This is a genomic window from Oryzibacter oryziterrae (genome assembly GCF_021864535.1).
Classification (GTDB): domain Bacteria; phylum Pseudomonadota; class Alphaproteobacteria; order Rhizobiales; family Pleomorphomonadaceae; genus Pleomorphomonas; species Pleomorphomonas oryziterrae.
Genome location: NZ_JAKJIC010000017.1, coordinates 1 through 90,073, shown reverse-complemented (window position 1 = coordinate 90,073; position 90,073 = coordinate 1). Strand labels below are relative to the sequence as shown.

Here is a 90,073-nt window from a genome sequence, read left to right as displayed (position 1 = left end):
GTCGTTGTCGCGGCCGCTTCCGCTGCCGAGGTCGCAACGGCCGCCGTTTCCACCGCCGTGGTCGTTACCGCCGCCGTGGTCGTTGCCGCCGCCGTTTCCACCGCCGTGGTCGTCGCCGCTGCCGTTTCCACCGCCGTGGTCGTTTCCGCCGCCGTGGTCGTTGCCGCCGTCGTTTCCACCGCCGTGGTCGTCGCCGCTGCCGTTTCCGCCACCGTGGTCGTTACCACCGCCGTTTCCACCACCGTGGTCGTTTCCGCCGCCGTTACCGTTTCCGCCGTTGCCCGCGTCGCTACTGCCGTTTCCGCTGGTGCCTCCGGTACTGCCGGGCTTCCCGCCCTTGTCCGGCTTCTGGCCGTGGGATGTGCTGCCGGCCGTTGTCGTCGACGGGCTCTTGGTCGGGGGTGTGCCTGGCGTCTCGCTGGTCGTCTTCTTGATCTGGGTCAGCGTTCCGTCTTCAGCCACCTTGTAGATCGTCCCCTTGAAGGTCTTGACCTGCGCGATCCGGCCCGAACCGGAGAGCGACAGCGGCATGCCGGGACCGGAGCGGGCCGCCTGACCGGCGGTGATCTCCGATTGCAATTCGTTGTGGATGTCGATGACGGCCACGCGACCGCGCTGGACCGTGGTGGCCGACATGGTGCCTTCGGTCGAGACCGTGAACACGGTGCCCTTGACGACCGCCGCCATATAGGGCGTCTCGACGGCGAGCCGGATGTGCCGGGCGGGATCGACCTCGACCTGCGCGCTGCCGGTCCGCTCGAAGACGTCGGTCATGCCGCCCTTGGCCCGGTCGGAGACCTTGATGAAGCTGTTGGGGGCAACGGTGATGGTCACGCCGGCGCGCCTGATGGTGAGCGCGCCCGAGCCGAGCGTCTTGACTGCTTCACCATCGCCGACGCGGTCGCCGGCGGCAAGACGCACCCACTTGCCCCCATCCTGGCGATAAGCCGTGCCCGTTACGGCAGCAACCTGCCAGTCGTCGCCCGCGACAGCGTCCGACAGGGCCACGCTCGAAAGCAGAAACGCCGAGAAGAGATATCCAAGTGTCTTCATCATGCCTCCATCACACCTCTTCAGGCATGCGACACAAACCTTGCGCGGCTATTAAGGACCGGAAATCTGCGAGCTATTTATTGTGAACTTTGCATTCCGTGGTTAATTCGATCGCGATGTGCATCAAAATCTCCGGCCCCTCCGCTCGTTTTTCGCGCTTGACCGGCGGAGCGATCCTTGATTGGATAAGTGGATACACAGATCCAGTGAGCCCGTTCCGCCATGCCGCTGTCCTTCGCCACCGATCCCTCTGCCGGGTCCACCGCTGAACAGGAGGCCTATCGCCACCTGTTGCAGGGCGTGCGCGAAGGCCGTTACCGGGCGGGCGACCGGCTGATTCCGGAGGATATCGCCACCGAGATCGGCATGAGCCGCATGCCGGTGCGCGAGGCTTTCCGGCGGCTCGCCGCCGACGGGCTGGTGCTGATCCGTCCCAACCGCGGTTGCGTCGTCGCCGGACTGACGCTCGACGAGATCTCCGAGACCTTCGAGATGCGCTCGGTGCTGGAAGGGCTGGCGGTGCGCTGCGCGTTGCCGCAGATGACGGCCGACAGTTTCGACGAGCTCGAACGCCTGCTCGATCGCATGGAGCGGGCGGGGGCGGCGAGCGGCGGCGACTGGGTGCTGCGGCACCAGGAGTTTCATGCCGCCATCTACAACCTGAGCCGCCGGCCCAAGCTGATCCGCCAGATCAACGCGCTGCATGTGGTGATCGAGCCCTACATGCGCATCTGGTTCGATTATGTGAACAAGCCGCTCAGCGCGCGCGACGAGCATCAGGGGCTGATCGATGCCCTGCGCGCCGGCGACGTGAAGGCGGCCGAAGCCGTCATGCAGGACCATATTCTCGGCACGGCAGCCTTGCTGGCCGACTACGCAAGTCCGGATCGCCGCTGACCGCGGCGATGCCGACAGAGACCCCGGGCAAGACGGACAACAATCCGCCCCGGGCTTCAGGGTGAGCTGCGCTCCGCAGCCCAACGAAAAGGGGAATGAACATGAAGTCTCTCGTTCTGGCGGCGCTCGGCGTCGTCCTCGCTACCGCCGTGCCCGTCGCCCATGCTGCGGATGCGCCGAAATCCATCACCATCGCCACGGAAGGCGCCTATGCGCCGTGGAACTTCGTGACGCCCGACGGCAAGCTCGACGGCCTGGAAATCGATCTGGCCAATGATCTGTGCGCGCGCATGAAGATCGAATGCAAGATCATCGCCCAGAACTGGGACGGCCTGATCCCCTCGCTGCAGGTGGGCAAGTTCGACGTGATCATGGCCTCCATGTTCATCACCGACAAGCGCCTCGAGGTGATCGACTTCACGCGCACCTATGCGGTGGACCCCTCCGCCTTCTCGGTGCCGAAAGACAGCGATCTGGGCAAGGCCATGGCCAATGACGCCGAGCAGTTCAACCTCAACGACGAAGCCAAGGCCAAGCCGGCGATCGACAAGCTGCGCGAACTGCTGAAGGGCAAGGTGGTCGGCGTGCAGTCGGCGACGGCCAACCTCGAGTTCCTCAAGAAGTATTTCGCCGACGACATCGAGATCCGCGAATACAAGACCGTGGAAGAGCATGACCTCGATCTGGCCGCCGGTCGCATCGACGCCGTCTTCGCCCAGAAGACCGCTCTTGCCGCCACGCTGGCCAAGCCGGAGTTTGCCGACTTCACCGAAGCCGGTCCCGGCTTTGACGGCGGCGTGTTCGGTCGCGGTACCGGCGCCGGCGTGCGCAAGGCCGACACCGCCCTCAAGGACATGCTGAACAAGGCGATCGACGAAGCCATTGCCGACGGCACCATCAAGAAGCTGTCGGAGAAGTGGGTCCACTCGGACGTGACGCCCAAGAGCTGATCGCTCGCCCGCACCTGGCCGGCTCCCGCCGCGGGGCCGGCCGCCCGGGCTCATGCCGTTCAGGCTCCGCAGCGCTGATCGGCAGGGGCTCGCCTGGCGCGGACAGGTCGTCCCTGTCCCCACGCGCCATCAGGTCATAGGCTCGCTTGCATGTCCGAAATCTTCGCGCTTCTCGGCTTCGGCCCGGAAGGATGGGCCGCTGCCCTGCTGCTGGCGGCGGGGCTGACGCTTGTGCTCTCCCTTGCCGGCTTTGCGCTGGGGGCGCTGTTCGGGGCCTGTGCGGCCGCTGGTCGCCTGTCGCCCTGGCGTTTGCCGCGCCTGCTGGCGCAGGCCTATGGCACACTGTTTCGCGGCATCCCGGATTTGCTGACCATATATCTGCTCTATTTCGGCGGCTCGGTGGCCCTCACCGGCTTCAGCCATCTCGTGGGGATCGAGGGCTTCGTCGGCATGCCGACCTTCGCCACGGGGACGCTCGCCATCGGCATCATCTCCGGCGCCTATCAATGCGAGGTGCTGCGCGGCGCCTATCTTGCCATCGACAAGGGCCAGTTTGAAGCGGCGCGTGCGCTGGCGCTGCCGCCGTGGATCACGCTTTCCCGCGTGATCGCCCCGCAATTGCTGCGCGTCGCCCTGCCGGGCCTTGGCAATGTGTGGCAGCTGGTCCTCAAGGATTCGGCGCTGATCTCGGTGATCGGCCTCGTCGAGCTGATGCGGCAGGCGCAGATCGCCGCCGGAGCGACGCGCGAGCCCTTCGTCTTCTACACCGCCGCCGCCGCGCTCTATTTCCTGATCGCCTCGGTTTCCACCCGCGTCTTCCGCCATGCCGAAGAGTGGTCGTCGAGGGGGATGGTGCGATGATCGATCTCACCTTCTATGCCGAGATCCTGCCGCGCCTGATCGCCGGCCTGCCGCTGACGCTGGAACTGGCGGGATTGTCGGTGACGCTCGGCTTCTGCCTTGCGCTGATCCTTGCCCTGGCACAGCGGCACGGCGTGATCATTCCGGCGATCGTGCGCGGCTTCGTCGCCGTGTTCCGCGGCACGCCGCTCCTGGTGCAGATCTTCCTCATCTACTATGGCATCGGCCAGTTCCGGCACGGGCTGCAGGCAATCGGCCTGTGGGGCCTGTTCCGCGAGCCCTTCTGGTGCGCGACGCTGGCGCTGACGCTCAACACGACCGCCTATGGCAGCGAGATCCTGCGCGGCTCCATCGCCTCGGTTCCCGGCGGACTCAGGGAAGCGGCGCGCGCCCTCGGCCTCACGCGCTTCCAGACGCTGCATCGCATCGTGCTGCCGCTGGCGCTGAGGCAGGCGCTGCCGAGCTATGGCAACGAGATCATCCTGATGATCAAGGGCACCTCGCTTGCCTCCATCGTCACGCTGATGGAAGTGACCGGCATCGCCCAGGGCATCATCTCGGAAAGCTATCGCGCCATCGAGGTGTTCGTCGGCGCGGGGCTCATCTACCTCACGCTCAATTTCACCATCATCCGCCTGGTGGGAGCGCTGGAAACGCGCCTCTCCCGCCATCTCCGACGCGACGGCAACACGGGCGGCAAGCCCGTCGCCGCCAATCTCGGCAATGTCCACTGACCCTGAAAGCGGCCTGAAAGACCATGCGCGACTTCGAAAAGCCCACCCGTTCCACCGTGGTTGCCCGCGAGGCCATGGCGGCCACCTCGCATCCCAGCGCAACGCTCGCCGCGCTGCGCATCCTGGAGGCCGGCGGCAACGCCATGGACGCGGCCATCGCCGCCTGCGCGGTGCAATGCGTGGTGGAGCCGGGCTCGACGGGCATCGGCGGCGACTGCTTCGTGCTCTATGCGCCGCAGGGCAGCGACAAGGTGATCGCCTACAACGGCTCGGGCCGGGCGCCGGCCGGCCTGACGCTCGACTGGTTCCGGGCGCGTGGCCTCACGTCCATCCCGCGCAACTCGGCTGGTGCCGTCACCATTCCCGGCGCCATCGACGCCTGGACGCGCCTGCACGGCGATCACGGCAGCCTGCCCTTTGCGCGCCTGCTCTCGGACGCCATTCGCTTTGCCGAGGACGGCTATGCCGTGGCGCCGCGCGTGCATCGCGACTGGGCAATCGAGGAGACCTTCCTCACCGATCCGTCGGCCCGGCGGATCTTCCTCAAGGACGGCCGCGCCCCGGCCATCGGTTCGGTGCACCGCCAGCCGGAACTGGCCGGCACGTTGCGCAAGATCGCCGTCCACGGTCGTGACGCCTTCTATACGGGCGAGGTGGCCGAGGACATGGTCAGCCACCTCAACGCCCATGGCGGGCCGCATACGCTCGAGGATTTCGCCACGGCTGCCGGCGAATATGTGACGCCGATCCGCACGGTCTACCGCGACCACGAGATCCATGAGTGCCCGCCCAACGGCCAGGGCGTCATCGCGCTGATGATCCTCAACATTCTCTCGCGCTTCCCGGCAACGGGCGATCCGTCCGGCGCCGACCGGCTGCATGTGGAGATCGAGGCGACGCGGCTTGCCTACGCGGCCCGCGCGGGGCTTCTGGCCGATCCGCGCGTCTCGCCGGTGCCGGTGGAGGAGCTGTTGTCCGACGCCATGGCCGACCGGCTCGCGGGGATGATCGATCTTACCCACGCCCTCCCTGAGCTGCCGGCCTTCGACATGCCGCTGCACCGCGACACCGTCTATGTGACCGTGGTGGACAAGGACCGCAATGCGGTCAGCTTCATCAACTCCATCTTCGATTTCTTCGGCTCCGGCATCGTGGCGCCGCGCTCGGGCGTGACGCTGCATAACCGTGGCGAGAGCTTCTCGCTCGACCCCAACCATCCCAATGTGGTGGCGCCGGGCAAGCGGCCGCTGCACACCATCATCCCCGGCATGGTGACGCGGGGCGGCAAGGTGGTGATGCCCTTCGGCGTGATGGGCGGCTATTACCAGGCCATGGGCCACGCCCATCTCGTCTCCAAGATCCTCGACTATGGCCTCGACCCGCAGATGGCCATCGATCTGCCGCGCGTGGTGCCGGTCTCGGGCAAGCTGGACGTGGAGGCAGAGAAGACGCTTGATCCGCGCACGGCGGCCGAGCTGGAGCGGCGCGGCTTCCGCATCGTGCCGTCGCCTGACCCGATCGGCGGCGCGCAGGCCATCAGGATCGACTGGCAGAACGGCACGCTGGCCGGCGCCTCGGAATCGCGCAAGGACGGCTGCGCGCTGGGGCTCTGATACTTGGTCCGTTCAGTTCGGACTCGTCCGAACCGAACGGGTTGCGGCCTGACCGGCCGGCGCCTCTTCTGCGCTTCCGGTTCCGATTGATCTTGCCCGAAAGGTCGAAATCAATCGGAACCAGCATGACAGAGCGGACGAAGACCCGGTGATACCGAGGTCATCTTCAATGACACTCGGTATCACCGGGCCTTGGGCAGACCATTTGCGTGCATCAAGGAGCGCCTGGGGCGCTCCCGTCAATAAATCCGCTTGCCTTCCGCGTCGAACAGCAGCGCCTTGTCGGGGCTGAAGCGGGCGGTGAGGGTCTCGCCGCTCTTGCCGGCCTCGCGGTGGCTGGCCGAGATGGTGACGAGGTCGGAGTTGCCGGAGACGGCGCGGGCGTAGACCAGCGTCTCACCGCCCAGATGCTCCAGAATGTCCACGACCACCGCGATCGAGGCGCTGCCGGCCTCGTCGAAATGCTCGGGACGGATGCCGAAGGTGACGGGCGTGCCCGTGGCAAGACCGGTGGCCTTGACGGAAACCGGGACGGTCACGTCGCCGAAATCGGGCAGGCGCACCAGGGCCTTGCCCGCTTCCGTGCCGGCGATGACGCCCTTCAGGAAGTTCATCTTCGGCGAGCCGATGAAGCCGGCGACGAACAGGTTGGCCGGGTTGTCGTAGAGGTCGAGCGGCGCGCCCACCTGCTCGACGATGCCCCCGCGCAGCACCACGATCTTGTCGGCCAGCGTCATCGCCTCGACCTGGTCATGGGTCACGTAGATCACGGTGGCGCCGAGCTTGCGGTGCAGCTTGGCCAGCTCGATGCGCATGTGCACGCGCAATTCGGCATCGAGGTTGGACAGGGGTTCGTCGAACAGGAACACCTTGGGATGGCGCACGATGGCGCGGCCGATGGCGACGCGCTGGCGCTGGCCGCCCGAAAGCGCCTTCGGCTTGCGATCGAGCAGCGGTTCGAGTTCGAGAATGCGCGCGGCGTCCAGAACCTGCTTCTCGATCTCCGGCTTGGGCACGCCGGCAAAGCGCAGGGCAAAGCCCATGTTCTCGCGCACCGTCATGTGCGGATAGAGCGCGTAGCTCTGGAACACCATGGCGATGCCGCGCTTGGACGGATCGACGTCGTTCATCCGCTCGCCGCCGATCTCCAGCGACCCCGAGGTGATATCCTCAAGGCCGGCGATCATGCGCAGCAAGGTGGACTTGCCGCAGCCCGACGGGCCGACGAACACCACGAACTCCCCCGACTTCACGTCGAGATCCACGCCCTTGATCACATTCACCGTGCCGAAGGATTTGGTAATGTCCTTGAGCTGCAATCCGCTCATTTGAAAGTCTCTCCTGTGGGCCAATCCGGTGGGAGGGCCGTTACTTGCCGGCGCCAGCGGTCAGGCCAGCGATGAACTTGCGTTGGAAAATCAGATAGGCGAGCACCAGCGGCGCGATCACGATCACCGCGCCGGCGGTCAGAACCGGCGTGTTGACGGTGTAGCGCCCCTGGAAGAACAGCATGCCGAGCGGCAGGGTGCGGTAGGCGTCGTCGTTGACGAGGATCAGCGGGATCAGGAACTCGTTCCAGGTCCAGATGAACAGGAACAGCGCCAGGGTCGACATGGCCGGCACCATCAAGGGCAGGATGACGTGCCAGAGGATATGCCGGCGCGAGGCGCCGTCGAGGATGGCCGCTTCGAGGATCTCGTCGGGCAGCTGCTGCATGGCGCTGGCCAGGAAGATGGTGGCAAATGGCATGGACTGGGCGATCTGCGGCAGGATCACCGCCGCATAGGTGTTGGTGAGGCCGAGATAGCGCATCTCGTAATAGAGCGGGATGATGAAGGCCTCGGCCGGCACCATCATGCCGATGGTGAGGACAACGAACAGCGCCTTGCGGCCCGGGAAGCTCAGGAAGGCAAAGCCGAAGGCCAGCAGCACGCCGAGCACGATGGAGAACACCACCACCGGAACGACCACGAAGATCGAGTTCCAGAAATAGACGCCGAAATGGCCGTCGATCCAGGCGTGCAGGTAATTCTCGAAATGCGGATAGTCGGGCAGCACGAAGGCGCCGCGCATCAGATCCGGCTGGCTCTTCACCGAGGTGAGCAGCAGCAGCGAGAAGGGGAAGATGGTGAGAAGGCCGAAGAACCACAGCGTCAGGCGCAGCGGCAGGGCGGTCCGGTTGAGCTGCGACGACATCAGTTGGCTCCCTCGTCAGCCGGGCGCACCAGGCGGTGAATGGCGTAGTTGACCGTGAAGATCAGGATGGCGCCGATGATGGCGACGGCCGCGGCATAGCCGAAGCGGTTGAGCTGGAAACCGAGCTGATACATGTAGATGTTGGGAACCAGGGTGGCGTTGGCCGGGCCGCCGCGCGTCATGGTGAAGATGAGGTCGAAGCTCTTGATGGAGGCGATCACGGTGAGCAGCAGCACCACGCGGATCTCCGGCAACAGGAGCGGCAGCGTCACGGTGCGGAAGGTCTGCAGGCCGGTGGCGCCGTCGACCCGGGCGGCGTCGAACAGGTTGGGATCGAGCCGCTGCATGCCGCTCATGAAGATGACCATGCAGAAGCCGAAGAAATACCAGGTGGCCACCAGCCCGACTGCCGGCAGCACGAAGGTGAAATCACCCAGCCAGGGCAGCGCCAGCGAGCCGAGGCCGAGCAGGCGCAGGCCCTGGTTGATCGGGCCGAAGGCGGGATTGTAGAGCCAGGCCCAGATGATGCCGAGCACGGCGGTCGGCATGATATAGGGCAGGAACAGCATGGTGCGCAGCATGAGCTGCTCGCGCGGCTTCATGTTCCACAGGATGGCCGCAAGCCCGATGCCGAGGCCGAGCGGCAGCACGCAATAGAACACCATCAGCTCGGCGTTGTTCTTGAGCGACAGATAGAAGCGCTCGTCGGAGAACAGGCCGGCATAATTCTGCAAGCCGACCCAGGTGGGCAGGCCCAGGCCGTTCCAGTCGGTCAGGCTGATGCCCACGGCCGACACGATGGGGCCGAAGACGAAGGCTGCATAGAGGATCAGCCCGGGCAATATGTAGATCAGGTTCTTGTGCACCGGCGCGTCGAGCTTGGATCGCAGCTTCATCGGGGCCTTCTCGGAAATTGGAGAGCGGGAAGGTACCCGCGCGGAACATGGCGCCCCGCGCGGGTGTTGACGATTACTTCTTGGAGGCCAGATAGGCCTGGTAATCGGCGTCGATGGCGCCGACGAAGTCTTCCGGCTTCATGTCGCCAGCCAGCAGGTGCGGGGTGGCGTCGTCGATGGTCTTGAGCAGCGTCGGCGCGGACCAGTCGGGATAGTGACCGAGCGCGTTGTTGGCATTGACCTGCTTCCACATGGCAATGCCTTCCTTGAGCAGCGTCGAGGCCTGGAAGTCGGCATTGTCAGGCAGGATGGTCGACGGCAGATAGCCGGCCTTGGCCCAGGTCAGCGCAGCTTCCGGCGACACCATGTAGTTGATGTATTCGCCGGCGAGATCCTGCGTCGCCTTGTCCTTGGCGAGGCTGGTGATGGACCAGGCCAGGTCGACACCACCCACGGTCAGCGGCTTCTCGACACCATGCGGCGCCGGGAAGGGCATGAAGTGGATGTCGGGGTTGTTCTGCATGTCGCCGAAATACCAGGTTCCGGAGATCAGGAAGGCGCCCTGCCCGGCCACGAAGAGCTGGACGGCGTCATCACCGGAAATGCCCTGGAAGCCCGGGTAGAAATAGCCACCGGTGGCCCACTTCTGGATCAGGCTCGCCGCGGTGACGTTGCCTTCGGTCTTCCACGAACCGCCGCGACCGTAGATCAGGTCGTCGAGCGTCGAGCGCTTGGCGGCGTCCACATGTGCCTGGCTGACGGTGGCGATCATGTGCAGCGCCATGTGCTGCTTGGACGTGCCGATCATGAAGGGCGCAATGCCCTTTTCCTTGAGCTTGTCGAGATCGGCGGTGAACTCGTCGAAGTTGGTCGGCACGGGCAGACCGGCGTCTTCGAGCACCTTCTTGTTGTAGAAGAGGCCAACCATCTCGCCGAGGCCGGAGATGCCGTAGGTCGGGCCTTCGCCGAACTGGCCCTTGTCGGACCAGCGATCGCGGGCGATCAGCGAATCCGACTGCAGCTTGTCCCAGCCGAACTTGGTGATATAGGCGTCGACCGGCTGCAGCAGGCCTTCCTTGACCATGGTGCCCATGTCGCCGGCACCCTGGTTGACCTTGGTCACCATCGGGCCGTCGCCGGCGGAGACGGCGAGCTTCAGCGTCAGCTTCATGTCGTCGAAGGTGCGGGCGGTGCGGTTGATGGTCACACCGGGATGGGCGGCTTCAAAGGCCTTGTTGAGCTGCTCGATGGTCGCGCTCTGGCCCTCGAAGGTATAGTCGTCCCAGACGTTGAGCCCGTCGGCCTGCGCCGACTGCACGACGGCGAGGCCGAAGACGCAGGCCGCAATCGCGGAGCCCGTCGCCTTCAATGCCGTAAGGCCGAGGCTTTTCTTACCAATATTTCGCATGACATTCTCCCCTTGTGTTGTGTAGTCAATGTCGACCTGTACAGATCACAGCGAACATAATTGTTTCCAGATCTCACAAAGAACGACACATTGTTCAGCGTGAGACTTGTTTCGGCTGCCTGCCTTATATTTTCTCCTTCTACCTACTTTCATCATGCCGCGCGAGACGCTAGAATCGCGCTGATTTATTCAGCCTGGGAATCGGCGCTCAGGCCTTGCCCTTGAAAAGGACCCTGCTACATGACCGACAGCCGCACTCTCGCCATCCGTCCCGCGCGCGACGCCGATACCGATGCTCTCTATGAAATCTGCCGCCGCACCGCCGATGCGGGGCAGGACGCCACCGACCTTATGAGCGATCCGCGACTGGCTGGTGACGCCTGGGCGGTTGCCTATCTGAAGTTCGCGCCCGACTTCGCCTTCGTGCTGACGGCGGGCGATGCGCCCATCGGCTACGTGCTCGCCACCGACGACAGCCTCGCCTTCGGCGCCCGGCTCGATCGCGACTGGTGGCCGGCGGCCCGGGCGCGCATCGAGGGGCGCGAGCCGACCAGCCCCATGGACGCCATGGCCATGGGCCGCATCCGCCACAGCGAGCCGACCGCCGACTGGCTGGTCAAGGACTATCCGGCGCATCTGCACATCAACGTGCTGCCGCAGGCCCAGGCCTCGGGCTGGGGCCGCCGCATGATCGAGACCGAGCTCGACGCGCTGCGCGCGGCCGGCGTCCGCGGCGTGCATCTCGGCGTGCACCCCAGCAACACCAAGGCCATGGGCTTCTACCGCCACGTGGGCTTCACGGACCTGAGCCGCGACGGCCACGTGATCTTCGGCATGAAGTTCACGGACTGACGGGTTGCTTCCTTCTCCCCTTGAGGGAGAAGGTGCCCGGCAGGGCCGATGAGGGGTGGTATTGGCAGCGTTTCCCGTCGAGCCGACACCCCTCACCGGGATGCTGCGCATCCACCCTCTCCCGCAAGGGGCGAGGGTTGGCGCGCGCGACGTCACGGGTCGTTGTCCGCTCATGACGCCGGCTCCGCGTTGACGGCGTCGAGGCCGTATTTGACGACGACGGCGGCCGGCATGGCGCTCCAGCCCTGCAGCAGCGAGCCGCGACCATAGGGCGGCGAGAAATATTCCACCGCGCCGGCCCAGCCGTTTTCGAGGCAGGTCTGCCACCAGCGCGTCAGCGCATAGCGGGCGCCGCCGAGGCCGTATTGCAGGCGCTGCTCGGCGTAGACGCCGCTCCAATAGGGCCAATCCGAGCCGTTGTGATAGCGGAAGGGGAAGGCGGTCTTGCCGCGCAGGTCCTTGGGCTGCTTGTAGGGCGGATAGGCGCAGAGCACGCCCCAGTCGCCATAGGGCTGCTCGCTGTTGTGGCGCGATTCCAGCTGCTGCTGCATGGCGCCGAGCAAGGCCTTGGCGCGCTCCGGCGTGATGGCGCCATAGCGGGTGAGCGTCAGGCTGTCGATGACCAGGTGATCCTCGACGAAGCCTTCCGGCGTCGCGTAATCGGCATAGCCGTCGCGGGCGGGCACGAAGAGCTTGCCGTCGATCTCGGCGCGGGCGGCGGCGGCCATTTGGCGCGCCTTGTCCACCAGAGCCTGGTCATGCGGACCGCCGAACTCGACGGCCACATCCAGCGCGCCGACGAACAGGCCGATGTTGTAGGAGACGAGCCCGGCGCGGAACACGTTGTCGGCCCAGTCGCGGTCGTTGCGCGGCTTGAGCGGCAACACGCTGTCCGGCCCGGCGAAGGCGAAATAGCGCTTGAGGATGGTGGCGACCATCGGCCAGTGACGGGCCACCTCGGCGAGATCGCCGGTGGTGCGGGCGTAATCACCGAGCGCCAGCACGAAGAACAGCGGGCTGTCGAAATGGTCGCTCCACCAGTCGTTGGGATGGCGGTGATGGTCGGGGAAGCGGCCGGGAGGGCCCTTGGGGTCGGCGAGGAAGCGGCGCCAGGCGGACGACTGGGCGTCGCCGGTGAGCAGCACGCCGCTCGGCGCTTCGCCGTCGGGCTGCAGGCCGGTGGCGAGCAGGCGGATCTCGTCGCGCACCGTTTCGGGCGCCAGCGTCAGCAAGGGCTGCAGCGTCCAGTAGCCGTCGCGGAAATAGGTGCGGGCCGGCGCGCTATAGGCCTGACCGGCGGCAAGGCCGGCGAAGGCGCCCTTTTCATCCTGGCGGATGGACGAGAGGGCGGCGTGGATGCCCTGGATCACCATGGAGCGCAGGAGCGGATCGGCGGCCGGCGCGAGATCGCAGCGGGCCGCATAGGCCTCGGCCTCGGCGATGATGGCGGCGGCGTCGAGCAGGAGGCCGCGCTCGGCTTCTTCGACCGTGGTGCCGACGGCAATGCGCAGATCCTCGCCCTCGGAGAGCACGATCACCACGCCCCAGCCGGTTTCGACGACGCGGCGCGCGCCGGTGCGGACCACGCGATTGCCGGCGGCGTCGGTGGTGGCGTCATGCCACCAGGCACAGCGGCGGGCGGGGTGGCAGGACTGAAGGCGGGCGCCGCGGATCAGCATCACCGGCGCCGTCTGGGCGACGTGGACGCCGCCATTGGCGGCGAGCACCCGGTTCGGGCCGTAGAGATAGGGCGCGGCAAGCGGGGAGAAGCGCACGCGCCCGAGGCTGCCGGTGCCCCACAGGGCCAGATCGGCCCAGCCGTCCGGCGAACAATCCGCCTGCAGGCGCGGCGCCATGATCGGCAGCAGCACCGGCGTTTGGGAGAGGATTGCGCCTTCCGGCGTCGGGGTCATCATGTCAGGGTCACCTGTCCGCCTCTGGGCGCACGGCACCGATCCGCCGTTCGGCAATGGCCAGCAGCCCCGGACCGTGAGGTCGGAGACGGGCTGTCTTCACTGGTATGGTTGCCGCGCCCACGTTTTTGTCTGCCGCCGCGATCATGGCCAGATAGCCTGGCTGACAAGGCGTCACCTCAGGTGACCGCCTTCGATCGCGGCGTGCTCAATGCCAATGCAAATTACAAAGCGAATATGTATTTGTCAACGACGCTGACGAATTTGCCGGGTAAATTGAAAATACGGGGAAACACACGCAATTTTCGTTGCAAAAATGCTTCTTCTTCGACATTATCGGATCAGATAGATATAGGTTCCTGACTAACAAACGGCGGAGCCCCGTGTCGGTATGAGCACCCTGGAAAGCCAGACAACCTCGATCGCCCGCAAGGTGACCACTCAGGCGGTGATGCGCACCGTGCTGGCGGAAGGGGCCATTTCCCGTACGGACGTGGCCCGGCTGACCGGCCTTTCCAAGCAGACGGTGTCGGAAATCGTCCGCAGCCTGGAGGATGACGGCTGGCTGAAACCCAGCGGCCGCACCGACGGCCGGCTTGGCCGGCAGGCCATCACCTATGAGATCAACGCCGACGCGGCCCATGGCCTTGCCATCGACGTGGGCGGCACCAAGGTGGCGGCGGCCATCGGCGATCTGCTCGGCAACATCAAGGCCGAGGTCATGCTGCCGACCGATCCGCGCGGCGGTACCCATCTGGTGGATCACCTCGGCCGTGTGGTCGAACAGCTTGCCGCCGAGGCCGGTGTCGCCCTGGCCGACCTGCGCGTCGCCGTGCTCGGCACGCCCGGCGTGTTCGATCCGGAGACCGGTCACGTGCGCATCGCGCCGAATGTGCCGGGCCTCGAGAACATCGACCTGCGGCAGCTGATGGGCGACCGGCTCGGCTGCCCGGTGATCGTGGAGAACGACGTCAATCTCGCCGCGCTCGGCGAGCAATGGCGTGGCCAGGGCGCCGAGCTCAACGACTTCGCCTTCGTGGCGCTCGGCACCGGCATCGGCATGGGCATCATCGCCAACCGGCGGCTGGTGCGCGGGGCCCGCGGGGCAGCCGGCGAGATTTCCTACCTGCCGCTCGGCGCCGATCCCTTCGATCCGCGCAACTTCACGGTCGGCACTCTGGAGGCTGCGGTGGGGGCTGCGGCCATCACCCGCCGCTTTGCCGGCTATGGCGGGCCGTCGGACCGGACGGTCAAGGACGTGTTTGCGGCGCTGGCGGAGGGCGATGGTCTTGCCGCCGCGGCCATCGAGGAAACCGCAAGGCTGGTGGCGGTAACGATCGCCTCGGTCGGTGCCGTGCTCGATCCCGAAGTGGTGATCCTCGGCGGCAGCATCGGGGCGCGTGACGAACTGGTGGCCGCCATCCGGCGCTTTCTGCCGCGCTGCACGCCCACGCCGCCGCCCATCGCCATCAGCCGCTTCGGCAACCGTGCCGGCCTCATCGGCGGCATCAGCGTGGCGGTCGCCCACATGCTGGACGAACTCTTCGGGATTCCCCTCGACCAGGCAGCGCCGTCCGTGGGCAGGCTGCTGGCAGTCTCCCAGGGCTAGAGAGCCCGACTTCCCCTCATCGGCGTCCTATCGGTCTCGCCAGCGGTCTCGCAATTGGGACCATTGGCGGGCGCGCCAGTTGGAGGAGAGCTTGGCAGCGCGCCCGCCGTTGGCCCGCTGGATAAAATGGCCATGACATCTGCGGCGCAAATGTCCTGTTTTATCCAGTGGTCGTTCAACACCGGGACGGAGCCCTTGTGGCCGAGGGATCCCGCCGCCCGTCGCCGAGCGGTCCGGCTGAACATTTCGCGTGTTGTGTGGTGCCGGAGCCCTGCACACAGGGCTCCGGTGCCTTGCCTCAGAGGTTGGACAGCAGGTCGTTGACGCGAGTCTCCATGTCGGCGAGCGCGGCGTCGATGTCCTTCTGGCCGGTGATGGCCGCACCGGCTTCCTCGCCGATGATGTCCTGGAGCGCGAACTGGCGCTGGATCTGCTGCGGCAGCGGCTTGCCGAGCTTGGCCACCTCGAGGATGGTGCTGCGGTGCGGCAGCGCCTTGAACTGGTCGCTGTCGAGCACGGCCTGGACCGACGGCAGATGGCCGGTACGCGACCATTCATAGTCGTTGTCGAAGTAGAACTTCAGGAACTTGCCGATGGCGGCGAGCTCTTCGGGCTTGCGGTCCTTGGCGGACACGGCCCAGCTGTGACCGTCGGCATATTGGGCATGGGTGCCGCCGAACAGCTGCGGATAGGGATAGACGGCATAGCCGCCCTTGTTGAGCGCCGTACCGGCGGTCTCGGACTGGGCGTTGTAGTCGCCGACGACCCAGGTGCCGTTGAGCTGCACGCCGCCCTCACCCGCCAGGAAGGCGTTGATGGCGGTGCCGTAGTCCATGTCCTTGGTGGTCAGGTCTTCGTCATAGATCTTCTTGTAGAATTCCAGCACCTTCTTGGCTTCCGGCGTCTGCACCTTGATGTGCTTGGGATCGGCGAAGAAGTCGGAATCCTGCTGGAACAGGTAGGTGTAGAAGTTGCGCATGAACAGGGCGGTTTCATTGGCCATGTTCTGCACGAAATAGGGCTTGCCGGTCTTGGCCTTGAACTGTTCGGCCTGGGCGATCGCCTCATCGACGGATTTCGGGAAGATCGGCGTACCGTCGGGATTGACGAGGCCGGCCTGTTTGAACAGGTCCATGTTCACATGATAGAGCATGGTCCAGGTGTCGATGGGCATGCCGTAGAACTTGCCGTCCTTGGTCACACCCTGCTGGGCGGCAGAGGTGAACTGATCGGGCGTGATGCCTTCGCTCTTCAGCAGATCGTCGAGCGGCAGCAGCAGGTTCTTGGACTGGTAGTCCGACAGCACCGATTCATGGATGGTGACGATGTCGGGCGCGTCGCCGGCGGCAAACTGGGCGTTCAGCTGGTCATAGCCGGGCCATTCCACGTTGGTGACGGAAATGTGGATGTCCGGATTGTCGGCGTTGAACTTGTTGATCAGCGACGTGATGATGCCGCATTCGCCAGTCGCCTTGGCCACGTCGGTGTTGGTGCCGAAATCGGCGTCGCAGGCACCGAAGAAGCGCTGCAGCTTGATCTCCACGGGATCGGCAACGGCCGTCACGGCACTGATCGCCAGCGCCGAGACCGCCAAGAGGGCGGACTTCACAATCGTCTTCATATCGTTTCCTCCGTTATTGATTGCAGCCCGGATGCCGGGCAGGCCCACTGCGGACGCGTTGAACTTGCCTTGCGCCCGTATCCATCCGCCCGAGCCTCCCCGCCCGGACCGAAGTTCTGATGCCGGAGGCCGCCGAGGGCCTCCGCCGGCGTCCACCGCGTCAGCGCACGGCTGCGCCTGAAACCGCGGTGACGATGTACTTCTGAAAGAACAGGTAGACGATGAAGATGGGCGCGCCGGCGAAGACGGCCTGCGCCATCAGATATCCGATGCCCTCGGACTGGGCGAAGTTGGTCTGCGTCGACGCCATGCCGACGGTGAGCGTGAACATTTCCTTCTTGGTGGCCGAGATCAGCGGCCAGAAATAGTCGTTCCAGGCGCCCAGGAAGGTGAAGATGCCCAAGGTGGCCTGCGCCGGCAGCGTCAGCGGCAGCAGCACTTTCCAGAAGACGCGGAAGCGGCTGGCGTTGTCGAGCATGGCCGCCTCGTCGAGTTCCTTGGGGATGGCGCGGAAATATTGCGTCATCAGGAACACGCCGAAGGCGCTCGACAGGCCCGGCAGGATGATGCCCTGATAGGTGTTGTGGAACTTCAGGATCGAGAAGATCTGGTGGCGCGCCACCAGCACCGCCTGCTCGGGCACCGCAAGGCCGAACAGCACGACGACGAACAGGATGTCCCGCCCGGGAAAGTTCAGCCGGGCAAAGCCGTAGCCGGCGAGCGAGGACAGCACCAGCGTGCCCACCGTCAGCCCGATCGACACGATCAGCGAGTTGAGGATCCAGCGGAACACCGCGGAGGTGCCGACGATGTTGATATAGTTCTGGATGATATAGGGCGGATGGAACACCGAATTGGGGTTGGCCATCAGCTCGGCATTGTCCTTGAAGGACAGGGCGATCACCCAGAGCGCCGGCGCCAGCATGACAATCGACAACGCGATCACCAGGGCCAGGATCACCCGGTCGCCGAAGCTGCGGGAGTTGGACAGACCGCTCGACATCACAGGTCCTCCTTGCGCCGGGAGATCAGGTATTGCGCCATGGCGGCCAGCAGGATCAGCACGAAGAGCACTTCCGAGGCGGCGGCTCCAAGGCCGAGATCCCAGCGGCGGAAGGCGGTGTCGTAGATGTAGAGGACGATCGGCTTGGTCACGTTGTTGGGCCCGCCGCGCGTCATCAGCCAGGCCTGGCCGAACAGCTGGAACTGCAGCACGATCTGGATGATGATCACCAGCGCGAAGGTGCGCTTGATGGAGGGCAGCGTGATGGCCGTCAGCGTGCGCCAGCGGCTGGCGTTGTCGAGGGCGGCGGCTTCGTAGATGTCGCCGGGGATCTGCTGCAGGGCCGACAGGAACAGCATCATCGGCAGGCCGAGGCACCACCAGATGGTGGCCATGGCCACCGCGATCATGGCCAGATTCGGGTCGGAGACGAAGGCGGGCGCGGTGGCGCCGAACCAGCCGTAGACCGTCGCGAGCAGGCCGAATTGCGGGATGAAGACGATGCGCCAGATCAGCGTGACGATGGTGACCGACAGCACGGACGAGAAGAAGAACAGGCTGCGCAGCACCGTCGCCGTGCGGGTCCGGGCATTGAGCGCCAGCGCCAGGAACAGGCCGATCAGCGCCAGCGTCGGCACCGTCAGAAGCACGAAATAGAAGGTGTTGCCGACCGACTGCAGGAACACCTTGTCATTGAAAAGACGGACATAGTTGCCGAAGCCGACAAAGGGGCCGGACGAGAAGGTGTCGGCCTTGTGAAAGCTCAGCCAAATGCCCCAGAACAGCGGGAAGACGAGCAGCGTCACGAAGAAGAACAGGTAGGGCGCCACGAAGAGCGCATTCTTCCAGTCGGGCGAATGCGGGCCGTGCGAGGGCTTGCGCGGGGCTTGCACGGCGGTCATGGCGCCGCCTCCCGGCCATGATAGGCCTTGCCGGCGCCGTCAAACAGGTGTGCCTTGGTGCCGTCGAACCGCAGGGCGACGCGGGCGCCGACCCCGAGCCGGGTCTGGCCGGACTCGTTGGCCACCACCATCTGGCCGTCGTCGAGGCGCACATGGGCCAGCGAGCGGTCGCCGAGCCGTTCGAGCACGTCGATCACGCCATCGGCCTGGCCCTCGCCGGGGGCGGCAAGGCTGACGGCTTCGGCGCGGATTCCGAGCGACGCCACCTCGCCGGCCACGTCCGGGGCGACGGCGGTGTCGATGGAGAGCTTCGGCCCGCAGGCGACCGAGAGGCCGAGGGCGCCGGGACGGGCAGCCGTCACGTCGAGGAAGTTCATCTGCGGCGTGCCGACGAAGCCGGCGACGAAACGGGTCGCCGGCCGGTCGTAGATCTCCATGGGCGCGCCGATCTGTTCAATCTTCTTGTTGTTCATCACCACGATGCGGTCGGCCAGCGTCATGGCCTCGATCTGGTCGTGGGTGACGAAGATCATGGTCGACCTCAGCCGCTGGTGCAGCTGGGCGAGCTCGATGCGGGTGCGGGTTCTGAGCGCGGCGTCGAGATTGCTGAGCGGCTCGTCGAACAGGAAGGCGTTGGGCTCCTTCACCACGGCGCGGCCGATGGCGACGCGCTGGCGCTGGCCGCCGGAGAGCTGGCCCGGCTTGCGGTCGAGAAGGTGGCCGATCTCCAGCATGCGCGCGGCATCGGCGACGCGGGCGTCGATGACGTCCTTGGCAACGTTGATGTTCTCGAGGCCGAAGGTCATGTTCTGCCGCACGGTCATGTGCGGATAGAGCGCATAGGACTGGAACACCATGGCCACGCCACGCTGGCCGGGCGGCAGATGATCGATGCGCTCCCCGTTGATCAGGATCTCGCCGTCCTCGACGCTTTCGAGCCCGGCGATCATGCGCAACAGGGTGGATTTGCCGCAGCCCGAGGGGCCGAGGAAGACCACGAACTCGTGGCCGGGGATGCTCAGTGACAGGTTTTCCAGCACCTTGGCTGAGCCGAAGCTCTTGCTGACATTGCGGATTTCAATCTCGGCCGACATGTCTTTCCTCCCAGAATGGATGTCCCTCCTGGCGTCCGATCAGACGCGGACGCGGATCATCTGGTAGGAATAGGCGGCGAAGGTGGCCGTCAGCGTGGTGCCGGCAACGGTGACGTCGCTGCCGGGCTTCGGCTCTATGGCGCCCGGCGTCGTCGCGCTGTTGACGGCCTTGAGATCGGCCGAGGTCATCACCTGATGGTCGATGATGCGGGCGGTCTTGCCGAAGCCTTCAAGCGCGATGGAGGTGCTGATCGGTTCGGCGGTGCGGTTGACGATGAAGAAGCTCACGACGCCGTCCGCCTCGGCATGCACGGCGGCGACATCGAGACCGGGCACCGCGCCGATGCCCTCCACCTGATAGCTCGGGCTGTCGACGGCAAGGTCGAGCGCCTTGCCACGGCCGTGGCGCGAGGCGAACAGGAAGGGATAGAAGATGGTCTGCCGCCAGGCAGGACCGCCGGGCACCGTCATGATCGGGGCGATGACGTTGACGAGCTGGGCGAGGCAGGCGATCTTCACCACGTTGGAGCGGCGGATGAAGGTATTGAGGATCAGGCCGACCTGCAGCACATCCTCGAAATTGTAGATGTCTTCCAGAAGCGGCGGCGCCGACGGCCAGCCGTCATTGCCCTCGAGGATCGTCCGGTCCTGCTCGTTGGAATGATACCAGACATTCCACTCGTCGAAGGAAATGTAGACGTTCCTTTCCGAGCGCTTCTTGGCCTTGGTATAGTCGATCACGCCGGCGACCGAGGTGATATAGTCGTCGAGCTTCAGGCTCTCGGCGAGATAGCGCGGCGTGTCGCCGGCCTTGTTGTTGAAATACATGTGCAGCGAGATGTAATCGACCTCGTCATAGGTGTGATCGAGGACGGTTGCTTCCCACTCGGGATAGGTGGGCATCTTGGCGTTGGACGAGCCGCAGACCACCAGCTCCAGCGACTTGTCGAAGGCGCGCAGCGCCTTGGCGGTCTCATGGGCGACGCGGCCATATTCGTCGGCCGTCTTGTGGCCGATCTGCCAGGGGCCGTCCATCTCGTTGCCCAGACACCAGAGCTTGATGTTGAAGGGCTCCTTGCGGCCGTTCTTGATGCGAAGGTCGCTATAGGTGCTGCCGCCGGGGTGGTTGGCATATTCGAGCACGTTGCGGGCCGCGTCGAGGCCGCGCGAGCCGAGGTTGACCGCATACATCATGTCGGCGCCGACGGCGTCGCACCAGTCGGCGAATTCGTGCAGGCCCACCTCATTGTTCTCGGTGGTGTGCCAGGCAAGATCGAGGCGCGTCGGGCGCAGTTCCTTCGGCCCGACACTATCCTCCCAGTTGAAGGCCGAGACATAATTGCCGCCGGGATAGCGGACGACGGGCACATCGAGTTCGCGCACCAGATCGATCACGTCGCCGCGCATGCCGTCAGGGCGCGCGGTGGGGTGGCCGGGCTCGTAGATGCCGGTATAGACGGCACGGCCCAGGTGTTCGATGAAGGAACCGTAGAGACGCGGATCGATCTCCGCGACAATGAAGCGCGCATGCGCCGTAACGGTCGCCGACATGTTACCTCCCTTTTTATATCTTATTTTCTGATGTAAAGCAGATTTTCAGATATTTAAGGGCCTTCCAGGTCGATCGTCAAGTGATGATATCACGACAGGGGCGGATTTCTTGACCAAAAGCGGGGATTGAAGCGCTGAGTTGTTGAAAAACAAGCGGAAATTTGTATATCACGTTTTCCGGTATCATTCGGTGCGGATGCGCAGGATCACGTCCTGGTCGTAATTGCCGAAGCCGCGCCCGAAAATGTTGATGCCGCCGGGGTGGCGGGCGTCGTCGCGAACGCCGATGCGCAGGCGGATCGAGCGGTGGCCGAGCAGGTCGAGGTCATCCAGAACCACGTCGGAGATGCGCACGCCGTCGACGAAGGTGCCCTCCGGCGAAATGCGCCAGTTCTTCATCTTGCCGTATTGCGAGCCCTTCAGCTTCCACCAGGACGGGGTGTAGACGCCGCGCTTGTCGCCGAAATCGCCGGGCGAGGTCCAGGTGCCCACATCGACGCCGTTGATGGTCATGGTGATGTCGGACGGCCAGTCGGCGCTGGTGCCGGGTACCTCGGAGCTGAGCTCGACCGCCACTTCCAAGTCCTTGACCTTGCTGCCGGAAAGCTTGGCATTATTGGGGAACTGATACTCCACATAGCCGCGGGTGAACCAGATCAGGCCGGCCTTCATGCGGTCGGGGTCGAGGAAGGAATTGGGCACATCCAGGAGGCCGATGATGCCGTCGGTGGAGCACAGGCCGCAGGGGGCGGCCACCTCATAGCTCGTGTAGAGGCCGATGGGCATCGACACTTCGATGGCGTCCGAGCCGGTGGAGCGGGCGTCTTCCTTGAAGACGATAAGCACTTCCTCGGCCACGGGATAGCAGATCTTCTGGCTGCCCTTGCGGGCCTTCTGGGCCTCGGTGCGGATCAATCCGCCCTCTTCCAGGATCTGCACATTGGTGGATACGGAAGACTGCGGCAGCGACAGTTCGGCGGCGATGTCGTTGACATTCATCGCGCCCTTGGCATGCAGCAGCTTGAGAATCTGCACCCGCACCGGCGAGGCCAGCCCCTTCAGAGTCGCAAATCCTTGTTCGGGGTCGATGACGAGAAATTCGCGGCTCATTCTTGATATCAATCCGGAAGGAGGTCAATTTACCCATGTATATCGAAATTTTTGATGTAATCAATCGGAAAGCGGCGGAAATCCAGTGACGATGACGAAGCCGGGTAAGCGGTGAAACAAGGCGAGGTGGCGGGGGCTGGCCTCATGTTGTTGCTTGTCGGGCGCGGTCTCCTTCCGACTGATTTCCTCATGGGTGTAGAGGCTTGATATTGTAATCACTGATGGCATATTTGGCCATTGAGGCTGCAACGCAGCGCAACTTCAGTGCAAGCTGGCCTTGGTGATGCATTTTGTCTTGATGAAGGACGGCGGCTTGCTGGATAGCCAGGGATGCCCCGTCGCGCTCCCGGTCGTCGAGAGTTTCCAGGTGAGGGTGCCGCACCTTTGCCCCTACGTCCTGAACTTTCAAATGCCGCGCGGTGATGTGATCGGTCTCAAGGTCCAGTTTTCATGCCATTGCTGGACAGAGGGCTACGATCCCGCGCTTCACACCCCGAAGCACCAGCTGATCATGGATGGCAACCGCGCGCGCGTCTTCAGCCGGGCGCGTTACGAAAGCTCGCTCAATCTTCGTGAGCTGCTGGGCGCGCTTTCGTCTTGCACGATGTATTGGACGGCAAGCGACAGGAACTATGGCGTCTACAATGCCACCCTGATCATCGACGGACTGGCCTATACAGCCTTCTTCACGCTGGCCAAGGAGCGGGGCCGCTTTGACGGAAACCGCTATCACCTCGTGATGGGCGTGGAGAGCGCTTACTTTGCCCCGCAGCCATCGAAGGGCTTGAAGGTTCGGGCAGCCGCCGCAATTGACGCTGCCTTGAACAACAGAAAGTTTCGCTACAGGTGAGGGCCTGCAAAAACACCAAAGGAGCGCGTCCTTGCGAACGGCTCCCTGGATCTCTCGACACTCGCTTCAGGTTGCCCCTATCCACCATCCCGGTTGGACCGCCCGTGAAGGCGGCGGAGGGAGCCTCACAGTCGATCTGGCGTCCCTTCGGTTGAAAATAAGCGCGCTTGCGTGCGGTGTCAACATCGCCGCCCCCTGCGGGCCGGCAAGCGAAGCCTGTCGGCGAAGATCGGTTGCGCTCCGGACTGTGACCGGAACCCCTCAGCTGGTCAGGATCTGCGCCAGACTGACGGCGGGCTCCTCTGCCTCGGTGAGGTCCAGCTCGGCTTCGATCTCGGCGAGATGGTCGACCATCAGCGTGCGGGCGGCGTCGACGTTGCCGGCGCGGATGGCGTCGGTGATCATGCGGTGGTGGTCGGGGCCGCAATGGTGGCCGCGGTGGCGGCGGTAGAGCAGGATGATCAGCGAGGTGCGCGCCACCAGCTCGCTGAGGATGTTGCCATAGATGCTCTGGCCGGCCATGTCGGCGACGGCGAGGTGAAATTCGCCCGACAGGCGGATGGCGGCGCGATGGTCGCCGCGCGCCTCGGCGTCGTGCTCCTGCTGGAGGTGTTCGTCGAGGCGGCTGAGCCAGACGTCGGTGCGGGCGGCAATGGCCCGTTCGACGATGGCTGCCTCGATCAGCCGGCGCGCCTCGAAGGTCTCGCGCGCCTCGCGCGGGGTGGGACTGGAGACGAAGGCGCCGCGGTTCTTCTCGATGTCGACGATGCCCTCGTGCGCCAGCTGCTGCAGGGCGGCGCGGACCAGCGTGCGCGAGGCGTCGTAGATCTGCCCGACCTCATCCTCGCGCAGCCGCGTGCCGGGCAGCAGGCGGTGTTCGAGAATGGCCGTCATCAAGCCGTTGCGGATGCGGGCAACGCGATCCTGCGTCAGGCTGGCGGGGTCGGCCGTGTAGGTTTCTGCGGGCATGGGCTTTCGAGAAGCTGAGACTCACCGCGTGCATGGCGGGATTGGAAGCCATGCTATCCAAGAAGCCTGCATCCATCAATCTCCTAAATCGTATACAAAACAGGTGATGTATGTGTTCAATCTGCCTGCAAATCAGGCGCAAAATTGTTGAGTGACTATTAATTAAGCGCGGATGCTTCCGCGGTCATTTTCTGACAAGTCGCTGTTTTTTCTGCGCTTCCCGGTGTGCATACGACGTTTCCCCTATTGGCATGCCTCTTGCCAATTGAAGGCAAGCGCTGCGGGGCTCCTCGCCCTGCGGCATCCACCCAACCGCCTTGCCGGGGAAACCGCATGCCCAATCCCGCCGCTCTCGAACTTGCGGCCCTGACCAAGCGCTACGGCTCGACCACGGCGGTCGACGCCATCGATCTCAAGATCGCCGCCGGCACCTATTGTTGCCTGCTGGGGCCGTCGGGCTGCGGCAAGTCGTCGACGTTGAGGATGATCGCCGGTCATGAAGCGGCGAGCGAGGGCGACATCATCCTCGGCAGCCAGAATGTCACCGACCTGGCCCCGGCCCGGCGCGGCACGGCGATGATGTTCCAGTCCTATGCGCTGTTTCCGCATCTGAGCGTACTCGACAATGTGGCCTTTGCGCTGAAGATGCGCGGCGTCGACAAGAAGACCCGCCGCGCCAAGGCCGGCGAACTCCTGGACCTAGTGGCCATGACGCCCTATGCCGGCCGCCTGCCGGCGCAACTGTCGGGCGGCCAGCAGCAGCGCGTGGCGCTGGCCCGGGCGCTGATCACCGAACCGCAGATCCTGCTGCTGGACGAACCCTTGTCGGCGCTCGATCCCTTCCTGCGCATCAAGATGCGCGCTGAACTCAAGCGCCTGCAGCGCGAGCTCGGCATCTCCTTCATCCACGTGACGCACGGCCAGGAAGAGGCCATGGCGCTCGCCGATCTCGTGGTGCTGATGAACGGCGGCCGCATCGAGCAGATGGGCAGTCCGCGCGAGGTGTTCAACGCGCCGCGCACCGAATTCGTCGCCCGCTTCATCGGCGGCCACAATGTGATCGCCACGGACACGGCCAAGATCGCCATCCGTGCCGACAAGCTGCAGCTGGTGCCGGGCAGCGCGATGGATGGCGCACGGGGCGGCATCGCCGCCACCGTCACCGACGTCGAGTATCAGGGCACCTTCGTGCAGGTGTCCGCCCGCACCGCCGCCGGCGAAGACCTGATCGCCCATGTGGGCGAGGCCGTCTTCGACGCCCGTCCATTGCAAGTTTCCGAGTCCGTCACAGCGCTGTGGGATGCCGCGCAAAGCCACACCCTGTCCTGACCGGTTATCCGGCCGACCTCGAGATAACCGGGGCGGCCCCAGAGGGAGAATGAACTGACATGACTGAGATCATCAAGCCGTTGTCCACCGGCGTCAGCCGCCGGTCGCTTCTCAAGGGTGCCGCCGGTGTCGCCGGCCTTGCCGCCGGTTCGGGTGCCATCACCGGCTTCCCCTATATCAAGGCCTCGGAAGAGAAGGTGCTGCGCTACCTCGGCACCGCCGTCAACGAGGGCGACGCCATCTCCAAGAAGTGCTTCGAGGATACCGGCATCAAGATCGAATACATCACCGCCACCACCGATGACGTGACCAAGCGCGTGATGACCCAGCCCAACAGCTTCGACGTGCTCGACACCGAATATTTCTCGCTGAAGAAGCTGGTGCCGTCGAACAACATCCTGCCGCTCGACGCCAAGAAGATCAAGGAATTCGACAACATCACCCCGGTGTTCACCAAGGGCGAGCTGCCCAACGGCAAGAAGATCGGCAACCAGGGCACGGCGCCGTGGAAGGTGCTCTATCTCGAAGGCCCCGATTCCGATGTCTTCGCCAAGGAAGCCACCGAGTGGGTGACGCTGATCCCGACCGTCTACAATGCCGATACGCTGGGCATCCGTCCGGACCTGATCAAGCGCCCGATCGAAAGCTGGGCCGAGCTGCTCAACCCCGAGTTCAAGGGCAAGGCCTCGATCCTCAACATCCCCTCGATCGGCATCATGGACGCCGCCATGGTTGTGGAAGCCTCCGGCCTCTACAAGTATCCCGACAAGGGCAACATGACCAAGGACGAGATCGACCTCACCATGAAGATCCTGACCGAGGCCAAGAAGGCCGGTCAGTTCCGCGCCTTCTGGAAGGACTTCAACGAGTCCGTCAACCTGATGAGCTCGGGCGAGACGGTGATCCAGTCCATGTGGTCGCCGGCCGTCACCAAGGTGCGCTCCATGGGCATCCCCTGCACCTTCCAGCCGCTCAAGGAAGGCTACCGCTCCTGGGCCTCGGGCTTCTGCATGTCCAAGGGCGTCAAGGGCCAGAAGCAGGAATGGGCCTACGAGTTCATCAACTGGTTCCTGTCGGGCTTTGCCGGCGCCTATCTCAACCGCCAGGGCTATTACTCGGCCGTGCTCTCCACCGCCAAGGCCAATATGGAAGCTTACGAGTGGGCCTACTGGATGGAAGGCAAGCCGGCCGAGAAGGACATCCTCGGTCCCGACGGCACGCTGCTCGAAAAGGCCGGTGCCGTGCGCGACGGCGGTTCCTATGACGACCGCATGGGCAACGTGGCCTGCTGGAACTCGATCATGGACGAGAACGACTACATGGTCCGCAAGTGGAACGAGTTCATCGCGGCGTGATGAGAGGGCTGCGATTGGACCGGGGTTACCCCCCTCCCTTTCCCTCCCCCTCAAGGGGGGAGGGGATGTGGTGGGGCCGATGCGTGAACTGAACGAGGAGAGCGCCGGGCAGGTTCTGGCCGGAGGCGCCAGCGTGCTCTCTCTCCCCTTGCGGGAGAGAGTTGGAGAGAGGGGTAAGAGCCGGAAATTGCAGGGGCTCTCCTTGTTGTTCGGCTTTTGCCTCTCATTCCAGCGCACACATATCCATAAGGTCGCTCACCCCTCTCCCTGTCCCTCCCCCACAAGGGGGGAGGGGACGATGGCAAGATGCTTCTCAACGCTGGTCCAGGTCGCGATTGGCAACAACCGGAGTTCCCTCCCCCCTTGCGGGGGAGGGACAGGGAGAGGGGTGGGGTTCCGCAGCTACCCGGCTGCCGGATTGCAGCCCCTGCCCTATGAAAAAGGACGCTTCGCGGCTTTTTTGCCGTGACTGCGTGGATGGTCCGCCTCCGCGGACCATGACGAGCGAACCGCGCGGAGAGTTGCGGTGCAACAAAGGCCGGTGACTGTTTCGGCGGCATAGCCGGCGTAACTGTCACCTGTCTGAGGGAACCGACGGAGCCGCTTGGGATGACCGCCGGCGAAAAGGTGACAGTTACCCTGCGGGAAACAGTCACCGGCATTCGGCGGCGATCGCCTTGTCGGGAACCGTCATGGTCCGCGGAGGCGGACCATCCACGCAGCAGAACAAGCAACGTCGCGTGAGCGACCGCATCTTGAACGACCACAAACGGGGTCCCCATGCAGGAAACATCCGCTCGATCCTCCGTCATCGCCTGGCTGCAGGCCGGGCCGATGGCGCTGGTGTTTCTGGTCTTCTTCATCCTGCCGCTGGTCTTCGTCGTGGTGGTCAGCTTCTGGGACTATAACGACTATGAGATGATCCCCACCTTCACCACGCGCGGCTATACCGACAGCTTCGAGGGGTGTCTGGCGCAGTTGCCGGAACTCTGCACCATCCTGAAGACCTATGTGCAGACGCTGAAATTCTGCGCCATCGTCTGGGCGGCGACGCTGACGATCGGCTTTACCGTCGCCTATTTCCTGGCCTTCGAGGTGAAGTCCAGGGAATGGCAGATCATCCTCAGCCTCATCTGCACCATTCCCTTCTGGACCTCCAACGTGATCCGCATGATCGCGTGGATCCCGCTTCTGGGGCGCAACGGCCTCGTCAATTCCTTCCTGCAGGCGATCGGCCTGATCGACCAGCCGCTGGAATGGCTGCTCTATTCGCAGTTTTCGGTGATCCTGGCGCTCGTCCACCTGTTCACCTTCTTCATGGTGGTGCCGATCTTCAATTCGATGATCCGCATCGACCGCGCGCTGATCGAGGCGGCCTATGACGCCGGCGCTTCCGGCTGGCAGACGCTGTGGAACGTGATCATTCCGCTGTGCAAGCCCGGCATCGTCATCGGCTCGATCTTCGTGATCACCATCGTCATGGGCGACTTCGTCACCGTCGGCGTGATGGGCGGCCAGCAGATCGCCTCGGCCGGCAAGATCATCCAGACCCGGCTCGACGCGCTGCAATTCCCCGCCGCCGCCGCCAATGCGGTGATCCTGCTCGGCGTCACCTTCCTGATCATCGCCGCGCTGACCAAGCTCGTCGACATCCGCAAGGAGCTGTGACCATGCGCGAAGGCCGCTCCCCCGCCTTCTGGTTCCTGGCGATCTTCTTCGCCCTTTACGTACTGTTTCTCTACGGGCCGATGATCGCCATCTACGTGCTGTCCTTCCAGGGACCGCAGGGCGGCCTCACCTTCCCGATGAACGGCGTGTCGCTGACCTGGTTCCGCAAGCTGTGGGAGGGCAACGGCATCATCGACATCGGCGCCTCCTTCCAGCGCTCGCTCGGCCTCGGCCTCACCGTGATGGTGCTGACGGTGGTGATCTCGGTCAGCGCCGGCATGGCCTTCCGCGCCAAGTTCCGCGGCCAGGCGCTCTTGTTCTACACCGCCATCGCCAGCCTGATCGTGCCCTCGCTGATCACCTCGCTCGGCATCGCGCTCGAGTTCCGCCTGCTCGACGACTACATCATCAACCACTTCGGCGACTGGGGGCTGCAGGACATTGCCGACACCTGGGAAACGGCCATGGGGCTCTATTCCTCCGGCCTCGGCGCTCATCTCACCTGGACGCTGCCCTTCGGCCTGCTGATCATGTTCGCCATCTTCAACCGCTTCGATCCGCGGCTCGAGGAGGCCGCGCGCGACCTCGGCGCCACGCCCTGGCAGACCTTCCGGCATGTGGTGCTGCCGATCATCGCGCCGTCGGTGGTGGGCATCGGCCTGTTCGGCTTCACGCTCTCCTGGGACGAACTCGCCCGGTCGAGCCAGGCGATCGGGCCGGTCAACACGCTGCCGCTCGACCTGCAAGGCCGGACCACCACGGTGACGCAGCCCGACATCTACGCGCTCGGCACGGTGATCTCGGCGGTGTCCTTCACGGTGATCCTCGCCGCCGTCTTCGTGATCCGCCTGCTGCAACGGCGACAGGCCGCGCACGGGTCGGACGCCGGGAAGGGAACGGTCTGAGCCCATGCGCCTTCATGTGGTCAACCCCAATACCACCCGCGCGATGACCGACAAGATCGCGCTCGCCGCCCGCGCCATTGCCGGGACCGGCACGGAGATCGTCGCCAGCCAGCCCGAGTTCGGGCCGGTGTCCATCGAGGGTTATTATGACGAGGCCTTCGCGGTGCCGGGCATGCTGATGGCCCTGCGCGAGGCGGACAGTCAGGGCGTCGACGGCCATATCATCGCCTGTTTCGACGACACCGGCCTCGATGCGGCCCGCTCGGTGGCCCGCGCGCCGGTGATCGGCATCGGTGAGGCGGCCTTTCACATGGCCACCCTGGTGGCAAGCCGCTTTTCGGTGGTGACGACGCTGGCGCTCTCCATCGTGCCGATCGAGCACAATCTGATGCGCTATGGCCTCGCAAGCCGCTGCGCCCGCGTGCGCGCTGCCGGCGTGCCGGTGCTGGCGCTGGAACAGCGCAACGCGGAGGCCTGCGGCCGCATCTCCGACGAAATCCGCCGCGCCATCGCCGAGGATCAGGCCGAGGCCATCGTGCTCGGCTGCGCCGGCATGGCCGATCTCGCCGGCGAGCTTTCCGCCGAACACGGCCTGCCGGTGATCGACGGCGTGGCTGCGGCGGTGGGGCTGATGGAGAGCCTGGTCCGGCTCGGCCTCAGGACGTCGAAGCTCGGCGCCTGGCGGACGCCGCCGGTCAAACCCTACGCGGGGATATTCTCAGACTTTGCCGTGGGTTGAGCGGGCGAGCAGGGCTTCGGCGGTCGCCTCGTCGGTGATGAGACCGTTGACCAGCGGCCGCGTCACCGCGGCGTGGATGGCGTCCACCTTGGCAGCGCCGACGGCGACGGCAACGCAGAGACGATCGGTGAGATCGGGCAGCGGCGCACTCATCACGCGGGCGTTGGTGAGCCCCTCGATCAGCTCGCCCTTGCGGTCGAACGTCCAGCCGGTGATCTCGCCGACGGCGCCGGCCGCGCGCAGGGCCTTGAGGTCGGCGGTGGACAGGAATCCGTCCTGCAGCAGCGGCGCGTTGTCGCCGAGACCGGCGATGCCGACGAACAGGGTGCCCGCCTGAGCGATGCGCGCCATGTTGGCCACCACCAACGGCTGGCCGACCAGCGCGTCGCGCTCCTCGACCGACGAGGCGATCACCGGCACCGGGAAGGGATAGCTGCGCGCCTTGGTCTTGTCGGCGATGTTGAAGATCACGGAGAAATAGGCGGCGGCGCCGTCGGGCGCGATGTTGCCGGTCATCGAGACGACGGTGTGCTGCGGGCAGTCCATGGCGGGCATCTGGTCGACCGCTGCCTTCAGCGTGCGGCCCATGCCGATTCCGAGCGTAACCGGATCGGGGCTCCGCAAATGCCGTTCGAGATGCGCGGCCGCTGCGTGGGCTACGCCGAACAGGGCGCCGGGATGATCGGGATCGGTGGGCACCACCTCGGCAAGCCTCAAGCCGAACCGGCGTTCCATCTCCGCGCCAAGCTCCAGGCAGCGGGCGATGGGGTGATCGAGTTCGAAGCGGATCAGCCGTTCGGAGATGGCCAGCGCCACGAGCCGCTGCGCGCTCTGGCGCGATACGCCGAGCTTGCGGGCGATCTCGTCCTGGGTATTGCCGGCGATGTAATAGAGCCAGCCGGCGCGCGCGGCGTCTTCGAGCCTCTGACTGTCGCCTCCGTCCCGCTCTCGCGCCATGCCCCTCGCTCCCCGCGCGAGCGCCGCCGACCGGGGCGCGCCGCCGGCCCAGAGATAGCCCGGTCGGGCGGAGTGTCAAGAGAGGCGGAGGCGGCTCACGCCCCGAGCGGTCCCAGGAGATAGGCCGGCGCCTTCACGTCGATGCCGATGATGGCGAGTCCGGCGGCGAAGGCGCTTTCGAGGGCGTCGCGCATGGCGAGGCGGGCGGCGGCGGCGGCATCGGAATCGCGGGCCAGCAGGCCGGCGAAATCGGCGGGGATGGCGACGCGGTCCGAGGGGTCGGCCGCGTCATCGCGAGCCCCGGCGCGGCAGGCGGCCACGCGCGCACTGTCGAGGCGCCAGTCGGCCAGGAGCCGGTCGGAGGCGGTGCCGGCGTTGATGCCGCCCATCTTGCCATAGTAGTCGCGGTGATAGACCGAGGCCGTGGCGCCGAGCCGGCCGATGTTGAGGGCGGCATTGGGCAGGCGCAGCGGATCGAAGGTCCAGCGCACATGGGTGATGCCGCGCTTGAGACACCAGTCTGCCTGGTACCATTTGAGCGCCGCGCCGAGGCCGAGGCCGCGCGCGTCCGGGTGCACGGCGAGGCGGTGCGAATGCTGCACGCCCGGCGTCACCGTCGGGAAGCCGAAGACATAGCCGAGGAGACGGTGTTCGTCGAAGGCGCCGGCCACCAGCCCGCCCTCCTCCTGCACCACCATCATGAGATCGCCGGGATCGATGAGATCGTCGGCGCCCCACACCTGCCGCTGCAGGTCCTCGACGGCATGGAACTCGGCCATGCCCCGGAGATCGCGCAGGACGATGCTCATGCCGAGAAACTCCGGACCGAGAGCGTCACCGTTTCGAGAAAGTCGCGGTCGAGATGCACGCCGATGCCCGGCCCCTGCGGCACCGGCATGCGGCCGTCCGCCGTCTCCAGCTTCTCGACGATGATGTCGCGGGTAAAATAGCGGCTGGCCGAGGAGGTGTCGCCGGGCTTGGCGAAGTTGGGCAGCGTCGACAGGTGGATGTTGTGGGCGCGCCCGACGCCCGATTCCAGCATGCCGCCGCACCAGACGGGAACGTCATGGGCGGCGCAGAGATCGTGGATGCGGATCGCCTCGGCAAAGCCGCCGACGCGGCCGACCTTGATGTTGACGACGCGCGTGGCGTCGCAGGCGAGCGCCCGGCGGGCGTGGCCCACATGACGGATCGCCTCGTCGAGGCAGATCGGCGTGGCGATGGAGGCCTGCAGCGCGGCGTGATCGTGCAGATCGTCATAGGCGAGCGGCTGTTCGATATATTCAAGGCCGAAGGCGTCGAGCCGGGCGAGCAGCGCGCGATCGGACAGGCGATAGGCGCAATTGGCGTCCACCGACAGCTTGATCGAGGGGAAGGCGGCGCGCACCGCGGCCACCAGCTCCACGTCATGGCCGGGCATGATCTTGAGCTTGATGCGCTTGTAGCCCTGCGCCACATGGGCGCGCACACGCTCGATTGTGCCCTCGATCGGGCCGATGCCGAGCGAAACGCCCACGTCCACCGCGTCGCCCGAACCGCCGAGCACGGTCTTGAGCGGCAGGTCGAGCCATTTGGCCCACAGGTCCCAGAAGGCCATCTCCACGGTGGCGAGCGCCATGCGATTGCCGCGCCAGGGGCTCAAGACCCGTTCGAGCGCCGCCGGGTTCTCGAAGGACTTGCCGATGATCTGAGGCAGGATGGTGTCGCCGATCAGCGCCATGGCGCCGGGGATCGCCTCTTCGAGGAAGTCGGGCAGCGGGTCCATCACCCCTTCGGCGTAGCCTTCGAGACCGCCGGCGCAGAGCGTCAGCAGCGGGAAGACCTTGTCGGTCATGGTCCCCGTGGAAATGGTGAAGGGCGTGATCAGCGGCAGGCGGACCAGGCGCAACTCGGCACGTTCGAGCACGGGAAAGCTACGGGTCATGGTGCTAGGTCTCTCCTCCGCGACACCGCCGCAGAGATGGTCTGATACCCATCGCGCAACGGGACCGTCAGCCCCGCACCGGGGCTGCCCTGGCCCGACGCTACGGTATTGCAAGTTTATTTGCAATATTGACGGTCTGCAATATTCCTGTCAGAAATATACCGTAGACGGGAGGCGGACGGGTGAAACGCAACGGCCACGCATCGGAAGCCAAGGGAGCAGGCGACCTGCTCAGGCGCCGGATCGACAGCAATCTTGCAAGCCCCACGCGGACCGAGACCGCCATTGCCAGCTATTTCGTCAATGAAATCGCGACCTTGCCCTTCGAGACTGCCGGATCGGTGGCAACCAAGATCGGCGTATCCGAGGCCTCGGTCGGCCGCTTCTGCCGCGCCATCGGCTTTCGCCACTTCAAGGAGCTGAAGGCGTCGCTGCGCGACGATTTCGGCGACCGCGCCTGGCTGATCGGCGATCGCCTGCGCGAGTTTGCCGTGCGCAGCCAGACCGACAAGACCGAGCAGGCGCTGGCGCTGGAAAAGGAAATCGCCGCGGTCGTTGCCAATCACGAACTGGCGGCAACGCCGATCTTTCGCGTGGTGGCCCGGCGCCTGGCCTTGAGTGCGCGCGTCTTCGTGGCGGGCTTTCAGACCGAGCGCGGCCACGCCCAGTTTCTTGCCAACGGCCTCGGCTATCTCAGGCCCGGCGTGCGGCTGCTCGACACGTCCGACGGCCATTTCGCCGAGGTGCTGGTGGATGCGCCGCAGGAATCCTGCCTGGTGCTGATCGACGGCCGCCGCTATTCGCGCCTGACCCGGCAGCTGGCGCTGGCGGCCCGCGCGGCGGGCGTACCGGTGACGCTGATCACCGATCCCTATTGCGACTGGGCCTATGAGGCGGCCGACGAAGTGCTGGTGGTGCAGACCGATCTCAACCAGTTCTGGGACGCCACCTCGGCCATGTCGAGCCTCGCCGGGCTGCTGATCAACGCCGTGTTCAACGAACTCGGTCCGGAAGTGGAGGCGCGCATGACCGCCGTCTCCGCCCTCTATGCCGACTTCATCGGCCACACGCCCGCCCCCGGCGACCGGGGACCGGAGAAGGCGGCTGGCCCCGCCCGCGCAAGTTCCAAAGCCCGCCGCAGAGCGGGTGTCATGAGTAAATAAGACCACCAGAGGAGATCAACATGTTCAAAGGCTGCAAAAGCGCCCTGATGGCCAGTGCCATCGGCGTTTCCTTTCTGATGACCCTGCCCTCCGCCATGGCCAAGGAGGCGATCTTCGCCCTTCCGGCGCCGGAAGTGGGCGTGCCCGCCTATAACCCGATCACCGGCGTCAACACCAACTCAGCCAACGGCCTCATCTATGACAAGCTGATCGAGCGCGCCGTCGATCAGACCTATCACGGCCATCTCGCCGAGAGCTGGGAAGAGGCGCCGGACGGCATGAGCTGGACCTTCCACCTGCGCAAGGGCGTGAAGTTCCACAATGGCGATGCCTTCAACGCGCAGACCATCAAGGACTGGATCCCGCTCTACAAGGGCACCGAGAGCGAATACATGGTCGCCTCGATCGCCTCGGTTGAAGTGGTGGACGACTATACCGTCAAGTTCGTGATGAAGACGCCGGACCCGAACCTGCTCTATAACTTCTCCTCGTCCTTCCTGTCGGTCGTCGACCCCAAGGTGTTCAAGGAACTGGGCGCCGACTATGGCGTGACGGAAGCGGTGGGCACCGGCCCCTACAAGCTCGAAAGCTTCACCGTCGGCCAGGAAACCGTGCTGACGCGCAACGACGATTACACCTGGGGCACCGATCTCTCCGCGAACCGCGGCCCGGCCAAGATCGACAAGCTGACCTTCCGCGAGATCCCCGAGGATTCCACCGCCTTCCTCGAGCTGAAGACCGGCGGCGTCGACATGCTCCTGTCGGTGTCGACCGACTATCTGCCGGAAATCAAGGCGCAGGCCGATCTCGGCCTGATCTCCCGGCCCGGCACTGACCTCAGCTACTTCGTGATGAACGTCACCAAGGAGCCCTTCACCGACATCCGCGTGCGCGAAGCGGCGGCCAAGGCGATCAACCAGGCGGAGATCCTTTCCTCCATCTATGGCGGCGTCGGTTCGACGGCGGATACCTTCCTGATCTCCTCGCTGCCCGAGTCCAAGGTGAAGCCCGAATACAAGATCGCCTATGATCCGGAGAAGGCGGGCAAGCTGCTCGACGAAGCCGGTTGGGTGAAGGGCGCCGACGGCATCCGCGTCAAGGACGGCAAGCCGCTTGCCATCGCACTGTGGACCCAGTCGGACAGCGCCTTCCGCCGTCTGACCGAAGTGGTGCAGGCCGAGCTGAAGGCCGTGGGCTTCGACGCCACCATCACCACCTTCGACAGCTCGATGATCCGCGACGAATACAAGAAGGATGTGCATCAGGCCGCCGTCCGCTCCTACGAGTGGGACAACGCCGACATCATCGACTGGTTCTTCGGCGGCGATCGCCTGGGCTATCCCAACATCTCCATGTTCAACGATCCCAAGGCCGAAGCGCTGCGCGCCAAGGCGATGACCGGATCGAAGAACTCCGAGGAGCGCACGGCCAACTTCCTCGCCTATCATGAGTATGTGCTGTCGCAGTTCCCCTTCTCGCCGATCTACCAGCCGCTGGACCTCAGCGCCTACAACAAGACCAAGCTGGTGCTGCCGGACGAGAAGGCCGTGCCGTATTTCTCGTCGCTGATCCTGGATCTCGACACCAAGGAATGAACGGCGGCGGACACTTGCCGTTGAAATGAGGCGCGTCGGCTTTCCTTCTCCCCTTGTGGGAGAAGGTGGCCGGCAGGCCGGATGGGGGGGCGCCAGCGACCACGGTCGAGCTGCCTCCCCGCTCACCCGGACGCTTCGCATCCACCCTTTCCCACAAGGGGAGAAGGGTCTGCGCGCCACCTCCATCGCATCCGCGCGGCCATGAAGCCGGGATGGACCATGTTCACCTATGTCCTCAAACGACTGCTGACGCTCGTCCCGGTCTTTCTGGCCGTGTCCTTCGTCATCTTCATGATCCTGCACCTGATCCCCGGCAACCCCGTGGACAATCTGCTGCGCGTCGGCTCCTCGCCGGACATGCGGGCGGAGATCGAGGCCAAATACGGGCTCGATCGTCCGTTGCTGGTGCAATATGTGATCTGGCTGTTCCACGTGCTGCAGGGCGACCTCGGCACCGCCATCGTGGCGCGCCGCCCGGTGGCGACCATCATCGGCGGCGCCCTGCCCTATTCGCTTCAGCTCGGCGGCGCGGCGCTGCTGTTTTCCTCGACGCTCGGCATTTTGCTCGGCATCGTCGCAGCCTGGTTCCGCGACCGCTGGCCCGATCAGGCGATCATGGGCGGCGTGCTGCTCGGCTCCACCTTGCCGAGCTTCTGGATGGGCCTGCTGTTCATCCTGTTCTTCGCCGTCTGGCTCGGCTGGTTTCCGGTGTCGGGCGTGCGCGGCTGGCAAAGCCTCGTGTTACCGGTGCTGACCATCGGTTTCGGCGGCACGGCGCTGGTTACCCGCGTCACCCGCGTCGCCATGGTGGACGCCGGCGGGCGCGACTTCGTGCTGCTGCTGCACGCCAAGGGCCTGTCGCCGCTCAGGATCGCGCTCGGCCATGTGCTGCGCGTGGCGCTGCTGCCGGTGGTGACCATCCTGAGCCTTCGCATCGGCTGGATCCTCGGCGGCGCCGTCACGGTGGAGGTGGTGTTCGCCCGCCCCGGCCTCGGCACCACGCTGATCAAGGCCTTGAGCCAGCATGACTATCCCGTGGTGCAGGCCTGCCTGCTGATGCTCTCCGTCGCCGTCATGCTCGGCACGCTGATCGGCGACGTGCTGCAGGCGCTGCTCGACCCCCGCATGAGGCACGGCCACAGATGATCGACCGCAGCCTGTCCGTTCTGAAAGTCGCGCTCGGCAGCTTCAAGGGCCGGGTGGCCGCCGCCTGGCTGCTCGTCGTGATCGTCGCCGCCGTGTTCGCGCCGTTGCTGACGCCCTATGCCTATGACCTGCAGACGCTGTCGCAAGCTTTCCAGCCGCCGTCGGCCAGCCACTGGCTCGGCACCGACGAGTTCGGCCGCGATCTCATGACCCGCCTCATGTATGGCGCGCGCACCTCGCTGTCGGTGTCGGTGGTGGCCATCGGCCTGTCGGTCAGCCTCGGGCTGGTCTTCGGCGCCATCGCCGGCTATTTCGGCGGCCGCGTCGACCGGGCGATCACCGTGGTGGTAGACCTCACCTGGTCCTTCCCGGAAATCCTGCTGGCGCTGATCCTCGTCGCCATCATCGGCCCGGGCGTCACCGGCACGCTGCTGGCCATCGGCGTCGCCTATCTGGCGCAGTTCACCCGCCTCGCCCGCGGGCAGATCATGTCGCTGCGCTCGGAGACCTTCGTGGAGGCGGCCCGCTCCTTGGGCGCCTCCGACAGCTTCATCCTCGCCCACCACCTCATCCCCAACACGCTGGCGCCGGTGCTGGTGACGGCCATGCTCGCCACCGGCGACGCCATCATCCTCGAGGCGACGCTGGGCTTCTTCGGCCTCGGCGCCCAGCCGCCGACGCCGAGCTGGGGCGGCATGATGTCGTCGGGCACGGCGCAGCTGTTCCGCGCGCCGGGCATCATCCTGTTCCCCGGCCTTGCCGTGGCGCTGACCGTGATCGCCATCAACATCTTCGGCGACGCGCTGGTGGCCGCCATGGACGTGCGCTCGCGCGAAAGGAAGGCCTGAGATGCTGCTCGGCGTCGACACACTTTCGGTGAGCATCGGCGGCGCCATGCCGCTCGAAGGCATCCGCTTCGACATCAGGAAGGGCGAGATCGTCGGCATCGTCGGCGAGAGCGGCTCGGGCAAGTCGCTGACGGCGCTGGCGATCACCGGCCTGCTGCCGCTGATCGGCGGCCGCGTCTCGGCCGGCAGCATTTCCTTCGAGGGCACCGACCTTACCAAACTCAGCCCGCGGGAGCGGCGAGCCTACAACGGCCGGCGCATCGGCTTCATCACCCAGAACCCGATGACGGCGCTCGATCCGCTGCAGCGCATCGGCGAGCAGGTGGACGTGGTGTCGCGCCTGCATCTCGGCCTGCCGCCGCATGCGGCGCGGGCAAGGACCGTCGAGCTGTTCCGCCAGATGCGCATTGCCGCGCCGGAGGCGATCGCGGAAGCCTATCCGCACCAGCTCTCCGGCGGCATGAAGCAGCGCGTCGTCATCGCCATGGCGCTGGCCGGCGAACCGGACCTGATCGTCGCCGACGAGCCCACCACCGCGCTCGACGTCACCGTGCAGGCGCAGATCATCCACCTGCTCGCCGAGGAGGTGCGCAACCGCCACATCGCGCTGATGATGATCACCCATGACATGTCCATCGTCGCCCAGCTGTGCGACCGGGTGGCCGTGCTCTATGCCGGGCGGGTCGCGGAGGTGAGCGACGTGCGGGCGCTGTTTGCCCATCCCGCCCACCCCTATACGCGGGCGCTGATCGACTGCATCCCCCGGCCCGACATGGCGCGCGGCGCGCTCACCGGGATCCCCGGCGCGGTGCCGGCCGTCGCCGACTATCCCTCCGGCTGCCGCTTCCATCCGCGCTGCCCGCGCGCCACCGACCTGTGCCGCACGCAGGTGCCGGCGCTTGTCACCGACGGCCGCGACAGCCACGCCTGCCATCACAGCTTGAGAGACACCCATGGCTGATCCGCTGATCACCCTCGACGGGGTAACGCGCCGCTTCGACATGCCGCGCCGCTTCGGTCAGCCGGCCCTGTCCATGCTGGCGGTCGACGGCGTGTCGGTGCGCATTGCCCGCGGCGAAGTGGTGGGCGTCGTAGGCGAATCGGGCTGCGGCAAGTCCACGCTGGCCCGCCTGGTGCTGCGGTTGATCGAACCGTCAGCCGGCACGGTGACCTTCGACGGCACCGACCTCACGGACCTCTCCGCCGACAAGATGCGCCTTGCCCGCCGGCGCATGTCCATGGTGTTCCAGGACCCCTATTCCAGCCTCGACCCGCGCTACACGCTGGAAGACGTGCTGTCCGAGCCCTTCCGCGCCCAGGGCCTCAAGGTGCCGCCGGGCCGCATCGACGAACTGCTCACCGCCGTCGGCCTGTCGAACCGCCTTGCCCATGCCTATCCGCACCAGCTGTCCGGTGGCCAGCGGCAGCGCGTCGGCATCGCCCGGGCGCTGGCGCTGTCGCCCGAGTTCATGGTGCTCGACGAGCCCACCGCCTCGCTTGACGTGTCGATCCAGGCGCAGATCATCGACCTGCTCTTGCGCCTCGCCGGCGAGCGATCGCTGACCTATCTGTTCATCTCGCACGACCTCGGGCTCGTCTCCTATTTCTGCGACCGCATCCTGGTGATGTATTTCGGCCGCATCGTCGAGGTGCTGCCGGGGCCGAAGGCCGTCCCGCGCCATCCCTATACGCGGGCGCTGATGGACAGTTCCTTCGTGCCCGATCCGGCGGCGCGGCGGACATTGGTGCCGATCACCGGCGAACCGCCCTCGGTGCACACCCCTCCCCCCGGCTGCGCCTTTGCCGCCCGCTGCATCAGGGCGAGCGACAGCTGCCGCACCACCCGCCCTCCGCTGGCCGAGACGCCCGACGGGGCTGCCGTCGCCTGCCATCATCCCATTGCCTGAGGTCCACATGTCCTTTCACGTGCTGAGCGCCGAATTCATCCACGAGAGCAACACCTTCAAGCGCGGTCGCACCACGCTGCGCGACTTTGCGGCGGCGGTGCTGCTCGACGGCGAGGCGGCCATCGCCGCCCTCGGCCACGGCAATACGGAGGTCGCCGGCTTCCTCGACGCGGCGAGGACGCATGGCTGGGAGATGAACCACGTCATCTCCGCCCACGCCTATCCCGGCGCTCCGGTGGCGCGCGAGGCCTTCGACCATATCGCGGCCAGGATCATCGACGCCGCCAGGGCACGGCCCTATGACGGCATCCTGCTCGGCCTGCACGGCTCCATGGTGCCCGAGTTCACCGATGACGGCGAAGGCGAGCTGCTCGCCCGCCTGCGCGCCGCCATCGGCCGCGACATTCCCATCGCCGTGACGCTCGACCTGCATGCCATGGTGTCGCCCGCCATGGTGGAGCTGGCCGACATCTTCGTCTCCTACAAGACCTATCCGCATGTGGACATGCGCCTTGCCGGCCAGCACGCCGGCCGCCTGCTTGACGCCGCCATGGCCGGCGCCGTCAAGCCGCGCACGGTGCGCGCCCATCGGCCCATGCTGGAAGAGGTCAACAGCGGCCGCACCGACGTGGCGCAGACGGCAGCCCTCTATGACGCGGCCGCCGCCCATGAGCACGAGGCGGGCATTCTCGCCGTTTCCATCAACGCCGGCTTTGCCGAGGCCGACACCAGCATCCTCGGGCCCACCGTGCTCGTCACCTATGACGAGGCGGTCAAGGGCGCGGCCGCGCGGGCCGGCGAGATCACCGAGGCCATTGCCGATCGCATCTGGCAGGGGCGCAAGAGCAAGGCGAACCTGTTCCTCTCCGTCGAGGATGCGGCGCTGCTGGCCAAGGCGCACAAGCCCGTCAACGGGCCGCTCATCATCGCCGACTATGCCGACAATCCCGGTGCCGGTGCCTATGGCGACGCGACCGCCCTCACCGCCGCCCTGCTGGCGGCCGATGTGGAGGATGCGGTGGTGGCGCCGATGATCGACCCCGAAGCCGCCGCGGAACTGCATCGCCACAAGGTTGGCGACCGCGTCCGCCTCGCCATCGGCGGCAAGCAGGATCCGAGCTTCGGCGGCGGACCTCTGGAGCTCGAAGGCGAGATCCTCTGCCTGTCCGACGGTCGCTATATCGGCAACGGCCCGATCCTCAACGGCCTTGAAAGCTGCCTCGGGCCGACGGCGGTGTTCCGCGTCGGCGGCGTCGACATTCTGGTGACCACGGAATCCGAGCAGGCCATCGACCAGATGCAGCTCGTCACCTTCGGCATCGAGCCTTCGGCCCGCCGGGTGCTGGCGCTGAAGTCCATGCAGCATTTCCGCGCCGCCTTCGAGCCGATCGCCGATCTGGTGGTGGTCTGCGACAGCGGCGCGCTGGCAACCCCACAGGCAACCAAGCGCCCCTATGTGAAGGCGCAGCGGCCGATCTTCCCGCTCGATCCCGACATGGAGCTGTGACGTCACACGCTTCGTGTCCAGGGTGATCGGTCATCCCTGGTCATCTCGTTGTGGATCCCTCTCTCCCCCGCAAGGGGGGAGGGGACGAGGTTGGGAACGTGGGCTAGAGTAATTCCCGCGAACCGGTTCCCACTTTCGCTGGAATTGCTCTAGCGTTTTCCGATCAAATGGAATCATTTGATCGACAAGAAGTCGTTCCAAAATCAATAGTTAGAGCACCAGTCCTTCACCGACGCAGCCCTTACTGAGGCCGCGGCGGGCCGACGGATTCGCGCACCACGAGATCGGGCACCAGCAGGATCTCCGTCTCGGCGCCCTCGGTGTTGGCGAGCAGATCGAACAGCAGCGTCATCGCCTTCTTGCCGATGGCCGAGCGCGGCTGGCGGATGGTGGTGAGCGGCGGCGACAGGAAGCCGGCCTGCGGCACGTCGTCGAAGCCGGTGACCGAGAAGTCGGCCGGCACGGAATAGCCGCGCGCCGACAGGCCGGTGATGACGCCGACGGCGGTCAGATCGTTCACGCACATCATGGCGGTGGGCAGCGTGTCGCGCATGAACAGCTGTTCGAGCGCCAGCCGGCCGCTTTCCACCGTGCCGTCGCCGTCGAGAATGATGCGCTGGCTCTCGGGCACGCCGGCCGCGTCCATCCCCTCGCTGTAGCCCTGACGCCGGCGGCGGCTCGCCAGACGATTGCGTGCGTCGCCGATGAAGGCGATGCGGCGATGGCCCTGCGACAGCAGGAGGTCGACCGCCTTGCGCGCGCCGGCCACGTCGTCGACGCCCACATAGGGGATGCCGCCGTTGAACACCGGCTCGAACACGCCCACGGAGGGCGGCAGGTTGGCCACCATGTCCTGATGGCCATAGGGCAACACGCCGGTGAACAGGATCAGCCCGGCGGCCTGGTTGGAATTGATGAACTTCAGATATTCAAGGCCGAGCTGGGCGTCGTTCTGGGTATGGCCGATCAGGATGCCATAGCCGCGCGCCCGCGCCTCGTTCTCGAGCCCGACCAGGATGGACGAGAAATTGGGATCGCCGATGTCGGGCGCGATCACCAGGATCATGTTGGACCGGCCGAGCCGGAGGTTCCGCGCCAGCGCATTGGTGGTGTAGCCGGTGATGGCGATGGCCTGGTTGACCTTCTGCCGTGTCGACTTGGCAACCTTCTCCGGGCTGTGAATCGCCCTGGAGACCGTGGCGATCGACACTTCGGCCAGACGCGCCACGTCTTCGATGGTTGCAGAGTTGGGATTGGACACGTTCAGCTGCCTCGGAACCGCTTTTGCTGCGACACTACACAGACTTACGCTGCGATCAATCATTTGAGCCGTGAAAACCAATTTCCCCAAATGTAAACCTTTACATCGCCAATGTAAAGGTTTACATAAGGCTTGGCGGACGGGAGACCGCCGGGGGGAATGCAATGAGTTCGCTCAATATCGTGAGCGAGGACGATGTCCTCGTGGCGCGACGCATCTCGAAGTTTTTCAGCGGCGTCCAGGTGCTGTTCAGTGTCAACTTCGACCTGCGCGCCGGCGAGATCCACGCCCTGGTCGGCGAGAATGGCGCGGGCAAATCCACCTTCGTCAAGGTGATGTCCGGCTTCGAACAGCCCGACAGCGGCGAAATCCTCTATGACGGCAAGCCGATCCGCCTGCCCGCCAATGGCGCGGCGGAAGCGCTCGGCATCGTCATCATCCACCAGGAATTCAATCTCGCCGACCATCTGACGGTCAGCGAAAGCCTGTTTCTCGGTCGCGAGATCACCCGCTTCGGCGTGCTCGACCGCAAGCGCATGCGCGCCGAGACGCGCGCGGTGCTCGACAGCCTCAGTTCCTCCATCGACGAGGACGCGCTGATCGGCTCGCTCACCGTCGCCGACAAGCAGATGGTGGAGATCGCCAAGGCCATCTCCAAGGAGGCACGCGTCATCTTCATGGATGAGCCGACGGCCGTGCTGAGCCAGGAGGAATCGCGCGTGCTGTTCGAGCAGGTGCGCCGCCTGCGCGACCGCGGCACCAGCTTCGTCTTCGTCTCGCACAAGCTCAACGAGGTGCTGGAGTATACCGACCGCGTCACCGTGCTGCGCGACGGCCAATGGGTGAAGACCGCCCCCACGTCGCAGCTCGACGCCGAATCCATCGCCCAGCTGATGGTGGGGCGCGAGTTGTCGAGCCTCTATCCCACCAAGGAAGAGCCCGACGTGGACGAGGAGATCGTGCTGTCGGCGACAGGCATTTCGACGCCCTTCGTACGCGACGCTTCCTTCGAGGTGCGCAAGGGCGAGATCATCGGCTTTTCCGGCCTGATCGGCTCGGGCCGCACCGAACTGATGGAGGCCGTGGCGGGCTTGCGGGCGCGCCTGTCGGGCACCGTCCGCGTCAAGGGCGAAGTGCTCGCCCCCCATGACGTGCACGCCGCCAACCGGGCGGGGCTTGCCTATCTCACCAAGGATCGCAAGGCCAAGGGCCTGCTGCTCGGCTCGCGCATGGCGGTGAATCTCACGCTGCAATCGCTCGCCCGCCATTGCCGGCACGGCTATCTCGACCAGGCCAGCGAGGCAGCGGCACTGGCCCGCGCCCAGCGGCGTTTCGACATCCGCGTGCGCGACGCCCGCGTGGTGGCCGGTCGCATGTCCGGCGGCAACCAGCAGAAGCTGATGCTGGCCAAGGTGATGGAGACCGAGCCGGACATCATCATCATCGACGAGCCGACGCGCGGCATCGATGTGGGCACCAAGCAGCAGATCTACCATTTCATCGCCGCGCTCGCCCGCGACGGCAAGTCGATCGTCATCGTCTCCTCGGAGATGCAGGAGATCATCGGCATGTGCACCCGCGTGGCCGTGATGCGCGAGGGGGTGATCACCGGCTGGCTCGAGGGCGAGGAGATCAACGAGCAGGAAATCATGCGCTATTCGGCCGGCCTCAAGACAATGGCCAGCTGACAGGACCCGGCGCGCCCCGGGGCCGATTCCGCCCCAAGGAGAAGCGCGCAGGAAAGATGGGGAGGTTGGGCGTGACCCAAGAGGCAAGGAAAACCGGCGAGCGGCCCGGCCGCACGCGCATCGGCATCGACGTGGACATGCGGGCCATCGCGCCCTTCGTGGCGCTGGCGCTGCTGCTGCTGCTCGGCATGTTCGTCAACCAGAACTTCATCGGCCTCAACAATCTGGCCAATGTGGCGACGCGCAGCGCCTTCGTGGCGATCATCGCCGTCGGCGCCACCTTCGTCATCTCCTCGGGCGACCTCGACCTGTCGGTCGGCTCCATGCTGGCCTTCGTCGCCTCGCTGATGATCCTGTTCCTCAACAATCCGCTGATCGCCGACCCCACCTTGCGCCTCCTGGCCGCCGTCGCCTTCGCGCTGGTGGTCGGCGCGCTCTGCGGCCTGTTCAACGGGCTGGTAACCACGGTGGGGCGGATCGAGCCCTTCATCGCCACGCTCGGCACCATGGGCATCTATCGCGGCCTCACCACCTGGCTGTCGCAGGGCGGCGCCATCACGCTGAAATCCTCCGACATCCAGACGCTCTATGCGCCGGCCTATTTCGGCTCCTTCCTCGGCCTGCCGATCCCGATCGTGGTGATCCTGGTGGTCACCGCCATCGCCGCCTTCGTGCTCTACCGCACCCGCTACGGCCGGCATGTGGTGGCCGTCGGCTCCAACCGCGATGTGGCGCGCTATTCGGGCATATCAGTCGATCGGGTGCGCGTGATCGCCTTCGTCATCCAGGGCCTCTGCGTGGCCGTGGCGGTGCTGCTCTACGTGCCGCGCCTCGGCTCCACTTCGGCCACCACCGGCATCCTGTGGGAGCTGCAGGCGATCACCGCCGTGGTGGTCGGCGGCACGGCGCTCAAGGGCGGCGCCGGGCGCGTGTGGGGCACCATCTGCGGCGCCTTCATCCTCGAGCTGGTCGGCAACATCATGCTGCTGTCCAACTTCATCAGCGAATATCTGATCGGCACCATCCAGGGCTCGATCATCATCATTGCCATGCTCGTGCAGCGCTCGCTGACACGCAAGGCGTGAGCAAATCCGGCTTGGAGGCGGCCGGAATTGAAGGGCCTCGAAGCGAAAAACAACATAGGGAGCGAACCATGCTGAAGAAGCTGACCGGAGCGGCACTCCTTGCCCTCCTCATGTCGACGACCGCCTTTGCCGGCGACACCAAGGTGATCGGCGTTTCCATCCCCGCCGCCGACCATGGCTGGACCGCAGGCGTGGTCTATCACGCCGAGCGCGTCGCCGCCGAGATCCAGAAGGCCCATCCGGACGCCAAGATCATCGTCAAGACGTCGCCGGATGCCGCCGCCCAGGCCAACGCCATCCAGGATCTGGCCGTGCAGGGCCTCGACGCGCTGGTGATCCTGCCGACCGATCCCGATCCGCTGGTCAACGCCATCAAGCAGGTGAAGGCCGCCGGCACTTTCGTGGCGCTGGTCGACCGCGCCCCGAGCGTGAACGACAACACCGTGCGCGACCTTTATGTGGCCGGCAACAATCCGGCGCTCGGCGAGGTGGCCGGCCAGTATATCAAGGAGCATTCGCCCGACGCCGAAGTAGTGGTGGTGCGCGGCATGCCGATCCCCATCGACCAGCAGCGCCAGGACGGCTTCGACCGCGGCATCGCCGGCTCCAACGTCAAGATCCTTGACCGCCAGTTCGGCAACTGGAACCGCGACGACGCCTTCAAGGTGATGCAGGACTTCCTGACCAAATATCCCAAGATCGACGTGGTCTGGTGCCAGGATGACGACATGGCCGTCGGCGTGCTGCAGGCCATCGAACAGTCCAAGCGCACCGACATCCAGTATGTGATTGCCGGCGCCGGCTCCAAGGACATGATCAAGAAGGTCATGGACGGCGACAAGATGATCCCGGTCGACGTGCTCTATCCGCCGGCGATGGTGGGCACCGCCCTCGAGATGACCGCGGCTTCGCTGTTCGACCACGTGCCGGCGCGCGGCGTCTACACGCTCGACGCCACGCTGGTGACGCCGGAAAACGCCAAGGACTTCTACTTCCCCGACTCGCCGTTCTGACGGGTTGCCACGCGTTGCCTTCTCCCCGTGGGGGAGAAGGTGCCCGGCAGGGCCGATGAGGGGTGTCGATGCCGGCGGTTGACGTCGCGCTGGCCCCCCTCACCCGGCAGCTTCGCTGCCACCCTCGTCCACTGGAGCACCCGCCGATCAGGTTGAAACAACCTGATCGGAAAGCGGTTGCTCAAAGTCTTGAATCTGGAGCGAGGGTTGTGTCGTGCCCTGTCACGAAACCATCGTCTTGGCCGCCTGCCCTTTGCCTTGCGGACGGTCTTGCCTCAAGGAGTCTTTCCATGAAGACGATCAAGGGTCCCGGCCTGTTTCTGGCGCAGTTTGCCGGCGACGCGGCGCCGTTCAACAGCTGGGCGTCGATCACGAAATGGGCCGCCGACTGCGGCTATCTCGGCGTGCAGATCCCGACCTGGGACGGTCGCCTGTTGGATCTCGACAAGGCGGCGGCCTCCAAGGCCTATTGCGACGACATCGCCGGCGTGGCCCGCGAGAATGGCGTCGTCGTCACCGAACTGTCGACCCATCTGCAGGGCCAGCTGGTGGCGGTCCATCCCGCCTATGACGAAGCCTTTGACGGCTTTGCGGTGCCTCAGGTGCGCGGCAATCCGGCGGCGCGGCAGGCCTGGGCGGTCGATCAGGTGAAGAAGGCGATCACCGCCTCGCGCCATTTCGGCTGCAATGCCATGGTGACCTTCTCCGGCGCGCTCTGCTGGCCCTTCGTCTATCCCTGGCCGCAGCGGCCGTCCGGTCTCGTCGAGACGGCTTTTGCGGAACTCGCCAGGCGCTGGCGGCCGATCCTCGACCATGCCGAGAGCCAGGGCGTCGACGTCTGCTACGAGATCCATCCCGGCGAAGATCTGCATGACGGTGTGAGCTTCGAGCGCTTCCTTGCCGCCGTCGGCAATCACGCGCGGGCCAACATGCTCTACGATCCCTCGCACTATGTGCTGCAATGCCTTGATTATCTTGACAATATCGACATCTACCACGATCGCATCAAGATGTTCCACGTCAAGGATGCCGAGTTCAACCCCACGGGCCGGCAGGGCGTCTATGGCGGTTATGAGAGCTGGGTGAACCGGGCCGGCCGCTTCCGGTCGCTGGGCGACGGGCAGATCGACTTCGGGGCGATCTTCTCCAGGCTGACCGCCCATGGCTTCGAGGGCTGGGCGGTCGTCGAGTGGGAATGCTGCCTCAAGCATCCCGAGGACGGCGCGCGCGAGGGCGCGGCCTTCGTCAAGGATCACATTATCAGGGTTACCGAAAAGGCCTTCGACGACTTCGCCGGTGGCGGCAGTGACGAGGCGGCCAACCGTCGCCTGCTCGGGATTTGATGTCGCCGGTCATTGAAAATGACTGCGATGTTCCGCTTTCGGATTTCTCATGCCTTTGATGCAAATGAGAAATCCGAAATGGCTTCAAGGCGCCGATGCGCAAGCATCCTGGCGAATTGACAAGAGGAGATTCGATCATGGCCATCGAAGGAACCACAGAACAGCGGCAACCCCGCATCCGCCTCGGCATGGTTGGCGGCGGTTCCGGCGCCTTCATCGGCGCCGTGCACCGCATCGCGGCCCGGCTCGACGATCACTATGAACTGGTGGCCGGCGCGCTGGCCTCGACGCCCGAGCGCGCGCGCCAGTCGGGCGCCGAACTCGGGCTCGATCCGGCTCGCATCTACGACGATTACAAGGCCATGGCCGTCCGCGAGGCCCGCCTCAAGGACGGCATCGAAGCGGTGGCCATCGTCGCGCCCAATCACGTGCACTATCCGGCCGCCGTCGAGTTCCTGCGCCGCGGCATCCACGTGATCTGCGACAAGCCGCTGACCTCGACGCTGGCCGACGCGCGCAAGCTGGTGGCGGCGGTGCAGAAATCCAGCGCGCTCTTCGTACTGACGCACAACTACACCGGCTATCCCATGGTGCGGCAGGCGGCCGACATGGTGGCGAGCGGCGAGCTGGGCGAAATACGCCTCGTCCAGATGGAATATATCCAGGACTGGCTGACGGAGGCCGTCGAGCTCACAGGCCAGAAGCAGGCGGAATGGCGCACCGATCCGGCCCGCTCCGGTGCCGGCGGTTCGACCGGCGACATCGGCACCCACGCCTATAATCTCGGCTCGTTCATCTCCGGACTGGAGCTCGAAGAACTGTCCGCCGACGTCCACACCTTCGTGCCCGGACGCAAGCTCGACGACAATGCCCATGTGATGATGCGCTTCAAGGGCGGCGCCAAGGGCACGCTGTGGTGCTCCCAGGTGGCGGTCGGCAACGAGAACGGCCTCAAGGTGCGCATCTACGGCACCAAGGCCGGCCTCGAATGGTCGCAGATGGACCCCAATTATCTGTGGTTCACCAAGCTCGGTCAGCCGCGCCAGCTGATCACCCGCGCCGGCTCCGGCGCCAATGCCGCCGCGGCCCGTGTGACGCGCACCCCCTCGGGCCATCCGGAGGGCTATCTTGAGGGCTTCGCCAATATCTACAGCGAAGCAGCCCGCGCCATCCAGGCCCGGCGCCAGGGCGTGCCGGTCGATCCGGCCGTGCTCTACCCGACAGTGGGCGATGGCCTCAAAGGCGTACAATTCGTCGCCGCCTGCATCGCCTCCTCGCAGCGCAACGGCGCCTGGATCAAGGCGTGAGCCTTGACGAGGCGGGGCAGCCGGTCTCGGCCGCCCCGTCTGGTCCACCGGCGGACTGGACGTCGTCCACCGCTCACCGCGCGCGGCGGGTCAGCTTTCCGGCATCGGGAACAGCGTGGTCAGCACGTCGCGCATGGTGATGCGGCCGATGGGCTTGCCGGCGGTATCGACCACGGTCAGCGCGTCCGCCTGATGGGCGCGCAGCGCCCGCGCCGCTTCCTCGACGGTCACGTCGCCGGCAATGGTCGGTAGACCGGCCGCCGCGTCGGGGGAGAGCGCCGTCATGGCCGAGGCCGTGCGCACCACGCGGCCGCGGTTCACTTGCCTGACGAAGTTGGCCACATAGTCGTCTGCGGGATTGAGGACGATGTCCTGGCTGGTGCCGTGCTGCACCACTTCGCCGTCGCGCAGGATGGCGATCTGGTCGCCGAGGCGCAAAGCTTCGTCGAGGTCGTGGGTGATGAAGACGATGGTCTTGCGCACTTCCTTCTGGATATCGAGCAGCACCGTCTGCATGTCGACGCGGATCAGCGGGTCGAGCGCCGAATAGGCCTCGTCCATCAACAGGATGGGCGCGTCGTTGGTCAGCGCGCGGGCAAGGCCGACGCGCTGCTGCATGCCGCCGGACAGCTGGTTGGGATAGCGCTTTTCAAAGCCCTTGAGGCCGACGCGTTCGATCCAGCGCATGGCAGCATCCACCTGGCGGGCGCGCGGGACGCCCTGGATCTCCAGGCCGTAGACGGTGTTGTCGAGCACGGTGCGGTGCGGCAGCAGCGCGAATTTCTGGAACACCATCGCCGTCTTGTGCCGGCGAAAATCCCGCAACTCGTCGGGAGCCATGGTCACCACGTCCTGGTCCCCGACCAGGATCTCGCCGAAGGACGGGTCGATCAGCCGGTTGATGTGGCGGATCAGCGTCGACTTGCCCGAACCCGACAGGCCCATGATCACATGGATGCCGCCGGCCGGCATCTCGATGTTGATGTTGCGCAAGCCCAGCACGTGGTGGTGCTTTTCGTTGAGTTCGGCCTTGCTCATGCCCGCCTTGATGGCGGCGATGTGGCGCTCGGGATAGGGGCCGAAGATCTTGTAGAGATTGCGGATCCGGACGCCGAAGGCGGCGTGTGCGTCCTCAGCCATGGACGACCTCCCGATGCTTCTGCAGGCGCAGGCCGTAGGCTTGGCTGACGCGGTCGAAGATGACGGCGATGCCGACAATGGCGAAGCCGTTGAACATGCCGAGCGTGAAATACTGGTTGGCGATCGCCTTCAGCACCGGCTGGCCGAGGCCCTGCACGCCGATCATGGCGGCGACGACGACCATGGCCAGCGTCATCATGATGGTCTGGTTGATGCCGGCCATGATGTTGGGCATGGCGAGCGGCAGTTGCACCTTCAGGAGCTTCTGGCCAGAGGAGGAGCCGAAGGCGTCGGCAGCCTCCAGCACGTCGCGATCGACGAGGCGGATGCCAAGGTCGGTCATGCGGATCATCGGCGGCAGGGCGTAGATCACCACGGCGATCAGGCCCGGCACCTTGCCGATGCCGAGCAGCATGACCACCGGGATCAGATAGACGAAGCTCGGCATGGTCTGCATGATGTCGAGCACCGGATTGATCAGCCGGCGCAGGCGCTCGGAGCGCGACAGCGCGATGCCGATCGGCAGGCCGATCACCACGGCGATGATGGTGCTGACGAAGATCATCGAAACGGTCTTCATCGTGTCGGTCCACATGCCGAGGAAGCCGATGACGAACAGGATGGCGAAGGTTCCAGCCACCACCTTCCAGCTGCGGCTGGCGATCCAGGCGGTTCCGAGCAGCAGCAGCAGGATCAGCGGCCACGGCGTGTCGGTCATGAAGTGTTCGCAGAAGTTCAGGAACAGCTGCAAGGGGTAGAACAGCGTCTCGATCAGGTCGCCGTAGGCGCGGGTGAAGGCGCGGAAACTCTCGTCGATCGACTTCTTGGTCGCGGTCAGGATCGCGTCATCGAGATGAGGAAAGGTGAACAGCCAGTCCATGGAAGGCCCTTCGCATGGCGGGAGAGGGGCGAACGGTCGCCTGTCCGCGATCCATCGCGACCTCTCGCCTGGGTCAGCCGGAAGACGCCGGACCGTTCTGCAACGCTCCGGCGTCGGAGGGGGATCGGTGGCGGTGATCGGGGGCAACGCCTGGCCCACTGGACGGGTTGGCCCTGGGGCCAGTCCAGCGGGATGGGATGACCCCGGACAGCCGATCAGAGGGAGGCCTTGATCTTTTCGGCCGCCTCGGGCGAGACCCACTTGGTCCAGATGTCGGCGTTTTCCTTCAGGAAGTGCTTGGCGCCGTCCTCGCCGGTCGCCTGGTTGTCGGTCATCCAGGCCATCAGCTTGTTGACGGTGTCATTGCCCCAGGAACGCTTGCCCAGATAGGCCATGACATCCGGGCCGGCCTTGTCGGCGAAGCCCTTGGTGACCAGCGTCGAGACGTGGTCCATCGGCCAGTCGTTCTTCTTCGGGTCAGGGCAGTCGGCAACGGTGTTGCAACGCTTCCACTCGGCGGCATCGGCGGGCACGCCATGGCCGAGCTTGACCATCTCGTATTTGCCGAGCAGCGCGGTCGGCGCCCAATAGTAGCCGACCCAGCCTTCCTTGCGCTCATAAGCCTTGGCAATCGACCCGTCGAGGCCGGCGGACGAGCCGCTGTCGACCAGATTGAAGCCGGCCGCTTCGGCGCCATAGGCCTTGTAGAGCTGCGCCGTGACGACGGTGCCGCCCCAGCCCTGCGGACCGTTGGTGATGGCGCCCTTGGAGCTGTCTTCCGGATCGGGGAACAGCTCGGGATGCTTCAGCACGTCGTCGATGGTCTTGATGTCGGGGTGCGCGTCGACGATGTATTTGGGCACCCACCAGCCCTGCACGCCGCCGTCCGACAGCGCATCGACGGTCTTGACCAGCTTGCCTTCGGCGATGCCGCGGTTGACCACTTCCGGCAGCAGGTCGACCCAGCCCTCGGGGGCGATGTCCGGCTGGCCCTTTTCGACCATGGAGGTGATGGTCGGAACGGTGTCGCCGATGGTCACCTCGGCCTTGCAGCCATAGCCGGTTTCGAGAATGATCTTGTCGAGAGCCGACAGCACTTCGGCGCTCTGCCAGTTCATGGAGGCGATGGTGACATCGCCGCAGGCCTGGGCCGCCTGCAGACCGGCTATGGTCGACAGCATGGTTCCGGCCAACAGAAGCATGGATTTCATGGTCTTGGTTCCCCTTTTGTCGAGTTGAGCGCTTCTCTCCGCAGCGTCCGGATGGCGCCTCGATCCGGACCGGAGACCCTGATGACGGTCGGAGGCGCAAGACTTCGGCGTCTCCCCGAGCGACATGTGTGCGCAGTCCGTGGGCAGGTGGCCCCTGGAGCCGTGGTGCCCGCTATCCCCCTCGATCGCCGGCTGACGACGTCGCAAGGCTCTTGAGGCGGCTTGTCAGCCTCCGGTCCTGCGAACGTGCCAGCACCGACGTCGGATTTCCCCGGGACGGAATGGACTGCTTCCGAGTGAGTATTTGCACTTAATGGAAGGACGCATTGAACAGAAGCGACGCGGGAGCGTCGTAAATGCGCAGACATCGGGGAAATACAGCGAAGAAACCCGTCAGAATTGTCGAGCCGGATGTCAGCGATGAAGGGGTGTAGCTCGTCTGTGGACGTGTCGCAAGCGGCCGCGTGGTTCTGTAGCCGCTTGATGTGCTGCTACAAATGGAAGCGGACTGATACCAAGTGGCATTGAAAATAACTCTTGGTATTCCGTATTCGAATTTCTCATGCCTTTGACGCAAATGAGAAATTCGAGTTGGTATGAGATGGTTGGATTGACCGGCAATATCAGGCCGGCTCCCTCGCAGGGGAGTCGTTTTGGTCCAAGATCATCTGCCGAAGAAAGATGTAACTCCAAATACTGGCATGACGACAGCTTTTCCAAGCGCGCCGAATTTTAAAGGACGCTTATAGGCAGGAGATATGTCTTGTCGCTGGGCTGGTTGATCCAGCGACGGCCTCGAATTGAAGAGGTCGAGCCAGTGGCAGCGACGCGCTGCTGTTGCCGCCGGTCCCTCGCAGGGCCGGCCGATTTCATTTGGGTGTCGGCCTCACAGCCGCGCGCGTCGAAGGGCATGCGCCCAGGCGGCGCGACGGGGCTGGCGATCGGTGTCGGCCAGCTTCGGCGTAAAGCTGCTGCCGCCGCGATCGAGGCTGCGGAGGCCGTCCCAGGTGAAGAGGCCCGCCGAGAGGCCGGCCAGATGGGCGACGCCGAGGGCGGAGAGTTCGGCCGTATCGGTGCGCTTGACGGTGAGGCCGGTCATGTCGGCCTCGAATTGCATCAGTTGATTGTTGCGCGTCGGGCCGCCGTCCACATGCAGGCAATCGAGTGCCACGCCGGAGGCGCGCACGGCGTCGAGCACGTCGGCGATCTGGTGGGCGATGGACTCGAGCGCTGCGCGGGCCACTACATTGCGGCTGGTGCCGAGCGTGACGCCGGAGAGGAGGCCGACGGCGTTGGCGTCCCACCAGGGGGCGCCGAGGCCGTTGAAGCCGGGGACCACATGGACATTGCCGGCGTCCTCGACGCTCTCGGCGAGCCTGGCCAGTTCGCCGGCGCTGATGCCGAGGAGATCGGCGACCCACAACAGCGTCGAACCGGCCGAGCGGATGTTGCCCTCGAAGGCCAGCACCGGCTTGTCGATCCACCAGGCCAGCGTCAGGCAGACGCCGGTGTCGAGATCGGCGGGCGAGGTGGCGGCGGCGTCGATCAGGCCCATCACCGAGGAGCCGGTGCCCTGCGTCGCCTTCACCGAACCCGGCGTGAAACCGCCATGGGCGAAGAGCGCCGAATGGCTGTCGGCCATCACCGCGCCGACCGGCACGCCGTCGGGCAGCGGCGCAAGGCCGCGCGCCCCGGGGAAGGGGCCGGTGGACGGCACGATGTCCGGCAGGGCGGCGCGCGGAACGTTGAAGATTTCCAGCAGGCGGTCGTCATAGGCGGCCCTGGCCACATCGACCAGCTGCATGCGCGAGGCGTTGCCGGCCTCCACCACATGCGGTCCGCCGAAACGCGACAGCAGGAAGCTGTCGATGGTGCCGATGGCAAGTTCGCCGGCCCGCGCGCGGCGACGGTCGGGATCGATGCGGTCGAGCAGCCACTTGGCCTTGGCGGCCGAGAACATGGGGTCGAGCGGCAGGCCGGAGAGGGAGCGGATCAGTCCGGCATGGCCGGCGGCGCGGATGTCGGCGCAGATGCCCTCGGTGCGCTGGTCCTGCCAGGACAGCACCGGCGTCAGCGCCTCGCCGGTTTGCCGATCCCAGATGACGCAGCTTTCGCGCTGGGTGGAGATGCCGATGGAGACGACATCGCCGGCGCCGCCGTCCTTCAGCGCGTCGGCGACGGCGGCCTGGACGGAAGCCCAGATTTCTCCAGCGTCCTGTTCGACCCAGCCCGGATGCGGCGTCGCCTGACCGAGCGGCGCCTGGCCGCGGGCGACGACGGTGGACTGCGCGTCCACCAGCAGGCACTTGGTCGACGAGGTGCCCTGATCGATGGCGAGAACCAGCGGCTTGCCCATGACTTACCCCTTGAGGTCCTTGACCGCCGCGACGATGCCGGCCCGGCTGAGGCCGAAATGATCGAGCAGGAACTCGGTGCTGCCGGTCGGCGCAAAGCCGGGCACGCCGAGCATGCGCATCTTCACCGGATGATGCCTGACCACGGTCTGCGCCACGGCGGCGCCGAGACCGCCTTCCACCATGGCCTCCTCGACGGTGACGATGGCGCCCGTCTCGCGGGCGGCGGCGATGATCGCCGCTTCGTCGATCGGCACGATGGAGGACATGTTGATGACGCGGGCGGAGATGCCCAGCGCGGCGAGGTCGTCGGCGGCGTCGAGCGCGCGGGTGACCAGGATGCCAGTGGTGATGAGGGTGACGTCCCGGCCCTGCCGCACCACATTGGCCTTGCCGAAGCTGAAGGGGGAGGACTGGCCGGCGCTGACGTCCGGCACCTTGAAGCGGCTGATGCGCAGGAAGGACGGCTTGTCATAGCCATAGGCCCAGCGCACGGCCTCGGCGGTCTGTTCGGGATCGGCGGGCACGATGACGGCGAGGTCGGAAATGGCGCGCAGCCAGCTCAGATCCTCGATGGAGTGATGCGTCGGCCCCAGTTCGCCATAGGCAAGGCCCGGGCTCATGCCGCAGAGCACCACGTGATAGCCGTTATAGGCGCAGTCGGCCTTCACCTGCTCGAGCGAGCGACCGGTGAGGAAGGGCGAGGCGGAGCAGACGAAGGGGATGAAGCCGCCGTTGGCGAGCCCGGCGCCGACGCCCACCATGTCCTGTTCGGCGATGCCGACATTGATCAGGCGGTCGGGGAACTCCTTCTGGAAGGCGGTGAGATTGGACGAGCCGACGCTGTCGTTGCAGACGGCGACGACGCGGTCATCCTGGCGGGCGAGCGCGATCAGCGCCTCGGCGAAGGCCTGCCGGCAGTCGAAGGTTTGCGGCTTGGGGACGACGGCATTCATCAGGCAAGCTCCTTGAGCGCCAGCGCGACCTGTTCGGCATTGGGCACCTTGTGGTGCCATTCCACGCGATTTTCGATGAAGGACACGCCCTTGCCCTTGGTGGTGTTGGCGACCACGCCGAGCGGCTTGCCCGAGGGGGCGCGGGTGAAGAGTTCGTAGAGCGCGGCGTGATCGTGGCCGTCGATCTCCAGCGTGTCCCAGCCGAAGGCGGCGAACTTGTCGGTCAGGGGATCGAGCGTGTTGGTGTCTTCGGTGCGCGCGCCCTGCTGCAGGCGGTTGCGATCGACGATGGCGACGAGATTGTCGAGCTTGCGGTGGCCGGCGGCCATGATGGCTTCCCAGTTGGAGCCTTCCTGCATCTCGCCGTCGCCCATGACGACGAAGGTGCGCCAGTTCTTGCCCGACAGGCGTGCGGCGATGGCCGAGCCGACGGCGATCGGCAAGCCGTGGCCGAGCGGGCCGGTGTTGGCCTCCACGCCCGGAACCTTGCGGCGGTTCGGGTGGCCGTTGAGACGCGACAGCGGCTGCATGAAGGTTTCAAGCAGATCCCATTCGATGAAGCCGCGCAGCGCCAGCACCGAATAGAGGGCGGCGGCGCAATGGCCCTTGGACAGGATGAAGCGATCGCGCTCGGGCCACAGCGGCGCGGCCGGGTCGAGCTTCAGCACGGCGCCGAACAGCGTCGTCAGGATGTCGGTGACCGAGAGGTCGCCGCCGATATGGCCGAGCTGCGCGGCATTGATCATGCGCACGACCGAGCGCCGGATGGACTTGGCGGCCGTGGCGAGGGCCGCGGCGCGTTCCGTGGGAGAGAGGCCTGCGAGATCGGCAGGCGCCAGACTTTTTTCAGGGTCGAAAGGTTTCACGTCGGTGATCCTGTCGGATTGAATAAATATTCCGTATGGGATTGATTTTCATGTTAGGTCTTGCGGACCGGCGCGTCAAGGAGGGATCTGGGTGAAACGGCAGGTGACGCTTTGGCGCTGAGCCGGCGTGGCATCGGGAATCCGGCAGGCGGAGAGGCATCAGAATCAATGCCTTGATCTTCTGCGGCCCGATGCGGGCGATTGCTACGCCCTCCCCGGTGCGCGCCGGCCTGCCACTGAGGGGCGTGGCGCGTGCAAAAAGATTACTCAAGCGAGATTCTTGCCAATGCGGCCTAGTTCTGTCACTTTATACAATAGAGAATAGATATTCAAATGAGGCGAATCGTCAGGGTTCGCAACGACGGGCGAAAGGCAGCGGCGGGAGCCGGCGACAATGAGCAGGATCTACGAACTCAGGCTGATGACGCGCGTGGCGCAGCTCTACTATGCCAACCGGCTGAAACAGTCGGAGATTTCCACCCGTCTCAACATCTCCCAGGCGACGATTTCGCGGTTGCTCAAGCGCGCCGAACAGGAGGGCATCGTCCGCGTCACCATCACGCCGCCGCGCGGCACCTTCCCCGATCTCGAACAGGCGCTGCGCGATCGCTACGGCCTCACGGAAGTGGTGGTGGCCGATTGCTTCCAGGAAGCGGAGGATCAGATCCTGCGCGCCATCGGCGAGGCGGCGGGCCATTATTTCGAATCCACCATCGGCGATGACGAGGTGATCGGCCTGTCCTCCTGGAGCGCGTCGCTGCTGGCCATGGTGGAGGCCATCCATCCGCTCAAGCGCGCCAAGGCCAAGAAGGTGGTGCAGCTCCTGGGCGGCATCGGCAATCCCGTGGTGCAGAGCCATGCGACGCAGCTGACCACGCGTCTGGCCGCGCTGACCGGGGCCGAGCCCATGCTGCTGTCGGCGCAGGGCGTCGCCGCGTCCGCCGCCGCCAAGCTGATCATGGTGGGCGACGCCTATGTGCGCGCCACCATGGAGCAGTTCCGCCACATCACCGTGGCGCTGGTCGGCATCGGCGCGCTGCAGCCCTCGCTGATGCTGTGGAACTCGGGCAACAGCTTTTCATCCGACGAGTTGCATGATCTCGAGGCGCGCGGCGCCATCGGCGACGTCTGCCTGCGCTTCTTCGATGCCGCGGGGCGTCCGGTGACCGGCTCGCTCGACGAGCGCGTCATCGGCATGTCGCTGGCCGAACTTGGGAAGGTGCCGCGCGTGGTCGGGGTTGCCGGCGGCGCGCGCAAGCTGGACGCCATTCGCGGCGCCCTGCTCGGCCGCATCGTCAACGTGCTGATCACCGACAAGTTCACCGCCGCGCGGCTGACCGACCAGGACATCAGCTGAGGGTGTCCGGAAGGCGCCTTGGCGCCCTCCGACGGGGTCTCGGGTCACGCTCGCGCCCGCACCGGGCCGGAGCGTCAGCCAATCAGGGCTTCGGCTGGGACAGCACGGCGGGCTTTGCCGCCTGCGCGTCCAGCGTCTTGACCACGGTGCCGAGGCCGGCATGGGTGACGCAGACGCGGATCTCGCCGGCGCCGCGGGCGATCACCCAGAAGCCGGTGGAGCCGCCGACCAGCGACAGGAGCTCCGGTCCGACCAGCTCGCCCGGGCCTTCGATGGTGACCCGCACCGGCTCGAACATGTAAGGCAGCCGGTTGCCGACCTGATCGACCACGCGCACGATGACGGGCAGGCTGTCGCCGGTGATGATCTGCGGCGCATCCGGCGCCACGACGAGGGCGCTCGCCACCGGATCGGCGACGAAATCGGCCTTGCACACCGCCTTGCCGTCCACATAGCCGGTGAAGGTGACATTCTGCCAGCCCATGCCCCAGTGGCCGAACTCCTCGTTGGGATAGTCCTCGCGGCGGATGATCACCGGCGGATGCGGCAGATGCGGATAGGTGGCGCGATCGGGCGTGAAGCGGCGCGTCGGCATGTTGCCGCTCGACAGTTCCACCTCGTCGCAATTGGTCAGGATGATCAGCGGCAGCACGCCGCCGTGGTTGCGGTCGCCGCGCGTCCAGGAGGTGACGGGCTTGAGGACCGGAACGTCGGTCGGCTCGCACTGGCTGGCATAGGCGAAGGCGGCGAACTTGGGCTCGCGGAACATGTCCATCACGCCGTGATGGCAGATGCGGTCGCCGGAACCGAAGTCCTTGTGCGTGTTGTAGTCGAAGGCGCACCAGCCGATGGCGCCGGCGATCTCCGGATCGCCATAGGCGGCGTTCAGCACGTCGAGATGGCGCGTCACATGCTCGGCCTGGCGCTGTTCCTGGTCATAGACCTTGGTGGGGTACATGTGACCGTTGAACTCGGTGATCATGTAGGGAACCGCGTGATCGAGCCCGGTGACTTCCTTCTGCGGCCGCAGCGGCGTCCGCGGACGGTTGCCGCCGATCTCTTCCATGCCGAGGATGAAGTCGTTCATGGCGTAGACGTCTTCCAGCATCTCGCTCTCGACGATGCAGCGCACGCCGGAGGTGGGGCGCGTCGGGTCCATCTCGCGCGCCAGGCGGTTGGTCTCGGCGTAGAAGGCGTGATGGTCCTTGGATTCGTTGACGCGCACGCCCCAGATGACGATGGACGGGTGGTTCCAGTCGCGACGGATCATGTTGCGCACGTTCTCGATCGACGCCGCCTTCCAGGCCTCGTTGCCCACATGCTGCCAGCCGGGGATCTCCTCGAATACGAGCAGGCCGATCTCGTCGCAGCGGTCGAGGAACCAGCTCGACTGCGGATAGTGCGAGGTACGCACCATGTTGAGCTTCAGCGTATCTTTCAGAATGTCGGCGTCGCGCTCCTGCGCGGTGCGGCCGAGGGCATAGCCCACATAGGGGAAGGACTGGTGGCGGTTGAGGCCGCGCAGCTTGAGCGGCTTGCCGTTGAGGCGGAAGCCCTCGGTGGTGAACTCGACCGAACGATAGCCGAAGCGCACCCGGCGCTCGTCGACGCCGTGGGGCGTGTTGAGGCGCACCACCATCTCGTAGAGATAGGGGCTGTCGAGGTCCCACAGGCGGAGGTCACGCTGCGGGGGGAACTCCAGCGTCACCTGTTCGTCTTCGATGGCCAGCCAATAGCGCGTGACCTCGTTGCCCTCGGCGTCCATCAGATAGCCCGTGACGCAGCCTGAAATGGGCATGTCCGCGGGATTGGCGAGCGCAACGGCGACCTTCGTGCCCTTGAGCGGGCCGAGCACGTCGGGCGTCTCGACCTTGAAATTCTCGATGAACACCTTGGGCGTCACGCGCAGCCAGACGTCGCGATAGATGCCGGCATAGGTGAGGTAGTCGATGCGGGCGCCGAAGGGCGGAATGGCGGGGTTCTCGGAACCGTCGATCTTGACGGTGATGAGATTTTCGCCGGGCTTGAGGTGATCGGTGAGGCGCGCTTCGAAGGGCGAGTAGCCGTCGGGATGGGCGACGATCTCGACGCCATTGAGATAGACGACGCTGTCGGCCATCGCCCCGTCGAACACCAGATAGACTTCCTTGCCGGCCCAGTCGGGATCGGCGGTGAAGCGCTTCTGGTAGGTGAAGGGGCGCCAGTAGCTGGCCTCGTCGAAATAGGCGAAGGGCAGATCGACGGCATTGTGCGGCAGCGCCACTGCGGCGCCGTCCTGCACTTCACCGGCGCGTGCGGGGTCGAAGCCGGCCAGGAAGGTCCAGCCGTCGTTGAAAGCAGCTATAGAGCGCATCAGTTCACCTTATTTCACTGACCCGAGCATGCCGGCCACGAACTGGCGCTGCAGCACGAAGAAGAGGATGAGTGTTGGCAGCGTCGCGAGGATGGTCGCGACGAGGATGACGCCGAAGTCGGGCGTATAGGCCGAGGTCAGCGCGGAGATGACGAGGGTGATGGTCTTGTGCTCGGGCGTCTGCAGCACGATCAGCGGCCACAGGAAGTTGTTCCAGCTGAGCATGAAGACGATGATCGTTGCCGCCGCGTAGGTCGAGCGCATGGAGGGCATGTAGACGTAGAGGAAGATCTGCCATTCCTTCAGCCCGTCGATGCGCGCGGCGTCGCGCAGCTCGCTGGGGAAGGCCTTGGTGGCCTGGCGGAAGTAGAAGATGATGAAGATCGACGCGAGGCTCGGCAGCAGCACGGCGATGAAGGTATTGGCCAGCCCCGCCGAGGAGACCATCACGAACAGCGGCACCATCAGGGCGGCGAAGGGGATGGAGAGCAGCAGCAACAGCAGCGCGAAGACCTTTTCGCGCACGTGCGAGCGGAACATCTCGAAGCCGTAGCCGGCCATGGAAGAGATGAGCAGCGTCAGCACCGTGCCCACCACCGCAAGGCCGGCCGAGTTGAGGAATACGCGGCCGACGTCCACCTGCGCCAGCAGGTTCTCGATGTTGGCGATCAGGTTGGCGCCGAAGCTGGTCTTGCCGCGGATGACGTCGGCAGAGGTGTTGGTGGCGCCGACGACCATCCAGTAGAAGGGGAAGATCGAGGCAAAGGAGGCCGCCGCCAGGATGGCGTGCACCAGCGCGCGATTGGCGAGTTTTCCGGCGGGGATCATGATTTTTCCCTCGCGACCATGAACTGCAGGAAGCTCAGCACCGCCACCATCGCCACGATCACGTAGGACACGGTGGCCGAGTAGCCGAAGCTCGGCATGAACTGGAACGTCAGGTTGTAGATGTAGAGCGACAGCGTCAGCGTGGCGTCGCCCGGTCCGCCCTGGGTGATGTTGTTGACCTCGTCGAACAGCTGCAGCGTGCCGATGGTGGAGATGATCGAGGTGAACAGGATGACGGGCTTCAGCAGCGGCACCGTCAGGCGCAGGAAGCGGGCGCGGGCGGGGATGCCGTCGATGCGGGCCGCTTCATAGATCGACTGGTCGATGTTCTGCAGCGCCGCCAGATAGAAGATCATGTTGTAGCCGGTCCAGCGCCAGGTGATGGCGAGGATGATCATCACCTTGGCCCACACCGGATCGGTCAGCCACTGGATCGGCTCGGCGATGAGATGCAGCGCCAGAAGCGCGTTGTTGACGACGCCGTCGGCTTCGAACATGGAGCGGAACAGCGCCGAATAGGCAACCAGGGAGGTGACGCAGGGCAGGAAGATGGCGGTGCGATAGAAGCCGCGGCCCCACAGCTTGCTGTCGTTGAGCATGACCGCGAAGATCAGCGCCAGCACGATCATGATGGGCACCTGCACCACGAAGAAGATGCAGGTATTGGTGAGCGCATGCAGGAAGACGCGATCGCCGAACAGTCTGATGATGTTGGCAAAGCCGCCGAAATGCAGGTTGGAGCCCTTGCCCACCTGCAGGCTGATCCACAGCGACCAGAGGATGGGGTAGACAAGGAATATCCCGAGTAGCGCCAGAGCCGGCATGACGAAAAGCCAGCCGTTCACCTGTTCGCTGCGGGCGATCTTCGAGCGCGCCAAGGGAGTGTCTTTCATTCGATGAAGGCAGAGGCGCCGGTCGGTCGGCAGCAAGGTAGGGGAGAGCGGTTTCCCGCTCTCCCGCCTCGCGGCGATCTTCAACCGACCGGTCTGGTGGAGGTCTCGGCGCGGATTACTGGACCTGCTGTTCCACCCGGTCGTTGATCGCCTTGAGCGCCTCGTCGACGCTGCCGCCCTTGGCGATGGCCGGCAGTTGCTCCTGGATGGCGGAGTTCACTTCCTGGGTGAAGGTGCCGTAATCGACCGCCGGCACCTGGCCGAGCCACTTGGCGAAGTTCTCCCACACCGGCGCACCGCCGAAGAACGGATCGACCGCCTTGTAGGCGTCGCCATCGCGGGCGGCAAGCAGGGAGGAGATGGCGCCCTGCTTCACCAGGATGCCCTGGTAGAAGTCGACGTCATTGGCCCAGACGGTGTTCAGGAAGTCGATGGCGGTCGCCTTTTCCTTGGCCGAGGAGAAGACATACCAGCTCGAACCACCCCAGTTGGAATAGTGGGTGGCACCGTCGACGCCGTCGAGCTTGGGCAGCGGGGCGATGGCCCACTTGCCGGACTGATCGGCGTTGGCCTTGATGGTGCCGGTCATCCAGGCGCCGGAGACCACGGCGGCTACTTCACCCGAGGTGAACGCGCCGGTATAGGCCGACCAGCCGGACACCGGCTTGACGATGCCGGCCTTCCACAGCTTGGAATAGGTGTCGAGCGCGGCCTTGAGCGGGGCATTGTCGAGAATGTCGGGCTGGCCGTCGGGCGTCAGGAACCACTTGCCGGCCGACTGCATCATGGCGCGGACCACACCGGCCTCGCTGAAGTCGAGGTCGAAGAAGTCATGGCCGGTCTTAGCCTTGACGTCGGTGCCGATCTTGATCAGCTGGTCCCAGGTGATGTCTTCAAGGTCGGCGGGCTTGTAGCCGGCCGCTTCCAGATAGTCGGTGCGGTAGAACAGGCCCGTGACGCCGGAATCGAAGGGCACCGAGTAGGACTTGCCCTCGAAGGTGGCGGCGGCGACCTTGTAGGGGGCGAACTTCTTCATGTCGATGGCATCCGACAGCGGCTCGAAAGCGCCCGGGAAGGCCTGCAGGAAGCGCTGCGCATTGTCGTCCTGGATCAGGACGATGTCGGGCAGGCCGTCGGTCACCTTGGCCAGGAGCTGGGTCTGCAGCTTCTGCTTGATGTCATTCTGGGCGATGTTGTCGATCGTGATCTTCACGTCCGGATGCAGCTTGTTGTAGCGGGCAGCGGCCTCCTGCATGGCCGGGACGTTGAAGTCCGGATCCCAGCACCAGACGGTGAGTTCGGTGGCCGAAGCCGACGCGATCATCCCCGACCCGACGAGCAGGCAACCGATGGCGCTTCCCAATGCAGTGCTGAACTTCCTCATGTTCGGTCCTCCCAGAAATCTGAAGCCGCCGCAGGTAAAGACTGCCCGAGACGTTCAGTGAAAAATGCAGCTCAATAATCAGTGAAATTTCACTAATGTCAATTCCGGTTTCTCCCCGCACCGAATTTATTTCCGGGCTTCGTATGTTGTGATTGCGGAATGCACCTGAGACTATTCCTGCGGGTATGGTGCGTTTTTTCAATCGACTTTGGCAGATGGTACGCTATTTTGCACCGCGGCACCGATCGCAGTTCGATTCGGCAGAATGTTGTCGCCACAGCGGTTTGACAGGTGACTTTTGCTGCTGAAAGGCGCAAAATTTCCTGAATCTTGCGTCGTGGCAGACACTCTTTGGCGAAAGCGTCGGGGGCTCAACAGCGATTGCTGCGGCCGTGTCTTGAGCGTGTCGCTGCCCCGTAGGTCACCCGAGGACCCTTACAAAACCGATCTGATGGACGATGGCCACTCTCAAGACAATTGCGAAAGCAGTCGGGGTTTCCTCGACCACCGTGTCCCGGGTTCTCAACTCCGACCAGACGCTGTCGATCTCCGAGCAGAAGCGCCGGGCGATCATCGAGGCGGCGGCCGCGATGAACTATGCGCCGCCGCGCGTGCGCAACAGCGGTGGCCGCAATGCGCTGAAGCGCATCGCGCTGGTGCATTTCCTGCGTCCCGAGCATGAGCTCATCGACCCCTATTACGTGTCCGTCCGCCTCGGTATCGAGAGCCGCTGCCAGACGCTGAAGATGGAGACGGTGCGGGTCTACGCCGACACCATGCCCGAGCCGGCCCTGCTGGAGAATGCCGCCGGCGTCATCGCCATCGGCAGCTTCGAGCCTGATTATGTGGACTGGCTGCAGCGCTATGGCCGGCAGCTGGTGTTTGCCGATTCCATTCCGCCGGGCGAGGAGTTCGACGCGGTCGCCAGCGATCTTGCGGTGGCCATGCGCAAGCTGCTGACGGCGCTGGGCACCAAGGGCTACCGCCGCATCGGCTTTGCCGGCTGGATCGGCCAATCGGAAACCGACCCTTACGGCGAAGTGCGCTGCCGCACCTATGCCAGCTGGATGGCCGAGCATGGCGGCTTCGATCCGGCCCTGTGCGCCACCGAACAGAGCCCCGACCACAACAGCGAGGCGCTCGGCTATCGCATGGCCGAACGGCTGATGGCGCAATCGCCACGGCCGGACGCCATCATCACCTGCAACGACAATGTGGCGATCGGCGTCTATCGCTATCTGCAGGAAAAGAGCATTGCCATCCCCGGCGACGTGGCCGTGGCGAGCTTCAACGACATTCCCACCGCGCCCTTCCTCAACCCGCCGCTGACCACGGTGCGCCTGCCCGCCGAGCAGATCGGCGAAGTGGCCGTCGACCTGCTGCTCGAACGTCTGGCCGGGCGCACGCTGGTCAAGCAGATCACGCTGGCGAGCCAGATCGTCTGGCGCGGCAGCGTCTGACCGCTCCGGCAGGTCAGAGCGTCACGCCCGACTTGAAGATGACGATCTCGGCGATGCCGTTGATCTCGTTGCGCGTGGGCTTGCCGCTCGCCACGTCGAGGACGAAGCGGGCGAAATCGGCGGTCATGCCGGTCACCGTGGTCTCGCCGGTGGCGATCGGGCCGGCGTTGAAGTCGATCCAGTGCGGCTTGTTGGCGGCCAGCGTCGAATTGGTGGCGATCTTGGCGGTGGGCACGATGCCGCCCAGCGGTGTGCCGCGTCCCGTGGTGAACAGCACGATATGGCATCCGCTCGCCGCCAGCGCCGTCACCGCGACGCCGTCATTGCCGGGGGCGGAGAGCAGATTGAGGCCGGGCTTCACCACGCGATCGGTGTATTTCAAGACGTCGCGCACGGTGGAGAGGCCGGCCTTCTGGGTGCAGCCGAGCGACTTTTCTTCCAGCGTCGAGATGCCGCCGGCCTTGTTGCCGGGCGAGGGGTTCTCGTAGATGGGCTGCTTGTTGTCGAGATAATATTGCTTGAAGTCGTTGATCAGCGCGACGGTCTTGTCGAAGACCTCGCGGCTCTCGGCGCGGTCCATCAGCAGCTGTTCGGCGCCGAACATTTCCGGCACTTCCGTCAGCACCGTGGTGCCGCCAAAGCCCGTCAGCCAATCGGAGAAGGCGCCCAGCAGCGGGTTGGCAGTGATGCCCGAGAAGCCGTCCGAGCCGCCGCATTTGAGGCCGACGCGCAGGCGGTCGATGCCGACCTCCTCGCGCCTGTCGGAGGCCATGGTGCGGGCCAGCTCGGCGCAGGCGGCGAGCGCCGCCTCCACTTCGTCGCCCGCCTCCTGCGTCGTCAGGAAGCGCACGCGGTCCGGATCGGGCAGCGTCAGACCCTCCTGGAAATAGGCCTTGGTGTTGTTCTCGCAGCCAAGCCCGAGCACCAGCACGCCGCCGGCATTGGGATGGGTGACGAAATTCTGCAGGATGCCGCGGGTGTTGGCGAGGTCGCCGCCGAGCTGCGAGCAGCCGTAAGGATGCGTCAGCGCCAGCGCGCGGGCGCCGTCGGGCAGCAGGCCGCGCTTTTCCACCTCGGTGGCGATGCGCTGGGCGAGGCCGTTGATGCAGCCGACCAGCGGCACGATCCACAGATCGTTGCGGATGCCGATGTCGCCGCCCTTGCGGACGAAAGCCGGGAAGGTCGGCACGGAGGCATCGACGCGGGCGACCGGGGCGGGCGTGCCGAAATGATAGTCGAGCACGCCGCCGAGCGCGGTCTTGAGGTTCTGCGTGTGCACATGCTCGCCCGCCGCGATGTCGGCCGTGGCGATGCCGATCACCGAGCCGTATTTGATCACCTTGTCGCCCGCCGCGATCGGTTTGACGGCAAACTTGTGCCCCTGGCCGATGTCGCCCGCGAGCGTCAGGCCGAAGCCGTCGATCGCGGTGCCGCCGGCCAGCGGCTCGAGGGCAACGGCGACGCTGTCGTCGGGATGGATCTTGAGCACGAGCGACATGGTGGTCCTTTGCGTTCTGATGCCGACTGGCGTTGAAACCGGACGTCGATGTTCCACCGAGGGCAATCGCGTCAGCAGCTATCCCGGATGGGCTCGTTTGAACCCCTCTCTCCCACTCTCCCCCGCAAGGGGGGAGAGAGCGCGTTGAGCTGAGCAGTGCGAACCTCATTCGGCTCTGAATGGAAACAACTCGGGCCCTCTCCCCCCTTGCGGGGGAGAGTGGGAGAGAGGGGTTGACCACCGTTGCAGCCTGCGTTGCCCTCACCCGGTTGTCTGGCTATTCCACCTTCGAACTTCCCATGCCCTCGATGCAGATGAGAAATTCGAAGTAATTTCAGAGATTTGCCATCAATGCGTGGCGAGGATGGCGGCGAGGCGGTCGAAGCTCATCGGCGCGGCCGTCAGCTCGACGAAATCGGCGAGCACGGCGGTTCTGAGCTCCGGCGTATCGATCGACTTGCCCCAGAAGGCGGTCTCGCCGAGATAGGCCGAGACCATGGCGAGCCGCCCTGCCGGCGTGCCGTCGTCGAGCGCGCCGATCGCCTTGACCTTGTCGAGGATCGCCGCACTGTCGCGCGGGGCCAGCGCCTCGGCGCCGGGGAAGCGGCCGAGATAGAACACCAGCCAGGCCGCCAGCGACAGCGCCTGCAAGGGCGCCGGCTTGCCGTGACGCGCCATGTAGGCGGTCAGGCGGTCGAGATTGCGCGTCTGGTATTTGACGAGGCCGTTCAGCGAAATGTCGTGCCACAGATGGCGGATATAGGGGTTGGCGAAGCGCCTGAGCACCGCGGCGGCGAAGGCTTCCAGCTCGTCCTTCGGCAGCGTCAGGAAGGGGATGACCTCTTCATTCAGCAGCCGATCGAGGAAATTCGCGCCCACCCTGGTGGTCACCGCTTCGCCGACGGTCGGCACGCCCGAGATCAGCGCCAGCGGGCAGAGCGCGGTATGGGCGCCGTTGAGGATCGCCACCTTGCGCGCCTTGTAGGGCGTCGCGTCCGGCACCACGATGGTTTGCGGGTCATGCTCGGCGAGCGGCAGGCGCAAGGGGGGCTGGCCCGGCTGGCGCTCGATGACGAAGAAGTGGAAGAGTTCGCCCGTGGTCATGAAGGCGTCGACATAGCCCAGTTCCTCAGCCAGCGCCTCGGCTTCGGCGCGCGGATAGCCCGGCACGATGCGGTCGACCAGCGTGTTGTAGAAGGCGTTGTGCTCCTTCACCCAGGCGATGAAGGCCGGCTCCAGCCCCCATTCCTCGGCGTGCTGCAACACGATGCGGCGGAGCTCGTCGCCATTGTGGTCGATCAGCTCGCAGGCGAGCATCTGCCAGCCGGCCTCGGGCTTGCCGCCGAAGGCCGTCCAGCGCTCGTGCAACAGGCGCGTCATCTTGCCGGGGAAGGAGGCCTGCGGCGCGTCGTCATATGTCACCGAGGCGACATAGGCGATGCCGGCGTCGGTGGTGTTGGAGACCACGACGGTGATGTCGGGGTTGCGGGCGAGCTTCAGCACCTCGGCCCAATGGTCGTGCGCGCCGATTTCCCGACGTACGCAGGCGACGAGGCGGGCCTCGGACACCTTGGAGCCGTCGTCGGCGACGCCGCGCGACAGCACGGTGTAGACACCGTCCTGTTCGTTCAGCCAGCGCGGATTGCCCGCCGCGATCGGCCGCACCAGCACCACGCCCCAGTCGAGCCCGCCGGCCTCGTTCATGCGGTCGATCTTCCAGTCGACGAAGGCGCGCAGGAAGTTGCCTTCACCGAATTGCAGGATCCGTTCGGTCGGCCGGGATCGGCCGCCGAGCTGGGCGGCGGAGAGGGGAGCGGTCATGATAGTCTCCTGGATGCGGCCGGTTCGGCCGGCGGTATTACAGCTCGATCATCACTTTCAGCGTCTGGGCCCGGTTCTCGGCCCAGTAGGGCAGCGCCTGGTCGGCGTCGGCAAAGGGGAACACCTTGGAGATGAGATCGTCGGGCGCATGGCCGAGACCTTCGAGATAGGTGATCACCGCCTGGAAGTCGTCGATGGTGGCGTTGCGCGAGCCCATGATGTCGAGCTCCTTCATGTTGAACCACTTGGTCTCGTAGCTCACCGGCGCCTTGGAATAGCCGATGTAGACCACGCGGCCCGAGAAGCAGGCGATGTCGATCGACTGGGTGAAGGTGGCCGGCAGGCCGACCGCCTCGATCACCACGTCGGCGCCGTCGCCGCCGGTGATCTCGTTGACGCGGGCGACCACGTCTTCCTTGGCCGCATCGATGGCATGGCGCGCGCCATAGCGCAGCGCCATCTGCGTCTTGTCGCCGATGTCGATGGCGATCACCTCGGCGCCGCGCGTCACCGCGCCCGCCACCGCGCCCATGCCGATCATGCCGCAGCCGATCACCGCCACGCGGTCACCGGCCTTGACGCGGCCACGGGCGGCGGCGTGGAAGCCCACCGACAGCGGCTCGACCAGCGCCAGATGGCGCGGCGGCAGCTTGTCGTTGAGGATCAGCTTGCCATAGGGCAGCACGAAGCGCTCGGCGAGACCGCCGTTCTGCTGCACGCCCAGCGTCTTGTTGGTGCGGCAGGCGTTCACCCGGCCCTGGCGGCAGGACGAGCAGGTGCCGCAGGCGGTATAGGGAATGACGATGACGCGCTTGCCCGGCGCGTAGTCGGCGGGCACGTCGACGCCGGTACAGACGATCTCGGCGCCGATCTCGTGTCCGGGAATGCGCGGCAGGCTGACCAGCGGGTTGAGGCCGCTGAAGGTGGACAGGTCGGAACCGCACAGGCCCACGTGCTTGACCGCGATCAGTACCTCGCCGGCGCCCGGCACCGGGTCGGCCACGTCGCGAAGGGCCGACTGGCCAACGCCTTCAATCATCAATGCCCGCATGATCTCATTCCTCATCTGCCCTGCCCGTCCCGGACAGGTGGCCTTTCGGCCGATCTCTAGGGTGGTGTCCAGTCCGGTCAGGCCGGTGTCGGCGCGCTTTCCGCTAGGAGGCCGCGCCGCTTGAGTTCGGCCCAGAGTTCGGCCGGGATCTTCGCCTTGTACCAGTCCATATTCTGCCGCACGGCCGGCAGCTTGCTCATGCCGACCAGCACCGCCTGCACGGCCTTGTGGCCGAAGGGGAACTGCACGGCGGCCGCCGGCATCTCCACGCCGAACTCGGCGCAGGTGGCCTTGATGGCGCGCGCCCGCTCGACGATCTCGACCGGCGCGGCGCCATAGTCGTAATTGCCGCCCGCTTCCGGCGGCTTGACCAGGATGCCCGAATTGAACACGCCGACATCGACCACACCGACGCCGCGCTTCTCGGCCTCGGGCAGGAAATCGTCGAGGGCGGGCTGTTCGAGCAGCGTATAGCGGCCGGCCAGCATCACGAGATCGAGGTCGATCTCGGCGATGAGGTCGGCGGCCACATCGGCCTCGTTGAGGCCGGCGCCGATGGCCTTGACCACGCCGGCCCGGCGCAACTCGTCGAGCGCCTTGTAGCCGGAGGCGAGCAGGTCGCGATAATGCCGGTCGAAGTCGGCGCCGAGATTGCGGCGGTCGATGTCGTGGATATAGACGATGTCGATCACCGACACCCCGAGCCGCACATGCGACTGTTCGAGCGAGCGCATCACCCCGTCATAGGTGAAGTCGAGCACGGGTTTGAGCGGCGATGGCCGCACCCAGCCGCCGCGCGCGATCGCCTCGCCGGGCTTCGGGGCCACGAAATAGCGACCGATCTTGGTGGAGAGCAGATAGTCGGCGCGCGGCTTGTCGCGCAGGAAGCGGCCGAGCCTCAACTCGCTGAGCCCGAAGCCATAGAGCGGCGAGGTGTCGTAATAGCGGAATCCTGCGGCCCAGGCCTCTTCGAGGATCGCTTGCGCCACATCGTCGGGCACGTCCCAGGTGAGCGTGCCGAGGCCGCTGGCGCCGAAGCCGAAGCGTTCGGACAAGGGTTTGACCGACAGGGAAGAGCCGGCGGCGATATCGGTGGTCATCGAGCGTTCCGATCACAGGTCGTAGAGCGTGCGCGCCGAGCCGGCGAGGATGGCGGCTCGGTCGGTTTCCGGCAGGCCGGCAATGCAGGTCTTGAGGGCGCCGAGCACCCTGGCATAGCCGCCGGCCACCCGGCAGACCGGCCAGTCCGAGCCGTAGAGGCAGCGGTCGGCGCCGAAGATGGCCAGCACTTCATCCACATAGGGCTGGAGATCGGCCGCGGTCCAATGCTCCCAGTCGGCCTCGGTGACCATGCCGGAGAGCTTGCACCACACATGGCCGCGCTCGGCGGCGAAGGGGCGCATGCGCTCGGCCCAGGGCGCGAAGGCCTTGGCCTTGATGTCGGGCTTGGCGATATGGTCGATGACGAACTTGAGCCTGGGGAAGTCTTGCACCGTCTTCAGCGCCGCCGGCAATTCGCGCGGGCGCAGCAGAAGATCGTAGACGAGGCCGGCGGCCTCGACGGCGGCAAGACCGCGCCGCACGTCGTCGCGCAGCAGCCAGTTCTCGTCCTCCTCATTGTGGACCTGATGGCGGATGCCCTTGAGGAAGCGGCCGCCGCGACCGGCCCGGAGGGTGGCGATGCGCTGGGCCACGTCCGGCGCCGTCAGGTCGACCCAGCCGACCACGCCGGCGATATAGTCGGTGGTCTCGGCCAGTTCGAGGAAGCGGACGGTCTCCGCCTCGCTCGACCAGGTCTGCACCAGCACGCTGGCCGACACGCCGCCGGCCTGCAGTTCGGGGCGCAGATCGTCGGGCGTGAACACCCGGCGCAGCGGGGCGTAAGGCCCCGACAGCCAGCCATAATCCCCGTCGTCGGGGTTCCAGAAGTGGTGATGGGCGTCGATGATGGTCATGGAACCCTGCTTGCTCGGCGAGATCACGCGTTCAGAAAAACAATTTGGAACACCTGAGACGGGAATTTTGCAGTGCTTGGGCGGCTGGCGTACCGGATCGCGGGAAATCAGCCTTGAACGGTCCCAGGATGCTGATGGATCATCGCCGCGTCTGCATCCTGCACGGATTGCCGGAATCCTCCGCTCCAGCGCGCGCCACTGCCCTCCCGCTTGGCGTTTCCTTCTGTTTTCGTTGGCATGTCTATAATCTTTTCCAATCCGCAAGTCAAACCAAAGGCGGTCCGCAAAACTGCGCGCAGGGCTTGAAAAAGGATTGAATATTGCGAGAAATACCAAGGCTGTGTTCCGATCTGCGGTCGGGAGGGTCGCGTAGTACGTGAGACAAGGCCGGATTCGTCGGCTTCGTGGACGAATTCGGCTTGGCGTTGGTATTTTTATCTTTTATGTTGTGACGGTAGTCTGGCTGGCTCTGGGGGTGGGCCGACCGGTTGTCGCGCTGATTTTTCTGCGTCCAGCCAATGACTTGCCCCCGATGCTCAAGGCCCTCGTGCGGCTCTGTTCGTCCGCCGCCCGAGGCCGATCGCCGGACAATGACCAGACGGGAGTCTTGATGCGCAGCGACGCCATTTTCAAACGGGCCTATAACCAGATGCTGGCGCTGATTGCGGACGTCGGCGTGGGCGCTGCACTTCCCGGTGAGATTGCCATAACCCGCGAACTGGACGTGAGCCGCACCACGGCGCGCAAGATCGTCGATCAGCTGTCCACAGCCGGCATCGTCGGCCGGCAGATGGCCGAGGGGCGGCTGATCCTGCGCCTGCCCGCCGCCGTCGATCACTTTCCCGATTCGGAGACCGAGGCCGGCCGCGAGATCGTCGAGCGCGGTTTCATGGAGCTGATCCAGATCGAGGCCATCGTGCCGGGCCAGCTGATCAGCACCGCCGACATCGCCCGCCGCCTGGCGGTCTCGCCCACCGTGGTGCGCGAATATCTCGAAGGCTTCCGGCAGTATGGCCTGATCGAGCGCCAGGCCAACGGCGGCTGGGTGTTCCTGGGCTTCGACCAGGATTTTGCCCGCGAACTCTCCGACTTTCGCGAGATGATCGAGGTGCGCGCCGCCGAGGCCTTCGCCGGTCTCGCGCTCGACGACCCCGCCTGGAGCGAGCTTGGCGCCCTCGAACAGCGTCATCGCGACATGCAGGCCGATTTCGCCGCCACCGGCCATCTGTTCCCGCATCTCGACCAGGAGTTCCACAGCCTGATCAACGCGGCCCTCAAGAACCGCTTCGTCGACAATTTCAACGATATCAAGACCTTCATCTTCCACTATCACTACCAGTGGAGCCGCGCCGACGAGAACGAGCGCAACGCCGTCGCCCTGCGCGAGCACCTCGATTATATCGCGGCGCTGTGGACCCGCGACCCCCTGCTGATCCGCGCCGCGGTCACCAAGCACCTGCGCTCGGCCCGCATCAGCCTGCTCGCCGCGATGCAGACCCATCGGGGATAGGGGATCGACATCTCCCGTGAAACGCGCTGCAGTGGCGCCGCATTTCGAGGACCCCGGCATGGACAGTCTTTCGCTCCGCCGCCTCTCCGGCGACGACGCGCCCGCCTATCGCGATCTGCGTCTTGAAGCGCTGCGCCTGGAGCCGCAGGCCTTCGGTTCGTCCTGGGAAGAGGAAGCGCCACGCTCCATGGCCGAGTTCGCCACCCGTCTCGTCGATACGCATGTCATCGGCGCGCTGACGGTGGCGGGCCTCGTCGGCATGGTGGGGCTGCAGCGCTCGAACCGCGTGAAGACCGTCCACATCGGCAGCATCTGGGGTATGTATGTGCGTCCGGCAGCGCGCGGACGGGGCATCGGCCGGCGGCTGTTGACGGCGGCGATCGCCGAAGCGGGGCCCGAAGTGCGCTCGCTGCGTCTCGCGGTCGAGGCGGAGAACCTGCCGGCGCGCCGTCTCTATGAAAGCGTCGGCTTCGTCGCCTGGGCACGCGAAGCGGAGGCGCTACGCATCGGCGATACCTTTCACGACGAGATCCTGATGCGGCTGGAGATCCGCTGACCTGGCTTGACCGCCTCACGGCGCGACGTCGCGATAGCCGCGCTTGCGCTTCTGCCGCAGGCGCCGCTCCAGTGCCGCCTGGGCGGCGGCGAGGTCGTCCTGCAGTTCGGTGCGCCGCTGACCGCCGGTACCGATGCGGCCCCAGCGGCTGACCAGCGCCGGACCGAACAGCGTCGTCTCCACGGTCAGGGCATAGAAGCGCGCCATGTTGCGGCTGGGATCGAGGCGGTGCAGGTGGTGTGCGGCTGGCATGGCCGGGAGAGTCGCACCCGCACCGCCGTCCCGTCCAATGAGACTTCTGAATCAATCCCTTGGCATGGATTCACTGTCGTGATGGACCGTGCTCAGTTGCCCGCAAGCCCGAGCGCGTCCTTGACGCCGGGTTCGACGGTGAGCGTTTCGGTGTCCTCAAGGATGCCGAAGGAGTTATGCGCCTTGGCAAGACCGGCGGTGTAGATCGCCCAGCTGAAGCCGGCCGCTTCGGCCGCCTGCCGCGTCGCCTTGAAGATGGCAAGGCGGGCCTCCGGCAGGGCCTGATCCTGGAAGGCGCCGAACTCGCCCAGCAGGATGCGGTCGGGCGTGATGCCGTTGCGGTTCGCCCAGTCGGTGACGCGGGCAAAATCGGCGGCGATGGCCTCGGGGCTGGCGCCGGACGCGCGATAGTCGTCGAGCGCCTTGGCAACGCCGGCTTTCAGATCATCGCGCCGCCCGGCGTCGGCGATCACAGCCGCGAGGGTCTTGTCCGCAGCTTTCAGGAGCCTGGTGGCCGCAGCGTCATCGATCGCGCTGGCCGGATAGGGCAGATGCGTGAGAAAGCGCGCCGGTGTCTCCTCCCAGGGCTGGCCGGCATGGGTGATCGACATCGGCTCGTAATAATGGAAGGTCCAGATGATCTCGGGATCGCCGGAGAAGGGTGCGGGATCGAGCCGCAGGAGGCCGTCGATGCCGGCCGAGCGACCGCCCGGCAGGATCAGCGTCAGCTTGGGCGCCGCCGCGCGCGCGGCCCCTTCAAGAGCGGCAAGCTGGGCCGGCCAGCGGTCGGTCAGCGAGATATGCGAGAACCAGTCCTGATCGGGTTCGTTGATTGGCTCCAGCGCCGTGCGGTCGGCAGGCAGCTGGGCGAGCCGGCCCGCCACCTTGCCCACCAGCACCACATAGGCGTCGAACAGCCTCTGCTCGCGATCGCCGGTGCCAAGCACGTCGTGCAGGCCGTCGGGCCGATCGTCCATTTCCGGCAGCAGATGCAGGTCGACGATCACGGTGAAACCCGCCGCCTGCAGGCGCTGTGTGGCGGCGATCACCCGCTCGATCAGCGCGTCGGCGCCGCTCTCGCCCACCCAGAACATGGGGGACGGATCCACGTTGACGCGCACGAAATCGAAGCCCTGCGCCCGCAGCGCCGTCAGCTGCGCGTCGCTCACCTTGGCCGACCAGTCGGGGAAGTTGGTCCGGTCATAGCCGGCGTCGAGGAAGGCGCTGCGGTTGGTCCAGGTCTGCCAGGCCTCGAAGTTGACGCCGCGCTTCAGCGTCACGCGGGCGGCGGCCGGGCTCAGCGCGAGGCCGAGAGCCAGGCCGACGAGGGCGAAAAGCGTTGCGAGGCGACCGGCCATGCGTCTCTCCTTGGGTTGGCCCGACATGAGCACGCCCTGACCGCGCGGGCAAGCGCCCTGCCCCATCGCCTTTGGGGCCGGCATTGGCGCCAAGCGGCGGATGACAGCCCATAAATGGCGTGATAACAATTGCTTATGCTCCAACTAACAGACCCGAAAGGCGCGCCTTGCGCGCGGAGAGCCCCCTGATGCCGGAACCGGAATTCGACGCTGCGACCGCCGCCCGCAAGATCCTTCGTTCGACGCTTGTGGGCTCGCTCGGCACGCTGGACGAGGAGGGCGCGCCCTTCGTCAGCCTGATCACCATCGCCACCGACCAGGAGGCCTCGGTGCTCTGCCTCATCTCGCGCCTTGCGGTGCATACCCGCAATCTCGACCGCGACGGCCGCGCCTCGCTGCTGCTGGTGGCGCCGGGCGGCGAAAGCGGCGATCCGCTCGCCGGCGGCCGCATCACCCTGACCGGACGCTTCGAACGGCTGGACGAGGCGAGCCGCGCCGCCGCCATGGGCGCCTTCCTGAGCCGTCATCCGGAAGCGGAAGGCTACGCGACCTTCACCGATTTCGGCCTGTTCCGCATGCGGCCCGGACAGGCCCATCTGGTGGCCGGCTTTGGCCGCATCACCCGCGTGCCGGGCGATCGGCTCGCGGTGTCAGCGGCGGTTGCAAACGATTTCTCGGAGGCTCAGGAGGCCCTTTTGGCCGAGATCAACGCCGCCAGCGCCGCCGTCCTGCGCGCGGCGGTGATCCGCCAGCTCGGCCTGCCGGATGGTCCGTGGAGCGCCGTCTCGGTCGACGCCGATGGCGTGGATCTGCGCCAGAACGGCCTTGTCCGCCTGCCCTTCGCCGGTCGACTCCCCGGGGCGAGCGAGGTTTTGCCGGCACTGCGCAAACTCGGATCGGGGATCGACTGACCGGAGTTTCGCGTAAAAATAGCGGTGATTTTACAATCCAAGATTGTTGTGAGAACGTTTTCAGCTGACGGTTAGGTCCGCAGAAGAAATGCGGATCGTACTTTCCACAGGCGTTTGAAACGATTGAATTTCTTGGTCCGGCAAGAAATGAACACGTGACCGATTCAGTTCTTGTCCCCAGGTCAGCGCGCATGGGGTAAAATCACCCCTCAAAATGCGTACGACCAAAGGCGAAATGAAGTGAAATTCAACCGTTTAACGCATTTGTTTTCGGGTGTTATACTTACTTATGACTTGTATCAAGGAGCCTTTCCCTTCTTGGCTTCAATCCTCCCTCATAAGACGCGACAACGGCGCCGAATGCCCCAAGGAGAAGATTGATGCCGAACTCCCCCGTAAAGGTTGCAAAGACCCCGGTCTGGGCTCGTGAAGCCCACACCAAGAACGCGAGGCTCATCCACTGGGTGGAAGAAGTTGCCAAGCTGACCAAGCCTGACAGCATCCATTGGTGCGACGGTTCGCAGGAAGAATATGACACGCTGTGCAACCTCCTGGTCGACGGCGGTACCTTCACCCGCCTGAACGCCGAGAAGCGTCCCAACAGCTTCCTTGCCCGCTCCAACCCGTCGGACGTCGCCCGCGTCGAAGACCGCACCTTCATCTGCTCCAAGACCCGCGAAGATGCCGGCCCGACCAACAACTGGGCCAACCCGGACGAGATGCGCGCCACGCTGCATGGTCTGTTCGATGGCTGCATGAAGGGCCGTACCATGTACGTGATCCCCTTCTCCATGGGCCCGCTCGGTTCCGACATCGCCCAGATCGGCGTCGAACTCTCCGACAGCGCCTATGTGGCCGTCCACATGCGCATCATGACCCGCATGGGCCAGAAGGTTCTGGACGTGCTCGGCGATCATGACTTCGTGCCCGCCATCCACTCGGTCGGTGCGCCGCTCGCCGCCGGTCAGGCCGACGTCGCCTGGCCCTGCAATGACAACAAGTATATCGTCCACTTCCCCGACACCCGCGAAATCTGGTCCTTTGGCTCGGGTTACGGCGGCAACGCGCTGCTCGGCAAGAAGTGCTTCGCGCTCCGCATCGCTTCGGTCATGGCCCGCGACGAAGGCTGGCTGGCCGAGCACATGCTCATCCTCGGCGTCAAGAACCCCGCCGGCGAGAAGCAGTATGTCGCCGCCGCCTTCCCGTCGGCTTGCGGCAAGACCAACTTCGCCATGCTGATCCCGCCGGAAAGCTACAAGGGCTGGGAAATCACCACGATCGGTGACGACATCGCCTGGATCAAGCCCGACGCCAACGGCAAGCTGCGCGCCATCAACCCGGAAAACGGTCTGTTCGGCGTTGCCCCCGGCACCAACGAAAAGTCCAACCCGAACGCCCTGAAGACGCTCAAGGCCAACTGCATCTTCACCAACGTCGCGCTGACCGACGATGGCGATGTGTGGTGGGAAGGCATGACCGACGAAGTGCCGTCGCACCTCATCGACTGGACCGGCCAGGACTGGACCCCGGGCTGCGGCCGCGCTGCTGCTCATCCGAACAGCCGCTTCACCGCTCCGGCCAGCCAGGTTCCCTCGATCGATCCGGACTGGGAGAACCCCGCCGGCGTGCCGATCGCTGCCTTCATCGTCGGTGGCCGCGTCTCCAAGTCCTTCCCGCTGGTGTTCCAGGCCTATAACTGGACCCATGGCGTCTACCTTGCCGCCACCATGGGCTCGGAAGCCACCGCTGCCGCCGTCGGTCAGGCCGCCATGCGCCGCGACCCGTTCGCCATGCTGCCCTTCTGCGGCTACAACATGGCCGACTACTGGTCGCACTGGCTGAAGATCGGCCGCAACCTGAGCCATGCTCCGGGCATCTTCCGCGTCAACTGGTTCCGCAAGGACGCCAACGGCAAGTTCATCTGGCCGGGCTTCGGCGAGAACATGCGCGCCCTGGAGTGGATCATCGGTCGCGTCAGCGGTCACGCCGACGCCGTCGAGAGCCCCTATGGCTTCATGCCCCGCTACGAGGACCTGAACTGGACCGGCCTCGAGTTCCCCAAGGAGAAGTACGACGCCATGGCCAAGGTGGACCGCGCTGCCGGCCTCTCCGAGACCGTCGAGCAGGCGACCCACTTCGCTCAGTTCGGCTCGCGCCTGCCGCGCGAACTCGAGCTGCACCGGCAGATGCTGGTCCTGCGCCTCGAGCGTTCGCCGGAAGTGTGGGAAGTCAAGTAATCCCAGCGGCTTGGTAAAGTGAACCGGACGGCCCCGCAGCAATGCGGGGCCGTTCCGCTTTGGGGGGTATGGGGAGAACGCAGGCCGCAACGAAGGCTGGTGACTGGATCGGCCTAAGGCCGTTCCTGTCACCATAGGCAAGGGAAGCGACAGATATCGATTGGCTTTCCGGCGGAGAGAAGGTGACAGGTACCCCAAGGGGAACCAGTCACCGGCCCGCGTCGAGACCGCCTTTGCGCGGCACCAGGATTTCGACGGCCGCCACTCGAAATCACGGAGAATCCCGCACATCATCCGGCGCCGTCAGTGAGTGAATTGATCAAGCAGTCACCGGAACTCGCGGCGGATCTGGCTTTGCCGCCGGACATGCACAGTGTAGGATTGCGGGCGAGCGGGTTGCACCCAGTTCCGCACCGCGCTCTTCGCCGGCGATCCGTTAGCGGTGCTTGGCACGGCCTTGGAGGGGCAGCATGTCCAAGCTCTTTGCCCTGAAGTGCATCTGCATCGCGGCAATGATCGTCGGCTTCGCGTTTTTGCTGCCGGCGAGACTATTTCTCGATTGGTATCTTCTTTCCGACCATTATATTCGCCCGCCGGACGCGAATATCAGGATACTCGTCTGGAAAGGGTATTATGTATATGTGACCTATTGCATGTCATTTGTTCGCTTTAATATGCCTGTCGTCGGCTTTTTTATATGCTTTCTGGGTTGGTTTTTCTACAAGAAGCTCAAGGGGCGGACTTGATGGGGCCACAATCCCTTCACGTGACCATTCTTGCGGGACCGCGAGAACTGCGGCGACGGCTCTTCGAAATCACGGAAAATCCCGCACATCATCCGGCGCAGGCAGTGGGTAGATTGGCCCGGCGATCCCCCGAGTCTCGCGGCGGCGCTCCCCTCGGGAAGGACAAGATCATGGCCAGCAGGATCAACGCCGATTGGCACCGGGACAATCCCATGCCGAAGAATCCCAAGCCGGATCAGCGCATCGCCTGGCATCTTGCTCATGCCAAATTCTGTCAGTGCCGCCCCATTCCCGACGGGGTCAAACGGCTGATGGCCGAGCGGGGAATGGTCTTGCAATCAGACGCAACCGAAAAGCCGGCCTGAGAGCGAAAAGTCGGGACGCGGTTGTGATCTGCATGTCGCGTGTTTGTCGCCCACGGGGCCGATGACGACGGCGGGAATGTCGCAAGTCCGTCGCAGTCGCACGGGCAGGCCGACCGCAGGTGTCCCGATGCAACCGGATCATGGGAAGTTGAGGGATATCGGCAAAAGCGGTTGTGGAGGCTGGACGACGGCAACGGGAAGAGATTGCCCTGGTTTTCCCTCGCGACAAGGTGACAGGTACACCTTTGGCGAACCAGTCACCGGCCCTCGTGGCGGATGCCTTTGCCGGGAGCTGCCTCCTACCTGATGCTGAAGAATACCTCGCTGCCGTCGTCGCCCTCGTCGGGCGGCATGGCGTCGAGGGTGCAGCCTTTCAAGCGGATGCCACGGCTCTCGTAGCAATAGCCGCCCTCGGTGCAGATATAGGAGGTGTGGCTGTCGCTCTCGTAGACGAGTTGGGAGGGCGTGCCGAAATCGTCGCCGGGGGAGACGGTGGTGCTGTCATCCTCGAGCGCGGGCACCTTGGCCGTGACGGTGGCCGTGCAGGCGGCGCCGGCGGTCTCGATCAGCGCCAGAGCAAGGCCGGCGGCGAGGATCGCCACGGCAAACCCATTTCGTCCGTTCATCTGCTTCCTCCCGGCGGCGGCACACCAACCGCATATGGGTTGCGTAGCGCTGCGCCCTTCACCTTGTCAATCGGGGCGAAGGAAGGACACCAGTGGAAAGTCGCATCTGCCCCTTTTGGCGCAGAGGGAGCCTCATTGCCGGTTTGCACGCTTGATTTACTGTCGTCCAAGAACTACATTGCATCATGCTTGAGCTGAAGCAGACAGCGACCTTCCGCAAGTGGTGGGCCGGCCTCAGGGATGAGAGGGCGCGCGGTGTCATTGCAGCGCGCCTGGATCGGCTGGCCTATGGTCTGGCCGGCGACGTCGAGCCGGTGGGGGATGGCGTCAGCGAGCTGCGCGTCCACTATGGCCCCGGCTATCGCGTCTATTTTCAAAGGCGCGGCAACACATTGGTTGTTCTGCTCTGCGGCGGCGACAAGGGCAGCCAGGGCCGGGACATCAAGGCCGCCAAGCGGTTGGCTGGAGAGTGGAGCGCGTGAGATGGCCGAGCAATTAACCCCCTTCGATCCCGCCGAAAGCCTGAGCAGCGACGAAGCCATCGCCGCCTTCATGGCCGACGCCTTTGCCTCCGAGGATGCCGGCTATATCGCCCACGCGCTTGGTGTCGTCGCCCGCGCCAAGGGCATGACCCAGATCGCCCGCGACACCGGCCTGTCGCGCGAACAGCTCTACCGCTCCTTCAGCGAGGCGGGAAATCCCACGCTCAAGACGACGCTGGCGGTGATGAAGGCGCTGGGGATTGAACTGACGGCGCGGGTGAGTGGCGTAAATAGATGATTTAGCTTCATTTTTCTGTTGAGAGAAGGTGCGGGCACCTCAAGAGGAACCCGTCACCTGCTCTCGTCGCGAAAGCCATCTCCCGCCCTCCGCCTCAGAACAGCTTCAGCCCGTTGAGCAGCACCACCGCGATGGCGAGCGGGGCCACGTAGCGGACCAGGAAGAAGGCGGTGCGGATGGTGAGGCGGTTCATCGGTGTGCCGGTCTCGGCCATCTGCCTTTCCGGTCCGGCGAGGCCGTAGACCCAGCCGACGAACAGGCAGATCAGGATGCCGCCCAGCGGCAGCAGGATGTTCGAGCTCAGGAAGTCGAACAGATCGAAGGCGGTGAGGCCGAACAGCTTCACCTCGGCCATGGTGCCCTGTGACAGCGCCGCCGGCACGCCGAGCAGCCCGATCAGGCCGATGGTGGCGATCGCCGCGCCCTTGCGCGGCAGGTGGAAGCGCTCCGACAGCACGGCGACGGGCACTTCGAGAAGCGAGAGTATGGCGCCCACCGAGGCGATGGCCGTCAGCACGAAGAAGGCCGTCATGAAGATCACGCCGCCGGGCATGGAGGTGAACACGGCGGGAATGGTCATGAACACCAGTGACGGGCCGGCCGCCGGCTCGAAGCCGAAGGCGAAGACGGCGGGGAAGATGGCGATGCCGGCGAGCAGCGACACCGACAGATCGGCCAGCATCACCCGCGCCGCCGTGGCGGGAATGTTCTGCTCGGGCCGGAAATAGCTGCCATAGGTGAGCATGGTGCCCATGCCGAGCGACAGCTTGAAGAAGGCAAGGCCGAGCGCGGTGAGGATCACCGCCGGCGTCACCTTGGCAAAATCGGGCATGAACAGGAAGGACAGGCCCTGTCCGGCGCCCGACAGGGTGAGGCTGCGGATGCAGAGCAGGATCAGCAGGGCGAACAGCACCGGCATCAGCCGCCGCGTCACCGCCTCGATGCCCTTGGAAACGCCGAAGGCGATGATGAAGCCGGTGAGCCCCAGCACCACCCACTGCCAGAACAGCGAGGCCCACGGGTTGGACACCAGCTCGCCGAAGGCGACGCCGGCCACCTTGGGATCGGTGGTGGCTATGGAGCCGGAGATCGCCTTGAAGATATAGGCATAAACCCAGCCGGCCACTTCCGAATAGAAGGCCATGATCAGGAGCGCGGCGGCAAAGCCCATCCAGCCGATCACCTTCCACCCGCCCTGCCCCTTGGGCGCGAGGCGTTCGAAGCTCGTCACCGCATCGGCGCGGGCGCTGCGGCCGAGCATGCACTCGGCGATCATCACCGGCAGGCCGACCAGCAGCGTTGCGAGCAGATAGACCACCAGGAAGCCGGCGCCGCCGTTCGATCCGGTCAGCGAGGGAAATTTCCAGATATTGCCAAGGCCCACCGCCGAGCCGAGCGTTGCCACCAGCGCACCGAAGGTGCTGGTGAAGCCGTCACGATTGCTTTGAGCCATGCCCCGTTTCCCCCTGCCCGCGACCAGTGGGGAAATCCTGTCCCCGACAAGCCGGTTTTGTTTTTCTGATCGTTTGGTAGCAGGCGGGGACAGGCCGGGCAATGCGGGGGGATTGCTGAGGGGTGAGACAATCCGTGCCGCCCGGGCCGGCGTCGCCGCCGCCGACAGCCTGCATCGGCCATCGGGACTCCGGTCTGGCGGCCCGCCTCCATTCGCTTCTCCCGCCCTTAAGCATTCCCCCGCTCTGGCGCGGGCCGGCTTTCGGCGGGAAGATGCGGCTAGGCGCATAAGCGGATAAAAGCATGAGTGATCCCGTCGACCTTCTCTCGGCTCTGGCCGACCCCACCCGTCTTGCGGCGGTTCGCCTGCTGTGGGACGGCAAGGAACATTGTGTCTGCGAGCTGATGCGCAAGCTTGGCGCGTCCCAGTCGCGCATGTCCCGCCACATGGCGGCGCTGCGGGTGGCCGGGCTGGTGCTTGACCGGCGCGACGCCCAATGGGTGCGCTATCGCCGCAATCCGGCGCTGGCGCCCGCCGTTGCCGCGCTGGTCGAGGCCGCGCTGGCGTTGCCGCCGGCCGATGACGCGAGGGAGGTGGCGGCATGAGCGACTGTTGCCCCCTGCCGAAAGGGCCGCCTTCCCAGTCGCCCGGGACCGGCCGCTGGCTGGCCGCGACGGCGGCGGGGCTTGTCGTCTGGGGCGCGCTCTATTGGCAGCTTCAGCCGGCGGCAAGCTGGATCGTTGCGCGCTTGCCGCTCGTGCCGGGCAGTCGGACCGCGGATGCCGTCGCCTTCTTTCTCTATGATACCCCCAAGGTGCTGATGCTGCTGGGCCTGGTGGTCTTCGCCATGGGGGTGATCCGCTCGTGGTTCTCCGCCGACCGCACGCGCAGACTGCTGGCCGGTCGGCGCACCGGGGTCGGCAATGTGGCGGCGGCCCTGCTCGGCATCGTCACGCCCTTCTGCTCCTGTTCGGCGGTGCCGCTGTTCATCGGTTTCGTCTCGGCGGGTGTGCCGCTGGGCGTGACCTTCTCCTTCCTGATCGCTGCGCCCATGATCAACGAGGTGGCGCTCGGCCTGCTGTTCGGCCTCGTCGGCTGGAAGGTGGCGCTGGCCTATCTGGGATTCGGGCTTGGTGTCGCCATCACCGCCGGCATCGTCATCGGCCGCTGCCATCTCGACGGCTGGCTGCAGCCCTGGGTGCGCGAGATCCGGATGACCGCAAGCGATGTGCCCGGCCAGCGGATGACGCTCGTCGATCGCCTCGAGGCCGGCGTCGATGCCGTGCGCGACATCGTCGGCAAGGTCTGGCTGTGGGTGATCGCCGGCATTGCCGTCGGCGCGCTGATCCATGGCTATGCGCCCGCCGACCTGCTGGCCACCGTGATGGGTCGATCCGCCTGGTGGTCGGTGCCGGCGGCGGTGCTGGTGGGCATCCCGCTCTATTCCAATGCCGCGGGGATCATTCCGGTGGTCGAGGCGCTGCTCTCCAAGGGCGCCGCCATTGGCACGGTGCTGGCCTTCATGATGGCCGTCACTGCGCTGTCGCTGCCGGAAATCGTCATCCTGCGCAAGGTGCTGACGGGTCGTCTGATCGCCGTCTTCATCGGCGTGGTGGCGCTCGGCATTCTCGCCGTCGGCTATCTCTTCAACTTCGCCTTCGCCTCCTGACCGGGCGACAGGCCGCCGGCGGCCACATGAGAAGGACTGGACAACATGAAAGACATCAAGGTTCTCGGTTCCGGCTGCCGCACCTGCGTGGCTACCGCCGACCTCATCAAGACCGAAGCCGACAGGCTCGGCATTGCCGTCAGCATCGAGAAGATCACCGACTATGCCGCCATCGCCGGCTACGGCATCAGCTCCACCCCCGGCGTGGTGGTGGATGGCAAGGTCGTCCATGCCGGCGGCCTGCCGAAAGCCGCCGCCGTCGATACCTGGCTGGCGACCTGATCCGGAGAGATCCGGCGGGGCGGCGAGTGATCTTGCCCGGCGCTTCGAGGGCGGGCGATCCATCTCGCCTCATATTGCAAAGAAACATTTGCAAAGAAGTCTTTGCAAAGATACAGTCGGGGCATGACCACCGTGCCCCCCTCCACGCCGCCCGCCCTCGAGCATCCGCCGATCGCGTTGGAACACCCTGATCGAGAAGCGGCCGCTCATGTTGAATCCGGAGCGATCTCCGGTCGACCTGATGCGTCCGCCAGGTCGGAAGGCGCTCCGGCGCGCGCCATCCGGCAGGTGTCGCCCGACGTCACCTCGCTGAAGGCGCTGGCCCATCCCGTCCGCTTGCGCCTTCTGGGGCTGTTGCGCATCGATGGGCCGGCGACGGCGACGCAGCTGGCCGAGCGGCTCGGTCTCAACAGCGGAGCCACCAGCTATCACCTGCGCCAGCTGGCCCAGCACGGCTATATCGAGGAGGCGGCGTCGGCCAACCGGCGCGATCGGCTCTGGCAGGCCCGCCACGAGCTCACCACCTTCGAGGAAACGGGCGAGGCCGGGGCGGAAGCCACTGCCGCCTTCGTGCAGGCGGCGCTGGTGCTGCAGACCGACATGATGCGCCAGGCCGCAGCGGAATTGGCCGATCTGCCGGCCGTCTGGCGGGCCGCCTGCACGGCCAGCGACATGGTCATCCCCCTGACGCCGGCGGCGGCCACCGCACTGGTGCAGAAGCTGGAAGCGCTGCTGACCGAGGCCATGCAGGCAGCGCCGCCGCTCGGTCAGCCTCTGCCCGCCGACACCGTGCCCTTCACCTTGATGCTGCACGCCTTTCCCTTTCCCGGCCGCCTGCCGCACCGGGATGCGGAGGCGTGAGCGCGCCAGGGGCCCTGATCGCGCTTCTGAGTGCGCAGACGCTGTCCATCGCCGGCACCAGCCTGTCGGCCATCGCCCTGCCCTGGCTGGTGCTGTCCACCACCGGCAGTCCGCTCGGCGCCGGGCTGATGGTGATGACGGAAATGTTGCCCTATGTGGTGGCCAAGGCGCTGTCCGGGCCGCTGATCGACCGGTTCAGGCCGGCGCGCGTCAGCCTGCTTTGCGATCTGCTGTCGGCGGTCGCCCTCAGCCTGATCCCCCTGATGCTGGTACTCGGCAACGGCGCGCCGCTGCTGCTGATGCCGGTGGTCTTCGTCACGGGCCTGCTGCGCGGCCCCTCCGACGCGGCCAAGCAGTCGCTGGTGCCACAGGTGGCGCGGCGGGCCGGTCTGCCGCTCGAACGGGTCACCGGCCTTGCCGCCACGGTCGAACGGCTCGCCGCCACCCTGGGCACGGCCGGCGCCGGCCTGCTGATTGCCGCGCTCGGGCCAGTGGCCGCGCTGGGCGCCAACGCCGCTTGCTTCCTGGCCGGCGCGCTGATCGTCGGCCTCGGCTTGCGGATACCGCCGGCCGCACCGCCCCCGCGCCGCGCCCAGGGCTATCTCGACGATCTGCGGGACGGCGCGCGCTTTCTGGCCGGGGACGCGGTGCTCGCGAGCATTGCGCTGATGGTGGCGCTGACCAACCTGCTCGATCAGGCCTTTCAAGCCGTGCTGCTGCCGGTCTGGGTGCGCGAGGCCGGCCATGGCGCCGACCTCCTCGGCTGGCTGCTGGCGGCCTTCACCGGCGGCTCCATCGCCGGCGCCGCCGTGGCGACTGCCTTTGCCGAGCGCCTGCCCCGATTGCCGGTCTATACGCTGGCCTTCCTGGTGGCCGGCCTGCCACGCTTTGCGGTCTTCACCCTCGCACCGCCGTCCGTGGCCGTGATCGTGCTGATCGTCTGCGGCATGGCGGGCGGCTTTCTCAATCCCATCCTCGGCGCCGTGATGTTCGAGCGCATGCCCCCGGCGATGACCGGCCGCCTCACCGCCCTGTTCTCGGCCCTGTGCTGGTCGCTGATCCCCTTCGGCGGCCTGCTGGGCGGCACGCTCGTCTCCACCCTCGGCACCACACCCTCCTTCCTCGCCACCGGCGTCGCCTATGCGCTCGTCACCCTGATGCCGCTGATCCGCCCCAGCTTCCGCGCGTTCGCCAGACCTGCGGACGCGCCGCCGCCGGGTTCCGACGTCTCGTGAGCTGAAGCCGGGTGTGCGGAACGCAGCAGGCTGCGCCTGGCCGACGGGTCACCTCTGCGACCAAAGAATGATGCGGCCGCAAACGCCGGATGTCCGGGCCGGTTCGGGCCTGGCGCCGAAGCGCGGCGCCCGCATTTCCAACATCACCAACAACGCGTTCCAATAACGCCGATCCTTTTCTTTAACATTGTTGCACATTGCAACAAGCCAAGACGCTTTCTCCTGAATACTGTTGGAATTTGCGAAATTGAAGCGGAGATGATTGTGCTTGTCTCCAAAAAATCCCGGATGCATCCACCAACATGCAGCGTTCCTGTTCGGACTTTGAAAATAACATCACCAATAAATAAAACAACATACTCATTTAAATCTATGCATAGTCGAGCAAAAAACATCATGCAAAATCTCAATAAATAAATTTTCGACAAGTGACGGATATTTACGGATTGAAAGATTGACGATATCTTATGATATGGCGGAACGCGGCGCGGGCACTCCACGACAATTGAATAGATGAGGACACATTCAAGTTGTCTGGAGATTTGTCCTGTCCGTCGTAGAGGAGGGGCTTGGTCTTTATTCGTCGCTCACGCGAGGGTACTGGGCAAAGTTGCTTTTGCATTCAGCTCTGGGAGGAAACACATGAATCTCGTTACAGCGCTCGCCATCGTCATCGGCGCGCTTGGTGCCGTGGCCACCTACCTGTTTCTCGGACCGGCTGGCGGCCTTGGTTTGCAGATTTGGGCCGCGTTCATCGGTTGGGGATGCTTTTTCCACTGCGGCGGCGGTGAAGCCGGCCTGAAGGCGTCGGTTCCGGCCATCGTCTGGGGCGCCCTGTGCGCAACCGTCGCGCTGGTGCTCGTCACGCTTGTTCCCATTGGCGACCTGCCGCTGACCGCCGCCATCTGGGTTGGCGTGACGGTCGTGATCCTGATCCTCGGCGCCCATCTGCCGGTGCTCGCAGCCATCCCCGCCGCAGTCTACGGCTATGCCTCCACCGCCGGCTTCGCCCTGGTCGGCAGTCACCTCGACACGCTCACCAGCGGCAGCCTCGGCACCAACCCGTTCCTGACGGTCGTGACCTCCATGCTCGTCGGCACCCTGTTCGGCTACGCCTCCGGCAAGCTCGCCGGCATGCTGGCCAAGTAAGGTTGGCCCCAACCGCCCAAGTCGTGAGGAAGATGGCCCGGTTCAAGCCGGGCCATTTTTTTGGGCGGATCATGGTCCGCGCAAGGTGTCCTCGTGCGAGCGGCAGGACTTCGCGCCGCACGTCGTCTCCGAAGACGCCGAATGCCGGTGACTGGATAAAGCCGGCCTCGGCCGGCGCTTCCTGTCACCTCTTGCGCGGGAGGCGGCGGATATTCGCGCGGGATGACCGTTGGAGAAAAGGTGACAGGTACCCCAAGGGGAACCAGTCACCGGCGCGAAAATAGCAAAGTAAAGCCGCAAATATACTCAAGCTGCACAAGCTTGCTGAATACGCGCTTCGTTCTCAAGCTGGTGCGATACTACGAGTTCACTCACGCCGAACTCATTTGCTATTGTAAGGTGATCGCGGCCATCCGCATACATTGACCGTACTTCAGCGACTGGAGCAAGGAACTCTGCGGCGAATGCCCGACCGCACCGCTGGCGGAAGGCGAATCCAAGATCGTTGATGGGCGCGACGCATGGATCTGGAAAACAAGCAACGTCTCCAACACCACGCGCGAGGCTGAAAAGTTGCTCGGCTTCACTCGGCCTATTGCTTCCGCTACGCAAGTGAAGCAGTACGCCGCGATTGTCTTCGTCTCTGAAAACGCGAAGCCCATCCACGGGTCGCTTGGCCCTGAAGTTTGCATTTCCCAGCTTCTCAGCCAGATGCTTGACGGTTGTGATGCGGTCAGTGCTCATCAGGCCGAGTGCTTGGCGGCAGGCACGGGCGCGCCTGTAGCCTTTCGCCCATCCCGGCTCGCCAACTCTTGCAGGTGCATTTTGCGAAATTTGGTTCGCAAGATCCCGCAAGTCGGCAAATCGAGCGGTATAACCTGGCACTTTCCTAGCGTCGCCAATCCACTCGAAAAGCAGATGTCGATCTTTGCCTCGTGCTCCCGCCAGGAACTCCGTCAGGGCTTCATCCTGAAAGATCCCTGCCGAGCACTCGATCTCGGCCGCAATCGCATCGCTGATGTTGTAGGGGTCTTCTCCGAGGGCACCGGCGGCCTCACAGAATGCCCTCTCGTCCGGATCTGCCATGGAAGCGCGAACACGCTCCCAGCGCAGCGCTGCAGTTGTGGCTTCAACCTCACGAGCCTTCATTCGATCGAGTACGTCGCCGATGAACTGTCCAAGAGTTGCTTCCGCTGCTTCGCGGCTCATTGTCTCAGTTTGACCTGACCAGAAGCGAACCTCAGGATTGCGATAACTGGACTGCTCTGCATAGACATCGAAGGCTGCGCCGTCGAAGCGCATCCGTATATCCGGAATTGCGTAACCGCTACGGTATCGCCTCAGACTGACTTCTTCTTCGCGATTGCCGAAGAGGCGCCACCAGTCGAGCACGAGGCCTTCTGCGATTGAGTATACCGGTAAGTTGATTGCGGTGCCGAGGTGCTCGCCACTCAAGTAACGAGTGACGTTGCTGTCGCCAAGCCAAATTCGGAACTCCGCAGCGGTAGCTTGCTCTTCTGGAGCTCGGTTTTCGGCATTCTCAAGCCATCTAACCGAAAATCTCAACTCGCTCCTCCTCGTCGATCGGCCATCCTTTGTAAGTGCCGAGCACGCTGTTGATGCAGAAGCCAAACCACACCTGGCCAGCGTCGTCACGATACCACACTCGCTTGGGAAAGTCCTTGTCGCCCTCGAAGTAGCGGAACTGTCCTTGCTCAAGTGCTTTCTTTACCCAATCGGTTGCCTGGGCGCGCTCCACCTCTCCGACCAATGGGCAAATCGTTGTCAACTGCTTGTTCGGGCGTTGAGCTACACCGTCATCGCCAGCGAACGCAGCCGGCAACCCACCCCACCAACGAACAATCTTGTGCTCCGGCGAGCCCTCATATTGAGCGCGCGCGATTTGATCGGGCGTCAAAGGTGGCCTGGGGGGAAGTTGAGCAGGACGCTTCACCATCGCGACAGCCTAGGCTTTTTGATCAGGCGTTGAGTAGTTGACGGCTATTTACCAAATTGCACCTATGGTTGCAATCTTTCCAGTCGGTGCAGTGTGCGGTCGCCCTCACCCCCGCACCCCGAACCACACCTTCGTCTCGCCATAGGCCCGCTCGTCCACCACCGCGAAGCCCTCGGGCCACACCAGCTCCGCCTTGGCGGTTTCTTCCACCACCACCAGCGCGCCGGGTTTGAGCCAGCCGCCGGAGGCGAGTGAAATCAAGGCCTTGTCGGCGAGGCCCTTGCCGTAGGGGGGGTCGAGGAAGGCGAGCGTGTAGGGTTCGGCGGGGCCGAGGGCGCCCATGCTGGTGGCGTCGCGGCGGAAGATGCGCGTGGAGCCCATCAGCCCCAGGGTCTCCTGGTTGCGGCGGATGATGCCGCGCGCTTCGGCGGACTCTTCCACGAACAGGCAGGCCTTGGCGCCGCGGCTCATGGCCTCGAAGCCGAGCGCGCCGGTGCCGGCGAAGATGTCCATGACGCGGGCGTCGTCGAGCACGCCATCATGGGCGTGCTCGAGGATATTGAACAGGCTCTCGCGCAGACGGTCGGAGGTGGGGCGGATCGCCAGCGAATTGCCCTCGGGACCGGCCAGCGCCGTGCCTTTGTATTTACCGGCGACGATCCGCATTGCGTCCCCCGGACTTCGGACCAGACGACTTGGGACCAGACGACTTCGGGCCGCCCGACTTGGGACCGCCTGACTTCGGGCCGCCGGCGTTGGGGCCGCCGGACCTTGAACCGCCCGACCGCGGGCCATCGGAGCGATGGCCGTCGGTGCGGGTCGAGGCCTTCGGCCGATCCGTCTTCGGTCCCTCCGAACGCGGCCGCTCGGATCGGTCCGCCTTGGGGCCGCGCGCCGGAGCGGCCTCGGTCTTGAAGCCGGCCGACCGCGATCCGCCGGTCTTCGGTCCACCATGGCCGGCGCGCGGGGCGGCGTCGGGGTCGCCCTTGCGGTCGCGGGTCGGCGCGACGGTCTTCACCGGCGCGCGCGCTTCGCGCGGCTTGCGATCCACCTCGAAGGCCTTGCCGGTCTTGTAGCCGGTGCGGGCGCCCTCGGCGCCTTCGCCCTCGGGACGACGGCTGAGGCGACCGGTCTTCGGCGCGGCTTCCACGTCGCCGCGGGTCGTCAGGCGATCGCGGCGGGCGTTGGGGGCCTCACGCGGGGCGCGAGGCTCCTGTGCCTCGCCGCGCTTTTGCGACGGCGCCCTGCGCGGATTTTCCGCGGCGCGCGGCGGCACGGGTGCGCGGGCGCGCAGCGG

The 90,073-nt window shown here is 65.4% G+C and carries 80 protein-coding genes and 1 pseudogene; 41 read left to right on the top strand and 40 right to left on the bottom strand.

Annotated features, from left to right (window positions below; genetic code table 11):
• The coding region (locus L2I41_RS17020) for a FecR domain-containing protein (protein WP_237154779.1) at positions 1 to 1,053 on the bottom strand (1,053 nt) is incomplete at its 3' end.
• 222 nt (positions 1,054 to 1,275) lie between these two features.
• Between L2I41_RS17020 and L2I41_RS17015 the strand changes: the two genes are divergently transcribed.
• The 5 genes from L2I41_RS17015 (at position 1,276) to L2I41_RS16995 (ending at position 6,108) form a co-directional block, all read left to right on the top strand.
• A complete protein-coding gene (locus tag L2I41_RS17015; protein ID WP_237154778.1) occupies positions 1,276 to 1,950 on the top strand; it encodes a GntR family transcriptional regulator in 675 nt (224 codons plus the stop codon).
• Between the two features lie 101 nt (positions 1,951 to 2,051).
• Positions 2,052 to 2,900: a transporter substrate-binding domain-containing protein gene (locus L2I41_RS17010; protein ID WP_390634380.1), complete on the top strand. Its 849-nt coding sequence runs from the start codon at positions 2,052 to 2,054 to the stop codon at positions 2,898 to 2,900.
• A gap of 150 nt (positions 2,901 to 3,050) precedes the next feature.
• Complete coding sequence (locus L2I41_RS17005) at positions 3,051 to 3,761, top strand: ABC transporter permease (RefSeq protein ID WP_237154776.1); 711 nt, start codon at positions 3,051 to 3,053, stop codon at positions 3,759 to 3,761.
• The gene (locus L2I41_RS17000) at positions 3,758 to 4,495 is read left to right on the top strand and encodes an ABC transporter permease (RefSeq protein WP_237154775.1); all 738 of its coding nucleotides are present in this window, start codon (positions 3,758 to 3,760) and stop codon (positions 4,493 to 4,495) included. Before L2I41_RS17005 ends, L2I41_RS17000 begins: the two co-directional genes overlap by 4 nt.
• A 23-nt stretch (positions 4,496 to 4,518) precedes the next feature.
• Entirely contained in the window at positions 4,519 to 6,108 is a 1,590-nt protein-coding gene (locus L2I41_RS16995) for a gamma-glutamyltransferase family protein (RefSeq protein ID WP_237154774.1), read from the top strand.
• 239 nt (positions 6,109 to 6,347) lie between these two features.
• Here L2I41_RS16995 and L2I41_RS16990 read toward each other — a convergent pair whose 3' ends face one another.
• From L2I41_RS16990 to L2I41_RS16975, 4 genes are all read right to left on the bottom strand, one after another.
• The gene (locus L2I41_RS16990; protein ID WP_237154773.1) at positions 6,348 to 7,436 is read right to left on the bottom strand and encodes an ABC transporter ATP-binding protein; all 1,089 of its coding nucleotides are present in this window, start codon (positions 7,434 to 7,436) and stop codon (positions 6,348 to 6,350) included.
• 40 nt (positions 7,437 to 7,476) lie between these two features.
• Complete coding sequence (locus L2I41_RS16985; RefSeq protein ID WP_237154772.1) at positions 7,477 to 8,304, bottom strand: carbohydrate ABC transporter permease; 828 nt, start codon at positions 8,302 to 8,304, stop codon at positions 7,477 to 7,479.
• Complete coding sequence (locus L2I41_RS16980) at positions 8,304 to 9,200, bottom strand: carbohydrate ABC transporter permease (RefSeq protein ID WP_237154771.1); 897 nt, start codon at positions 9,198 to 9,200, stop codon at positions 8,304 to 8,306. Before L2I41_RS16980 ends, L2I41_RS16985 begins: the two co-directional genes overlap by 1 nt.
• Positions 9,201 to 9,273: 73 nt before the next feature.
• Positions 9,274 to 10,608 (bottom strand): extracellular solute-binding protein, encoded by a 1,335-nt coding sequence (locus L2I41_RS16975; protein WP_237154770.1) that lies wholly within the window; start codon positions 10,606 to 10,608, stop codon positions 9,274 to 9,276.
• A gap of 240 nt (positions 10,609 to 10,848) precedes the next feature.
• Between L2I41_RS16975 and L2I41_RS16970 the strand changes: the two genes are divergently transcribed.
• On the top strand, positions 10,849 to 11,460 hold the full coding sequence (locus L2I41_RS16970; protein ID WP_237154769.1) for a GNAT family N-acetyltransferase: 612 nt from the start codon (positions 10,849 to 10,851) through the stop codon (positions 11,458 to 11,460).
• 170 nt (positions 11,461 to 11,630) lie between these two features.
• Here the strand turns inward: L2I41_RS16970 and L2I41_RS16965 are convergent, their stop codons facing one another.
• Entirely contained in the window at positions 11,631 to 13,376 is a 1,746-nt protein-coding gene (locus L2I41_RS16965; protein ID WP_237154768.1) for a glucosidase family protein, read from the bottom strand.
• Positions 13,377 to 13,764: 388 nt separating this feature from the next.
• Here L2I41_RS16965 and L2I41_RS16960 point away from each other — a divergent pair, with 388 nt between their 5' ends.
• A complete protein-coding gene (locus tag L2I41_RS16960; RefSeq protein WP_237154767.1) occupies positions 13,765 to 14,982 on the top strand; it encodes an ROK family transcriptional regulator in 1,218 nt (405 codons plus the stop codon).
• 298 nt (positions 14,983 to 15,280) lie between these two features.
• On the opposite strand, the gene L2I41_RS16955 is transcribed toward L2I41_RS16960, so the two are convergent.
• The 6 genes from L2I41_RS16955 to L2I41_RS16930 form a co-directional block, all read right to left on the bottom strand.
• The gene (locus L2I41_RS16955) at positions 15,281 to 16,603 is read right to left on the bottom strand and encodes an extracellular solute-binding protein (protein ID WP_237154766.1); all 1,323 of its coding nucleotides are present in this window, start codon (positions 16,601 to 16,603) and stop codon (positions 15,281 to 15,283) included.
• Positions 16,604 to 16,763: 160 nt separating this feature from the next.
• Positions 16,764 to 17,606: a carbohydrate ABC transporter permease gene (locus tag L2I41_RS16950; RefSeq protein WP_237154765.1), complete on the bottom strand. Its 843-nt coding sequence runs from the start codon at positions 17,604 to 17,606 to the stop codon at positions 16,764 to 16,766.
• Complete coding sequence (locus tag L2I41_RS16945; protein ID WP_237154764.1) at positions 17,606 to 18,508, bottom strand: carbohydrate ABC transporter permease; 903 nt, start codon at positions 18,506 to 18,508, stop codon at positions 17,606 to 17,608. Before L2I41_RS16945 ends, L2I41_RS16950 begins: the two co-directional genes overlap by 1 nt.
• Positions 18,505 to 19,602, bottom strand: a complete 1,098-nt coding sequence (locus L2I41_RS16940) for an ABC transporter ATP-binding protein (protein WP_237154763.1) — start codon at positions 19,600 to 19,602, stop codon at positions 18,505 to 18,507. The genes L2I41_RS16945 and L2I41_RS16940 overlap by 4 nt, the downstream gene beginning before the upstream one ends.
• 39 nt (positions 19,603 to 19,641) lie before the next feature.
• Positions 19,642 to 21,153, bottom strand: a complete 1,512-nt coding sequence (gene arfA / locus L2I41_RS16935; protein WP_237154762.1) for an arabinosylfuranosidase ArfA — start codon at positions 21,151 to 21,153, stop codon at positions 19,642 to 19,644.
• Between the two features lie 183 nt (positions 21,154 to 21,336).
• Positions 21,337 to 22,263 (bottom strand): ArsR/SmtB family transcription factor, encoded by a 927-nt coding sequence (locus L2I41_RS16930; RefSeq protein WP_237154761.1) that lies wholly within the window; start codon positions 22,261 to 22,263, stop codon positions 21,337 to 21,339.
• Between the two features lie 283 nt (positions 22,264 to 22,546).
• Between L2I41_RS16930 and L2I41_RS16925 the strand changes: the two genes are divergently transcribed.
• Positions 22,547 to 23,113 carry a YjaZ family protein gene (locus L2I41_RS16925; protein ID WP_507161416.1) on the top strand — a complete coding sequence of 189 codons (567 nt, stop codon included), beginning with the start codon at positions 22,547 to 22,549 and terminating at the stop codon, positions 23,111 to 23,113.
• Between the two features lie 261 nt (positions 23,114 to 23,374).
• Here the strand turns inward: L2I41_RS16925 and L2I41_RS16920 are convergent, their stop codons facing one another.
• Positions 23,375 to 24,082, bottom strand: a complete 708-nt coding sequence (locus L2I41_RS16920) for a GntR family transcriptional regulator (RefSeq protein WP_237154759.1) — start codon at positions 24,080 to 24,082, stop codon at positions 23,375 to 23,377.
• 333 nt (positions 24,083 to 24,415) lie between these two features.
• Between L2I41_RS16920 and L2I41_RS16915 the strand changes: the two genes are divergently transcribed.
• From L2I41_RS16915 to L2I41_RS16895, 5 genes are all read left to right on the top strand, one after another.
• Positions 24,416 to 25,411 (top strand): ABC transporter ATP-binding protein, encoded by a 996-nt coding sequence (locus L2I41_RS16915; RefSeq protein WP_237154758.1) that lies wholly within the window; start codon positions 24,416 to 24,418, stop codon positions 25,409 to 25,411.
• A 59-nt stretch (positions 25,412 to 25,470) separates the two neighbouring features.
• Positions 25,471 to 26,766: an ABC transporter substrate-binding protein gene (locus tag L2I41_RS16910; protein WP_237154757.1), complete on the top strand. Its 1,296-nt coding sequence runs from the start codon at positions 25,471 to 25,473 to the stop codon at positions 26,764 to 26,766.
• 780 nt (positions 26,767 to 27,546) lie between these two features.
• Positions 27,547 to 28,434 carry an ABC transporter permease gene (locus tag L2I41_RS16905; protein WP_237154756.1) on the top strand — a complete coding sequence of 296 codons (888 nt, stop codon included), beginning with the start codon at positions 27,547 to 27,549 and terminating at the stop codon, positions 28,432 to 28,434.
• Between the two features lie 2 nt (positions 28,435 to 28,436).
• Positions 28,437 to 29,339: an ABC transporter permease gene (locus tag L2I41_RS16900; protein ID WP_237154755.1), complete on the top strand. Its 903-nt coding sequence runs from the start codon at positions 28,437 to 28,439 to the stop codon at positions 29,337 to 29,339.
• A gap of 4 nt (positions 29,340 to 29,343) precedes the next feature.
• A complete protein-coding gene (locus L2I41_RS16895; protein ID WP_237154754.1) occupies positions 29,344 to 30,078 on the top strand; it encodes an aspartate/glutamate racemase family protein in 735 nt (244 codons plus the stop codon).
• Here L2I41_RS16895 and L2I41_RS16890 read toward each other — a convergent pair.
• The 3 genes from L2I41_RS16890 to menC form a co-directional block, all read right to left on the bottom strand.
• Positions 30,058 to 31,035 (bottom strand): sugar-binding transcriptional regulator, encoded by a 978-nt coding sequence (locus L2I41_RS16890; protein WP_237154753.1) that lies wholly within the window; start codon positions 31,033 to 31,035, stop codon positions 30,058 to 30,060. The two genes, L2I41_RS16895 and L2I41_RS16890, sit on opposite strands and share 21 nt — an antisense overlap.
• A gap of 95 nt (positions 31,036 to 31,130) precedes the next feature.
• Positions 31,131 to 31,844: a GNAT family N-acetyltransferase gene (locus L2I41_RS16885; RefSeq protein WP_237154752.1), complete on the bottom strand. Its 714-nt coding sequence runs from the start codon at positions 31,842 to 31,844 to the stop codon at positions 31,131 to 31,133.
• Positions 31,841 to 32,959: an o-succinylbenzoate synthase gene (gene menC, locus L2I41_RS16880; protein WP_237154751.1), complete on the bottom strand. Its 1,119-nt coding sequence runs from the start codon at positions 32,957 to 32,959 to the stop codon at positions 31,841 to 31,843. Before menC ends, L2I41_RS16885 begins: the two co-directional genes overlap by 4 nt.
• 182 nt (positions 32,960 to 33,141) lie before the next feature.
• On the opposite strand from menC, the gene L2I41_RS16875 reads away from it, so the two are divergent.
• From L2I41_RS16875 to L2I41_RS16845, 7 genes are all read left to right on the top strand, one after another.
• Positions 33,142 to 34,122 carry a MurR/RpiR family transcriptional regulator gene (locus tag L2I41_RS16875; RefSeq protein ID WP_237154750.1) on the top strand — a complete coding sequence of 327 codons (981 nt, stop codon included), beginning with the start codon at positions 33,142 to 33,144 and terminating at the stop codon, positions 34,120 to 34,122.
• 20 nt (positions 34,123 to 34,142) lie between these two features.
• Entirely contained in the window at positions 34,143 to 35,717 is a 1,575-nt protein-coding gene (locus L2I41_RS16870) for an ABC transporter substrate-binding protein (protein ID WP_237154749.1), read from the top strand.
• A gap of 219 nt (positions 35,718 to 35,936) precedes the next feature.
• A complete protein-coding gene (locus L2I41_RS16865; protein ID WP_237154748.1) occupies positions 35,937 to 36,863 on the top strand; it encodes an ABC transporter permease in 927 nt (308 codons plus the stop codon).
• Positions 36,860 to 37,711 carry an ABC transporter permease gene (locus L2I41_RS16860; protein ID WP_237154747.1) on the top strand — a complete coding sequence of 284 codons (852 nt, stop codon included), beginning with the start codon at positions 36,860 to 36,862 and terminating at the stop codon, positions 37,709 to 37,711. Before L2I41_RS16865 ends, L2I41_RS16860 begins: the two co-directional genes overlap by 4 nt.
• A gap of 1 nt (position 37,712) precedes the next feature.
• Complete coding sequence (locus L2I41_RS16855) at positions 37,713 to 38,672, top strand: ABC transporter ATP-binding protein (protein ID WP_237154746.1); 960 nt, start codon at positions 37,713 to 37,715, stop codon at positions 38,670 to 38,672.
• Positions 38,665 to 39,618, top strand: a complete 954-nt coding sequence (locus L2I41_RS16850; protein WP_237154745.1) for an ABC transporter ATP-binding protein — start codon at positions 38,665 to 38,667, stop codon at positions 39,616 to 39,618. Before L2I41_RS16855 ends, L2I41_RS16850 begins: the two co-directional genes overlap by 8 nt.
• Positions 39,619 to 39,625: 7 nt before the next feature.
• A complete protein-coding gene (locus tag L2I41_RS16845; RefSeq protein ID WP_237154744.1) occupies positions 39,626 to 41,125 on the top strand; it encodes a M81 family metallopeptidase in 1,500 nt (499 codons plus the stop codon).
• A gap of 241 nt (positions 41,126 to 41,366) precedes the next feature.
• Here L2I41_RS16845 and L2I41_RS16840 read toward each other — a convergent pair whose 3' ends face one another.
• Positions 41,367 to 42,386, bottom strand: coding sequence for a LacI family DNA-binding transcriptional regulator (locus L2I41_RS16840; RefSeq protein ID WP_237154743.1), 1,020 nt, complete (start codon positions 42,384 to 42,386; stop codon positions 41,367 to 41,369).
• A 164-nt stretch (positions 42,387 to 42,550) separates the two neighbouring features.
• Here L2I41_RS16840 and L2I41_RS16835 point away from each other — a divergent pair, with 164 nt between their 5' ends.
• From L2I41_RS16835 to L2I41_RS16815, 5 genes are all read left to right on the top strand, one after another.
• The gene (locus L2I41_RS16835; protein ID WP_237154742.1) at positions 42,551 to 44,074 is read left to right on the top strand and encodes a sugar ABC transporter ATP-binding protein; all 1,524 of its coding nucleotides are present in this window, start codon (positions 42,551 to 42,553) and stop codon (positions 44,072 to 44,074) included.
• Positions 44,075 to 44,211: 137 nt separating this feature from the next.
• Positions 44,212 to 45,159 carry an ABC transporter permease gene (locus L2I41_RS16830; RefSeq protein ID WP_237154782.1) on the top strand — a complete coding sequence of 316 codons (948 nt, stop codon included), beginning with the start codon at positions 44,212 to 44,214 and terminating at the stop codon, positions 45,157 to 45,159.
• A gap of 68 nt (positions 45,160 to 45,227) precedes the next feature.
• On the top strand, positions 45,228 to 46,172 hold the full coding sequence (locus L2I41_RS16825) for a substrate-binding domain-containing protein (RefSeq protein WP_237154741.1): 945 nt from the start codon (positions 45,228 to 45,230) through the stop codon (positions 46,170 to 46,172).
• A gap of 290 nt (positions 46,173 to 46,462) precedes the next feature.
• Positions 46,463 to 47,515 (top strand): sugar phosphate isomerase/epimerase family protein, encoded by a 1,053-nt coding sequence (locus L2I41_RS16820; RefSeq protein WP_237154740.1) that lies wholly within the window; start codon positions 46,463 to 46,465, stop codon positions 47,513 to 47,515.
• 137 nt (positions 47,516 to 47,652) lie between these two features.
• On the top strand, positions 47,653 to 48,822 hold the full coding sequence (locus tag L2I41_RS16815) for a Gfo/Idh/MocA family protein (RefSeq protein WP_237154739.1): 1,170 nt from the start codon (positions 47,653 to 47,655) through the stop codon (positions 48,820 to 48,822).
• A gap of 90 nt (positions 48,823 to 48,912) precedes the next feature.
• Here L2I41_RS16815 and L2I41_RS16810 read toward each other — a convergent pair whose 3' ends face one another.
• From L2I41_RS16810 to L2I41_RS16785, 6 genes are all read right to left on the bottom strand, one after another.
• On the bottom strand, positions 48,913 to 49,962 hold the full coding sequence (locus tag L2I41_RS16810) for a quaternary amine ABC transporter ATP-binding protein (RefSeq protein WP_237154738.1): 1,050 nt from the start codon (positions 49,960 to 49,962) through the stop codon (positions 48,913 to 48,915).
• Complete coding sequence (locus L2I41_RS16805; protein ID WP_237154737.1) at positions 49,955 to 50,842, bottom strand: ABC transporter permease; 888 nt, start codon at positions 50,840 to 50,842, stop codon at positions 49,955 to 49,957. The genes L2I41_RS16810 and L2I41_RS16805 overlap by 8 nt, the downstream gene beginning before the upstream one ends.
• A 215-nt stretch (positions 50,843 to 51,057) precedes the next feature.
• Complete coding sequence (locus L2I41_RS16800; RefSeq protein ID WP_237154781.1) at positions 51,058 to 52,044, bottom strand: ABC transporter substrate-binding protein; 987 nt, start codon at positions 52,042 to 52,044, stop codon at positions 51,058 to 51,060.
• An 895-nt stretch (positions 52,045 to 52,939) separates the two neighbouring features.
• On the bottom strand, positions 52,940 to 54,409 hold the full coding sequence (locus L2I41_RS16795) for an FGGY family carbohydrate kinase (RefSeq protein ID WP_237154736.1): 1,470 nt from the start codon (positions 54,407 to 54,409) through the stop codon (positions 52,940 to 52,942).
• 3 nt (positions 54,410 to 54,412) lie between these two features.
• Positions 54,413 to 55,363 (bottom strand): transketolase family protein, encoded by a 951-nt coding sequence (locus L2I41_RS16790; RefSeq protein WP_237154735.1) that lies wholly within the window; start codon positions 55,361 to 55,363, stop codon positions 54,413 to 54,415.
• Complete coding sequence (locus L2I41_RS16785) at positions 55,363 to 56,202, bottom strand: transketolase (RefSeq protein WP_390634384.1); 840 nt, start codon at positions 56,200 to 56,202, stop codon at positions 55,363 to 55,365. Before L2I41_RS16785 ends, L2I41_RS16790 begins: the two co-directional genes overlap by 1 nt.
• A gap of 421 nt (positions 56,203 to 56,623) precedes the next feature.
• Between L2I41_RS16785 and L2I41_RS16780 the strand changes: the two genes are divergently transcribed.
• Positions 56,624 to 57,586 carry a sugar-binding transcriptional regulator gene (locus tag L2I41_RS16780; RefSeq protein ID WP_237154734.1) on the top strand — a complete coding sequence of 321 codons (963 nt, stop codon included), beginning with the start codon at positions 56,624 to 56,626 and terminating at the stop codon, positions 57,584 to 57,586.
• Between the two features lie 82 nt (positions 57,587 to 57,668).
• On the opposite strand, the gene L2I41_RS16775 is transcribed toward L2I41_RS16780, so the two are convergent.
• The 4 genes from L2I41_RS16775 to L2I41_RS16760 form a co-directional block, all read right to left on the bottom strand.
• The gene (locus tag L2I41_RS16775) at positions 57,669 to 59,939 is read right to left on the bottom strand and encodes a glycoside hydrolase family 2 protein (protein ID WP_237154733.1); all 2,271 of its coding nucleotides are present in this window, start codon (positions 59,937 to 59,939) and stop codon (positions 57,669 to 57,671) included.
• Between the two features lie 9 nt (positions 59,940 to 59,948).
• Positions 59,949 to 60,767, bottom strand: a complete 819-nt coding sequence (locus L2I41_RS16770) for a carbohydrate ABC transporter permease (protein WP_237154732.1) — start codon at positions 60,765 to 60,767, stop codon at positions 59,949 to 59,951.
• On the bottom strand, positions 60,764 to 61,591 hold the full coding sequence (locus tag L2I41_RS16765) for a carbohydrate ABC transporter permease (protein ID WP_390634382.1): 828 nt from the start codon (positions 61,589 to 61,591) through the stop codon (positions 60,764 to 60,766). Before L2I41_RS16765 ends, L2I41_RS16770 begins: the two co-directional genes overlap by 4 nt.
• A gap of 184 nt (positions 61,592 to 61,775) precedes the next feature.
• Complete coding sequence (locus tag L2I41_RS16760; RefSeq protein ID WP_237154730.1) at positions 61,776 to 63,044, bottom strand: ABC transporter substrate-binding protein; 1,269 nt, start codon at positions 63,042 to 63,044, stop codon at positions 61,776 to 61,778.
• Between the two features lie 458 nt (positions 63,045 to 63,502).
• On the opposite strand from L2I41_RS16760, the gene L2I41_RS16755 reads away from it, so the two are divergent.
• Positions 63,503 to 64,504: a LacI family DNA-binding transcriptional regulator gene (locus L2I41_RS16755; protein ID WP_237154729.1), complete on the top strand. Its 1,002-nt coding sequence runs from the start codon at positions 63,503 to 63,505 to the stop codon at positions 64,502 to 64,504.
• Positions 64,505 to 64,517: 13 nt separating this feature from the next.
• Here the strand turns inward: L2I41_RS16755 and L2I41_RS16750 are convergent, their stop codons facing one another.
• The 5 genes from L2I41_RS16750 to L2I41_RS16730 form a co-directional block, all read right to left on the bottom strand.
• Positions 64,518 to 66,002, bottom strand: coding sequence for a UxaA family hydrolase (locus L2I41_RS16750; protein ID WP_237154728.1), 1,485 nt, complete (start codon positions 66,000 to 66,002; stop codon positions 64,518 to 64,520).
• A gap of 348 nt (positions 66,003 to 66,350) precedes the next feature.
• Positions 66,351 to 67,823, bottom strand: coding sequence for a tagaturonate reductase (locus tag L2I41_RS16745; RefSeq protein WP_237154727.1), 1,473 nt, complete (start codon positions 67,821 to 67,823; stop codon positions 66,351 to 66,353).
• Between the two features lie 37 nt (positions 67,824 to 67,860).
• A complete protein-coding gene (locus L2I41_RS16740; protein ID WP_237154726.1) occupies positions 67,861 to 68,874 on the bottom strand; it encodes a zinc-binding alcohol dehydrogenase family protein in 1,014 nt (337 codons plus the stop codon).
• 77 nt (positions 68,875 to 68,951) lie between these two features.
• Positions 68,952 to 69,974 (bottom strand): aldo/keto reductase, encoded by a 1,023-nt coding sequence (locus tag L2I41_RS16735; RefSeq protein WP_237154725.1) that lies wholly within the window; start codon positions 69,972 to 69,974, stop codon positions 68,952 to 68,954.
• Between the two features lie 12 nt (positions 69,975 to 69,986).
• Positions 69,987 to 70,829: an amidohydrolase family protein gene (locus L2I41_RS16730; RefSeq protein ID WP_237154724.1), complete on the bottom strand. Its 843-nt coding sequence runs from the start codon at positions 70,827 to 70,829 to the stop codon at positions 69,987 to 69,989.
• A 610-nt stretch (positions 70,830 to 71,439) separates the two neighbouring features.
• On the opposite strand from L2I41_RS16730, the gene L2I41_RS16725 reads away from it, so the two are divergent.
• A complete protein-coding gene (locus tag L2I41_RS16725) occupies positions 71,440 to 72,339 on the top strand; it encodes a GntR family transcriptional regulator (protein ID WP_237154723.1) in 900 nt (299 codons plus the stop codon).
• Between the two features lie 16 nt (positions 72,340 to 72,355).
• Entirely contained in the window at positions 72,356 to 72,895 is a 540-nt protein-coding gene (locus L2I41_RS16720) for a GNAT family N-acetyltransferase (RefSeq protein WP_237154722.1), read from the top strand.
• 15 nt (positions 72,896 to 72,910) lie between these two features.
• Here L2I41_RS16720 and L2I41_RS16715 read toward each other — a convergent pair whose 3' ends face one another.
• Both L2I41_RS16715 and L2I41_RS16710 read right to left on the bottom strand, forming a co-directional pair.
• Complete coding sequence (locus tag L2I41_RS16715) at positions 72,911 to 73,147, bottom strand: WGR domain-containing protein (protein WP_237154721.1); 237 nt, start codon at positions 73,145 to 73,147, stop codon at positions 72,911 to 72,913.
• Between the two features lie 92 nt (positions 73,148 to 73,239).
• Positions 73,240 to 74,505, bottom strand: coding sequence for a cellulase family glycosylhydrolase (locus L2I41_RS16710; RefSeq protein WP_237154720.1), 1,266 nt, complete (start codon positions 74,503 to 74,505; stop codon positions 73,240 to 73,242).
• A gap of 188 nt (positions 74,506 to 74,693) precedes the next feature.
• On the opposite strand from L2I41_RS16710, the gene L2I41_RS16705 reads away from it, so the two are divergent.
• The 4 genes from L2I41_RS16705 to L2I41_RS16690 all read left to right on the top strand — a co-directional run bounded on the left by L2I41_RS16705 (position 74,694) and on the right by L2I41_RS16690 (position 78,764).
• Positions 74,694 to 75,416 (top strand): HugZ family pyridoxamine 5'-phosphate oxidase, encoded by a 723-nt coding sequence (locus L2I41_RS16705; RefSeq protein ID WP_237154719.1) that lies wholly within the window; start codon positions 74,694 to 74,696, stop codon positions 75,414 to 75,416.
• A gap of 380 nt (positions 75,417 to 75,796) precedes the next feature.
• The gene (locus L2I41_RS16700) at positions 75,797 to 77,653 is read left to right on the top strand and encodes a phosphoenolpyruvate carboxykinase (GTP) (RefSeq protein WP_237154718.1); all 1,857 of its coding nucleotides are present in this window, start codon (positions 75,797 to 75,799) and stop codon (positions 77,651 to 77,653) included.
• A 470-nt stretch (positions 77,654 to 78,123) separates the two neighbouring features.
• On the top strand, positions 78,124 to 78,399 hold the full coding sequence (locus L2I41_RS16695) for a hypothetical protein (RefSeq protein ID WP_237154717.1): 276 nt from the start codon (positions 78,124 to 78,126) through the stop codon (positions 78,397 to 78,399).
• Between the two features lie 212 nt (positions 78,400 to 78,611).
• The gene (locus L2I41_RS16690) at positions 78,612 to 78,764 is read left to right on the top strand and encodes a hypothetical protein (protein ID WP_237154716.1); all 153 of its coding nucleotides are present in this window, start codon (positions 78,612 to 78,614) and stop codon (positions 78,762 to 78,764) included.
• 299 nt (positions 78,765 to 79,063) lie between these two features.
• Here L2I41_RS16690 and L2I41_RS16685 read toward each other — a convergent pair whose 3' ends face one another.
• Positions 79,064 to 79,390 (bottom strand): hypothetical protein, encoded by a 327-nt coding sequence (locus tag L2I41_RS16685; protein ID WP_237154715.1) that lies wholly within the window; start codon positions 79,388 to 79,390, stop codon positions 79,064 to 79,066.
• 185 nt (positions 79,391 to 79,575) lie between these two features.
• Here L2I41_RS16685 and L2I41_RS16680 point away from each other — a divergent pair, with 185 nt between their 5' ends.
• Both L2I41_RS16680 and L2I41_RS16675 read left to right on the top strand, forming a co-directional pair.
• Positions 79,576 to 79,872, top strand: coding sequence for a type II toxin-antitoxin system RelE/ParE family toxin (locus tag L2I41_RS16680; protein WP_237154714.1), 297 nt, complete (start codon positions 79,576 to 79,578; stop codon positions 79,870 to 79,872).
• A 1-nt stretch (position 79,873) separates the two neighbouring features.
• Positions 79,874 to 80,170: an addiction module antidote protein gene (locus L2I41_RS16675; protein WP_237154713.1), complete on the top strand. Its 297-nt coding sequence runs from the start codon at positions 79,874 to 79,876 to the stop codon at positions 80,168 to 80,170.
• A 94-nt stretch (positions 80,171 to 80,264) separates the two neighbouring features.
• Here the strand turns inward: L2I41_RS16675 and L2I41_RS16670 are convergent, their stop codons facing one another.
• Complete coding sequence (locus L2I41_RS16670) at positions 80,265 to 81,623, bottom strand: sodium-dependent transporter (protein ID WP_237154712.1); 1,359 nt, start codon at positions 81,621 to 81,623, stop codon at positions 80,265 to 80,267.
• A gap of 302 nt (positions 81,624 to 81,925) precedes the next feature.
• Here L2I41_RS16670 and L2I41_RS16665 point away from each other — a divergent pair, with 302 nt between their 5' ends.
• The 6 genes from L2I41_RS16665 to L2I41_RS16640 all read left to right on the top strand — a co-directional run bounded on the left by L2I41_RS16665 (position 81,926) and on the right by L2I41_RS16640 (position 86,819).
• Positions 81,926 to 82,228, top strand: a complete 303-nt coding sequence (locus L2I41_RS16665) for an ArsR/SmtB family transcription factor (protein WP_237154711.1) — start codon at positions 81,926 to 81,928, stop codon at positions 82,226 to 82,228.
• Positions 82,225 to 83,292, top strand: a complete 1,068-nt coding sequence (locus L2I41_RS16660) for a permease (protein WP_237154710.1) — start codon at positions 82,225 to 82,227, stop codon at positions 83,290 to 83,292. The genes L2I41_RS16665 and L2I41_RS16660 overlap by 4 nt, the downstream gene beginning before the upstream one ends.
• Positions 83,293 to 83,337: 45 nt before the next feature.
• Positions 83,338 to 83,574: a thioredoxin family protein gene (locus L2I41_RS16655; RefSeq protein WP_237154709.1), complete on the top strand. Its 237-nt coding sequence runs from the start codon at positions 83,338 to 83,340 to the stop codon at positions 83,572 to 83,574.
• Positions 83,575 to 83,697: 123 nt separating this feature from the next.
• The gene (locus tag L2I41_RS16650; RefSeq protein ID WP_237154708.1) at positions 83,698 to 84,435 is read left to right on the top strand and encodes a winged helix-turn-helix domain-containing protein; all 738 of its coding nucleotides are present in this window, start codon (positions 83,698 to 83,700) and stop codon (positions 84,433 to 84,435) included.
• Positions 84,432 to 85,670: an MFS transporter gene (locus L2I41_RS16645; protein WP_237154707.1), complete on the top strand. Its 1,239-nt coding sequence runs from the start codon at positions 84,432 to 84,434 to the stop codon at positions 85,668 to 85,670. Before L2I41_RS16650 ends, L2I41_RS16645 begins: the two co-directional genes overlap by 4 nt.
• A 642-nt stretch (positions 85,671 to 86,312) precedes the next feature.
• Positions 86,313 to 86,819: a DUF1097 domain-containing protein gene (locus L2I41_RS16640; RefSeq protein ID WP_237154706.1), complete on the top strand. Its 507-nt coding sequence runs from the start codon at positions 86,313 to 86,315 to the stop codon at positions 86,817 to 86,819.
• A gap of 306 nt (positions 86,820 to 87,125) precedes the next feature.
• Here L2I41_RS16640 and L2I41_RS16635 read toward each other — a convergent pair whose 3' ends face one another.
• The 4 genes and pseudogenes from L2I41_RS16635 to L2I41_RS16620 all read right to left on the bottom strand — a co-directional run.
• Positions 87,126 to 88,385 carry a M78 family metallopeptidase domain-containing protein gene (locus L2I41_RS16635; RefSeq protein ID WP_237154705.1) on the bottom strand — a complete coding sequence of 420 codons (1,260 nt, stop codon included), beginning with the start codon at positions 88,383 to 88,385 and terminating at the stop codon, positions 87,126 to 87,128.
• On the bottom strand, positions 88,369 to 88,776 hold the full coding sequence (locus L2I41_RS16630) for a hypothetical protein (RefSeq protein ID WP_237154704.1): 408 nt from the start codon (positions 88,774 to 88,776) through the stop codon (positions 88,369 to 88,371). The genes L2I41_RS16635 and L2I41_RS16630 overlap by 17 nt, the downstream gene beginning before the upstream one ends.
• Before the next feature lie 105 nt (positions 88,777 to 88,881).
• Positions 88,882 to 89,442 carry a 16S rRNA (guanine(966)-N(2))-methyltransferase RsmD gene (gene rsmD / locus L2I41_RS16625; protein WP_237154703.1) on the bottom strand — a complete coding sequence of 187 codons (561 nt, stop codon included), beginning with the start codon at positions 89,440 to 89,442 and terminating at the stop codon, positions 88,882 to 88,884.
• Positions 89,423 to 90,073 (bottom strand): annotated as a pseudogene (locus L2I41_RS16620) (hypothetical protein); the annotation flags it as partial. The gene rsmD and the pseudogene L2I41_RS16620, both read right to left, overlap by 20 nt.

What these genes read in the sequence shown, in the direction of transcription:
- L2I41_RS17015 (WP_237154778.1), top strand. Translation starts at nt 1,276, where the DNA reads ATGCCGCTGTCCTTCGCCACCGATCCCTCTGCCGGGTCCACCGCTGAA.
- L2I41_RS17010 (WP_390634380.1), top strand. Translation starts at nt 2,052, where the DNA reads ATGAAGTCTCTCGTTCTGGCGGCGCTCGGCGTCGTCCTCGCTACCGCC.
- L2I41_RS17005 (WP_237154776.1), top strand. Translation starts at nt 3,051, where the DNA reads ATGTCCGAAATCTTCGCGCTTCTCGGCTTCGGCCCGGAAGGATGGGCC.
- L2I41_RS17000 (WP_237154775.1), top strand. Translation starts at nt 3,758, where the DNA reads ATGATCGATCTCACCTTCTATGCCGAGATCCTGCCGCGCCTGATCGCC.
- L2I41_RS16995 (WP_237154774.1), top strand. Translation starts at nt 4,519, where the DNA reads ATGCGCGACTTCGAAAAGCCCACCCGTTCCACCGTGGTTGCCCGCGAG.
- L2I41_RS16990 (WP_237154773.1), bottom strand. Translation starts at nt 7,436, where the DNA reads ATGAGCGGATTGCAGCTCAAGGACATTACCAAATCCTTCGGCACGGTG.
- L2I41_RS16985 (WP_237154772.1), bottom strand. Translation starts at nt 8,304, where the DNA reads ATGTCGTCGCAGCTCAACCGGACCGCCCTGCCGCTGCGCCTGACGCTG.
- L2I41_RS16980 (WP_237154771.1), bottom strand. Translation starts at nt 9,200, where the DNA reads ATGAAGCTGCGATCCAAGCTCGACGCGCCGGTGCACAAGAACCTGATC.
- L2I41_RS16975 (WP_237154770.1), bottom strand. Translation starts at nt 10,608, where the DNA reads ATGCGAAATATTGGTAAGAAAAGCCTCGGCCTTACGGCATTGAAGGCG.
- L2I41_RS16970 (WP_237154769.1), top strand. Translation starts at nt 10,849, where the DNA reads ATGACCGACAGCCGCACTCTCGCCATCCGTCCCGCGCGCGACGCCGAT.
- L2I41_RS16965 (WP_237154768.1), bottom strand. Translation starts at nt 13,376, where the DNA reads ATGATGACCCCGACGCCGGAAGGCGCAATCCTCTCCCAAACGCCGGTG.
- L2I41_RS16960 (WP_237154767.1), top strand. Translation starts at nt 13,765, where the DNA reads ATGAGCACCCTGGAAAGCCAGACAACCTCGATCGCCCGCAAGGTGACC.
- L2I41_RS16955 (WP_237154766.1), bottom strand. Translation starts at nt 16,603, where the DNA reads ATGAAGACGATTGTGAAGTCCGCCCTCTTGGCGGTCTCGGCGCTGGCG.
- L2I41_RS16950 (WP_237154765.1), bottom strand. Translation starts at nt 17,606, where the DNA reads ATGTCGAGCGGTCTGTCCAACTCCCGCAGCTTCGGCGACCGGGTGATC.
- L2I41_RS16945 (WP_237154764.1), bottom strand. Translation starts at nt 18,508, where the DNA reads ATGACCGCCGTGCAAGCCCCGCGCAAGCCCTCGCACGGCCCGCATTCG.
- L2I41_RS16940 (WP_237154763.1), bottom strand. Translation starts at nt 19,602, where the DNA reads ATGTCGGCCGAGATTGAAATCCGCAATGTCAGCAAGAGCTTCGGCTCA.
- arfA (WP_237154762.1), bottom strand. Translation starts at nt 21,153, where the DNA reads ATGTCGGCGACCGTTACGGCGCATGCGCGCTTCATTGTCGCGGAGATC.
- L2I41_RS16930 (WP_237154761.1), bottom strand. Translation starts at nt 22,263, where the DNA reads ATGAGCCGCGAATTTCTCGTCATCGACCCCGAACAAGGATTTGCGACT.
- L2I41_RS16925 (WP_507161416.1), top strand. Translation starts at nt 22,547, where the DNA reads ATGCATTTTGTCTTGATGAAGGACGGCGGCTTGCTGGATAGCCAGGGA.
- L2I41_RS16920 (WP_237154759.1), bottom strand. Translation starts at nt 24,082, where the DNA reads ATGCCCGCAGAAACCTACACGGCCGACCCCGCCAGCCTGACGCAGGAT.
- L2I41_RS16915 (WP_237154758.1), top strand. Translation starts at nt 24,416, where the DNA reads ATGCCCAATCCCGCCGCTCTCGAACTTGCGGCCCTGACCAAGCGCTAC.
- L2I41_RS16910 (WP_237154757.1), top strand. Translation starts at nt 25,471, where the DNA reads ATGACTGAGATCATCAAGCCGTTGTCCACCGGCGTCAGCCGCCGGTCG.
- L2I41_RS16905 (WP_237154756.1), top strand. Translation starts at nt 27,547, where the DNA reads ATGCAGGAAACATCCGCTCGATCCTCCGTCATCGCCTGGCTGCAGGCC.
- L2I41_RS16900 (WP_237154755.1), top strand. Translation starts at nt 28,437, where the DNA reads ATGCGCGAAGGCCGCTCCCCCGCCTTCTGGTTCCTGGCGATCTTCTTC.
- L2I41_RS16895 (WP_237154754.1), top strand. Translation starts at nt 29,344, where the DNA reads ATGCGCCTTCATGTGGTCAACCCCAATACCACCCGCGCGATGACCGAC.
- L2I41_RS16890 (WP_237154753.1), bottom strand. Translation starts at nt 31,035, where the DNA reads ATGGCGCGAGAGCGGGACGGAGGCGACAGTCAGAGGCTCGAAGACGCC.
- L2I41_RS16885 (WP_237154752.1), bottom strand. Translation starts at nt 31,844, where the DNA reads ATGAGCATCGTCCTGCGCGATCTCCGGGGCATGGCCGAGTTCCATGCC.
- menC (WP_237154751.1), bottom strand. Translation starts at nt 32,959, where the DNA reads ATGACCCGTAGCTTTCCCGTGCTCGAACGTGCCGAGTTGCGCCTGGTC.
- L2I41_RS16870 (WP_237154749.1), top strand. Translation starts at nt 34,143, where the DNA reads ATGTTCAAAGGCTGCAAAAGCGCCCTGATGGCCAGTGCCATCGGCGTT.
- L2I41_RS16865 (WP_237154748.1), top strand. Translation starts at nt 35,937, where the DNA reads ATGTTCACCTATGTCCTCAAACGACTGCTGACGCTCGTCCCGGTCTTT.
- L2I41_RS16860 (WP_237154747.1), top strand. Translation starts at nt 36,860, where the DNA reads ATGATCGACCGCAGCCTGTCCGTTCTGAAAGTCGCGCTCGGCAGCTTC.
- L2I41_RS16855 (WP_237154746.1), top strand. Translation starts at nt 37,713, where the DNA reads ATGCTGCTCGGCGTCGACACACTTTCGGTGAGCATCGGCGGCGCCATG.
- L2I41_RS16850 (WP_237154745.1), top strand. Translation starts at nt 38,665, where the DNA reads ATGGCTGATCCGCTGATCACCCTCGACGGGGTAACGCGCCGCTTCGAC.
- L2I41_RS16845 (WP_237154744.1), top strand. Translation starts at nt 39,626, where the DNA reads ATGTCCTTTCACGTGCTGAGCGCCGAATTCATCCACGAGAGCAACACC.
- L2I41_RS16835 (WP_237154742.1), top strand. Translation starts at nt 42,551, where the DNA reads ATGAGTTCGCTCAATATCGTGAGCGAGGACGATGTCCTCGTGGCGCGA.
- L2I41_RS16830 (WP_237154782.1), top strand. Translation starts at nt 44,212, where the DNA reads ATGCGGGCCATCGCGCCCTTCGTGGCGCTGGCGCTGCTGCTGCTGCTC.
- L2I41_RS16825 (WP_237154741.1), top strand. Translation starts at nt 45,228, where the DNA reads ATGCTGAAGAAGCTGACCGGAGCGGCACTCCTTGCCCTCCTCATGTCG.
- L2I41_RS16820 (WP_237154740.1), top strand. Translation starts at nt 46,463, where the DNA reads ATGAAGACGATCAAGGGTCCCGGCCTGTTTCTGGCGCAGTTTGCCGGC.
- L2I41_RS16815 (WP_237154739.1), top strand. Translation starts at nt 47,653, where the DNA reads ATGGCCATCGAAGGAACCACAGAACAGCGGCAACCCCGCATCCGCCTC.
- L2I41_RS16810 (WP_237154738.1), bottom strand. Translation starts at nt 49,962, where the DNA reads ATGGCTGAGGACGCACACGCCGCCTTCGGCGTCCGGATCCGCAATCTC.
- L2I41_RS16805 (WP_237154737.1), bottom strand. Translation starts at nt 50,842, where the DNA reads ATGGACTGGCTGTTCACCTTTCCTCATCTCGATGACGCGATCCTGACC.
- L2I41_RS16800 (WP_237154781.1), bottom strand. Translation starts at nt 52,044, where the DNA reads ATGCTTCTGTTGGCCGGAACCATGCTGTCGACCATAGCCGGTCTGCAG.
- L2I41_RS16795 (WP_237154736.1), bottom strand. Translation starts at nt 54,409, where the DNA reads ATGGGCAAGCCGCTGGTTCTCGCCATCGATCAGGGCACCTCGTCGACC.
- L2I41_RS16790 (WP_237154735.1), bottom strand. Translation starts at nt 55,363, where the DNA reads ATGAATGCCGTCGTCCCCAAGCCGCAAACCTTCGACTGCCGGCAGGCC.
- L2I41_RS16780 (WP_237154734.1), top strand. Translation starts at nt 56,624, where the DNA reads ATGAGCAGGATCTACGAACTCAGGCTGATGACGCGCGTGGCGCAGCTC.
- L2I41_RS16775 (WP_237154733.1), bottom strand. Translation starts at nt 59,939, where the DNA reads ATGCGCTCTATAGCTGCTTTCAACGACGGCTGGACCTTCCTGGCCGGC.
- L2I41_RS16770 (WP_237154732.1), bottom strand. Translation starts at nt 60,767, where the DNA reads ATGATCCCCGCCGGAAAACTCGCCAATCGCGCGCTGGTGCACGCCATC.
- L2I41_RS16765 (WP_390634382.1), bottom strand. Translation starts at nt 61,591, where the DNA reads ATGCCGGCTCTGGCGCTACTCGGGATATTCCTTGTCTACCCCATCCTC.
- L2I41_RS16760 (WP_237154730.1), bottom strand. Translation starts at nt 63,044, where the DNA reads ATGAGGAAGTTCAGCACTGCATTGGGAAGCGCCATCGGTTGCCTGCTC.
- L2I41_RS16755 (WP_237154729.1), top strand. Translation starts at nt 63,503, where the DNA reads ATGGCCACTCTCAAGACAATTGCGAAAGCAGTCGGGGTTTCCTCGACC.
- L2I41_RS16750 (WP_237154728.1), bottom strand. Translation starts at nt 66,002, where the DNA reads ATGTCGCTCGTGCTCAAGATCCATCCCGACGACAGCGTCGCCGTTGCC.
- L2I41_RS16745 (WP_237154727.1), bottom strand. Translation starts at nt 67,823, where the DNA reads ATGACCGCTCCCCTCTCCGCCGCCCAGCTCGGCGGCCGATCCCGGCCG.
- L2I41_RS16740 (WP_237154726.1), bottom strand. Translation starts at nt 68,874, where the DNA reads ATGCGGGCATTGATGATTGAAGGCGTTGGCCAGTCGGCCCTTCGCGAC.
- L2I41_RS16735 (WP_237154725.1), bottom strand. Translation starts at nt 69,974, where the DNA reads ATGACCACCGATATCGCCGCCGGCTCTTCCCTGTCGGTCAAACCCTTG.
- L2I41_RS16730 (WP_237154724.1), bottom strand. Translation starts at nt 70,829, where the DNA reads ATGACCATCATCGACGCCCATCACCACTTCTGGAACCCCGACGACGGG.
- L2I41_RS16725 (WP_237154723.1), top strand. Translation starts at nt 71,440, where the DNA reads ATGCGCAGCGACGCCATTTTCAAACGGGCCTATAACCAGATGCTGGCG.
- L2I41_RS16715 (WP_237154721.1), bottom strand. Translation starts at nt 73,147, where the DNA reads ATGCCAGCCGCACACCACCTGCACCGCCTCGATCCCAGCCGCAACATG.
- L2I41_RS16710 (WP_237154720.1), bottom strand. Translation starts at nt 74,505, where the DNA reads ATGGCCGGTCGCCTCGCAACGCTTTTCGCCCTCGTCGGCCTGGCTCTC.
- L2I41_RS16705 (WP_237154719.1), top strand. Translation starts at nt 74,694, where the DNA reads ATGCCGGAACCGGAATTCGACGCTGCGACCGCCGCCCGCAAGATCCTT.
- L2I41_RS16700 (WP_237154718.1), top strand. Translation starts at nt 75,797, where the DNA reads ATGCCGAACTCCCCCGTAAAGGTTGCAAAGACCCCGGTCTGGGCTCGT.
- L2I41_RS16695 (WP_237154717.1), top strand. Translation starts at nt 78,124, where the DNA reads ATGTCCAAGCTCTTTGCCCTGAAGTGCATCTGCATCGCGGCAATGATC.
- L2I41_RS16690 (WP_237154716.1), top strand. Translation starts at nt 78,612, where the DNA reads ATGCCGAAGAATCCCAAGCCGGATCAGCGCATCGCCTGGCATCTTGCT.
- L2I41_RS16685 (WP_237154715.1), bottom strand. Translation starts at nt 79,390, where the DNA reads ATGAACGGACGAAATGGGTTTGCCGTGGCGATCCTCGCCGCCGGCCTT.
- L2I41_RS16680 (WP_237154714.1), top strand. Translation starts at nt 79,576, where the DNA reads ATGCTTGAGCTGAAGCAGACAGCGACCTTCCGCAAGTGGTGGGCCGGC.
- L2I41_RS16675 (WP_237154713.1), top strand. Translation starts at nt 79,874, where the DNA reads ATGGCCGAGCAATTAACCCCCTTCGATCCCGCCGAAAGCCTGAGCAGC.
- L2I41_RS16670 (WP_237154712.1), bottom strand. Translation starts at nt 81,623, where the DNA reads ATGGCTCAAAGCAATCGTGACGGCTTCACCAGCACCTTCGGTGCGCTG.
- L2I41_RS16665 (WP_237154711.1), top strand. Translation starts at nt 81,926, where the DNA reads ATGAGTGATCCCGTCGACCTTCTCTCGGCTCTGGCCGACCCCACCCGT.
- L2I41_RS16660 (WP_237154710.1), top strand. Translation starts at nt 82,225, where the DNA reads ATGAGCGACTGTTGCCCCCTGCCGAAAGGGCCGCCTTCCCAGTCGCCC.
- L2I41_RS16655 (WP_237154709.1), top strand. Translation starts at nt 83,338, where the DNA reads ATGAAAGACATCAAGGTTCTCGGTTCCGGCTGCCGCACCTGCGTGGCT.
- L2I41_RS16650 (WP_237154708.1), top strand. Translation starts at nt 83,698, where the DNA reads ATGACCACCGTGCCCCCCTCCACGCCGCCCGCCCTCGAGCATCCGCCG.
- L2I41_RS16640 (WP_237154706.1), top strand. Translation starts at nt 86,313, where the DNA reads ATGAATCTCGTTACAGCGCTCGCCATCGTCATCGGCGCGCTTGGTGCC.
- L2I41_RS16630 (WP_237154704.1), bottom strand. Translation starts at nt 88,776, where the DNA reads ATGGTGAAGCGTCCTGCTCAACTTCCCCCCAGGCCACCTTTGACGCCC.
- rsmD (WP_237154703.1), bottom strand. Translation starts at nt 89,442, where the DNA reads ATGCGGATCGTCGCCGGTAAATACAAAGGCACGGCGCTGGCCGGTCCC.